Below are 106,762 nucleotides of genomic sequence, written 5' to 3'. Positions count from 1 at the left end.
CCAGCCGTCCGGCACCACCCCTTGGATCGGGACGTTCTCGGAGGCGTCGTAGTGGCGGGTGGTGTTCGGGATGTCAGCGTAGCGCTGCAGCAGGTCCAAGGCGTCCATCACCGGCCGGTAGGCGGTGTTGTTGCACTTGAACTCGATCGCGGCCAGCAGCTTGGGCAGCATCCGCCGGTAGTAGGAGGTGTAGGAACTGGTCAGCACCGTCCGCACCCGGGCCTTGTAGGCCTTGGCGTCCGCTTTTGCCTCGGCCACCAGCGCCTGCAGCGTCGCCTCCCCGCCTGGCACCGCCGGGAACACCACCTGCCGGACCGTGCCCTCCGGCGCCCGCAGCGACGCCTCGGCGATCGAGAACAGCTTCTCGGTCTTGCGATGCACCTTCTTGGCCTCGGCCTCGATCGCCTTCTCGACCTTCCGCTCCGCCCGCGTGTTGATCTTCGACACCAGGCCGATGAACAGATCGACCAGCGCGTCGGTGATCTCCGTCGTCCGTGATCACGCCAATGCGGCCACCAACGTCAACCGGACCGGCGGCTGGTTCGCCGCGAAGTCCGACGGATGCGAGGCCATCGCCCGCGCCCGCCAGGAGGCCACCAGCCGGTCGGCGGAGTACCCGCCGAGCAGATCCGCCGACAGACCCAGCGCCTTGGCCCGCCGCAGCTTGACGATCTCCTCCAGCAGCGTCTCCAGCCCCAGCCGTCCGGGGTCGGACTTCAGCTCCAGCAGGAACCCGTCCGCACCCGTGGCCAGCTCCCACAGCGACCGCACCGAGTCCGCTGACAACCCGTTCAGCACATGCAGGCAGAACTCCCGCTCGAACCGAGCCCGGCCCGCGCCCACGATCCGGTCCACCCGCCCCGGCGGCTCGATCTTCAACGTCCGGCAACGCCTCAGCAGCGCAGCCCGCAGCCCTTCGTCCGTGAACACCATCGGGCAGGTCTTGTCCGCCAGCCACTCGGCCAGCACATCCTCATCCGCCCGGGTCGACTCCCGAAACCCCAGCGCGTCCCGCACCTGGGCCCGGTGCCGCTCGATCGACCGGCCCGACCAGTCGTACTCCGCCAGCAACGCCGGCTCAACCTTCACCTGGCCAGCCACGTAGTCCACCGCAGCCTTGGGCAGCTCGCCCACGTGCCGCGGGAACCGGCCCTCTTGCTCGAAGAACTTCAGCATCAGGCCAACCCCAGACGGGTCGCCCCCGTCTTGTTCCCCACCAGCTCCCAGTCGTCGTCCAGCAGCGTCCACGCCGCGATCAGCTCTTCCGGCTCCCACTCCCGACGCACCCGCACCCGCCCTCCACCCGACCGTCTCCGACACGAACACGATCAAGCAGAAACCCCACCCGACCAGCCACGTTCACCGCTCCGAAACGATCATGAACCGCAATCGTGATCTCTCATTTCGCTACCTGGCGGCTGGGGACATGTTCGGGAGCGGAGGGCCGGCTCGGGTGATGGCGGCTCCGTCGACGGTCAGCGGGCGCGTGCCGTACAGGTTGGAGAGCTTGACGCGGACGGAGGTTCCGCCGGCGCTGACGCGGATCACCTGGCGAAGGGTCTGGCCGGCGAAGCCCTCCTGGGACCAGTTCGAGCCGTACCAGGAGGTACTGGCAGTGGCCGGTTGAGCGGCGGTGCCCCAGGTGACCGCCCAGGGGCGGGGCGTGGCCGCGGCGGGGCCGGCCATGGCGGGGGTGGTCACGGCGGGGGTGGCGGCCAAGGCGAGGGCGAGAGCGCCGGTGAGGGCGCCGGCGAGGACGGGGATCGTGACGGTACGCATGATGTCGCTTTCAGGGGGTTGTGCTCAGGCGGTCTTGACGGCGGACAGGTCGAAGTCGAGGGTGACCTTTTCCGAGATCATCACTCCGCCGGTCTCCAGGACGGCGTTGTAGGTGATGCCGAAGTCCTTGCGGTTGATCACGGTGCTGCCTTCGAAGCCGACCCGGGTCAGGCCCTGGGCGTCGACCGCGGTGCCGGTGTAGTCGAGGGGGATGGTGATCTGCCTGGTCACGCCGCGGATGGTCAGCCGGCCGGTGACCTCGAAGCTGTCGCCGCCGACGTGCTTGACCCCGGTGGACTCGAAGGTGATGGAAGGGTGGCCGGCGGCGTCCAGGAAGTCGCCGGTGCGCAGGTGGGCGTCACGCTGCTGGTTGCCGGTCTGGATCCCGGCCACGTCGAGGACCACGTGGACGCTGGAGGCGGCGGGGTCGCCGGCGTCGAGGAAGGCGTTCGCCTCCTTGACGGGGATGCTGCCGTGGACCTTGGTGACCATCGCGTGCCGGGCGACGAAGCCGAAGCGGCTGTGCGCGGGGTCGATGGTGTAGGTGCCGGTGGACGCACGGGGATGCATGTCTCACTCCAACCGATTAGTTCAGTGCTGGAAGATTCAGCAGGACGGTACATCGGCTTATTTCAGCGCGCAACTTTTGAGTACGATGGTTTCGTGACACGATGGCTCAACGACGACGAACAGCGCGCCTGGCGGGCGTTCGGGCTGGCCACCCGCCTGCTGACCGACCGCCTCGAGCGCGACCTGCATGCCGCGGCCGGCATGCCGCCCACCTACTACGAGCTCCTCGTCCTGCTCTCCGAGGCGCCCGAGCGGACCATGCGCATGAGCGAACTGGCGCACTGGACCAACTCCAAGCCGAGCCGCATCTCCCACGCGATCAACAAGCTCGAGGCGAAGGGGTGGGTGCGCAGGGAGCACTACGCCGACGACCGGCGCGGCTGGCTCACCGTCCTGACCGACGACGGCCTGGCGGCACTGCAGGCCGCGGCCCCCCGGCACGTGGCCAGCCTGCGCGAGCATCTGATCGATCTGCTCACCCCCGAGCAGCTCCGGCACCTGGGCGACATCAGCCAGGTCCTCCTCGACCACCTGACCGCCGACCCGGAGCCGGCCAAGGAAGCCGGAGCCGGCCATGGAGCGTGAGGCCGTGGCGCCGAACCTCGATCGCCGGCTACCGGGCGGGCCCCCGAGGTGCACGTCGGTGAGGCGGGCCCAGGACGTGCGGTGAGCTCAGCGCCCGGCGTCGCCGTGTGGCCAGCACTCCATGCCGGGCGGTGCGATGCCAGCGGGGGGCCACAGCGTGGCGGCCTCAGGCCGGCAGCATGATGAGGCCCGCGACAAGCAGCCCGGTGACGACCAGGACCGCCAACAGCAGCGCCACCGTCCCGAACCGGCGCCGGATCAGTTTCGCGTTGTGTGCCATCGGTATTCCTTCCCTTCGAAGATGTCTGTCGTCCCGCCACGAACCGCCGTCGTGGCGCGCCCGGGCAGGCGTCACCGTTGAGGGCCGGGGCGGCCGTTCACTCCTCCTGTCCGCCGGTCAGTTCCCGCACGCGGCGCAGCAGCGCCGTCCTACGGGCATGGGCGCGCACGGCCAGCACCAGCGCCGCCGCGACGAACAGTCCCCCGACGGCCAACGCCAGGACCAGGCCGGCGCCACGCTGAACGGCGGCCGCCGCCAGCGCCGCAGTGGTCGCCAGCGAGGCGGCCAGGCCGATCCAGGCGGCGATCACCCGGTCGGTGGCGAACAGCGGCACCCGGCGCGTCAGCAGCCACCCGCCGTAACCCGTCCAGGCCAGGCAGAACACGGTGAACAGGGCGAAGGCCAGGTGGGTACGGCCGGGCAGCGGGCCCGGCTCGCTCCACCACAGCGCGGCCACGAACACCGCCCCGGCCAGCCCGGCCACCAGCGCCGTCACCGCCCGCAGCCGCCTGCCCGGTGACAGCGACGGCTCCAGCCGTTCGATCATCTCCTGCGCCGACAGGCGCGGTCGCTCCTCGGTCACGGCCGGTATCCCTTCTCCTCCAGGCGGGCGCGTAGCAGGCGACGGGCGCGGTTGAGCCGGGACTTGACGGTGCCGACCGGGACCCGGCAGATCTGCGCGCAGTCCTCCACCGGCAGGTCCTCCAGGTAGAACAGCACGAGGACCTCCCGCTCCGGCACCGGCAGGCCCGACAGCAGGCTCACCAGCTCGGCCCGATCCACCACGGCCTCCACCGGGTCCTCGGCGACCACGTCGCCGGCCGCGAGCGTCTCCTGTTCCCGGGCGTACTGGTCGCGCAGGCGGTCGGTCACCGACCGGCGGGCGATCGTGAACAGCCAGGGCGCGAACCGGGACGGCTCCCGAAGCCGGGGCAGCCCCCGGACCACGGCCAGCCAGATCTCCTGGGTCACGTCATCGGCCCGTTCGGCATCCAGCATGCGCCGCACGTAGGTCCACACCGGCATCCGCCAGCGGGCCACCAGTTCGGCCAGCGCCGCCCGCTCGCCCAGCTGCGCGCGCACCACCAGCAGCTCATCGGTCATCACGTCCTCCCGTCACCCCGAACAGTCGGGCGGCGCGCCGGTCAGGTTCACCACTTGCGCATCTTTCCGGCCATCGGGCAAGGGCGGCCGCGTCCGGGCTGCTCAGGCCCCGCGTCCTTACCGCCGGCCGGGCCGGGCGCGCCGGGCGGCGTGAACCTGTCGCGGCCGTGACGGCAATCAACAGATGAGGACGCGGGACCGCCCACCGGCGCCACGCCGAGCCGTTCCGCGCGCCACGACTCGGAACCCGTTCCGCCCGTGACACGACGGGAACGGCCACACGATCACGTCGGCGGGGGCTCGGGTGAGCAGCCCCGGCCGGCCCTGCCGAAGGAGCCTCCCCATGACGGCGCCGGCCGTTGTCTTCGTGCTGCCAGGAAAACGGCACCTGCCGCTGCTGATCGCGCTGGTGCCCGCGCTCGCCCTGAGGGGGCTGGCGATGCTCGGATACCGGCCGGCGCTGTGGTTCTGGGCCGACTCCTTCACCTATCTGAAGGCGGCCGCCGCGCCCGAGCCGGGCGCGTTCCGGCCGCTGGGCTACCCGCTGTTCCTCGCCGCGCTCTCCCCCGGGCCCGGCCTGACGCTGGTCACCGCCGTCCAGCACCTGCTCGGGCTGGGTACGGCCGTGGCGGCCTACGCGCTGCTGCGGCGCCGGGGGCTGCCCGGATGGAGCGCGACCGCGCTGGTGGCGCCGTTGATGTACGACGAGTTCCTGATCCTGCTGGAACACATGATCATGGCGGACTCCCTGTTCGTGGTGCTGACCACGGGCGGGATCCTGGTGCTGCTGCGGCGGCAGCTCACCCCGGCGGCCGCGGCGGCAGGGGGCGCCCTGCTCGCCCTGGCCACGCTCACCAGGACCATCGGGGCCGTGGTGCTCGTCCTGGCGGCCGGCCACCTGCTGTGGCACCGCCACGGGTGGCGGGCCTGGAGCCGTTTCGTGCTGGCGGGCGCGGTGCCGTTGCTGGCGTACGCGACCTGGATGGGCGCCACGAGCGGCACCTTCGGCCTGACCAGGGCCGACGGCCAGTTCCTGTGGGCCAGGACGACCACGTTCGCCGACTGCGCCGTGATCCGCCCCGAACCCCGCCTGGCCCCGCTGTGCCCCCGCATGCCGGTGGCCGCCAGGCCGGCGCCGCCGTTCTGGCTGTGGGCTCCGTGGTCGCCGATCAGGGCGGTGCGCGCCGACCGGAACGCGCTCGCCGGCCGGTTCGCCAGGGCCGCCATCCTGGCCCAGCCGGGCGACTACCTGGCCGCCGCCGGCGCCGACCTGCGGTGGCTGTTGCGCTGGGAACGCACCACCGAACGGGACCCGTCCGTCAGGCGGACCAACCCGTACTGGTTCCCCTTCGAGGCGCGGCCCTTGCGGGAGTCGGTGCGGGCCGTCGCCGAGTCGTACGAGAAAGGCCCGGCCGCCACCAGGATCGCCGAGCCGTACGCGGGCTGGCTGCGCGCCTACCAGCGTGTCGGCTACCTGCCGTTCCCGCTGCTCGTGCTCGTCCTGGCCGCCGCGCTGGTCCTGGCGGTCGTACGGCGGCGCGGCGAGGCGCTGCTTCCCGGCCTGGCCGCCGTGGCGCTGGTCCTGCTACCGCCGTTCGCAGTCGGCTACGACGTTCGCTACGTGGTCCCGGCCATCCCGCTGACCTGCCTGGCCCTGGGCCTGGCCGTCACGCGCGGGCCGCGCGGCGAGGACGACGGCGGGGTGAGCCGGACACCGCGGGCCCGCCCGCGGGTCTCCTGCGCCGGTGGAGCGCGATCAGGGTGACCGTCTCGGGGCCGCCGGACCGGGGTGGCCGGGGTTCAGGAGTCGGCGCGCCGTCCGTCCTCGGTCCCGAAGCCGTCGAGCGACTCGCGCTCCTCCAGGGTGCGCAGTTCCTGGAACAGCGTGATGTGCAGACCGCCCGGCGTGTCGAGCCTGGAGTTCAGCGACTGCCACGGCGTGACGGTGGGCGGCGCGACCTGCTCGGCGCCGGCCGCGACCAGCTCGTCGGTGGTGGCTCGGGCATCGTCGACCTCGAAGGCGACCCGGATCTTCGGCGCCACCTGACGACCCACCTCGACGTCGTCGATCATCTTCTTCTGCGCGGGATTGGCGATCTCCAGCGTGGCCTGGCCCGCATCGAGGATCGCCACGCGGGCGCCGTCGCCGCTGGAGAAGGCGGCCTGCTCGGGCAGGCCCAGAACGTCCCGGTAGAAGGCCAGGGCGGCCTCGTAGTCCTCGGCCTCGACGACCAGGCGCAGCTGGCGGACGGCGGGCGGCCTGCGGTTCCCTGCATCGTGGGGCGCGGTCATATGGGATCTCCTCGTCCGAGACGCTGATGTCGGGGTTCACGATAGAGGGGCGCCGGACGCGCGCTCTCGGCGGCACGGGCCGCCCCTGCGGAACGGCGATCGCCGACCCGGGGACGCCTCGTCCAGCCGGCGAAGGCCGCCGAGCCCGCCCGGCGCGGGACAGTGGTGTCGCCCTCGTGGCCGGCCTGAGGGCCCGGCGGCACAGTGGCGGCGCAGTGGCGGCGCAGTGGCGGCGCTGTCGCCGTTCTGCTTGAAACCGGTGTCGAATGCGTGTTCTATGGTGGCTGTGGCTTGGGACGCGCTTCCGCTCGTGGACGTCGTCGACGAGCGCCCCGCGATAGAGCGGCGTGCCGTCGTGCGCGACGGGTTCTACGAGACGCAGGCCCGCACGATGATCGAGAAGGTGCCCGTGACCTCGGCCGTCGCCGAGCGGTGGGCGGTCAGCCCCTACCGGGGGTGCGCCCACGCCTGCCGCGGCTGTGTGGCCAGGCGCGGCCACCGTTCGCTCGGCTGGGACACCGGGCGCGACTTCGACACCAGGATCGTGGTCAAGGCCAACGCCGGCTCGCGGTTGCGCGACGAGCTGGCCCGCTGGCCGGGCGAGCCGCTCGCGATCGGTGTGGCCGGCGACTGCTACCAGCAGGCCGAGGCCACCTACCGGCTGATGCCCGCGCTGGTCACGGCGCTGGCCGAGGCGGGCGTGCCGTTCACCGTCTACACCAAGAGCCCGCTGGTGCTGCGCGACGCCGGGCTCCTGGCGGCGGCGCGGGCACCGGTGGCGGTCTCGATCGCGTTCGTCGACGAGAAGATCCGCCGGGTGGTCGAGCCGGGCGCCCCGACCGCGCAGCGGCGCCTGGAGCTGGTGGCGGCCTTGCGCGAGGCGGGGGTCGACTGCCAGGTGCTGATGTCGCCGGTGCTGCCGCTGCTGAGCGACGCGGCCGACCAGCTGGCCGCCACCGTGCGGCGCATCGCGGCCGCGGGGGCCTCGGGGGTGCGGCCGGTGGTGCTGCGCCTGCCGTACGGCACGCGGCAGTGGTACCTGTCATGGCTGGAGCAAGCGCATCCCGGGCTGGTGGAGCGCTACGCGGAGCTGTACGACGCGGCGGGGCTGCCCGCGCCGGGCTACGAGGAGCGCATCACCGGGCAGATCGAGCAGCTGGCCCGCGCCTACGGCATGCGGTGCGGCGCCGCCCCTTCCCCCGCCCGCCGGACGCCCCGGGCCGACCAGCTCACCCTGGTCTGACGGGCGCCCACCGGCGCCGTAAGGGGCCGATCCGCCGCCGGAAAACCGGTTGACCGCGCTTGTAGCGTGGCCGTCATGAGTTGGACTGACCAGTTCGTGAAGCAGGGTTTCGTCAAGGTGCAGGCGGCCTCGCCGCAGGTGGGTCTGGCCGCGCAGGAGCTGCTGTGGAAGCAGATCGGCCTGTCTCCCGACGACCCTTCGGGCTGGACGCAGCCCGTGGTGTGGGCCGCCGACATGACCGGTGTGGGGCCGTTCGGGGAGATCATCCGCTCTCCGGTGCTCGCGCAGGCGCTGGACGAGGTGTGCGGGCAGGGCGGCTGGCGGCCGAGCGGCGCCTGCGGCAACATCCCGATCCGGTTCCCGAACCTGCCGCCGGCCGATGACAGGGGCTGGCACATCGACCTCAACGTCATGCATGAGGACGGCAGCTGGGCCGTCAGCGGGCGCCCCGGCACGCTGCTGCTGCTCATTCTGTTCTCCGAGGTGGGGCCGGACGACGCGCCGACCAGGATCAGGGTGGGTTCCCAGCGCGACGCGGCCGCCGCCCTCGGCGACGGCACGTACGAGCATGTACCGGCCAGCCGGCTGGTGGAGGCCGCCAGCGCCGAGCGGCCCCTGGCGTACGCCACCGGGCTGCCCGGCGAGGTGTACGTGGTGCATCCGCTGACCGTGCACGCCGCCCAGGAGCACCTGGGCAGCCGGCCGCGGTTCATGGCGCAGACGCCGATCTTCCTGTCGGCGCCGCTGGACCCGTCGGCGGACACGCCGCTGGCGCGCGCCGTACGGGAGTGACGTGTCCCTCCGGGGTCGCCCTCGGAGGGAGGTCCGGGCGCCGCGTCCCCGGCCGGGTGCCGACAGGGGACGCGGCGGCTGACGGCAGGAGACGGGGCGGCGGTGGGCGTGCCGGCGGACCGCTCGTAGGATTCCGGGATGAATATCCGTAAAGGTGGGCCGGGCGACGTGGCGGCGGTGGTCGCGATGTTCGACAGCGCGATCGAGTGGCTGGTCTCGCAGGGCCGGACGGGACAGTGGGGCAGCGAGCCGTTCTCGGCCAGCGCCAAGCGCGTGGAGATGGTGACCGGCTGGGCGGGCGGCGACGGGATGCGCATCGCCGAGATCGACGGCCTGCCGGCCGGGTGCATGACGCTCGGCGAGCCGGTCACCTACGTGGCGCCGGCGCCCGAGCCCGAGGTGTACGTGCAGGGCCTGGTCATCGACCAGCGTTTCCACGGCCGCGCGGTGGGCCGGACGCTCCTGGAACAGGCGATGGCCGAGGCCGCCGAGCAGGGTGTGGACCTGGTGCGGGTCGACTGCTACGCCGGCGATGACGGGCAGCTGGTGCGCTACTACGAGAGCTGCGGGTTCCGCCCCACCGAGCGGTTCACGGTCGGCGAGTGGCCCGGCCAGGTGCTCGAGCGGAGGGTCTCGGCCGCCTGAGAGGTGCCCGCCGGGTGCCCTGCGGGCACCCTGCCGCGGGGCGGCTCCAGCCGTACGGTCCGCAGGACACCGTGGGCGCGGATGCGTGATCCGACTGCGGCAATCAGCCGGACGCGGATGTTCTTGTGCAGGAGTATGGGGCGATGGATCCTGTTCGGAATGGCGACCCCCGGCAGATAGGGCCGTACCGGCTGATCGGGCATCTGGGCAGCGGCGGGATGGGCCGGGTCTTCCTGGCCCGCTCGCGCGGCGGCCGGGCGGTCGCGGTGAAGGTGGTGCACGCCGAACTGGCCGGCGATGCGGAGTTCCGGCGCCGGTTCGCCGAGGAGGTCACGGCCGCCCGCCGGGTCGGCGGCTTCTACACCGCCGAGGTGGTCGACGCCGACCCTGAGGCCGACCCGCCCTGGCTGGCCACCGCCTACATACCCGGCCCCTCCCTGTCCGAGGCCGTCGCGGCGCACGGGCCGCTGCCGGCCGCGGCAGTCCGCGTGCTGGGGGCGGGCCTGGCCGAGGGACTGGCCGCGATCCACTCAAGCGGCCTGGTCCACCGCGACCTCACCCACCGCAACGTGATCCTCGCCGACGACGGGCCGCGCGTCATCGACTTCGGCATCGCCAAGGCCCTCGACACCGTGCACGCCTCCACCCGCGTCATCGGCACCCCCGGATTCATGTCTCCCGAACAAGCCAGGGCCGGCCAGATCGGCCCGGCGAGCGATGTGTTCTCCCTCGGCTGCGTGCTCGCCTACGCCGCCACCGGCACCGGACCGTTCGGCGGCGGCATGGCCGACCTGGTCGTCTACCGGATCGTCCACGAACCGCCCGACCTCGACGGCGTCTCCGCCGACATCAGGGCCCTGCTGCGTTCCTGCCTGGCCAAACTTCCGGCCGACCGGCCCACGCTGGACGACATCCTCGACCAGTTGGAGGCGCCCGCGGCCGACGTCACCGCCGCCACCCGCTGGCTGCCACCGGACGTCACCGCCATGATCACCGAACGCGGCACGATGATCCGCACCCCGACCCGGCCCAGCGCCCCCGAACCGCCGCACGAGCCCGTACCGCGACAAGACCCCGTACCGCCGCACGAGCCCGTACCGACAGAAGGCACCGGGATCGGCGGAACGGTGCCCGGCGATCGAGCGGGCCGCGTCGCCGTCGAGGCGGACCCGCGACGCCCCGCTCCCGAGGCGCGGCCGGCGGACAGCCGCTCAGGCGCGACGCCCGCTCCTCATCCTTGGCAGCCCGCGGACCGTCCGGCGGCCGGGCCCGGTGGCGGCACCGCGACCGCCGCGACAACCCTGGCACTGCTGTGCCTTCCCGGGCTTCTGGTTCTGATCCTCAAGGCCGCCCAGATGTTCCTGCGCTTCGCCGACGAGCCGTTCGGGTTGCTGATGGCGGCGAATCTGGCGGTGGCTGTGGCGGAGGGGGTCGTGCTCGTCATGGGCGCTCTGCTGCTGTCCCAGCGCAGGGTGGCAGGGCGCCGGATGATCGCGACGGCCGGCGGTGTGGCGGCTGTGCACAGCATGAGCGCCGGCGTGCAGTTCTTTCTGACGGGCGGGGAACTGACGACGGACACGCCCGTCTCCGTGATCGTGCCGCTCTTCGTGGCCGCCCCGGTGACGGGCTTGTTCGCGGTTGCCGCCGTGCTCATGGCCATGCTTCCGGCCACCGGCCGATGGTGCCTTCGCCGGGACTAGATGTTCTGTCCCGTGAGGTTGGTGACGCGGCCGGCGGGCGTCAGCGCGGCGCGTGCGGTCGTCATGAGGTGAAGCCTGTGGTGTCGAAACGGGCGAGTACTTTCCTTCCGTCTGTGACCCAGACCGTGATCGCGTCATAACCGGAGAGGAAGGCGAGTTCGTCGTCGCCGTCACCGTCGTAGTCACCTGCCGTCGCGGGCTGGGCACCACCCGTCGCGACGACTCCTCCCGCGTTCCGCAAGCCTCCGGAACCGCCCACGAAGAGCCAGGTCGGCGAGGCATCCTGGGCCATCCCGCCGAAAGCGAGGTCATCGCGGCCATCCCCATCGACATCGCCGGACACCGCCGGGCCGTGGGTGCCCCTGAACACCTGGCGCCGGCCGTTCCCGTAATAGACGGTCAGAACCTTGTCGACCGAGGGCGCTTCCGTCTCGTAGGGAGGCTCGTTGTTGCGGCTGCCGTCGTCGCCGATCACGACGTCTCTGGCGCCGTCACCATCGAAGTCGCCGAACGCGGTCGCCATGCCTTTGTTGAGTCTGCGGCCTTTCTCGGACAGGCCGTCCCGGCCGGCGGTGAGGAGCCAGCCGGCGGTCTGCTCGCCGTCGTCGGCCTCGTGCACGACCAGCCCGGTGGCACGCCGCCCGGCGATCTTGTCCGCAGTCATGGTCCCTGATCCCATGCCGCCGGTCGGTGACGGCTGGATGGTGCGGCGTGCGGGAACCGCGTCCCGGCTGAACGGCCCGTACAACACGGCCAGGCTGCCATCCTCCCCGGTGCCGTCATCCCGACCAGGTATCGCCACGTCGGCGGCGCCATCTCCGTTGAAGTCACCGGCGACGGCCCCATTGACCGCCCCATGTCTCATCGCGGGCGGGTGGATGGGGGTGGGCGGCGTCCCGACGTCGATGCCGTGAGGTCCGCCCCAGAAGACATGCAGGCGGTCCTGCTCTTCGTGGCCGGGCAGGCTGCCGTGGCGCAGAACGTCGCCGAACCCGTCATCGTCAAGGTCGGCCCTGAGCACCGGGTCGCTCAGCAGCGGGACGAAGGTGTCGGGTGAGATGACCGCCCGTGTCGCGGGGGCAAGCCCTTGGGGCGAGCCGTAGACAATGGCGAGATATCGCCGATCGTGGTCGTTGAACTCGAACGCCAGGTCCGCGCGTCCGTCACCGTTGACGTCATCGGCGCGCTCGCTGCCCGTGCCCGAAGGTATCGGGGACGCCTTCGGCGGCATGTTCGTCGCGGTTGCGGAGGCGGTTGCGGAGGTTTGCGGCGCGGCCTGATGTTGATGACGTGGTGCGGTTCCGCATCCCGCGATCGTCAAGGCCAGCAGGAGCAAGATCGTCGCCCTGTGTGGCATGGAGGCAGAGCCTAGTGCAGGCCGTCATGCTCTGCTCGCCGTACCAGGAGGCCGGATCCCGCCTGCCGGCGGCATGAGCGACCCCTGTTCCCGACGTCCCGCCACGCGGGCCCGCTCCGTCACAAGGGGTGTGCGGCGGGCCGTTCCTCGACCATGATGTGATCACTGCATCTGGCGACAGGAGGCGGCTGTGCGACTCGGATTGAGCATCGGCACCCTCGGCCCCGCGGCGGCCGACCCGCGAACGCAGCTCGCACTGGTACGGGAGGCCGAACGGCTCGGCTACGACTCCGCATGGGCCGCCGAGGGCTACGGCGCCGACCCCGCCACCACCCTGGCGTGGCTGGCGGCCGGCACCGAGCGCATCGCGCTGGGCAGCGGGGTGATCCAGATGTCCAGCCGTACGGCGGTCGCCACCGCCATGGCCGCGGCCACGATCGACAGGGTCTCGGGCGGCCGGTTCCTGCTGGGCCTGGGCGCCTCCGGGCCGCAGGTGGCCGAAGGCTGGCACGGCCAGCGCTACGAGCGGCCGCTGGCCCACTTACGCGACTACGTGACGGTCGTGCGGACCGCGCTCGACCAGCGGCCCGTCGAGCACGAGGGCCCGGCCATCGTGCTGCCGCTGCCCGGCGGCCGCGGCAAGGCGCTGACGATGACGACCGGCCCGCTCCGGCAGCCGCTGCCGATCCACCTGGCGGCCATGGGGCCCAAGGCCGTCGAGCTCGCGGGGGAGATCGCCGACGGCTGGCTGCCCATCCACTTCCCGCCCGAGCACCTCGCCGAGACGCTCGACCGCCTGCGGGCGGGGGCGGCGCGCGCCCGCCGCGACGCCGCGGGGATCGAGGTGTCGCCGATGGTCATGGCGATGGTGGACGACGATCCCGACTACGCCCGCGACATGGTGCGGCCTATGGTGGCGCTGTACCTGGGCGGCATGGGCACCAAGGGCGTCAACTTCTACAACCGGCTGGCCCACCGGCTCGGCTTCGGCGCGGCCGCCTCCCGGGTGCAGGACGCCTATCTCGACGGTGACATGGGTGAGGCCGTGGAGGAACTGCCCGACGACCTGATCGACGCGCTGACCCTGTGCGGCACGCCGGATCGGGTCCGGCGGCTGCTGGCCGACTACCGCAAGGCGGGTGCGACCCGGCTCATCGTCGGGCTCAACGCGCCCACCACGGACGACCGCCTCGAGCAACTGGCCTGGCTGGCCGAGCTCAACGACTGAGCTCAACGACTGAGCCGAACGGCCTGCCGCCTGGTGTCGCGGGAATCGGGAATGCGGAGGGTGACGAATTCCGGCGACTGGCGGCTCCTTGGACCACTCGGTGGGCGTGACCGCCGATTCGGTGACCGGACCAAAGAAGGCGCCGGAAAGATGATATCCGGCGCCTTTTCATTCCTTTTCCAGGAGTTTCCGGGGATTTCTGCGAATTTTAGGAATTTCATTAATTGTTCTTGTTGCTGCCTCCGCCGCCGGGATTGGTGCCGCCGGAGTTGCCAATACCGGGGTCGTCGATACCGGACGCGCTGACGTGCGTCGCGGCCGCGGCGCCGGCGCCGAAGATCTCGGCCGACAAGGTCACGGGCGCCATGAGAGCGACCGCCGCCGCGGTTCCAGCTGCCAGAACGTTCCTCAGCTTGATCATCGAGCTCAGCTCCAGTCGGATCGGATGCGTCCCGGGCGATGCCCGGCTGGCGAAGCGCCGAATCGGTACGGCGAACGGCACCGACACGACGTCTGAATTCACGCTAAGGGCGGTTTCGCCGAGCATGGTAGGAGTGTCGCTCCCAGGGAGCGGTGCTCACCGTTTGCGCAGCGTCATGGGTGCGCGGCGGTCGGCGCATACGGCGACGATCGCCGCCGTGTACCGACGCCCCGCCTCCCGCCGGAATCGGTAAAAGTTAAATCACCGTAAATCCGGAATACGGCATCCGGCCGCCTGGTTTCTGCCGTTGTGCGATGAACCCGAATATGTGGTGATGAGATGGACAGTCACAACCTTCTGGGGGAGTTCCTTCGCGCCCGACGCGAGGCGACCACACCGGCCCAGGTAGGACTGCTGGACTCAGGTCCTCGCCGGACCCCGGGACTGCGCCGGGAGGAGGTGGCCATGTTGGCCGGGGTCAGCACCGACTACTACGTCCGTTTGGAACAGGGACGCGAGCGCCACCCGTCCGACCAGGTGATCGACGCCCTGAGCGCGGCGCTGGACCTCGCGCCCGAGGCCGTGACGCACCTGCACGAGCTCGCCCATCCCAGGCCGCGACGGCACAGAAGGCCCGGCGACACCGGACGGGCCGGCCCGGAGCTGCTGCGGCTGATACGGAGCTGGCCGTACACCCCGGCCCTGGTGGTCAACCGCCGGATGGACGTGCTGGCCGCCAACCCGCTGGCCGCCGCCCTCTTCGAGGGCCAGGAACACGCGGACAACCTCCTGCGGATGGTCTTCCTGAACCCGGCCGCGCGCGACTTCCACGCCGACCGGGACCGGGGCGCCCGCGTCATGGTCGCCCAGCTGCGCGCCGACGCGGGAGCCGACCTCGACGACCCGCACCTGAGCGATCTGGTCCGTGAGCTGTCTCGCGGCAGCCCCGACTTCCGCCGGCTGTGGGCGCGCCAGGACCTGTCCCCGATACGGCACGGCATGACGCTCGTCTGCCGTCACGACGTCGGCGACCTGGTCCTCGCCTGTGAGTCGTTCACCGTCGACAGCGCTCCGGGCCAGCGGCTGATCACGCTGCAGGCCGAGCCCGGCAGCCCCTCGGAGTACGCCCTGACCGTGCTCGGCAGCCTTCACTTCCTGACGGCCGACGAGGAGGACACCGGTTGCGCGCTGTGGGAGGCCCGGCGCTGAGTCCGGCGTCATGCGCGCGGTGACGACGTCGGGCTCACCGTGCCCGCCACGGACGATCGCCCGGCGTCATGCGCGATGGCGGTGCCGGTGCCGCCGCCGTCCCCGCACGCTCGGCGGCCTTTACGGCGCCCGGACGTCCGAGGACGTCTCAGGCGGCCACCGGGGCCTCGGGCACCGTGCGCATCTTCGGGATCGGCGACAGCGCCAGCACCGCCATCGGCACCAGCGCCCCGATCAGCGCCGCCACCAGCACCACCGGACGCATCCCCACCGCCTGGCCGAGCAGGCCCGCCACCAGGGCGCCCACCGGCGCCGGTACCAACCCCATGGCCCAGATCGTGGCGATCACCCTGCCGGTCAGCTCCCTGGGCGTCGCCGTCTGCAGCACGGTGATGTTGTTGACCATGAACACCTGAGCGCACAACCCCACCAGCAGCTGCGCGAACGCCAGCATGCCCACCGCCAGCCACAGCGGCCCGCCCGCCAGCGGCACCAGGATGAGCGCGCTGTTGCCGACGACCGTGGACCACAGCATGGTCGGCCCGGGACCGATGCCCTTCATCAGCCGCACCGACAGCCACGCGCCGATGATCGCCCCGATGCCGCCGACCGCCAGCACCCCGCCGACCCAGGCGGCGGGCACGCCGACACTGTCGACGACGTAGGGGAAGTACAGCGTCTGCAGGATGCCGATGTCGAAGAAGGAGTAGACGGCGGTGGCGATGGCCAGCGGCCGTACCTGGGGTTGGGCCATCACCCAGCTGAACCCGGCCCGGACGGCGCCGATCAGGGTGCCGCCGCCGTCGGCCGCGGGCGGCTCCTCCTTCTTCCTGATCGACAGCAGGCACAGGGCCGAGGCGAGGTAGCTGGCCACGTCGATGAGGATGACCAGCGGTGCCGAGCGGGCGGCCACCAGCACGCCCGCCAGGCTGGGGCCGATGGCCTTCGACAGCGAGTCGCTGAGCTGCAGGCGGCTGTTGCCCTCGCCGAGCTGCTCGGCGGGGACGAGAACCGGCAGGTAGGAGCGGTAGGCGACCTCGAACAGCACGCCGAAGACGCCGATGACGGACACCGCGACGTACAGCCACCACAGCGTCAGCAGGTCCATCACGAACAGCAGCGGCACGGTCCCGAGCATCACGGCGCGCAGGGCGTCGCTCCAGATGAGCACCGGACGGCGGCGCATCCGGTCGACCCACACCCCGGCCACGAGGAATGGCACCATCGGCAGCCTGGCCAGGGCGCCGAGCACGCCCATCTCCGCCACCGAGGCGTCGAGCAGGAGATAGGCCACGATGGGCATCGCCAGCACGGTCACCTGGGTGCCGATCAGCGACAGGCTCTCTCTCGTCCACAGTCCGACCGGCTCGACCTGCCGGCCGACCGGCCACGGCCGCCGGTGCGCGGCCACCAGGGCCGGCGCCTGCTGTTCGAGCTGGACCATAGTCGGCGTACTGGACGGGCAGCTCGGGCAGCCGGGGCGGGCGGCCCTGCGCGAGGGCCGCGTCGATCTCCAGCAGCTCGGCGACGAAGACGGCGGCGGAGGTGGCGTCGAAGACGGCGTGGTGGACGACGAACACCAGCCGCTCGCCGCCGCCGGGCAGCCGGACCAGGCGGGCCCGCCACAGCGGCGCCTGATCCAGCTCGAACGGCAGGCGGGCGTCGGCGCGGGCCAGCGCGTCGAACTCGCGCTCGGCCCGCTCCGGGGGCAGGCCGAGCAGGTCGGTGCGGGCGAGGGCGACCGGCAGCTCGGCCCTGACAACATGGACGAGGGAGCCGTCCTCGACGGCCAGTGCCGTGCGCAGCGTCTCGTGAAGCCTGACCACCTCCGCCATGGCCCTGGTCAGCCGGTCGTGGCCGGTGCCCTCGGGCAGGCCGACCACGATGTTGACGTGGTGCGCGGGCAGGCCGGGGTCGAATCTGGACAGGAACCACAGGCGTTCCTGGGGCGTAGGAGGCGGGGAAGACGTACGAGCCGCTCACCGGTCCTTCCTCCTACCCCTCCATGGCCTCACGCAGGCTGCGCGGGCGCATGTCGGTCCAGACCTGTTCGATGTGGTCCAGGCACTGCTGCTTGTCACCGGCGAAGCCCGCCTCCTGCCAGCCGTCCGGCAGCGGCCGGTCGGCGAACCAGAGGGAGTACTGCTCCTCGTCGTTGACCACGACTTTGTACTGGCCGTCGCGCATGTCACGCCCTTTCGTGCCGGGGCAGCCTGGTCAGGGCCACCTGCTTGTCCGGTTGCCGGCCGCGCATTTCCTCCACCAGCGCGGCCATGCCCGCCACCGTCGGGACCTGGAAGAGGCTGCGCATGGGCAGCCTGACGCCGAGCTTCTTCCTGATGAGGGCGATCAGTTGGACGGCGACGAGTGAGTTGCCGCCGAACTCGAAGAAGTCCTGCTCGACGCTGACCTGCTTGGCGCCGAGCACCTCGCCCCACAGTCCGGCCAGCGTGCTCTCCAGCTCGTTGCGCGGCGCGACGTGGTCGGTGTCCAGGGCCGTGGCGGCCTCCCCTGCCGCGGCCGCGTCCAGCTCCTCGGCGACGGTGTCCTGGGTCAGGTCGCGGACGCCCGCGACGAACTCTTCCAGCGGGGTGGCGTTGACCACGACCTGGGTGCCCAGGCCGACCGACAGCAGTCGGCGGAAGGCGTCGGCGCCGGCGGCCGGCGAGATGCCGGACTTGGCGCCGTCGAGGTCCATGGCCATGCCGGCGGCGGCCGACTCCTCGTTCACGGCCTGGTCCTCGACGCTCTCCTTGGCGCCGTCGTCGACGGACTGGGTGACGGCCGCCGTGTCGATCCTGCGCAGCACGAAGTCGGAGATCGTCAGGACCTTGCCGCCGTCGTCGTCGTAGAGGGTGTAGTCGGCGGCGACGATCTCGCCCCCGCCGCCGTCGCGGCGGACGGCGTGGCTCCACACCCGCGGCGGGATCGGGGCGTGCACCACGAGCCTGCCGTAGCCGAGCGGCAAGTATGGGTGCTCGTCCGAGGGGTCGAGGAAGGCGGTGGACTCGTCGAGCAGCGCCGGGTGGATGGTGAACGTCCCGGTCTCGGCCGCGACCTGCGGGCCCGCCTCCAGCCGGGCCAGCGCCTCGTTCTGCCCGAGGTGGATCGAGCGCAGGCTGGTCCAGTGCGGGCCGAACGACAGCAGGCCGGAGGCGGAGGTGAAGATGCTGGAGACGTCGTCGGTGCCGGCCAGGGAGCAGCGGGCGCGTACGTCGGCCAGGTCGTCGGTGTGCTCCTGGTCGGTGCGGACCCAGGCCGCCGCGCCCCTGGCGTGCTGGTGGGAGCGGCCGCCGACGACGCTGACGACCTCGAATTCCATGCCGTCGCCGCTGGGGGTCAGCAGCACGCGCAGCTCGGCGCTGCCGCCGTCGGCCACCGGCAGCGGCGCGACGAAGGCCACGTCGCGCAGTTCCATCCGGTAGCCGGGGCCGGGGCTGGGCACGCTGTCGCGGAAGGCGGCGGCGGCGCTCTCCAGGTAGGCGGTGCCCGGTATCACGGGCACCGCGCCGATGCGGTGGTCGGCCAGGATCCAGTGGGTCTCGGGCGCGACCGTCCCGCTGTACCAGGGGGTGCGGCCCGGGGTCTCGTGCCGGTGGGTGAGCACGGGGTGGGCGACCGAGGAGACCCGGTCGCCGCGCTGCAGCGCGCGGAAGGCCACGGGCGCGGCGACCTCGGCCGCCATCCCGACCTCCAGCCAGGCGCCCCAGTTGACCGACAGCACCCGGCCTGGCCAGGTGTGGGCGTAGGCGTCCATGAAGGAGTTGGCGCCGCAGTAGTCGACCTGGCCGAAGCCGCCGGCGACGGCGGTCACCGACGAGCACAGCAGCACGAAGTCGAGGTCGAGGTCGCCGAACGCCTCGCGGAGGGCGATCGTGCCCGCCAGCTTGGGCGCCATGACGAGGTCGGCCGCCGCGCGCTCCTTGACCTCGGCCATGCCGCCGCCGGGCAGGCCCGCGGCGTGGATGAGGCCGTCGACGCGGCCGAACCTGTCGACGGCGGCCGCCCTGACCCGCCGGAGCGCCTCGGGGTCGGTGACGTCGGCGGCCAGGACAAGCACCTCGGCTCCCGCTGCCTCCATCCTGCGGACGGCACGGACGGCGCGGCCCGTGCGGTCATCGGCCGGTTCGAGGGCGTCCCACTGCTCGCGCGGGGGCAGCCCCGACCTGCCGAGCAGGACGAGCCTGGCACGCAGGCGGGCGGCCAGGTCCTCGGCCAGGGTCAGGCCGATGCCGCCGAGGCCGCCGGTGATGACGTAGACGCCCTGCTCGCGCAGGTTCGCCGGCTCGTCCGTGGCGGTCAGCGGCACCTGCTGGTAGCCGCGCACCCAGCGGCGGCCGGCCCGCAGGGCCACGGGGGACGGCGGCACGCCCTCCTCCGGCTCCTCGGGTGTGGCGGCCAGCTCGGTCAGCAGGGCCGCCAGGTCGCCGGTCGGCGACTCCAGGTCGATGTGGCGCACCGACAGCCAGCGGGCCTCGAGCGGGACGACCTTGGCGATGCCGGCCACCGTGGCGTGCTCGGGTCTGGTCAGGTCGGGGCCGGTGACGCCCTGGGTCGCGGCGGTGACGACGTCGAGGTGGACGTCGTGCTCGCGTTCGGCCTGGGCCAGGGCCTGAACGAGGCCGAGCAGGCTGTGGAAGCCCACGTCCTGGGCGTCGAGGGTGTCCTGGACGCCGGTGGCCGGCGCGCCGTCGAGGGCCCAGGCGTGGATGACCCGGGCCGGGACGCCGACGTCGGCCAGCAGCGTCTCGTAGTCTTCGCGGTGGCCCGGCCTGAGGGAGACGGTGCCGTCGGCGGCCACGCCGTAGGCCTGGCCGGGAACGACCGGCACGACGTCGGCGCCTGCCGTCCGCAGCGCCGCCACCAGCGGCGCGGCGGCCTCGCCGGCGAACACGACCTGGCGGCCGGTCCAGGTGGCCGGGCTCGCGGTGACGGCCAGGGGGGTCTGCCGCCAGGTGGGGACGGAGTACCACTCCTCCGGTGGGAGCGCGCCCGCCCGCGGCGGCAGCGGGTAGATCAGCTGGGAGTCGATGGGCGTCTGGACCCAGTGGTGGGTGCGCTCGTAGGGGTAGGCGGGCAGCGGGACCCGGCGGGCCGGGTCGCCGAAGGCGTCGGCGTCGAGGGGGACGCCGCAGGTCCACAGCTCCCCCGCCGCGGCGTAGAGCACCTCGAGGTCCTGCTTGGGGTCGGCGGGGCCGGGCAGGCTGGCCAGCGGCGCCGGCCCGGTGCGCGGCAGCTGGGTGCGGGCCAGGCCGACGAGCTGGCGGCCGGGGCCGCATTCCAGCAGGCGCCATTCCCCTTCGGCGGCCAGGGTCGCCACGCAGTCGCCGAACCTGACGGCCTCGCGCAGGTGGCGGGTCCAGTAGGCGGGGTCGACGGCGTCCTGCGCGGTGATCCAGGTGCCGGTGACGTTGGACAGGAACGGCATGCTCGGCGCGTGCCGTTCGGCCTGGGCGACGATGTCGTGGAAGTCGCCGAGGACGGGGTCCATCATCGGGGAGTGGAAGGCGTGCGAGGTGCGCAGCCGGGTGTGCCCGACGCCGGCCTCCTCCAGGTGGGCGGCGAACTCCTCGACCAGGCTGGTCGGCCCGGCCACGACGCAGGTGCCGGGGCCGTTGACGGTGGCGATCGACAGCCCGTCGGGCAGCTGCCGGCGCACCTCGTCCTCGTCCAGGCGCACGGCGAGCATCGAGCCCTCCGGCATGCTCTGCATGAGCCTGCCCCTGGCGGCCACCAGGCGCAGCGCGTCAGGCAGATCGAAGACGCCTGCGCAGGTGGCGGCGACGTACTCGCCGATGCTGTGGCCGATCATGGCGGCCGGCTCCACGCCCCACGAGCGCCACAGCTGTGCCAGCGCCCATTCGAGGGTGAACAGCGCGGGCTGGGTGAGCGCGGTGCGGCGCAGCTGCTCCTCGGCCTGCTCGCGCTCGTCGTCGGCGGGGAACATCAGGGTCCTGATGTCGCGGCCGAGGTCCTCGTGCAGGAGTTCGGCGCACTCGTCGACGGCCGCGGCGAAGACCGGCTCGGTGCGGTACAGCTGGGCGCCCATGCCGGCGTACTGCGCGCCCTGCCCGGAGAACAGCCAGGCCACGCGCGGCTTGCCCGCCTTGCCCTTGACCAGGCGGCGCGCGTCACGCAGCGCGGCGACGGCGTCGGCGGCGTCGGCGGCGACCACGGCGGCGCGGTGGGTCATCTCGCGCCGGCCCTTGCGCAGGGTGAAGGCCACGTCGGCCAGGTCGATCTCGGCGCCGTCGAGCCGGTCGGCCAGCCGGCGCACGGCGGCCTCCAGCGCGGTGGGCGTGCGGGCCGACAGCTGCAGCAGGTGGGCGGGGCGCGGCTGGGTGGTGGGCACGGCGGCGGGCGGCGCCTGCTCCATGACGATGTGGGCGTTGGTGCCGCCGATGCCGAAGGAGCTGACGCCCGCGCGGCGGGGGAAGCCGTCGGTCTCCCACTTGGCCAGCTGCGAGGCGACGTAGAAGGGGTTGGTGCCGAAGTCGATGCGCGGGTTGGGCTTCTCGAAGTGGAGGTTCGGCGGGATCATGCCGTTCTCGACGGCCAGCACGGCCTTGATGAAGCCGGCGATGCCCGCGGCCGGGCCGAGGTGGCCGATGTTGGTCTTCACCGAGCCGATGCCGCACCAGCCGGCCTCGTCGGTGTCCCGGCTGAAGACGCTCGACAGGGCGGCCACCTCGATCGGGTCGCCGAGGGCGGTGCCGGTGCCGTGGGCCTCGACGTAGGTGACGGTGCGCGGGTCGACCTGGGCGACGCCCAGCGCCAGCGAGACGGCGGCGGCCTGGCCCTCGGCGCTGGGGGCCGAGAAGCCGACTTTGGTGGCGCCGTCGTTGTTGATGGCGTTGCCGACGACGACGGCGCGGATGTGGTCGCCGTCGGCGATGGCGTCCGACAGCCGCTTGAGGACGGCGACGCCACCGCCACCGCCCCAGATGGTGCCTTGCGCGGCGGCGTCGAAGGTGCGGCAGTGCCCGTCGCCGGCGTAGATGCCGTCCTGGTGGTACTGGTAGCCCCACTCGGCGGGCAGTTCCAGGGAGACACCGCCGGTCAGCGCCATGTCGCACTCGCCGGCGCGCAACGCCTCGCAGGCGACGTGGACGGCCACCAGCGAGGAGGAGCAGGCGGTGTGCATCGTGACGCTGGGCCCGCGCAGGTCGAGCTTGTAGGAGACGAGCGTCGCCAGATAGTCGGGGTGGTTCCCGGTGAAGACGGCGAGGTTGCCGACGGAGGCGAACACCTTGCGGTTGGGGCGGATGTACAGCCATTGGTATTCGTCCGACCCGATGGTCCCGTAGACCCCTACCTCCCCGTGGTAGCGGGACGGGTCGTAGCCGGCGTCCTCCAGAGCGGTGTTGGACAGCTCGAGGAACATCCGCTGCTGCGGGTCACGCAGCTCGGCCTCCCTGGGAGACATCCCGAACAAGGCCGCGTCGAGCCCGCCGTAGTCCTCGGCCACCGAGGCCGCCCGCACGAAGGTCGGATCGTCGAGCATGTAGTCGGGGACGCCGAGCGCCTCCTGCTCCTCGCGCGTGTAGAACTTGACGGACTCCACCCCGTCGACCAGGTTGCGCCAGAACGCGGGCACGTCCGCGGCGCCTGGCACTCGGCAGGCCAGGCCGATGACCGCGATGGGCTCGACGGCCTGCTCGGGTACGTGGTTCGCCGGACCGGTCATTCCTTGTTCTCCTGTCTGGCCTGGTAGGGCCTGCGAGATGACGGTCGTGCCTGGCGCGCCGCGATGCGTCGGGCGGCGCGCTCCGGTCCGGCCGTGCGGCGCTCGCCGTCGAGGTGGGCGGCCAGCGCGCGGACGGTCGGGAAGCGGAAGAGGTCGACGATCGGCACGTCCCTGCCGAGCGCGGCGGCGAGACGGGCCTGGACCTGTGCGGTGGCGAGCGAGTGCCCGCCGATCTCGAAGAAGTTCTCGCCGGCCGAGATCCTCGGCCGGCCGAGGATCTCGCGCCAGACGCCGGCGATGAGCCGTTCGGTGCCGGTGGCGGGCTCCTCGCCGCGCCGGGGGGCGGGCCTGGGCGCCGGCGCGGGCAGCGCGGCTCTGTCCACCTTGCCGTTGGGGGTCAGGGGCAGCGCGGGCAGCAGGACCAGGTCGGCGGGCACCGCGTGGTCGGGCAGGCAGGCGCGCAGGTGCCGCTGCAGTTCGCCGGCCTGCGTCGCCGCGCTCGCCGGTACGGCGTAGGCGCGCGTGACCTGGCCGCCCGGCTGGTCGACGGCCACGGCGACGGCGGCCCGCACGCCGGGGTGGGCCAGCAGCGCGTGCTCGATCTCGCCCAGCTCGACCCGGTAGCCGCGGATCTTGACCTGGCCGTCCTCCCGGCCGGCCACCACCACGCCGCCGTCGGGGTCGTACCTGCCGAGGTCGCCCGTGCGGTAGCGGCCGGTCACGCCGTCGGCCTCGACGGTGAAGCGCTCCTTGGTGAGGTCCTCGTCGAGGTAGCCGTCGGCCAGGCGGCGGCTCCTGACCATCACCTCGCCCAGCTCCCCTACCGCGGCGGGCGCGCCACCGGCGTCCAGCACCAGCAGTTCGGCGCCGTCGACGCCGTGGCCGACCGGCACGGGGTCGCCGCTGTCGCCGCCCGGCCCGGAGATTCCGGAAGTCCCGGAGATCCCGGTCCCGGTGATCCCGGTGATGAGGTGCATCGCCTGGATCTGCGGCGTCTCGGTCGTGCCGTAGGCGTTGACCATGCCGGCTCGCGGGGCGACCTTCGCGAACCTGGCCACCTCCGCCCAGGTCAGCCGGTCGCCGCCGAACACCGCCAGCCGCAGGTCCGGCAGCGGCGTGCCCGCCGCTGCGACGAGGGTGGCCAGTTGCGGGGTGAGGTGGGCGACGGTGACGGCCTGGTCCCGCAGCCACGCCGACAGCCTGGCGGGGTCGCGGACGTGGTCCTGGTGGGGCACGCACAGGCGGGCGCCGAGCACGAGCGGGGTGAACGCGTCACGCAGCAGCGGGTCGTGCGCGAGGCCCGCCAGCAGGGCGAAGGTGTCGCCGGCCGTGAGCTCGAAGGCGGCGGGGTACCAGGCGAGGAAGCGGGCCAGCGGCCGCTCGCCGGTGCGGACCGGTTTGGGCGCTCCGGTGGTGCCGGAGGTGAAGGACAGATACCCCCGCCGCTCTAAAGGCACGAAGGGGAGCTCGTCCCGGGGGCGCGCGCCGGGGGCGGCGGGCTGGGTGAGGCGAGGCAGCCGGTCCAGCTCGGGTGGGACCGCCACCCCCTCGCAGGCGATCATGGCGTGCGCGCCGGCCGCCCTGGCCTGCGCCTCCAGCCTGGCGGGCGGCAGCGCGGAGTCGAGGACGGCCCAGCGCGCCCCCGCCGCCAGGACGCCCAGCAGCAGGGCGGGCAGCTCGGTTCGCCGGGCGGCCAGGACGGCGACCGCCTCCCCCGGCCGCACCGCCGCCGCGACCCGTGCCGCCGTCGCCGTCACCGTCGCGGCCAGCGCGGCGTAGGTCAGCTCGCCGCCTTCGCCGCTGACGGCCACCCGCCGCGGATGGGCGGCCGCCTGCCGCAGGACGCGCTCCACGATCCCGGAGCCGCTCCAGCCGGGCAGCGCCGCCGTTCCCCCCGGCAGCGCCCGAACGCCGCCGGGCGGCGCCGGAACGCCGCCGGGCAGGACAGCGGGCGGCGCTGCGGTGCCATCGGGCGGCGATGCGCCACCGGGCAGGACAGCGGGCGGCGCCGCGGTCCCGCCGGGCAGGACAGCGGCGTCGTCGGGCGGGTCGATCGTGGCGGGGCGCAGGGCGGCGTGCCGTACCGGCTCGTCGGGCGCGGCGACCAGGTCGCCGAGCAGCCTGAGATAGCCCGCCAGCAGCGCCTCGACCCGCTCGGCCCGGAACAGCCGCGGGTTGTAGACGGCCTGCAGGACGTGGCGGCCCTGCCGCTCGCCGACGTACAGGGTGAGGTCGAACAGCGACCCCGGCAGTCCGGGAGGCAGCGGGGTGGCGGTGATCCCGGGCAGGCTCAGGCGGGGCTCGGTGAAGTCGTACATGTTGAACAGCACCTGGATGAGCGGGTTGCGCGACAGGTCGCGGCCGGGGCCCAGCCGGTCGACCAGCCGCTCGAGCCGCACGTCGAGGTGGGCGAACGCGTCCGACAGCGTCGCCTGGCAGCGCGTCACGTGCGCGGCGAACGCCTCGCCGTCGGCCACGCGCATCCGCACGGGCAGCATCTGCACCAGGCATCCGGCCATCGGCTCCAGCGCCGGGTCGCGCCGGTCGGCCACGGGGGTGCCGACGACGAGGTCCCGCTGTCCGGTCAGGCGGCGCAGCACCTGGGCGAAGGCGGCCAGCATGACCGCGTACGGCGTGGCCCCCAGGCGTGCCGCGAGCGCCCGGACGGCGGCGCTGACCGCCGGGTCCGCCTCGGCGCTCGCGCTCGCGCCCTCGAAGGTCTGCACGGCCGGCCGCGGGCGGTCCCTCGGCAGGTCGAGCACGGTCGGGGCGCCGTCGAGGTGGGCGCTCCACCAGTCGAGGTCCGCCGTGGCCTCCCTGCCGCCGAGCCAGGCGACGTAGCCGCCGAACGTCGCGGGCAGCGGGGCGAGCGCTTCGCCGCGGTAGGCGCGGCCGATGTCGTCGTAGAGCACCGACTGCGACCAGCCGTCGAAGACGATGTGGTGCGCGGTGACGGCCAGGACGTGCTCGTCGCCGCCCAGGCGCAGCAGGCGCGCCCGCCACAGCGGGCCCCCGGCCAGGTCGAACGGCTCGGCCGCCGCGGCCTGCAACCGCTCGCGCACCTGCTCCCCGGTGACCTCTTCCACGGGAAGCGGCACCTCGCCGGGCGGGTCGACGGCGACGGCAGGGACACCGCCGGACTCCGGCACGCGCCACCTGAGCACCTCGTGGCGGCGGGCGACGGCGGCCAGGGCGGCGCGCAGCGCGCCGACGTCGAGCCTGCCCGACAGGCGCTGCGCCATCGCGATGTTGTGGACGGGCGTTCCCTGCGCGAGCCGTTCGACGAACCACATCCGCCGCTGGATCGCCGACAGCGCGGCGGGCGCCACCCCGGGCGCCTCGTGCAGCGGCGGCGCGCCGGCCACGCGCGCGGCGATGCCCGCCACCGTACGGCCGGACAGCACGTCCTCGACGGCGATCTCCCTGCGCAGCCGGACTCGCAGGCCCGCGGTCAGGCGCATGGCCAGCAGGGAGTGCCCGCCGGCCGCGAAGAAGTCGTCGTCGAGCCGGGGCTCGGCGCTCTCGAACGTCCCGGCCCACACCGCGGCGACGGCGCGCTCCTCGGCGCTTCGCGGCAGACCGCCCCGCGCCGGTGCCGTGGACGGCCGGTGGGCGCGCAGTGCCACCATGTCCACCTTGCCGCTGACCGTCATCGGCAGGACCGGCAGGCGCACCACCCTGGTGGGCACCATGTAGGCGGGCAGCGTCCGCAGGCAGTGGGCGCGCAGCCCGGCCAGGTCGGGGGCGTCCTCGGGAGTCAGGTAGGCGGTCAGCTCCTTCAGCCCGCCGGCCCCGGTGTCCAGGTCGGCGACGGCCTGGCGGACGCCCTCGTGGGCGCGCAGCACGGACTCGATCTCGCCGATCTCGACACGCTGGCCCTGCACCTTGACCTGCCGGTCCAGGCGGCCGAGGAAGCCGATCCGGCCGTCGGCGTCGAGCACGACCCTGTCGCCGGTCCGGTACAGGCGCGCGCCGGGCGGGCCGTAGGGGTCGGGGACGAACCGCTCGGCCGACAGGCCGGGCCGGTCGAGGTAGCCGCGGGCCAGCTGCGGGCCGCCGATGTAGAGCTCGCCCGGCACACCGGCAGGGCAGGGGTCGAGCTGGTCGTCCAGGACGTGCGCGGTGCAGCCCGGCAGGGCGTGGCCGATCGGCAACGGCCGGTCCCATGCGCCCTCGAGTTCGGTGCCGACGACGCACACCGTGGTCTCGGTCGGGCCGTACCAGTTGTGGAAGCGCCGCCCGCCCGGCCTGGCCCAGCGCGCGACCTGCTCGGGACCGGCGGGCTCGCCCGCGGTGAGCAGGTCGGCGAGCGAGGGCAGCCGGTCGGGGTCCAGCAGCGGCAGCAGGGCGGGCGGGATGGTGCCCCAGGTGACCTCGTGGCCTTCGAGGAAGCGCTGGAGCCTGGCCGGGTCGACCCTGTCCTCGTCGGGCACGAGCATGACCGCTCCGCCCCTGGCCAGCGGGGCGAAGATGTCCAGCACCGACACGTCGAACCCGAGCGCGGCGAAGCCGATCGAGCGGCAGCCCTCGCCCAGCTCGAACCGCCCGCCCGCCATCGTGACGAAGGAGACCACCGCGTCGTGGCTCACCACGACGCCCTTGGGCCGTCCCGTCGAGCCCGAGGTGTACAGGACGTAGGCCGCGCCGGCCGGGTGGGTGCGCCGCGCGGGCGGCTCGGGCGCCGCGCCGGCGTCCGGCTGCAGGAGCACGACGGGGGCGCCCGCCAGCGTCCGGTCGCCCGCGGGGTCGGCGACGACGAGGTCGATGGCGGCGTCCTCGACGATCGTCAGCAGCCGTTCGCGGGGATGGGAGGGGTCCAGCGGCACGTAGGCGCCGCCGGACAGCAGGACGCCCAGCACCGACACCAGCAGGTCGGGGGTGCGCCTGGCGCAGACGCCGACGCGCGTCTCGGGGCCCACCCCGTGCCCGCGCAGGCGGTGCGCCAGCGCGTTGGCGGCGCGGGTGAGCTCGCGGTAGGTCAGGCGCCGGTCCCACTGGCGGACGGCGACGGCGTCGGGCGTGCGGTCGGCCTGGGCGGTGACCAGCTCGTGCAGGAGCGGGCCCGGCTTCACGTCGGTCATCCGGTCCGGCCCTCCAGCGTGAACAGCGCCGGTCTGGCCGGCCCGTACGGCACGGCGACCGCCGCCTGCGCCTGGCCGCGCGGGGTGTGCAGGGGCAGGTGGAGCACGTGCCAGCCGTCGACCTGCCACGGGCCGCCATCGCCGAGGTCGGCGAAGGGGCCCGGCGCGCCGCGGCCCGCGCCCGCGACGAGCGCCCGCCTGGCCGTGACGGCGCGCTGGGCGAGCCAGTGCCGGTCCTCCTCCGCCGCGTCCTCGATCTGCTCGCGCTCGCCAGGGTCGAGCTCGGACAGTTCGACGGGCTCGGCCGCGGTGGTCAGCCGCAGGGCCACGCCCGCCCGGTGGTCGCGGGTGACGGCGATCAGGGTCAGCCCGCCGGTTTCGGCGAGGCCGGCCACGGGGGTGCCGCCGTAGCGGCTCAGCACCTCCTTCGCGCCGGCCGGGCGGTCGGCCAGCCAGAGGTGGACCTCGTCCGCCTCCGGTCCGTCGACCTGTTCGGCCTGGTCGGCGGTGATCAGGCGGGCCAGCTCCTCGGGCGCGTCCTTGACGAACAGGTGGCCGGCGCGCACGGTGCGCAGCCCGAAGCCGGCGGCGGTGTGCCTGGCCCAGCCCAGCATGTCGGGCGGGGCCACCTCGCCGTCGTGCAGACCGGCCACGGCCACGACGGGGGTGTCCAGCGGAGGTTCGGGGGTGTACCGGTAGCGCTTGATCCAGGCCATGTCGGATCGCAGCAGGGGCAGCATCAGCTCGCGCAGCTCGGGCTCGTCCCTCAGCTCGGGCAGCGCGCCGGCGCGCCGTACGAGCTGGTCGATGAACGCCTCGTCGGGCAGGTCGGCGGTGGCCGCCAGCGGCACCCTGAGGTGGGGCGGGTGGGCGGCGCCCACGTACAGGCGTACGGGCGGGGGCAGGCCACGGAGGCGCAGCTCCCTGACCACCTCGAAGGCCAGCCGCGCGCCCATGCTGTGCCCGTACAGGGCGTAGGGGGAGGTGGTGGCCGGGGCGATCTGGTCGGCGACCTCCTCGACGGTGAAGGCGGGCGGCTCGGCGAGCCGGTTCTCCCTGCCGGGCAGCTGGAGCGCCACCACCTGGAGGCCGGTGAGGGCCCGCTGCAGGGGGGAGAAGGCGCTGGCGCCGCCGCCGGCGAAGGGGAGGCAGAACAACGTGCGGGCGCGGCGCGCGGTGGCCTGGAGGGGGCCGCGCGGAGCCGCGGTCAGCTGGCCGCTGATCGCTGCGCACCTCCCCCGCCGCGTCGGGTGTCGCGTGCGACGGTGAGGACGGGACTGGGTGGCCAGGGTGTCGGTCGCGCAGGAGGGGATTGCTTCGTCGCCATGGTGCGAGCGCTCCTCGGCAGAGCTGCAAAAACACTGGAAATTGAATCCCGTACAAGAATGTACGTCGTGCCCCGGTTTTGCCGCATTCGCGGTCAGAACCTCTTATATCGACTCCTAACGGGAGGCGTCAACGGCGCTTATCGCGGCCCGCCATCCGATGCCCAGCCGGCAGCTCGTACACTTGGGGCCTTCTCGTATCGGCATTCAGGTGATATAGGCTGCTCTTTACGTCCTGCGACCAAATCGAGGATTCGGTCACACCCATACCCGTGGGCCCTCTGGCGGCGAAGTGAGCGGAATTCGCCTCCCCTGCCTGAAGATAGGAAAGGCGGCAATAGCAAGATCGTCATCTTGTCGGGCGGGCGTGGCGGCGACAGCGGATTCGCTGAACGGTCCGGTGTCAAGGCGCCGTCATCCTTGCCGGGATCCGCTGGTTTCGGTCCCTTTCTGCACGGTAGTCCGGCTCCCTCGAGGGGAGCCGAAACTCCGCGAAATCAGCGAGATAACAGAAGAGGGAATTGATATCGACTTTTCCTGTCAGTGGCTTCTCCGGCCAGAGGGATAATGCGGATCCTCTTCGGCCTCGGAGAAAAGTTCCTCGCTCCACAGCCGCCGCATTTCCGCGCAGCCGTCCAGCAGCTCGGACAGCCGGCCGCAGCCGGCGACGCGCCCACGGTCGAGGACGATGATCTGATCGGCCCGCTCCAGAGCCGCCTTCCGGTGCGACACCACCACGAGCGTCGCGGGGCCGCCGCCGTCTCCGGCCGCGGCGATCCGGTCCCACAGCAGCATCTCGGTCTCGACGTCCAGCGCGGACGACAGATCGTCGACGACCAGCAACTCCGGAGCCCGCACCAGCGCGCGGGCCGCCGTCGCCCGCTGCACCTGACCGCCGGACAGCCGCACCCCGCGCGGCCCGACCATCGTGGCCGCGCCGTCCGGCATCCCGGCCAGGTCCTCGTCGAAGGCGGCCAGCCTCAGCGCGCCGGCCAGATGGTCGTCGGGCCGGCCGAGCAGCAGGTTCTCGCGCAGCGAGGCGGAGAACAGCCGCGGGACCTGGCTCACGTAGGCCGCCCTGGGCGGCACCATGAACGTGCCGGGGTCCTCGACGCGCACCCCGTTCCAGGCGATGGTGCCACCGGTGAGCGGCACCAGGCCGAGCAGGGCACGCACCAGCGTCGTCTTGCCCGACCCGACGGCGCCGGTGACGACCGTGAACGACCCCCGCCTGACCGTCAGGTCGACCTCACGCACGCCGTGGCCGCCGCCGGCGTGGCGCACGCTCAGCCCGCGGATCTCGACCACCTCCAGCGGGTCCGCGCGATCGGGCACCGGGCCGGCGGGCGGCGGCTCGCGGTGGAACCACACGCCGCCGCTCCTGGACAGGTCCGTGGCGTCCTCGTGGCCGGCCATCAGCCCGGTGAGCCGCTCGGTGGCGACCACGGCCTGCGGCAGCCGGTAGAGGATCCCGCCGACGGTGCGCGGCAGGGCCGCCAGCCAGCCGACGTAGCTGGTGAACAGTGCCAGGTCGCCCACCGTGAACTCGCCACGGCGCATCGCCGCCGCCGACAGCAGCAGGACCAGGCCGATGCTGACCTCGACGCTCGCGGCCGTCGCGGCGCCGAGCAGGTCGGTGGCCATGCCGTCCTTGACCGCGGCCGCGCGCCGCCTGCTGTTGTGCAGGCGCAGGCGCTCCAGCGCCGCCTCCTCGGCCCCCGCGGTCTTGATCGCCAGGACGGCGCCGAACATCTCGCCGACGTAGGCGGTCACGGCCGCGCCGAGCGTGCGGGCACGCTGGTGCAGCCGCCTGACGACCTCGTTCATCAGCCGGCTCAGCACCCCGATCCCGATCATCGGCAGGACCAGCACGAGGGTGATCAGGGGGTCGATCGACACCATGATCGCGACCGCGGCGCCGCCGAAGAGGAGAGCCCCCACGAGCGGCACCGACTCGTCGGCGAGCTCGACGAGGTCGCTCACGTCGTCGCGCAGCCGGCCCACCGACTCACCCGGCGCGTGCGGCAGCCTGGCCGCCGCGGGCCCGCGCGCGGTCATGACCGACCGCAGCACGTTGGCGCGCAGCAGCGTCGCGGCGGCGTCCCACCAGTAGACCCCGTAGGTGAAGGCGACGACCAGGACGGCGCCGCGAACCAGCTCGACCCCCACGAACGCCGCGCACAGCCACAGCGACACCTCCAGTGCGGCGGCGCGCTGCCCGCTGATGTGGTCGAACAGCGCCCGCAGCAGCAGCCCGCCGGCCAGCGGGATGACGCTGACCGGCAGCCACAGCAGCGCGCCGATCAGGTAGCGGCGCAGGTCGAAACCGGTCAGCCGGACGGCGACCAACAGGGCGGCCCTCATCGGCGCACCCCCGCCAGATCCAGCAGCCGCCCGAACCGGCTGCCCGGGTCGGCGGCGAGGTCGGCGCGCCGGCCGTACTCGACGATCCTGCCCTCGGCGACGACCGCGATCTTGTCGACCCGCGACAGCGACGACAGCCGGTGCGCGATGAGCACCCCCGTCCGGCCGGCCAGCAGCCGGTCGATGCTCCGCTCGACGCGCCGCTCGGTGGCCGGATCGAGCCTGCTCGAGGCCTCGTCGAGGATGACGAGTCCCGGGTCGGCGAGGAACGCCCGCGCGAAGGCGAGCAGCTGCGCCTCACCGGCCGAGACACCGCGCAGCTCGGTGTCGAGCCCGTCGGGCAGCCCGGCCAGCCACGGGCCGAGACCCACCTCGTCCAGGACGGTCCGCAGCCGGTCATCGTCCGCGTGCGGCCGGAACAACGTCAGGTTGTCGCGGACGCCGGCGGCGAACAGCTGCACGTCCTGTGTGACCGCGCACACCCGCCGCCGCACCGAGGCGGGATCGGCCGCGCGCAGGTCCAGCCCGCCGACCAGGACCGCGCCCTCGGTCGGGTCGTACAGGCGCAGCAGGAGCCTGGCGATGGTCGTCTTGCCGCTGCCGGTCCGGCCGACCAGGCCGAGCGTCTCGCCCGGCGCCAGCGTCAGGGTGATGCCCGACAGCACCTGCTCGTCGTCGCCGTAGGCGAACCCCACGCCGTCGAGCTCCAGGCCGAGCGGTCCCGCGGCGGGCAGCGGACGCGGGTTCACGGGGTCGGGCAGCGCCCGCCGCCGCGCCAGCAGGTCGCCGACCCTGGCGAACCCGGCCAGCGCCGACTGGTACTGCCGCAGCTGCTCGATCAGCCGCTCGAAGGGCGCGCGGACCATCAGCGTGTACTGGAACAGCAGGACGGCGGTGCCGACGGTGAGCGTGCCCGCCTGCTGCGCCCACGCGGCGAGGGCGAGGATGATCGCGGTGCCGGCCGCGAACGCCACGCCGGTCGAAGCCAGCAGGACGCTGCCGATCCGCGAGGCCCGCAACTCCTCCCGGTACCAGGAGGAGGCGACCTGGTGGAAGCGGTAGACGGTGTGCTCGCCCGCGCCGTTGGCGCGGATGTCCTCCGCGCCGGCCAGCCGTTCCTCGAGGTGGCCGAAGAGCATGGCGCTCGCCGCCCGCGACCGGGCGGCCGTCGGTACGGCCAGCCGCTGCGCGCGGGCCATCCCGAAGCCGGCGAGCAGGCAGTAGGCCAGCAGCGCGCCGCCGATGAGGGGGTCGACGGCGAACACGACGACCAGCACGCCGCCGAGCAGCAGCAGGCTCGCCACGACGTCCATCAGGAACGCGACGACGAATCGGGCGACGGCCACGACGTCGCCGTCCACCCGCTCGATCATCTCGCCGGGCGTGTGCCGGCCGTGGAAGGCCATGTCGAGGCCGAGGGCGTGCTGGGCCAGCCGCTCCCTGAGCCGGTTCGTGCCGTCCCACGCGAGCCGGCCGGCGAGCCAGGCGGTGACCACGCGCGCGGCCTGCGCGGCCACGGCGACCGCGAGGAAGGCCAGGGCGAGCAGGACCAGGTGGCGGGTGCCGGCTCCGGCGCCGGCGTCGTCGACGAAGCGGCGGGTGAGCTGGGGCGCCGACAGCGGCAGGAGCGTGGCGGCGCTGATGGCGGCGGCGAGCGCCACGGCGGAACGGCGTCCGGGCCGCAGCTCGCGCAGGACGCCGGTGATGGGTGTCGTCATCGGGCGGTGTCACCGCCCGGCGCGGGTCTACCGGCGGCTACATAGGCCGCCGTCGGTGGGGTCAAGGCGTGCACGAAGCGTCATGTCCTTGGGGTCGGGGAAGGTTCGCGGCTGGGTGGACATGAACGCTCTCCGCATCGCTGCGCTCCCTTTCTCGACGACTCGCTGCCCGGGAGTACACCAGACGGCCGGCCTGGCGGACAACCGATTTTGCCGGCCGCCGTGGGCCGTACGGCCGTACTTCCTGCGTCGTAGCCGAAGGAGTCTTCCCTCGTACGACGACCGGAGGCGGCCGGCACCGCGACGATCACGGCATGGAAGACACACTGCGCGCCCTCGTCAAAGGCGCTGTCCTCACCCCCGGCCACGAGCGCTACGACACCGAACGGCAGGCGTGGAACCGGACCATCGACCCCCGGCCCGCCGCCGTCGTGGAAGCCGCGGGCCCGGGCGACATCCGGGCCGCGATCGCCGTCGCCCGCGAGCACGGCGTGCCCTTCGCCGTGCAGTCGACCGGGCACGGCACTCTCGTGCCGGCCGACGGCGGCATCGTGCTGAAGACCTCCCGCATGGCCGAGGTGCGGGTCGATCCCGAACGGCGCACCGCGCGCGCCGGCGCAGGAGCGGTGTGGTCCGACGTCATCGCCGCCGCCGCGCCGTACGGGCTGGCGCCCGTGTCCGGCACGCCCGCGATCGGCGTGGCCGGCTACACGCTGGGCGGCGGCACCGGCTGGCTGTCGCGGCGGTACGGCTACGCCGCCGACAACCTGCTGAGCGCCGAGGTCGTGACGGCCGGCGGCAGGCGCCTCACGGTCAGCGCCGAGGAGCATCCCGACCTGTTCTGGGCGCTGCGCGGCGGCGGCGGCAACGTCGCGGTCGTGACGTCGCTGGAGTTCGCGCTGCACCCGGTCACCGACGTCTACGCGGGCATGACCCTGTTCCCCGCCGAGCGGGCGGCCGACACGCTGGCCCGCTACCGGGAGTGGGCGCCGGACGAGCCCGACGAGTCGAACACCTCGATCATCCTCATGCGGATGCCGGACACGGGCGGGTGGGTGCTGGCCGTACGGGCCTTCTACGCGGGCGGTGCCGAGGCGGCCGAGCGCTGCCTGGCCCCGCTGGTCGACGCGGCGGGCCCGGCGCTGGCCGGCGGGTTCGCGGCGATGAGCTTCGCGGAGGCTGCGTCCGCGTTCGGCGGGCCCCCTCCCCCGCCGATGGCCGTGCGCCAGCACCTCGACCTGCTGCGCGAGGTGCCGGACGACGCGATCGAGGCGATCGTCAAGGGCGCGGAGCAGCCGGTGAGCGCGATCGAGCTGCGCCACTGGGGCGGGGCCATGGCGCGGCCCGCTGAGGGGGCCGGCCCGGTCGGTCACCGCGACGTGCCGTTCTCGGTGATCACGACGGCCGTCCTGGACGGCTCCCGCGACGCCGCCGAGGTGGACGAGCGGATGCGCGAGGTGACCGGCTGGCTGGGCCCGCACGTCACCGGCGGGTCGTTCCTGAACTTCCTCACCGACCCGGGCCGGACCGCGGCCGCCTACACCCCCGTCGACCACGCGCGGCTGGCCGAGGTGAAGCGGGCCTGGGACCCGGACAACATCCTCGGGCGCTCGCACAACATCCCGCCCGCCGCGGCCGCCCGCGCGGCTTCGTGAGGGCCGTGACGCCCCGGCGCCGGCGGAGTCGGTGTCCTTCAGCGTCCGTGTCTCCGGCCGAAGGTGCGGAGGTCAGTCCTGCGCGTCGGCCCCGGCCGCCCAGCCGGCGGTGATGTCAGCGCCCACGTCGTGCAGGAGCCCGAGGAAGACGGAGACGAGCGGGGTGAGGGAGGGGTCGGCGACGGGTACGCCGGGCCGCCTCCCGCGCCCGCCGTCTTCGCGCACCAGGGGCGTCAGTCGCCGCCGAGGCCGTCGAAGTCGTTCCAGCCGGGGCTCCGGGACATGAGCTGGTCCCAGGTGGGCCAGCTCATCCGCGTCTTCTGGCGGACGAGCTCACCCATCATGCTGTACGGCGGCGCCTTGTGCGGCTTGTCGAGCGCCTGGCCGACGATCGCGTCGCGCAGCGCGGCCGCGGCGTGCAGGCGGGGCAGCACGGCATGGATGCGATCGGCGTAGCCCGCGGGGAGGGGGTGCGCCGCCGCGGGGGTGAGGTCGTATCCGGCGCCGGCCGTCACGAGCGCGATCTCGGGCCGCTTGCGGTGGGCGACCTCGAAGAACAGGTGGAGGGCTACCGCGTCCCAGACGATCTCGACCTTGTCCGGCGCGACTCCCTGCTCGGTGAGGAAGCGCGCGGCCACGTCGGCGCCGTCGACGTCGAAACGCTGGTCGCCGTTGCCCTCGTCGCTGAGCCCCACGTCGTGCAGGACACACCCCAAAAACAGCAGTTCGTCGTCGTAGTCATGGCCGGGTCGCAGACCCTGCTGTTCGCCGAGGAAGCGCCCGTAGAGGTAGGTGCGCATGCTGTGGTTGAAGATCGCCGGCTCTTCGATGTCCCGGGCGAAGCGCATCGCCTTCAACGCCGGCTCGGTTCGGGGAAAGGGCAGGTCGCCGTACGTGTCCATCGGGTCAGCCTTCCTGGGCGCCGGGGGCGGGGTGTCGCACGTCGGAGTGGAGGCGGCGCAGGGCGAGCAGGCCGCCGACCGCCGGGACGCAGGCAAGCCGGCGGGCGCCGGAGGAGGCCCGCGGGACCAGCGACACGGCTCCGATGACGGCGACGTAGCACATGCCGTGCACCGGGCCGACGAACGTCGTGATCGTCTTGGCGTGCACGGTGAGCAGGTTGACGATGAGGATCACCAGGGAGGCGGTCTCGAGACCGGCCGCGATCCGCAGGGCGCGCACGGACATCACGCTCCCGTGCCCGAGCCGGGTCGGACGATCATGAGGACCACGACGGTCGCCCATGCCAGGTTGTAGATCCCGGTGAACATCGACAGCCGGCGCAACCGCCTGCCGTCGTCGGGACGGCTGAGCGCGTCACGCTGGCGCGGGTAGATCTGCGTGGCCAGCAGGCCGCCGGCGATGGCGGTGAGAACCATGGAGATGATGATCCAGATCTCGCCCATACGGCCCTGGCCACTGGCCAGGATGATCCCGGCGGCGGGCACGAGGAGCCCGAGGATGCTGTAAATCCGGGTGATGCGGTGCAGGGCGACGGCCACCGCCCGGTTCCTGTCGCCCTGATCGGGTGGCGGCGAGGGGTCGGCTGCGCCCGCGCCGGCCGTTACGCCGGCGGCGACGGGCGCGTAGCGGGGAAACAGGCTCGTCGCGACGGCCGAACCGCCGACGAACACGATGGCGGCGAGCACATGCACCGACAGCAGCAGACCTTCCACAGGTCCTCCTCAGGTCATCCTTCAGGCAGGCTGAAACCTACCATGAACCTTCAGCTGGCCTGAAGGTAGCCCCTCTCCCGGCCCGCCGGGCCACGCGTCCCGACCACGAGCGGCCGTTCTGGGCGGCGCCCCGAGCGGCGGCGATGGCCAGGACCGTGATCCGCTGAAAAGATCTCCCAAGAACTCCTGTCAGGGGCGAGACGGTGTGCCGTGAGGGTGTGAGATCACTTGCTGCCGTGTCCACCGTCGGTGGACGCCGCACGCGGGCGACGACCAGGCACCCGCCGGGCCCGGACAGCGGATGACCAGCGAGGAAGCGAGGACAGAGGCGAGTGTCAGATCGTGACGACCCGGTAGCCGAGCATGGACGAGGACACCGGCCGGGGCCCGGCGAGGACCCGGTGGACGTCTTCATCCGAGAGTTACGGGCGCTGCATCGGCAGCAGGGATCACCGTCGGTACGGGAGCTGGCGGACCGGACCCGGCGCGCCCAGGCGCCCTACTCGAAGTCGGTCATCGGCCAGGCGCTGCAGGGGCATCGTCTGCCGTCGGAGGGCGTGCTGCGAGCGCTGGTTCACGCTCTCGGTGTCGACGATCCTCAGCCGTGGGTGGACCGCCGTGCACAGGTCATCGCCGCCGGCAGAACCGTATCGACGGCGCGGCACAACCCTGTCGAGCAGGCGGCCGGCGAAGGCGCCGGCACCGATGAGCCGGGCGCCGCAGCCGAGGGCCCGGTCGCGGGCCATGCGGACCCCGGCGCCGGCCGCGGGCTCCTGACGCGGAAGAAGTCCCTGCGATGGGTGATCACGACGGCGGTCGTGGCGGCGACCGCCGTCCTCTTCGCGGCGGGGATGTCGGCCCTGGGCGGCACGCAGACGGCCGCCGGCCCCGGGCCCGTCGTGACAAAGGTGTCGCCCGCCCTGCCTGAGGCCGCGCCCTCCCAGGTGAGCGCCCCTGTCACGGGCTCCTCGCCAAGCCGTGCCACGCCTGCCGCCACGAACACCTGGAGCGCGGTGCACGGCCTCGGCTGCCAGGCGGAATGGTCCTACGCCGACCCCGGCTGGCGACCGACCGGCGGCGGCTGGAGGCAGGACGGCTGCACGGGCACGGCGCTGTTCCTGCAGGTGACGTCCGAGCTGGGCCATGCCACGCAGCTGGTGAACTGGTACTTCGACACCCGGCCGCACGCCAGGTGCACCGTCGAGGCCTTCATCGCCGACGACCGCCGGTCGGCCGGCACCGCCTACTACTACCTCGACGACGACGACACCACCGCCCCGCACCTGGGCGGACCGGTCACCGTCGACCAGAAAGCCCATCGCGGCACCTGGGTCACCCTGGGCAGCTGGCCGGTCCCCGGACCGGGACGCCTGACCCTCATCCTGGCCAACCAGCCCCATCGCGCCCACGACACCTCCACCGTGACGGCATCCGCGGCCCGCGCCACGTGCCGCTGGAGTGACGAATAAGGTCGGTCCGTCGGCGGCGCGTGCCGATCAACGGACCCACACAGCGGGCCACGCCGGTCCGCGAGACCGGACCGGCGTGCGTTCAGCGGGGGTCGACGACGCGGCCGTGCCTGATGGCGCCGACCACGAGAAGCAGGGAACCGGCGACCGCCGCCACCCCGAGGCCCACCGCCACCCAGCGTGAGACCTCGACGAGCGAGGTCTGGTCGTCGAGCAGGACCTCCGACAGAGGGAAGGAGGCGAGCGAGGCCACCAGGGCGCAGCCGCCCAGCACGCCGTACAGCTTGCCGTTGGCGAGCGCGGTGGCCGCGCGGAAGGAAAGGGAGATCCCGGTCGCCATCAGGGCAAGGAAGGCGATCCCCCCGACGGTGTCCGCCGTGGTGAAGGACGCCGCGGGCCCGTCCGCTCGTAACGCCCTCCAGAGCAGGGTCAGGCCGACGTAACCCAGCGCACCCGTGGCCAGCCCCCCGATCGCCTGGTAGAGGGTCGAGGGCTTACCCGACCGCGTGTCGAGCTGTTCGGCGATCGTCGCCGCGTATTCCTTCGGGGTGCCGAACGCCGTCGTGGGGTCCTCGCCCGTCTCCGCGACGTGCGCCTCGACCTCCGCCAGCACCTCGCCGACCCGGACCCCCGAGATGTCGCGCAGGCGCAGCGCCAGCGTCAGCTCCTCGCGGTACTTCCTGTCGAGAGCGGTCATCCCTTGACTCCTCGCTCGATCACGCTGATCGCGGTCTTCGCGAATGCCGCCCATTCGGGCCCCTGCGTCGCGAGCGCCGCCCGGCCTTCGTCGGTTAGCCTGAAGAACTTCCGGCCCGGCCCGCCCTCTCCGGCCCGCCACTCGGCCCGCAGCAGGCCGTCGGTGGTCAACCGGTTGAGCAGCGGGTAGAGCGTGCCCGCCTTCATGTCGGGCATCCCGGCCCGGTCCAGGCGTTGGAGCAGGGCGTAGCCGTAGTCCTCGCCGGTCTCGGCGAGCAGGGCCAGCACGGCGAGGTCGAGCACCCCGCGCAGCCACTGTGTCCGCCTGGACGTCACGTCCGCCATGAGAGGAAGGTAACACCTACTAGTAGGTCTCGCATGGTAGTGGGGCAGGTAGCGCTCCTACGAGCCGGGCGCTCGAACCTCGCCCTCGCGCCAGTCACGGTAGGTGGTGGTGAACCTGGCGGTGAGCTTGGTCGTCTCGTCGAGCGGGAAATGCCACGAGAGCTCGAACGTCTTCGGCCTGTTCCGCCCGTCCAGCACCAGCACCCACGACAGGCTGGTCTCGCCGGTTTCCCGCTCGGTGCGTTCGTCGCCGTGGAGCGCCCTGATCTGCCGCGCGAGCGGCGCCGACGCCTTCCTGGTGACCAGCGCGCCGGCGTAACGGCGGCCCGAGGCGCTCACGTTCTCGGTCGTCCTGGCCAGATCGGCGATCACGCCCACCGCTCCCATGGTGTGAGGGCACCGGGCGTACAACAGGATCGGCGCTCGGGACGGGTCGGGCACCTCCTTCCCGTCGATGTACTCGGTTTCGGTGAGCACCACGCGTTGGGTCAGCTCGAGATTCTCCGCCGTCACCGTCATGTCCATGCGGGTGTCGACCGACGACACCGCGTCGTGATCGTAGGACAGCTTCCCCTGCGCCTTGGTGGCCCAGGTGCCCTGGGGCAGGAACCCCTCGAAGGTGAAGTCGGCCATGGGTGTCACGTTGACCGCGCTCTCCAGGGCGAGCGGGAGGTCCCGGGAGGTCGGCGGGGCCGTCGAGGAGCCGGTGGGGGTCGGCTGGTCGGCCATGTCGTCCCCCGGCGTGCCGAAGCCGCGCCACAGGACCACGCCGGTGGTCGCCGCGGCCACCACGGCCGCCACCCCACCCGCCAGGAGAGCCCGCCGTGACGCCACACCGGACCCGCGCTCCGCCGTCGGGCGCTCGCGCCCGACGCCCTCGGTCGGTACAGCGCCGCCGAGCACCGCCCCGCCCCCGCCCGGCACCCCTGCAACGCCGCCGGCCGTCGGTACGGCGCCGCCGTGCGCCGCCTCGGCGCCGTGGCGCAGGGCGGCGTCCTCCTGCGCGGGCGCCCGCTCCCCGAGAAGCTCCAGCAGCAGGTCACGCGCCGACGGCCGGAGCGCCGGGTCCTTGGCCAGGCACCTGGCGACGATCCCGCGCAACGGTTCCCGCAGCTCGCCCAGGGCCGGCTCGTTGTGCAGGATGCGGTAGGCGGTGGCCGCGAAGGTGTCGTTGCCGAACGGCGGCCACCCGTTGGCGGCGTGGACCATCGTCGCGCCCCAGGCGAACACGTCGGACGCCGGCCCCACCGGCAGGCCGCGGAACTGCTCGGGCGCCATGTACGGCGGCGTGCCGGACGCGCCCTCCCTGGTCGCGGTGACGTCGACCAGCCTGGCGATGCCGAAGTCGATCACTCTGGGCCCGTCGGGGCCGATGAGCACGTTGCCCGGCTTGAAGTCGCGGTGGACGACGCCCGCCCGGTGGATGGCGGCCAGCGCGGTGGCGGTGCCGATGGCCAGCCTGGTCAGCGCGGCGCCACGCACGGGCGCGACGGCGGCGAGGGCGGGACCGTCGATGTACTCGCTGGCCACGTAGGGCGGCTGGTGGTCGAGGTCGACACGCAGCACGCGGGCCGTGCAGAACTCGGCGACCTGGCGGGCCGCGGCGACCTCGCGGGCGAAGGCACGGTCGATCCCGCCGGTCATGACCTTGACGGCGGCGAGCCCGCCGTGCTCGTCCTGCCCCAGGTAGACCGTGCCCTGCCCGCCCTGTCCCAGCTGACGGAGGATGCGGTATGGACCGATGCGCACGTATGCCTCACATCATCGCGGGACTGCGGCTCGCAGAATGGCCTGTGGTGCGGGACGGAGTGTCCGGTTCGACCGGGTGCGCGCAACCGGTCGGTGGCGAGGCGCGGACCGCCTCGCCACCGGCGACGCTACAGGGCGCTGCCCTTCTTCCACTCCTTGAACGACAGCTGCCAGAAGCCCCAGCCGTTGTTCCACTCCAGCGCCCGGTTGGTGCCCTTGATGTCGACGATGTCGCCGCGCTGCACGTTGTCGAAGAACCACTTGGCCTGGTCGGGCCGGGCGTTGATGCAGCCGTGGCTGACGTTGCGCCTGCCCTGGGCCCAGACGTTGTCCTTGGCGTGGACGTACTCGCCCGAGTTGGAGATCCGCACCGCGTGGTTGATCATCACGTCGTAGTAGCCGGGGTCGCCCTTCTTACGGCCCGGCGAGATCATCCGGACCGGGTTGCCCCTCTCCATCGTCATGTGGATGCCGGACGTGGTGGTGTACTCCCGGGTGGTGGCCATGCCGGCGCTGATCCGCATGGTCTGCACCCTCTTGCCGTCCCGGTAGACGTACATCATGTGCGTCTTGGCATTGATCTTGCTGATCTGCTGGGCGCCGATCTTGATCGAGGTGGTGTAGTCCTCGAGCCCGTACATGTCCTTGCCGCCCTGCACGCCGTTCAGGCGGGCGGTCACCTTCACCGTCTGGTGCGCGGGCCAGTACTTGGCGGTGCGGTAGATGACGGTCGTGTCGTTGATCCACCGCCACGCGCCCTCGACCGGCTTCTCGGCCTCGACCTCGAGCGCCCCCTCGACGGCGGCCTTGTCGGACACCGGGTTGTTGAAGGTGAGGATGATCGGCGCCCCCACGCCGACCTTCTCACCCTTCTGGTTCGGCGTCAGGTCGGCGACGTCGAGGACCACCGCGGGCTTGAGGGTCTTGAAGCTGGCCGCGGCGGTGGTCGTCCCGGCCTTGGCGGACACGCTGTAGGCGCTGGTGGGCCGCAGCGGCTCCTTGGAGACCCACTTGGTCTTGTCGGCGTTGAAGGAGCCTTCCACCCGCTTGCCGCCGCCCTCGACGACAACCTCGTCGAGGGCGCCACCCGAGGCCGTCACCACGACCTTCTTGTTGGGCTTCACCTTGGCGCTGCCCTCGGCCGGGCTGATCTTGATCTGCGGCGCGGGCGTCGCCGACGCGGTCGCGGATCCGCCGTCCGCGGTGGTCCCTCCGGTGACCGCCGAGCCGTTCGAGCACGACGCGGTCAGAGCCGCCGCCACAATGACCGCGACCCCGGCGGCAGGCTTCCGCCACGCTGGCGCAACGCTCAACACAACCCTCTCCCCCATACCAGCAAAGTGCACCCAAAAACCTTAATGGCCATATCCATTGGATGCTGCATCTTATGGGAGAGTTCATTCAAATTCGGACACATTGTGCTGTCAGCCGCTTGACAGCCTGTGCGTCAGTCCCGTGTGCCTCCTTCCCGCACCCTTGGTCCTGACGGCCTGCGCCAGCGCCCGCCGCGACCCGACGATGACCACCAGCTTCTTCGCCCTGGTGATGGCGGTGTAGAGCAGGTTGCGCTGCAACATCATCCACGCGCTGGTGGCCAGCGGGATCACCACGGCCGGGTACTCGCTGCCCTGCGACCGGTGGATCGAGACGGCGTAGGCGTGGGCCAGCTCGTCGAGCTCGTCGAAGGAATAGTCGACGCTTTCCTCCTCATCAGTCAGGACTGTCAGCTTTTGATCGTCCAGCCTGATGTCGGTGACCACGCCGACCGTGCCGTTGAACACACCCGCCGCGCCCTTGTCGTAGTTGTTGCGCAACTGGGTGACCTTGTCGCCGACCCTGAACACGCGCCCGCCGTACCGGCGCTCCGGCATGCCCTCGCGCGAGGGGGTCAGCGCCTCCTGCAGGGCGGCGTTGAGCGCGCCCGCCCCCGCCGCGCCCCGGTGCATGGGCGCCAGCACCTGCACGTCGCGGCGCGGGTTGAGGCCGAACTTGCGGGCGATCCGGCGCGCGACGACGTCGACGGTGAGCGAGGCGATCTCCTCGGGCTCCTCGCACGGGAACAGGAAGAAGTCCTTCATGCCCTCCAGCACGGGATGGCGGCCGGTGTTGACCCGGTGGGCGTTGACCACGACGCCCGACTCCTGCGCCTGGCGGAAGATCTGCGTCAGCCGTACCCGGGGGATGTCGTCGGCGGCCAGCAGGTCCTTGAGCACCTCGCCCGCGCCGACCGACGGGAGCTGGTCGACGTCGCCGACCAGCAGCAGGTGCGCGCCTGGGGCGATCGCCTTGACGAGCTTGTTGGCCAGCAGCAGGTCGAGCATCGACGCCTCGTCGACCACGACCAGGTCGGCGTCCAGGGGGTTGTCGCGGTCGAAGGTCGCCTCGCCGCCCGGCCGCAGCTGGAGCAGCCGGTGCACGGTGGTGGCCTCGTGACCGGTCAGCTCGGCCAGGCGCTTGGCCGCCCGCCCCGTCGGGGCGGCCAGGATGACCTTGGCCCGCTTCGCACGGGCCAACTGCACGATCGACCGGACGGTGAACGACTTGCCGCAGCCGGGCCCGCCGGTCAGCACCGCGACCTTCTCGGTGAGAGCCAGCCGGACGGCCTGGCGTTGCTCGGCGGCCAGCTCGGCCCCGCTCTGGCCGCGCAGCCAGTCCTCGGCCCTGACCCAGTCGACGTCGGCGAAGGCCTTCAGCCTGTCGCGGCCGGTGCGCAGCAGGCCGAGCAGGCTGCCGGCGAGCGACAGCTCCGCGCGGTGGAAGGGGACGAGGTAGACGGCCGGAACAAGGTTCTCGCCCGCCGGGATGTCCTCGCGGACCACGCCCTCCTCGGCGACCAGCTCGTCCAGGCACGTCCTGACCAGCTCGGCCGGCACATCGAGGATCTTGACGGCGTCGGCTACCAGGTTGGGCGCGGGCAGGTAGCAGTGGCCGTCGTCGGCGGCCTGGGACAGCGTGTAACGCAGCCCGGCCTTGACGCGTTCGGGGCTGTCGTGCGGGATCCCGACGGCCTGGGCGATGGTGTCGGCGGTCTTGAAGCCGATGCCCCAGACGTCGTCGGCCAGCTTGTACGGCTGGCTCCGGACGACCGAGATCGACGCCTCGCCGTACTGCTTGAAGATGCGGACCGCGATCGAGGTGGAGACGCCGACGCCCTGGAGGAAGATCATGACCTCCTTGATGATCTTCTGTTCCTCCCAGGCGATCGCGATCAGCTTGGTCCGCTTGGGCCCCAGCCCCGGCACCTCGACCAGGCGCTCGGGAGCGGTCTCGATGATGTCGAGGGTGTCGGTGCCGAAGTGGCCGACGATGCGCTCGGCCATCTTGGGACCGATGCCCTTGATCAGGCCTGATCCCAGGTAGCGCTGGATGCCCTGGATCGTGGCGGGCAGCACGGTGGTGTAGGACCACACCTCGAACTGCTTGCCGTAGCGCGGGTGGGAGGTCCACCTGCCGGTCAGCCGGAGCGACTCGCCGACCTGCGCGCCCAGCAACGGCCCCACCACGGTCAGCAACTCGGCGCCCGACCGCTCGGTGGCGACGCGGGCGATGGTGTAGCCGGTCTCCTCGCTGGCGAAGGTGATCCGTTCGAGGACCGCTTCCAGCGTCGTCGCGGGGGGACCGCCTGATCCAGCCGTCACGCCTACCTCTCTCCCGAGCTCTTCTGGCCAGGGTAGAGCAGCGGCGGCCGACTGTGATCAGCGGTGGACGGCCCGCGGGGACAGGCGCCGCACCAGAGGCCGGACGTACAGATGGGCCAGGATCGCCAGGCCGCCCAGCAGCAGCAGCGCCGTGAACATCCACTCCCCCGAGCCGTCCGGCCCGTAGACCCGGTTGGGCCGCCCGACGTCGATGGCCCTGGTCTCCGTGCCGGCCCGGTGTGACTCCCGGTCGCTGTCGTACATCGCCACCTCGGCCCGGCGCACGGTGCCGTCGTCGGAGCGGAAGGTCCCGATCCAGCTGCAGCTCTCGTGTCCGGGATGCTGGACGCAGTAGAGGCGTTGCGCGGTGAACGTGCCAGGAAGACCGTCGGCCCGTGCGGCCCGGATGACATGACCGATGTTCGGGGTGGCGAGGTACAGCAGGAAAGCAGCGACGAGGGTCATCGCCACGGCGAAGGCGGAAGACCGCTTGCCGGGCCGTCCGCCCGCCATCGTCATCGCCCGTAGGCGAGCGCGCAGCCGCACCGCATCCCGGCACGCTCGGACTCGCGGGGGCGCCGGTGCAGAAGCATCGCCACCACCATGGGCGCGAAGACGACGGCGTTGTAGAACAGGTGCAGCTCGACCCGGGGGACCAGCAGCTGGATGATGCTGGTGGGCACCGGCCTGCCCAGCAGGTTGTTGCCGGTCACCGCCTGCATGAGCAGGAGGAAGTGTTCCAGGTGGTGCCAGGTCTGGATGGCCAGCGCGATGTTCCACCAGGTGCGGGCGCGCCCGGTGAAGCCCTTGCGCAGCAGGAGGAAGCCGGCGAGCATCAGCAGCGCGTAGCCGTAGTGCATCCACTCCGACTTGACCAGCCAGGGGAACGGCACGCCCAGGACGCCACGGGCTTCGGGGATCGGCCAGTCCAGGACGTAGATCTGGACCGCCTGGGCCAGGTGCTCGGCCCAGTGCGCCACCACGACGACCAGGAACAGGCCGAGGGCGGCCCGGTGGTAGCGACCGTTGAGCAGCGATGTTTGAACGGTGTCGGGGTGCGTCCAGGACTGGGCGGCCATGTGCGAACACCTCTTCCTCGGAACCTACGGCGTGACCTGCGCGTGTTCCAGACCGGCGCCTGCCGCGCGTGCGCTGAGCCCCCCGAGCGCCGAATCCGCAAGGATCGTAGAACGGCGCATGCGTCGCGGCGATCGCGCTGACAGCTTTCCGTCAGGACGACCTTCTGGAGCGGTGCCGGCTGATCATCCTGACGTGGGCAGAGCGGGGGTTGACCCTCGGTAACCTTCCGCTCATGAGTGAAGTGGGTCAGACGGCGGCCAGGGCGCTGCTGCGCAGGCTTGCCGTGGAGCAGGCGGAGTCGAGGGTGCCGTCGCTGGCGGCAGTGATCGTGCGGGACGGCCGGCCGGCCTGGTTCGGGGCCAGGGGCCAGATAGGGGACGGTGCGCCCACCCCCGACACGCAGTACCGGATCGGTTCGATCACCAAGTCCATGGTCGGCGCCGTCGTGATGAGGTTGCGCGACGAGGGCCTGGTCGACCTGCTCGACCCGCTCGGCAAGCACGTGGAGGGCACGCCGTTCGAGCACGTCACGATCGCCCAGCTGCTCTCGCACACCGGCGGGCTGACGGCCGAGCCGCCGACGGAGTGGTGGGAGCGCACGCCCGGCCTGCCGTTCGACGAGCTGGCCGCCCGGCTCGGCCCGGAGGGCTCGCGGCACCGGCCGGGCCGCCGCTTCCACTACTCCAACCTCGGGTTCGGCCTGCTGGGCGAGGTGGTGGCGCGCCATCGCGGCATGACGTGGCTGGAGGCGGTCCGCAGGGAGGTCCTGGAGCCGCTGGGGATGAACGACACCACCGCGCGGCCCCGGGCCCCGCACGCCACGGGCTACGCCGTGCACCCCTTCGCCGACGTGCTGCTGCCCGAGCCGGAGCACGACGCGGCCGCGATGGCCCCGGCGGGACAGCTGTGGTCGACGCCCGCCGACCTGGCCAGGTGGGCGGCGTTCCTGGCCGGCTCCACGCCGGGCGTGCTGGCGCCAGGGACGCTTGCCGAGATGCGCGAACCCGCCACCGTGGACGACGGTGACGCGTGGACCTCGGGGTACGGCCTGGGCCTGCAGCTGGCCAGGTCCGGCGGGCGGCGCCTGGCGGGCCACACCGGGTCGATGCCCGGCTTCCTGGCCACCGTGTGGTGCGATCCGGCCGACCAGGTCGGCGTGCTGTTCATGGCCAACACCACCTCGGGCGTGAGCCGTACGCTGGCGACCGAGCTGCTGGCCATCCTCGACGATCACGAGCCGCGCCTGCCCGAGCCGTGGAAGCCGGTCGCCGCCGACCCTGCCCTGCTGGCGCTGACAGGGCTGTGGCACTGGGGCCCCACGCCGTACGTGCTGAGGCTGCTGCCCGAGCGCGGGCTGTCGCTGACGCCGGTGAACGGCCCGGGCCGGGCCTCGCGCTTCGTGGCCCAGCAGGACGGCACCTGGCTCGGCCTGGACGGCTACTACTCGGGTGAGGTGCTCAGAGTGGGCGACGGGTTCCTCGACCTGAACACCTTCGTCTTCACGCGCGAGCCGTACCAGGACGGGACGCCGATCCCCGGCGGGCCCGGCCAGTGGGGCGCCCCCCGCTAGCGCGCATCGCCCGCCGCAGCGGGGGCTCGCCGCATCTGCCATGACACGACGGCGATTCGCCCCGCAGATGCGCGGTGACCCGGGTGTTCAGACTGGAATGTGCAAAGGTATGGTGATTACTTGTGACGACGTTCCGGATCAGCGAGGCGGCCGCCCTGCTCGGAGTCAGCGCCGACACCGTACGCCGGTGGGTCGACGCGGGCCGGCTGGCCGCCGAGCGCGACGTGAACGGCCACCGCCAGGTGAAGGGCGCCGACCTGGCGGCCTTCGCCCGCACCCAGATCGAGGCGGAGGACGGCACGGGCCACTCCTCGGCGCGCAACCGCTTCCGCGGCATCGTGACCGAGGTCATCAAGGACGCGGTGATGGCCCAGGTGGAGATCGCCGCGGGTCCCTTCCGGGTGGTGTCGCTGATGAGCCGCCAGTCCGCCGACGAGCTCGACCTGCGGGTGGGCGTGGTGGCGGTCGCCGTGATCAAGTCCACGAACGTCGTCGTGGAGATCCCCGACCACACTCGCACGGTGAGTCAGTAAGGAGTCCTTGGTGCTCAGGCGTCAATCCCGATGGGCCCTCGCTCTTCCCCTCGTCGTCGCCCTGGCGGGCCTGTCCGGCTGCGGGTCGACCGAAGCGGCCGCTCCGGCCGCCCCGGCCGCCACCGCCTCCGCGGCGGGCGGCGAGGCCACGACGGTGACGGTGTTCGCCGCCGCGTCGCTGACCGGCACGTTCACCGAACTCGGCAAGGCCTTCGAGGCCGCCCATCCGGGCACGACGGTGAAGTTCAACTTCGGCTCCAGCGCCACGCTGGCCCAGCAGATCACCGCTGGAGCGCCCGCCGACGTGTTCGCCGCCGCCAGCCCCGCCACGATGAAGACCGTCACCGGCGCGGGGCTGGCGGGCGCGCCTGCCACGTTCGTGCGCAACAAGCTGGAGATCGCCGTCCCGGCCGACAACCCCGCCAAGGTCGACGACCTGAAGGACCTGACCGACGCCAAGGTCAAGGTCGCGCTGTGCGCCGAGCAGGTGCCGTGCGGCGCCGCCGCCGTCAAGGCGCTGGACGCGGCCGGGCTGAAGGTCACCCCGGTGACGCTCGAGCAGGACGTGAAGGCCACGCTCACCAAGGTCGAGCTCGGCGAGGTCGACGCCGCCCTCGTCTACAAGACCGACGTGATCGCCTCCGGCGGCAAGGTGCGCGGCATCCCCTTCCCCGAGGCCGACAAGGCGATCAACGACTATCCGATCGCGGCGCTGTCCAAGGCGCCCGCGCCCGGCCCGGCCAAGCAGTTCGTCGACCTGGTGCTGTCGGCTGAGGGCAAGGGCGTGCTCACCAAGGCCGGATTCGAGGCGCCCTGACCCCGATGACCGCCACACCCACGGCACCCGCCCAGGGCGCCGAGCGACGAGGCACCACCGGCCGCCTGCCCTGGCTGCTGGTGGTGCCCGCCCTCCTCGGTCTCGCCTTCCTGGTGCTGCCGCTGGCCGGCCTGCTGGTCCGGGCGCCGTGGGCGACGCTGCTGGACCGGCTGGCCGAGCCGCAGGTGCTGGAGGCGTTGCGGTTGTCGATGGTCACCTCGACGGTCGCCACGGCCGTCTGCCTGGTGTTCGGCGTGCCGCTGGCCTGGCTGCTGGCCAGGGTGTCCTTCCCCGGCCGGCGGCTGGTGCGCGCCCTGGTCACCGTGCCGCTGGTGCTGCCGCCCGTGGTCGGCGGCGTCGCGCTGCTGCTGGTGCTCGGCCGGCGCGGCCTGATCGGGCAATGGCTCGACGCCACGTTCGGCATCACGCTGCCTTTCACCACGGCGGGCGTGGTGGTCGCCGAGGCGTTCGTGGCCATGCCGTTCCTGGTCATCAGCGTCGAGGGCGCGCTGCGCGCCACCGACCAGCGCTTCGAGGAGGCCGCGGCCACGCTCGGCGCCTCCCGCTGGACCACCTTCCGCCGCGTCACGCTGCCGCTGATCATGCCGGGCGTCGTGGCCGGCGCGGTGCTGTGCTGGGCCAGGGCCCTCGGCGAGTTCGGCGCCACCATCACCTTCGCCGGCAACTTCCCCGGCACCACCAGGACGATGCCGCTGGCGGTCTACCTGGCGCTGGAGAGCGAGCCTGAGGCGGCCATCGTGCTCAGCCTCGTCCTGCTCGCCGTCTCGGTGGTCATCCTGGCGAGCCTGCGCGACCGGTGGGTGAGCAGCCCATGACCCTGCGCGCCCGCCTGGTCGTCACCAGACCGGCCTTCGGCCTCGACGTCTCGCTGGAGGTCGCCGCCGGCGAGGTCGTCGCCCTGCTCGGGCCCAACGGCGCCGGCAAGACCACCGCGCTGCGCGCCCTGGCCGGCCTCACCGGGCTGTCGGCCGGCGGGCACATCACCCTCGACGATCAGCCGCTGCACGACATGGCCGTCGAGCAGCGCCCGATCGGCATGGTCTTCCAGGACTACCTGCTCTTCCCGCACCTGTCCGCGCTGGACAACGTCGCCTTCGGGCTGCGCTGCCGCGGCGCGGCCAAAACCGAGTCGCGCCGTACGGCACGCGACTGGCTGGAGCGCGTCGGCCTGGCCGCGCACGCCGCGGCCAGGCCCCGCCGCCTGTCCGGCGGCCAGGCCCAGCGCGTCGCCCTGGCCAGGGCGCTGGCCGTACGGCCCCGGCTGCTGCTGCTCGACGAGCCGCTCGCGGCGCTGGACGCGCACACCAAGCTGGAGATCCGCTCCCAGCTGCGTCATCACCTGGCCGGCTTCGACGGCGCCACCGTCCTGGTGACCCACGACCCGCTGGACGCGATGGTGCTGGCCGACCGGCTCGTGGTCATCGAGGACGGCGCGGTCGTCCAGGAGGGCACGCCCGCCGAGGTGGCCCGCAGGCCGCGGACCGACTACGTCGCCCGCCTGGTCGGGCTCAACTTCTACCGCGGCCTGGCCGGCGGGCACCAGGTCAAGGTCGGCGAGCTGGTGGTCAGCACCACCGAGCAGCTCGACGGGCCCGCGTTCGTGGCCTTCCCGCCCGCCGCGGTCGCCCTCTACCGCTCGCGTCCCGACGGCAGCCCCCGCAACCTGTGGCAGGCGCGCATCGAGGGCATCGAACGGCACGGCGACAGCGTCCGCGTCCACCTCAACGGGCCGATCAGCGCGTTCGCCGACATCACCCCGGCCGCCGTGGCCGAACTCGACCTGACACCAGGGCAGAGCATCTGGGCGTCGGTCAAGGCCACGGAGACCCACGCCTACCCGGCATGAACCGTTCGGGCCCGGCGTCGAGGTGTTCGGCCCCGAGGTGGAGATCGGGAAGGACGCGTCCCCGCAGAACAGGCTGCCGGCCTTCATCGGTCGCGATCCACGGTGGCGGCCATGGGCGAGACCGTGAGCGAGCGTCGGCCGTCGCGACGCCGTCCGGAGCGCGCGATCGTCACGCTCCGGACGGCAGGCCGCCGTCGAGGCGGTCGGGCGGCGGAACCCTCGCAGCCGGCCCGGGCGTCAGGCTGAAGCCCGGCTCCTTCACCGCCGGGTGAGGACGTCCAGGCAGTGCCGGTAGAACCGGTCGGGGTCCACGGTGACGGCGGCCTTGACCGGCCGCCCGCCGGGGTCGCGCACGGTGCGCCCCTGGCCGGCTCCCTCGGTGACGACGTCGCAGTGGACCGTCTCGAAGCCGCAGATGCCGGGTTCGGCCAGGTATGACGTGGTGAGGCTGTCCCAGCAGCAGTACGGCAGGCCGGTGGTCTCCAGCACGCCGAACGTCAACGCGAGCAGCGACCCGGCCAGATCGCTGAGCGGCTTGCCGTAGTGGCGGCCGAAGGCGTGGGTGAAGGCGGTGGTCACCGGCACCTGGTCGGTCACGTCCAAGGGGAAGAGCGTGATGGGCAGCGTCGAGTCGAAGACGCGCTTGGCGGCTTCGGGGTCCCAGTAGACGTTCCACTCCGCCGAGCCGTCGTGCCCCGGCTCGTCGACGTTGCCGGGAACGTCGAGGGCTCCGCCCATGAAGACCACCTCCTCGATCGTGGCCGCGACCTCCGGGTGGTGGTCGAGGCACCAGGCGAGGTTGGTCAGCGGGCCGGTGGCGAGGATGGTGACGGGCGCGTCGGCCTCCAGCAGCCACGCGGCCAGACGTTCGTGGGCGGGAAGCGCCCCGTCCCGCGACGTCGGCGGCGCGCTCCGGTTGAGCACGGGCAACGCGTCGGCGCGGAGGGCGTCGATGCGCCAGGCGAGCGGGAAGGGGTTGCGCCCCGTCAGTTCGCCGAGGGCTGTCGGCACCTGCGGCAGCCCGGCCAGCTCGAGGATCTTGCGGGTGGCCGACATGGCCGGCACGGGCAGGCAGTCAGCCGGTGTGACGGCGATCCCGCGCAGGTCGACCGTGTCGTACTGGGTGAGGAGAAGGAGCGACAGCAGGTCGTCGAGGGCGCCGTCGTGGTCGAAGAGCACCGGACGGCGGGTCGTCAGGTCAGTCACGGCGCCTCACCAGGTGGAAGGAGAAGTCGGTGCCCCGGTGGTAGTCCTCGGAGTAGAGCAACGGCTGCCCGCCGCTGTCGTGGTGGGTCTGCAGCAGCGCCAGCCAGGCCCCGCCTGACTCCTCGATGCCGACCCGTGCCGCCTGTTCGGCCGTCAGGGTGACGGCACGGACATGCGTCACCGCGTACGCGACGGTGTGGCCGTGCTCGGTGAGGGTCTGGAACAGCGAGCCGGTCCAGTCGACCTCGTCCAGCGGGCGCGAGATCAGCGACCGGGCGAAGAAGTCGATCGAATACAGCAGGACGTCGTGCTCGTGCCGGCGCAGCCGCTCCAGCCGTACGATCGCCTGCCCGGCCGGCAACCGCAGGGTCTCCCGCTGGTGGCTGTCGGGCTCCAGGACCGAGACGTCCAGGACCGCGTTGTCCCCCTGGTAGCCGCGGCTGGCGAGCATCTCGGTGACGCCTTCCAGGCGGGTCAGCGGGCGATCGAGGCTGGGCTGGGAGGTCAGGTAGCGCCCGTCGCCGTGGCGGGCCTGGATGAGTCCTTCCTGCTCGAGGAGCTTGAGGGCCTCGCGGAGGCTCGTCCGGCTCACGCTGAAGCGCGCGATGAGGTCGTTCTCGGAGGGCAGCCTGTCGCCGGGGCGCAATCCCTCCTCGACGACCAGTGTCCGGAGCCGGTCGCGCACCTGCACGGCCAGCGTCCGATGTCGCCGTGTCACATTCGATCTCCCTTCGTGGCCACGATCACGCCAGTGGCCACCATGGTGCGGATTGAACAGAGAAGTGTCAACACTTCTCATACAAGTCCTGGTGAAAGACCTCTATCTCCCTTCCAGGAATAAGTGGACACCGCATCCACTTAGGCGTAGTGGACACAGTGTCCGGTTAGTCGTCGGAAGGGGACCATGGTGGACACCAGCATGATCGGAGTCGTCTTCGGCAGCCTGACGCCGCCCGAAGAGCTCACCGAGGGGGCGGCGCTGGCCGAGCGGCTCGGTTTCGGGCAGCTGTGGTTTTCCGAGGACTGCTTCTTCACCGGCGGCCTGTCCGGCCTCACCCAGCTGCTCGCCGCCACCCAGGCGGTGCCCGTCGGTCTGGGTCTGGCCAGCGTGGTGACCAGGCATCCGGCGATCCTGGCGATGGAACTGGCCGGACTGGCTCGCATGTACCCCGGACGCGTCCGGGCCGCCGTCGGCCTGGGCAACACCCACTGGCTACAGCAGATGGGACTGCTGCCCGAGCGTCCGCTGACCGCCGTCGTCGAGACCTTCGACGTGATGCGGGAGCTGCTGGACGGCGAGCGGGTCGACCGCCGGACCGCTACCCACGAGCTGAACGGCATCCGGCTGGAGTTCCCGCCCCGGCAGCCCCCCGAGCTGTGGATCGGGGCGGTCAACCAGCGCGCGCTGCGGGCCGCGGGCGCCAGGGCCGACGGAGTCCTGCTGTCGGTTCTCGCCGGCCCTTCGTACGTCGCCTGGGCCAAGGAGCAGGCGGCCGTGGCGGGCCGGCCGGCTCCCCCTGTCACGGCGTTCGTCCTCGCCTCGGTCTCCGATGACGCCCAGAAGGCGCGGGAGGCGGTACGGGAGGCCGTCGGCTTCTTCCTGAAGGCCGAAGCGCACACCGCGCTGGTCGGCCGATCGCGCTACGGCGCCGAGATCCGGCAGCGGGTCGCCGCCCGGGCCGACGGGCAGCCGCTGGCCGTCGAGGACGCCTGGATCGACGAGTTCGCCGCCGCCGGCGACCCCGAGCACGTACGGGGGCGGCTCCAGGGGTTGCTCGACTCCGGCGCCGACTCGCTCGGCCTGTGGCTGTTCCCGCCCGACCGCCTCACCGACCAGCTCCACCGGATCGCCGCGGACGTCCTCGGCCCGACCCGCTGACCGGACGGTGCCGTGCTCGCCCGGAAGCCCGTTCGGAGAGGCACGCGGGGCATGGCCGATCCGTACAAGACCGCAGGCCGGCGGCTGGGAAGGATGGGGGCATGGATATCGACAAGGTGAGAGCGTTCATGGCCGGTCACGCGCGGCTGCTGGACCGCAGCCGCTTCGAGCTGCTGGCCGGTACGGGCACGCCCGAGGCGACGCTGGCCGCGCTGGAGGGATACCGCAACGCCGACGGCGGCTACGGCTGGGGCCTGGAGCCGGACCTGCGCTCGCCGGAGAGCCAGCCGGGGGCGGCACTGCACGCCTTCGAGGTGTTCGAGGAGGCGCCGAGCCCGCGGGCCGCCCAGCTGTGCGACTGGCTGGAGACGGTGACGCGGCCCGACGGCGGGTTGCCGTTCGCGCTGCCGTTGACCGTCCCCGCCGCCACCGCGCCGTGGTGGCGGGACGCGGACACCACGACGTCGTCGTTGCAGATCACCGCGGTGACGGCGGCGGCCGCCTGGCGGGCGGCCGCCCGTGACGGCGCGGTGGGCGGGCACCCGTGGCTGGCCCGCGCCACCGCCTACTGCCTGGAGGCGATCGCGGCCCTGAAGGAGCAGCCGCACGCCTACGTGCTGGCGTTCGCCGTCCGCTTCCTCGACACCCGGCCCGAGCACGCCGACCTGCTCGACAAGCTGGCCGCGTTCATCCCGCCGGACGGCGAGCTGCGGGTCGAGGGCGGCACGGAGGAGGAGAAGCTGCGGCCGCTGGACTTCTCGCCCTACCCGGATCTGCCGTCGCGGCGGCTGTTCGCGAAGGAGGCGGTGGCGGCGGACCTGGACCGGCTGGCCGCGCTCCAGCAGGAGGACGGCGGCTGGACCGTCGACTACGCGACCGTCTCCCCCGCGGGCGCGCTGGAGTGGCGTGGGGCCACCACCGTCCACGCCATCGATGTCCTGCGCCGCAACGGGAGAATCTAGGCGGCGGCCACCGCCTCGGGGTGCGGCACGACGCGCCGCCGTACGGCGAGGCCGAAGGCCACGACGAGCAGCCCGCACGCCCCGGACAACGCGAAGGGGGCGGCCGGCCGCCACAGGTCGTACAGCCAGCCACCGACCCCGGAGATGACGAAGATCCCGATCGCGCCGCAGAGGACCTGCACGCCGAAGGAGGAGCCGCGGTAGCGGGCCGGCACCTGCTGGGCGAGCAGCGGCCCGGCCGTGGTGATGACGCCGATCTCGCCGAGGCCGATGAAGGCGGCCACCAGCATCATCCCCGGCCCGAGCGGGTCGCTGACCAGCAGGGTCGACAGGTAGGCGGCGGCGGCGACGGCCTGGGCGAGGATGACGACGTGCTGCCGACGCATCCGGTCGCCGAGCCAGCCGAACAGCGGCGCGCCCACCACGATCACCGTGTAGGCGATGCCGACGACGGCGCCGCTCCTGGCCAGGGCCTCGGTGGCCGACATGCCTCGTACGGACGTGGCGTGGTCGGCGATCCACAGCGACAGGAAGCTCGCCACGAGGGCCAGATCGGCCCGCGCCACGAAGGAGGCGGCGTAGGACAGCGCCACTCCTGGGTCGCGGGCCAGTCTGACGCCCTCGGCGATCAGCCGCGTCAGCGGCACCCTGGGCGTCTCGGCCGCGCCCAGGGCCGGCGAGAGCGTGTGGCGCAGCGCCAGGGCGCCGAGCAGGACGAGCGCGGAGACGACCAGGAAGCCGGTCCTGGCGGCGGCGGTGGGCTCCATGCCGCCCTCCTCCAGCATGCTGGGCAGCCTGACCAGCACCAGCACGGCGATCATCGCGCCGACGCCGCTGAAGAGCCCGAGCCAGCCGTACGCCTTGCCGCGCGCGTGGTCGCGCACGTAGTCGGCCGTGATCGCGGACATGGTGACGTGCAGGGCGGCGATGCCGAGGGCGAACAGGACGCGCAGCGCGACGAGGACGGCCGTGTTGCCGGCGAACGGGTACAGCGCCGCGCCCGCCGCGCACAGCAGGAGCCCGGCGACCGCGACGGGTCGCCTGCCGATCCGGTCGGCCAGCGCGCCGTACCAGGTCAGGCTGAGGATCAGCGCCACCTCCGCGGCGATCTGCAGGTAGCCGGTGATCCTGCCGAGGTCGCCGGAGGACAGCTGCAGGACCTCGTTGAGGATGTACGGCTGGCCGGCCGGCAGGAAGGTGATGACGGCGGTGCCCAGGAACCCGAGCCCCATGCAGGCCCACAGGTTGGTCTTGCTGATGCCGGGCGTCGCGTCCAGACCTAACATGCGCACGATCATCGCAAGACAAGACGTAGATCGTCTAGGTTTGCCTCATGAGCAGTGAGCGGGTTCCTTCGGGTATCAGCGCAGTTGTCCCCAACGTGGCGCGGATGTACGACTACTACCTGGGCGGCAAGGACAACTTCGAGGTGGACCGGCGTGCCGCGGAGAAGGTCCTGGCGCTCATCCCCGAGGTCAGGGGCGATGCCCGCAACAGCAGGGCGTTCCTGCAGCGGGCGGTCCGCCACCTCAGGCAGTCGGGCGTCGACCAGTTCCTCGACATCGGCTCGGGCCTGCCGACCGCCGGCCACGTCCACGAGGTGATCGACGGCGCGGAGGTCGTCTACGTCGACAACGATCCCGTCGTCCTGACCCACTCCAGGGCCCTGCTCGGCCACTCCCCCGGCGTCACCGTCCAGGAGGGCGACCTGCGGGAGCCGGAGAAGGTCATGGCCGGAGCGGCGCAGGTGCTCGACCTCGAGCGGCCCGTCGCGCTCCTGGTGGTCTCCCTTCTGCACTTCATCACCGACGCGGAGGACCCGGGCGGCATCATCCGCCGGTACCGCGACCTGCTTCCCGCCGGCAGCCACCTGGTGCTGACGCACGTCGCGCCCGACACGATGCCGCAGAAGGCCGGCGAGGTCAGCGCCGTCTACCGGAACGCCTCCTCGCCGTTCACCACCCGGCGCCGCGACGTCTTCGAGAGCTTCCTGGAGGGGTTCGAACTGCTCGAGCCCGGCATCGTCAACACCCGCGAGTGGCGTCCCGACGCGACCACCGACAGGTCGTCCGTCAAGGGCGACTACCACCTGTGCGCGGTGGCCGCCAAGCGCCCCTGACCCGGCGCCCGCCCTCGCGACCGCAGGGCCGGCCTCGCCCGGCGGCGGACAGCCGAGACCCCCCGACCTCGCCGGCCCGGGCGGCCGCCGCCCAGCGCGCGGCGCCGGCAACGGTTGCGGGTAATGAGTTCTTTTCTCTTTACGAGTTTTCCCCGAGACCCTTCCAGGGCTTTGCTGGAAGCGTCCGACCAAATGAGCACGTGTTGACTGAAAATTTCTCCATGGGCGCACCTCACCGCTTTGGGCGCTGGTCCGTCCCCCAAGCCGACGAGCGAGCCTGAAAGCCGCCTGAGACGCCTGTCGAGATCCCTGAAAGCGCTTTCAGGAGGCCGTCATGGCTCGCTCACGTATCGTCTTCTCGCTGTCGCTCGTCGCGGCCATAGCGCTGGTGGCGCTGGTGATCGGAGTGGTGGGAGGCCGGGCGACGAGTTCGGCCGCTCAGGGGACCGGCGGAGGCGCGGGCGGGGCCGCGAGTGGCAAGAAGATCGACGTGGTCATCAAGGCGAGTGATTCCTCGTTCTGGCAGACCATGATCGCCGGGGCGAAACACGCGGGCGGAGACTTCGGCCTCAACGTGAGCACCTTCGGCCCCACGTCAGAGACGAACATCGACGAGCAGGTGCAACTGGTGGAGAACGCCATCTCCCGAGGCGTTGACGGGCTCGTGATCGCGCCCAACTCCTCCAGCGCCCTGAACTCGGCGATCGACCGGGCGCGCAAGGCGGGGCTCAAGGTCATCACCGTGGACAGCCGCGTGACCACCGCCTCGGAGGGCTTCATCGGCACCGACAACGTCAAGGCCGGGATGCAGGCAGGCAAGCGCATGTGCGACCTGCTCAAGGCGCTGAACAAGACGAGCGGCGGCGTCATGATCGAATCGTCCGTGGCCGGCATCCAGTCACTGGTCGCCAGGGACGCCGGCTTCAAGCAGGGCCTCGCGCTCAACTGCCCGCAGGTCAAGGTGGTACTGCAGCGCTTCAACAACAACGACATCAACACTGCGGCGTCGCAGGTCAACGACGCGCTCACCGCCAACCCTGACCTGGCGGGCGTGTTCGCGGACAACAACACCTCGGGCGTCGGCGCGGCGCGGGCGATCCAGGACAACAAGGTGGCTGACACCGTCCCCGTCGTGGCCTTCGACTCCGACCCGCAGGAGAACGCCGCGCTGGCCGCCGGCACCATCGACGCGCTGGTGGTGCAGAACCCCTACTTCTTCGGCTACCAGGGCGTTCTGGGGGCCGGAATGGCCACGGTCGGTCGCATCCCGCCGCGTGACATCGACCCCGGCGCCGTCGTGGCCGACAAGGAGAACATGAACGAGCCGGATGTGAAGCAGTTGCTCAATCCGCCGACGATGAAGGCGGAATGATGATGGAACCCGTCGTCGAACTGCGTGACGTCTCCAAGGCCTTCGGGCCCGTGCAGGCGCTCAGCAACGTCTCGCTCCGTCTCGTTCCCGGCCAGGTGAACTGCCTCGCCGGGGAGAACGGCGCGGGGAAGTCGACCCTGATCCGCGTGCTGACGGGCGCGCTGCGCCGCGACAGCGGCACCTACGAGATCGACGGCCAACCGGTCACCACGCCGACCCCCGCGCACATGCGCACGGCCGGCATTCAGGCCGTCTACCAGGAGCTCAGCCTGCTCCCGCACCTGTCGGTCGAGGAGAACCTCTTCATGGGACGTCTTCCCGCGCGCAAGGGGATCATCGCCAGGGCCCGGTTGCGGTCCCACGCCAGGAAGGCGCTCGACGAGGTCGGACTGACCGACATCAGCCCCGCCACGATCGTGGAACGGCTCCCCGCGGCCACGCGCCAGCTCGTGGAGATCGCCAAGGTGCTGACCGCCGACTCCGTCAAGGTGATCGTGTTCGACGAGCCGACCACAGCGCTGACCGAGGCCGAGTCGGAGCGACTCCTGGAGCACATCAGGCGGCTACGCGAGCGCGACATCGCGATGCTCTACGTGACCCACCGGCTGGAGGAGATGTTCGAGATCGGCGACTGGGTGACCGTACTGCGGGACGGGGGCCTGTCCGAGGAAGGGCCGATCAGCAACTACGACGAGGACCGCCTGATCACCGCGATGGTCGGCAGGGAGATCAGCTCGCTCTACCCGGAGACCCACCGGCACGCGGGAACGCCCGCGCTGCGGGTCAGGGGACTGCGCCGCTTCGAGAACTCGCCGGCCATCGACCTCCACGTCGGATCAGGAGAGATCCTCGGCATCGGAGGGCTGCTGGGGTCGGGGCGCAGCGGGTTGTTGCTGTCCATCTTCGGGGCGTCCCCCATCGTGGCCGGTGAGGTGGAGGTCGAGGGCAAGTCCGTGAAACCGTCCGGACCGCGCACGATGATGAGCACCGGGGTAGGACTGCTGACCGAGGACCGCAAGGTGCTGGGGCTGCTGCCGCAGCTGTCGATCCGGGAGAACGTCACCATCGCCAGCCTGCGCACCGGCTCCCGGCGTGGTCTCCTGCCCGGTCGTGAGCAGGTCGAAGAGGCCGACCGGCTGCTCGACAGCCTGCGGCTGCGGGCCGGTTCCTACGCCCAGCCGGTGTCGACGCTGTCCGGCGGCAACCAGCAGAAGGTGCTGCTCGCCCGATGGCTGCTCACCAAGCCGAAAGTACTGATGTTCGACGAGCCCACGAAGGGCATCGACGTCGGGGCCAAGGGCGAGCTGTACACGATCATCGGCGACCTGGCCGCGAAAGGGTTGGGGATCATCGTGGTCTCGTCGTACCTTCCGGAGCTGCTGGGGCTCGCGGATCGCATCCTCGTGCTGCGCGACGGGGCGGTCGCGGGTGAGCTTCCCGGCTCCGCCACCGAGGAGGACGTGCTCCACCTGGCGAGCGGTACCGCAGGCGCCGAGACGCCGCAGACCCGAGAGCCCACGGTGGCCCCGGGCGTGACTCCACCGACTCAGGAGGAGTGAGCCGAAATGCCGAAGCTGATCTGGCGTGAGCCGATCGAGACCACGACGATCGTCAACAGGCCGCCCGGGGGTGCGGAACCCGGGCTGGCGACGGTGCCGAAGGCCAGGGAGGCGCCCGAGCAGCCGCCGGCCGAGCCCCGGCGCCGGGTCGTCACGCTGGGCGACATCGCAGGACGAGAGAGCGGCGGCCTCGTCGTGCTGCTCGTGGCGGTCGGTGCCCTCACGCTCGCCAGCGACGAGTTCCTCACCGCCAACAACCTGGCCAACCTCGCCCGGCAGGTCGCGATCTTCGGGATCATCGCGGTCGGCGAGCTCCTGGTCATCCTGACCGCCGGGATCGACCTGTCGGTCGGGTCGGTCCTGGGCCTGACCGGCGCCACCACCGCGCAGCTCCTGGTCGCCGGCATGCCGATCCTGCCGTCGATCCTGCTCGGCGTGGGGATCGGCACCGCTCTCGGGATCGTCAACGGTCTGCTGGTGACCCGTGCCCTGCTGCCACCGTTCATCGCGACCCTGGGCATGCTCGGCATCGCCCGTGGAATGGTGTTGCTCAGCACCGACGCCCAGACCATTCAGGGCGTGCCGGAGTCGTTCCAGGCGATCGCCAACGGCACCGTCCTGGGCATTCCCAACCTTCTCATCATCGCCCTCGCGGTCACCGCCGTGATGTGGTTCGTGCTCACCCGGACGGTCTTCGGCCGCTACATCTACGCCGTCGGCTCGAATCCCGAGTCGGCCCGCCTCGCGGGTGTGCCCGTGCGCCTGGTGACGGTCTCGGTCTACATGATCTCAGGCATGCTGGCCGGTCTCGGCGGGGTGCTGCTCGCCTCACGGCTGGGAGCGGGCATCCCCACCGCGGGCACGGGCTTCGAGCTGAGCGCGATCGCCGCGTGTGTCATCGGCGGCGCGAGCCTGTTCGGTGCGAAGGGCAGCGCCATCGGCGCCTTCACCGGAGCACTGATCATGGGCGTGCTCAACAACGGTGGCAACCTGCTGGCGATCAACGCCTTCTACCTCCAGATCGCCATCGGTGTGCTCATCCTCGTCGCGGTCGGGTTCGACCAGCTGAACACCAGGCGGTCGGCGACCAGCGGCGGTTGACGACGGCCTGCGCTCCCGGTCGGCGGTCAGCGGGCGCCGGCGGCATAGCGCTGCCGCCATCTGTCGATCAGCGGGACCAGCTCGTCGAGCATGTAGGCGTAGAAGTCCTGCATCTCGTGCAGGCGCCGGCCGGTGACGCTGTCGTCGCCCGCCGCGTCGATGCCCTCCCGCGCGGCGTCGCGCATGACGGCCAGCAGGGCGTTCTGCTGGGACATCAGGGTCGGCCAGGCGCCCTGGCGGAAGCGGTAGTGGTCGCGGCGGCTGCCGGGAGCGGGGACCCGTTAACCACGGCGTCTCGCTGATCGGGCAGATGAACACCTTCACCCCGGCGGACATGCTCCCGCCGATCGCAGCGCTGATCACCTTCCACCTTGCCACCGCCGCCCTGGGCGCCTGGAAGATCTCCCGGGAGGAGCAGTGACCACCCGCACGACGACCTACGACGCCTACACCCGCCTCGAGGCCCAGTCGGCCCTGCGCCGCCACCACCTGTGGGCGGCCGTCATCCTCGTCGTCATCGGCGTGGCCGACGGCATCCTGCCGGGCATCCCCTCGATTCAGCACTTCTTCGAGGCCGTCTTCGGCGCCCGCAACGGCGTGCACACCATCTTGATCAACGACTACACCGGGATGCTCGGCGTGGTCTACTGGGTGGGCGTCTTCGACCTGCTGCGCGTCTATGTGACGCCGGCCGAGGAGCGCCTGCTGGCCCTGTACCTGACCAAGCCGATCAGCCGCACCCGCTACTTCCTCAGCAAGCTGGTCCCGACGGTGCTCACCCTCACCGTGGTCGCCGTGGTGGGAACGCTGGCCTTCGCCGCCGGCGTGCTGGTCTTCCTCGGCCCGGCCGACTTCATGGTGGGAGCGTTCGCGGCCACCAGCCTGATGGTGTTCGCGCTGGCGGTGGTGATGCTGGCGATAACCAACCTGGCCTTCCTGTTCGTCCGCGACACCTACAACGCGATCCTGGTGGCGGCCGCGATCTTCATCGTCACGGTGCTGCCCGGCGGCATGTACATCTACCGGCCCGACCTCTACACCCCGGCGACCAGGAATGTCCTGGTCTTCCCGGCCAACCTGCTGTGGCACGAGGACGACGCCGTCACCATCGCCGCGATCGGCGTCCCGCTGCTCCTGGTCCTGGCGGCGGCGCTCACCGCGCTGGCCGGATGGCGACTGCGCCGAACCGACACCATCAAGGCCTGAACAGCAGCCCCTTCCGCGGCACGGCCTGCCGTACGGAACGGGCTGCTGTCCCCGACCGGCATGACCGGGGCGGGCACGACTGACTTGCCGGAACGAACGCCGGCGTCCCCGCGTGCCCCGCTCCGGTCACCCCTGCCGACCTCCCCGGACCGGCTTGGGGTCAGGCGCCGACGCTCTGGTAGTGGCGCAGCTGCCCCGCCCAGATCCGGTAGGCCACCGCGAACAGCGCGACGCCCAGCAGGGGGCTGGCGTAGGCCAGCGGCATGACGGCCTTGCCCAGCACGACGGTCGCCGGCACGTACGCGACGAACGCGACCGGCAGCACGAACGTCAGCACCCACTGGGTGACCCCGCCGAAGACGCTCATCGGATAGGAGCCGAACCGGCTGAAGACGTCGTCGACGAAGACCCGCAACGCGAAGGTGTCGAGCATCCGCAACGCCGTCGACGACAGGGCGAGGAAGAAGGCCGCCTCCACCAGCGCGCCGCCGACGACGGCGGCCGCGCAGAAGGCGAGGAGGCCTGGCGTCCAGGCGATGCCGGCGGCACCACCCGCGACGGCCAGCAGGACGACGCCGACCAGCAGGTCACCGAGCTGGCCCACCCCCATCCGCTTGGCCATCACCTGGACGAGCGGGTTGAGCGGGCGCAGCAGGATCCTGTCGAACTCGCCCTCGCGGACCAGCCAGTCGATGCCGATGAGGCTGCTGAGCGGCAGCATGCACAGCGCGTGGGCGGTCAGGCGCATGCCGTACAGGAAGGCGATCTGGGGCAGGCTCCAGCCGGCCATGCTGGGAAAGGTGTGCATGATCACCCAGATGAAGGCGAAGCCGCTGCCCTGGTAGACCGCGCCGGTGAGGATGCCGATGACGGTGTTGAGCCGGTACTGCATGGCGCCGCGCATGGCGGCGCGCTGCAGCCGCCAGTACAGGCGCAGCGTGCGGGTGAGCTCAGCCACCGTTGATCACCACCCTGCGGTGCGCGAGCCGCCACAGCGCCCACAGCAGCGCCCACAGCGCCGCGATCCACGCCAGCTCCACCAGCAGCGCGCGGGCGATCTCGGCGGAGGACAGCCGGCCGACGTAGATGGCGGCCGGGACGTAGCCCAGGTACTTGAACGGCAGCGCGTCCGCCAGCACGCCCAGCGCCCCGGGGAAGAACGACAGCGGGACCATCGTGCCCGCGAAGAACTGGCTGACCAGGCGATACAGCAGCGAGATCGCGCCGGTCTCCATCGTCCAGAAGCCGATCAGGCAGATCAGCAGCGCCATGAGCAGGCCGATGACGTACCCGAGGGCCAAGGTCACCGCGTACGGCAGCGCGTGCGAGGTGGGGGTGATCGAGCCGACCAGCAGCACCACCGGCACGACCGGGGAGAGCAGCAGCAACGCGCCCGCGGTGTGGCCGGCCTGGAAGGCGGCCATCTGCGGAAGGTAGCCGACGGGCCTGGCCAGGTCGAAGAACACCGTGCCGGTGCGGATCCGGAAGTGGGCGAGGCGCGTGATGACCGGCATCGTGGCGAACGTCTGCAGGTTGGCCAGGGTGAGGTAGGCCAGCAGCTGCTCCAGCGTGAGGTCGGCGGCCTGCCTGCGCTCGCCGTACACCGCGGTCCACACCATCCGCAGCAGGAACACCTGCGCGATCAGCGTCAGCGACGTCAGGACGACCTCGCTGCGATAGGCGAACTGGAAGCGCAGGCCGATGCGGGCCATGCCGCGCAAGGACCGGATCATGCGGCGTAGATCCTCTTGATCACGCTCTCCAGGTCGGGCTCCTCGATCGACAGGTCGCGGACGGCGTGGTTGGCCAGCAGGTCGGGGACCTTCAGTCCCTCGGTGAGCTCGTAGGTGTGGCTGCCGTCGTCGGTGTGCACCACCAGCCTGCGGGGTGGCGCGTAGGCGCCGACCAGGTCCTCGATGCCGCCGTCGTAGAGCACCCGGCCCTTGTCGATGAGGATGATCCGCTTGCACAGCGCCTCGACGTCGGCCAGGTCGTGCGTGGTCAGCAGCACGGTGGTGCGGCCGGCCCGGTTGGTGTCGAGGATGAACTCGCGGACGGCCTGCTTGGCCAGCACGTCGAGCCCGACGGTCGGCTCGTCGAGGTAGAGGATGGGCGGCTCGTACAGCATGGCGGCGGCCAGGTCGCCGCGCATGCGCTGGCCCAGGCTGAGCTGGCGGACGGGGGTGGCCAGGAAGTCGTCGAGCCCGAGCAGGTCGCGCATCCTCTTCATCGACGTGGTGAAGCGCGCGGCGGGCACGTCGTACAGGTCGCCGACCAGGCGCAGCGACTCGATCAGCGGCAGGTCCCACCACAGCTGGCTGCGCTGGCCGAAGACCACGCCGACGGCGCGGGCGTTGGCGTGGCGGTCGCGCCACGGCACCCGGCCGGCGACCTCGACGACGCCGCTGGTGGGGGTGAGGATCCCGGTCAGCATCTTGACGGTGGTGGACTTGCCGGCACCGTTGGGGCCCAGGTAGCCGACGACCTCGCCCTCGGCGATGTCGAAGCTGATGTCGTCGACGGCGGTGCGCTCGTCGTACTGGCGGGTCACCAGCGTGCGCAGGGCGCCGAAGGGTCCGCCGAACGTGCGCGGGCGACGGAAGATCTTGGTCAACTTCTCGACGCGGATCACCCGTCAATTTCTTTCAGACGTGCGTGGCAGTCGGCAAATTACTTTCTGTGCGCGTCGCCGTTTATGGTTGCAGGGTAACGTTGCGGCAAACGACTTCGAGGCGTCTGGTGTCTGATCTTGCATGGGTGGAGCGGATCCGAGCGGATTTCGCGCATTGGGTGCTCGCACTGCCCGCCGAACATCCCGGCGTGGGCGCGCTCCTCGACCAGCACGTCGCCGCCGTACGGCACGCCATCCGCTCCATCGGCGAGCAGGTGGGCCACACGGCACTGCTCAGCTACCTGATCGGCTTCTGGGACGGCGCGCACGAGAAAGGGTGGCGGGCCCCCGAGCCCGGCCACCCTCTCGACTTCGCCACGCTGCGGATGAGCGCGGTGTGCCTGATGCTCTCTCCCGCGACCTGACGCTTCTCCGTCCACCTCGTCGGGAGGGCGCGGGCACCGGCTCACCTCGGCGGCGGCTCACCAGGGCCTGGCCGGTAACCGCCGGCCTCGCCCGGCCGTGGCGGGTAACCCCCGGCCTCGCCGGGGCGGGACTCGTAGCCCCCGGCCTCGCCCGGACGCGACTGGTAGCCGCCGCCCTGTGCCGGCTGGGCCGATCCCGGCGCTCCGGCCCGCGCCGGCGCCGGAGCGGTCGCGGGTGCCTCCGCCCCCGCCATGGCGTCCCGGCGTCCGCGGTCGTAGGCCGCCGTCTCGGTGCGGATGGCGTTGGTCTCCGCCTCGGCCCTGCTCAGCCACGCCTCCCAGCGCTGCTGCATCGGTTTGACCAAGCCGCCGCCGAGGCCGACGATCAGGACCCCGGCCACCGCCGCCAGGAACGCGATCAGCACCGGCATGGTGACCGTGGTGGCGATCTCGATCTGGTTGAGCGCGGCGATCACGCCTAGGGCGATGATGAACACCTGCGCGATCGTGGCGAGCAGCCTGCCGTACGACAGGCCGCCCAGCGCGGCGCTGACGACGTCCTTGACCGCCCTGGCGATCGCCGTGGCCACGACGATGATGATGATCGCGACCGCGGCCTTGGGCAGCCAGGCCACCACGCCGCCGAGGAGCGCGCTGATCGGGTTCGGCCCGAACACCGAGAACGAGATCTGCAACGTGATCAGCAGCACCGCGTAGTACACGAGCTTGGCGATGAGGTCCGACGCGTCGTAGCGGCTGCGTTCCATCATCCGGCCGACGCCGCCGCGCTCGACCCAGCGGTCGAACCCGATGCGCGTCAGCCCCTTGTCGACGATCTTGTACAGCAGCTTGGCGATAACCCAGCCGACCAGCAGGATCACCAGGAACGCGACGAACTTGGGAACGAAGGTGGCGGTCGCCGTCCAGGCGTCGACCAGTCCTCTTCTCCAATCGTCAGGATTCATGGCTCAGGTTCCCCCCTCCAGCCTTGTTCAGCCTGGCACGGGACCCCTGCCCCTTTACCTGGTGACTATGCGCGACCTGCGGTGACGCCCGGCGTCAGCGGGCGAAGCCGGCTACCGCCGCGAGAATCTCCTCACGCATGGTGTCGCTGCCGGTGTGCCCGGAGTCGTCGACCACCACGAGCTTGGCGTCGGGCCACGCCTGGGCCAGCTCCCACGCGGTCCCCAGCGGCGACCCCAGGTCGAAGCGGCCGTGGATGAGCACGCCCGGGATCCCGGCCAGCCGGTGCGCCTCGCGCAGGAGGACGCCCTCCTCCAGCCAGGCGTCATTGGCGAAGTAGTGCGCGCAGATCCTGGTGAACGCCGCCAGCTCGGCGGGGGGCCGGTCGCTGTAGGCGTTCGGCTTGCCGTTGGTCTCCAGGGAGATCACCGTGTCCTCCCACGTGGCCCAGTCGTTGGTGGCCTTGGCCCGCACGTCGGGGTCGGGGTCGGCCATCAGCCGCGCGTAGGCCGACAGCAGGTCGCCGTCGCGGTCGGCCTCCGGTACGCCCTCCCTGAAGCGCTGCCACTGCTCGGGGAAGAACGCGCCCACGCCCCTGTAGAGCCAGTCGGTCTCGGAGCGGCGGGTCGTCGTCACCGCGACGATGACCATCTCCGAGACGCGCTCCGGGTGCGCCTCGGCGTAGGCCAGCATGAGCGTCGAGCCCCACGAACCGCCGTACAGCAGCCATCGGTCGACGCCGAGATGCTCGCGCAGCCGCTCCATGTCCGCGATGAGGTGGTGGGTGGTGTTGGTGGTCAGGTCCGTGGCCGGGTCGGCGGCGTGCGGCAGGCTCCGGCCGCAGTTGCGCTGGTCGAACAGGATGATCTTGTAGCGTTCCGGGTCGAAGGTGCGGCGATGGCCGGGCGTGCAGCCCGAGCCTGGCCCGCCGTGGACGACGAGCGCGGGTTTCCCCTCGGGGTTGCCGCAGACCTCCCAGTAGACGAGGTGGCCGTCGCCGGTGTCGAGGTGGCCGTGGTCGTAGGGCTCGATGGGGGGATACATGCCGGGTCCTTTCCGTCAGAAATACAACAGCACTGTTATATTAGGGCCATGGAACCACGCGAGGTGCTCGGCACGCGCCTGCGCCTGCTGCTCGACCTGCTCGACGACGGCGTGACGGCGCTCTACCCCCAGCTCGGCCTGGACGGCTTCCGCCCCCGCTACGCGCCGGTCCTCCGGCAACTCGCCCTCGAGGGTCCGAGCTCCATCCGCGACCTGGCCCGCGCCATCGGCGTCACCCACTCGGCCGCCAGCCAGACCGTCGCCCAGCTGGCCAGGGAGGAACTGGTCGGCCTCTCCCCCGGCGCCGACGCCCGCCAGCGGATCGTCCACCTCACCCCGAAGGCCGAGGCGCTGCTGCCCGCGATGGATGAGGAAAGGCTGGCGACCGACGCCGCCGTGGCCGAACTCGAGGCCGAACTCCCCTACCCGCTCACCCGCCTGGTCGACGAGGCGCTGGAGGCGCTGCGCCGCCGTCCGATGCGGGAGCGGACCGGCGCGGCCGCCCGGCGCCGCTGACGCTCAGCGGAGAGCGTTCGCGACGTCGGCGGCCGGGCCCGGGGGCAGCGCGCCGTGCAGCAGCTCGACCCGGTGGGTGAGGCGGGGCGCGAGCACGGGGACACCCCGGCCGGCCGAGGCGGGCAGCAAGGTCAGGCCGTGTCCCGCCTCGACCAGGTTGCGCACGGTGTGCACGTCGTCGCCGGTGTAGGCCAGGCCTGGGCGGAAGCCGTCGCCCAGCAGGTCGCGCAGCCGCTCGAGGGGGCACAGCGTGGTCTGCAGCCACACCGCGTCGACCAGGTCCGCCAGCCGCAGGCCCGGTCGGCCGGCGAGCGGATGGTCCGACGGGAGGGCGACGACCAGGTCCTCCTCCGCGACGCCCACCGCGGTCAGCGGGCCGACGTCCGGCAGGCGCAGCGGGTCGCTGGGCGCGGCGATGCCGTCCGTCATTCCCAGATCGGCGCGCCCGGCGGCGACGTCGGCCGCCACGGTGTCGCGGTCGACGGTGGCCAGCGTGAGGTCGAGGCGGGGGTGGGCGGCGCGGGCACGCGCCAGCCGTACGGCGATCGAGGCAGTGACGGCCAGCGGCGAGGCGGACACCGCCAGCCGGCGGGCGGGCCCGGCCGCCGCGCGGCGCACGTCCGCGCGCGCCGCCTCCACGCGCAGCAGCAGCGGGCCCGCGTGCTCCAGCAGCCGGGCGCCCGCCTCGGTCGGCGCGACCGGACGGCGGTGCAGCAACGGCATGCCGAGATCGGCCTCCAGCGTGGCGATCTGCTGGGAGACCGCCGACTGGGTGTAGCCGAGCTCCTCGGCCGCCGCCGAGAACGACCCCCTGCGGGCGACGGCGACCAGAGTCCTGAGCAGGTGCGGGTCCATCCCTAGAGTGTGACGCGCACCAGGTTCCTCGCGCGCAGCGCGTACAGGGCACGGCCGTCGGGCGCGGCGGCCAGCAGCGGCTGGGTGCCGTAGGCCTGCGCGTCCAGCCCGTCGACCACGGTGGAGATCGTCATGGCCGACGGGTCCAGCCGGTAGATCGTCCTGCCGTCGGTGCCGTAGAGGCGGCCGTGCGTCTCCACGAGCGTGCCGCTGCGCGCCGCGCTCAGCGGCACCTGGACGGTGCGTGTCACCTCCCTGCGCCACGGGTCGAACTCGAACAGCACGCCGGTGTCGGCGACGCCGTACAGCTTGCCGCGGTGGGCGACGAGGTCGGAGATCGACGTGGCGCCCTGTACCGGCACCAGCGACCAGCGGACCCGCTTGGTCCGCAGGTCGAAGGCGGCCAGCTGGGCCTCCTTCTCCACCGGGGTGGTGCCGAGGCCGCCGGCGATCTCACTGGCGACGTAGGCGGTGCCGAGCATGCTGGTGACCGAGCGGACGGACTGGTTCCTGACGACGTTCCTGAAGGTCTCGATCGTGTCGCGGCGCGGGTCGTAGAGGGCCAGGGCGCCGCCGTGCAGGCCGTACTCCGGCTGGGTGCCGACCAGCAGCCGCCCGGAGAGCGGGTCGTAGTGGGCGTCCAGCGGGCGGTTCTGCTCCTCGCCCACCCGGGTCAGGCGCCTGAGCTCGGTGCCGTCGGGCCGCATCCCGAACAGGTAGGCCAGCGTGTAGACCGACAGGTAGACCTGCTTGCCGACGACCGTCATCGCCTTGGCCTCGCCCGGCAGGAAGGTGCGCGTGCTCGCGCCACCGGCCAGGTCGTGCACCTGGATGCCCGCCTTGCCGCTGACCAGCACCTGGTCACGGGTGGCGGTGACGGCCATCGGCAGCTCCGGCGCCGGCGGCATGCCGGCCTGCGTGAGGTCGACCCCGGTCAGCTCGCCCGTGGCCAGGTCGTACTCGACGACCGAGCTGGTGAGCACGCCCGTCACCTTGCCGCCACCGACGAAGACGCGGTTGAACGCCGCCCCGTCGTACGGCACCGCCAGCCTGTCGAGCTTCGCGGTGTCACGGTCGTAGCGGTAGAGCGTCCCCGACGGCCTGGTGCCGAAGTAGACGTCGTTGTTGGGCGCGTCGATGCCGATGGCGGTGACGTAGGAGTCGCCAGGGGCGTCCACCAGCGTGTGGCGGGACGGGTCGGCGGTCTCCATCAGCATGAGGTCGCCCGTCGCCGACAGCCCGGCGGCCAGCAGGCCGCCCTCCAGCGCCAGCGTGGCGACGAAGGTGCGGTCGGCCAGCTCGGCCGGCAGGATCTCGCGCTTGGCGCCGGTGGCCCGGTCGATGGCGACGAGATGCGCCTTCGCGCCCACGCCCGCGTAGATGGTGGTCTCGTCGACGGCGATGCTGCGCACGTACTGCTCGCCGGGCACGACCTGGCCGAAGTCACGGGTCTGGCCGGTGGCCGGGTCGTATTCGACCACCCGCCCGCGCGGGTAGGTGCCCGCGTAGATCTTGCCGTCGGGGGCGGCGTCCAGGCACCAGATGAAGGGGTCAGGCTTGACGTCGGCGACCTTCGTGGCCGTGCCGGTGCGCGTGTCGACCTTGTGGATGTCGCCGGGGGTGTAGGTGCCGACGTACAGGTCGGTGCCGACGGCCGCCGCGGCCCAGGTACCCTCACCCGTCGGCAGCTCGGTCACCGAGCTCACCGTGCGCCGGGCGGGGTCGTAGGCGCCGATCCGTGTCGGCGCGATGCCGCCGGTGCCCAGGTAGAGCCGGTCCCCGACGAACTCGGCCGCGCTGATGGAGGTGACCTCCGACGCGGGGCCCAGGTCCTCGACCACCGGCGCGGCGGCGGCCGGGGCGGGCACGCCCGACAGGGCGACGACCAGGGCCGTCGCCAGCGCGGCGGCGAACCGTGTCCTTCTCATCGATGTGCCTCTCGTGTGGTGCTCAGCAGGCATGGCGGTGCGGCCTTCCGACGATCTTGTAAGAGGGGGTGCCGGGGTCGTCGGTGGCCAGGCCGTCGAGGCTCTGGGCGACCGGGACCGGCTCGGTGATCGTGGAGGTCGACCAAGGCGGGGCGCATGTCGTGTTCCTCTCTGGAACCGAGCACAGCGAGGCCCGCCATTACGGGCCGGGCCGATATTGGGCCATTCGTACCATGCACGGAATCGATCGAGCAAGGCCTGTCACGATCACATACGCGCACACATCAGGAATGCTTATGGGCCCACCAGGAATCATCGTTGGCGCTTAACCACCCTCGCTCGCCAGGATGGGGGGCATGAGAATCGCCCTGGTCGGAGACCGGTCACCCAGCGTCCGCTCGCACGCCCGCATCCCTCAGATCCTCCAGTCGCTGCGCGAGCGGGAGGGGCTGGCGCTCGACGCGTACTGGATTCCCACGCCCGACGCCACCGACCTGGAGGGCTTCGACGGCATCTGGGTTCCACCCGGCAGCCCGTACCGCAGCGAGGAAGGCGCGCTCAACGCCGCGCGCACCGCGCGCGTGCACGGCATCCCCTTCCTCGGCACCTGCGGCGGCTTCCAGCACGCCATGCTGGAGTACGCCAGAGGCGTTCTCGGCCTTGACGTGGCCCACGCCGAGAACGACCCTGCCGCCCGCGACTTCCTGCTGCTGCCGCTGGAATGCTCCCTGGCCGGCCACGAAGGCCTGGTACGGCTGGCCCCCGGCTCCCTCGTCGAGCAGATCATGGGCTCGTCCACCACCGTCGAGCGCTACAACTGCTCCTACGGGCTGAACGCCGACTACGAGCAGCGCCTCGTCGACGGCGGGCTGAGGTTCACCGGACGGGCCGACGACGGCGCGATCAGGGTGGCCGAGATCCCCGGCCACCCGTTCTTTCTGGCCACCCTCTTCCAGCCCGAGCTGCACGGCGACGGCTCCCGGCCGCACCCGGTCATCACCGCCTTCGCCACCGCCGTCAGCCGTGCCAAGGTGGCGGTGCGCTGACGGCACTTGATCTCAAGCGCGGTTGAGGTTGCAGGATCGCATCCATCCCGTGGAGTCATCCCGGTGCTGACGAAAGGATGGTCATGCGAGTCGAGATCTACGTCGACGTGCTGTGCCCCTGGTGCTACATCGGCAGGAGACGCGTCGCGGCGGCGCTGGCGGACATGGCCGAACGCGACCGGCTGGAGATCGTCTGGCGGAGCTTCGAGCTGGCGCCCGACGCGAGCCGGACGCCCGGCCAGTCGGCCGCCGAGGCGCTGGTCGAGTGGTGGGGCGAGCAGGCTCCCGCCAGAGCCGCCAGGATCAGGGCCGTCGGCGCCGCGGAAGGGCTGGACCTCGACCTGCACGCCGCCCGCCCGGTCAACACCTTCGACGCCCACCGGCTCAGCCACCTGGCCGCTCGCCACGGCCTGGCCGACCAGGCGATGGAGCGGCTGTTCCGCGCCTACCACACCGAAGGACGCAACGTGGCCGACCACACGGTGCTGGAACACCTGGGCGTGGAGACCGGGCTGGACGCGGACGAGGTGCGGGAGATGCTCGCCGGCGACGCCTACGCCGCAGAGGTCAGGGCCGACGAGCGCCGCGCCGCCGAGCTGGGCGTCACGGGGGTCCCCACCCTGGTGATCGACGGCGCGCCGCGCTTCTCCGGCGTCCAGCCGCCCGCCGTCCTGCGCGAACTGCTGGAGCGGGGCCTGGCACGCGAGACGGTTCGCGGGTAGGGCGAGGCCGTCCGGCGGGGCCGCCGCCTCTTCCCGGACGCACCGGTTCGCCGGGACGGGTCTGCTGGACGTGCGATTCGCCGGGGCTCGGCCCTCGGTCCCGGCGGGAGGTGCGCGGTCAAACGCGGGTCTTGGTGCGGCGGCCGGCGGCTAGGTCGTGCCGTTCCGCCCGGGAGAGCCGGTCACAGGGCGTGATCGCTGGGCCAGCCGGACCAGACGCAGCAGCGACCACCGCATGAACGCCCTGGCCACCGGGCGCACCAGCGTACCGAGCGGAAGCGACAGCTCCTCGGCCCAGACGAGCCGGCCGCCGACGATCCTGAAGACGCCCGTGCCGCGTACCAGCCGGCCCGTGTGCCTGACCGCGACCGTCGTGGGCGGCTCCCACCGGGTGACGACCATCGTGTCGAGGAAGCCCACCCGCCAGAGCCCGGTGAAGGCGGCCAGCTCAGCGCCCACGCCATGGCCGTCACCCGAGACGGCGCGGGCGGTGGTGAGGACCATCCACTCCCGGTGCCGCGGCCAGTCGGTGAGCACGTGGAACAGGCGCTCGGCGGGCACCGTCGTCGGCACGGCGACGGTCATGCGGGTCGACATGATCCCTACACTACGGGCGACGCGACGCCTGGCGGGACGCCCGCGCGGCCTGGGGGCGGCGGGACGCTCGGAGGGTGCGCCGCGCAGCAGCCGGCCAGCTCGGCCAGCGCGGCGGGCAGCTCCGGCGGCTCGGGCACCTCGGACTCCACGCCGAGCGTCCCGATCAGGCGGACCGGCAGCGCCTGGCCGAGTACGACGTGTTCGAGTGCGGCGCGGGCTACCTGCGGATCCAGGCCACCAGACCGCCGACCCTCGCGTACGGCCTGCACGACGCGCCGCTGGGCCAGCTGGCGTGGATCGTGAGGGACGGCCACTTCGCCGCGTTGGAGCAGCCCGACCTGCCGGCCGCCGACATCAAGGCGTTCTTCGGCGCCCTCTGACGACCAGTGGCCGGCGTGCGGGACCCGCGGGGCAGCCGGTTTCGCCAGCGACCGCTGACTCGAGATCACCGGTGGGCAGCCGCTCAGTCGAAGCTCAGTCGAAGCTGACGGCGGGCGGCTTGCCCGGCTCGGCGAAGGCGAGGAGCGCGACGGCCTCGGCCTCGATCTCCTCGCGCTGGGCAGCGGTCAGCGGCCCGAACGGCGAGACGGTGACCGCGGCCTTGTCACGCTTCCAGATGCCGTGGACGTAGCCGTCGACCAGGACGGTGCCGTGGACCTGGCCGTTGATCGTGATGACGCGCTTGCGGTGCTCGTCGGAGATGACCCTGGTGCGGTCGGCGTGGCCGAGCACGAGGTTGTCGAAGGGGGCGACCAGGCGCACGGGGGCCGGGGTGTCCTCCTCGGGGCGCGGCGCGTCGGGCAGGTCCAGCACGCCGCCGCCCAGATCGACCAGGTCGAGCCGGGCGGCGGCCGCGCGCAACCCGGTGAGCCCCGACCAGGCCTGCATGTCGGCCACCGTGGCCGGGCCGAACGCGGCCAGGTAGCGCCGTAACAGCTGGTCGAGCGCGGGCTCGGGGTCGAGGTCACGGCCCAGCCATGCCTCCACCGGGGTCAGGACGGCATCGCCCGCCCTGCCCCACACCCCGCGCGGCGGCACCTGGACCATGGGCAGCAGAGACCGAAGGATCACCGGCAGGTCGCCGGGCGCGGCGTCGGGGAAGCGCTCGGCCAGCAACGGGGTCATGGCCTTCACCGACAGCGGCCGCTCGGTCAGCAGCGCCCGGCCGGCCGCCACGACGGCGTCGCGGTCGACGCCGTCGACCCGCCTGGCCGCCAGGGCACGGGTGAGCATGGGCTGGATGAGCGGCCTGATGGCCAGGCAGTCGCGGGCGCTGACCAGGTGGACGGTGCCGCGCATGAGCGTGATGCGCACGACCTGCCGGCTGACCAGCAGCTCCGACAGCTCCTGCGGCTGGAAGCTCGCCATGCGCGACCAGAGCCCGAAGTAGGGCGGGAGGGGCGCCTGGGCCTGCAGTCCGACCAGGTGCTCGATGACCTCCATGGGGTTCATCGCATGCCGGCGCAGGAGCAGCTGCCTGGCAAGGGTGGCGCGGTTGAGCGCCCGCTGGCTGATCACGGCACCCACCCTAGGGCGAGCCACCGACATTCCATCAGCCGCGACCGGCCGACGGTGACACCCGCGCTTCGATCGGGGGGCCGGCCAGGACACGGCGAAAGGCAGGCAACTGTGTGAGCGGGTCCCCTCAGTGTTGACGCCTCCGAAGCCCTGCGTTCGACTGAACATCTTGAGCGGTGCGCTCGGTGACGCAGGCCGGCCACCTGGGGTCGGACTGGACGTGGCGTGAGCCGCCGGGTCCGAGGTGTTCGCGCGACGCAACCGAGAGGCGTCATCGGGCCTTGGCACGCGGACAGCGAACCGGGAGCGGCCGGGGTCTGGGCCGGGAATGTGGTCGGCGTCGAAGAATGGACCCGGGGGTCGTGCCGGGCGTGGCCTCAACCGCCGGCCGGGTGTGGCCTCGCCCGGCGGTTGCGGGAGACGCAGGCCACCGGCAAGACTCTCGGTGATCGTGATGGGCGGTCCACGAACTGGCCGAGGAAACATGAGCCGCGACGTCATCATCAGCCTGCAGTTCGAGCGCGACGTGGACTTCGAGGAAATCCTCGACCGGCTCGCCCGGGCGGGCTGGGAGTTCCTCCGTGACGAAGACTCCGTCTGGTACATGGTCGGCTTCGACTGGAAGGATCTGCCGCTGGAAGGCCTGGCCGAGGCGAGACGCGAGATGCGGGCCTCCTACGAGGCCGGAGAAACGGTAGGCGTGACCGCCAGGCTGCCCGACGGCGGCTTCTTCGCGAACGTGATGTTCCACGAGGACAGGGCGTCGGTCTCGCTGATTCCCCTGCTGGAGTACCGCACCTTCGCGCGCGTGCCCGAGTTCGTCGATCTGGGGTGGTACGTCGAGAGCTTCCTGGCGCCTTGTCGGGATCTCCGGATCGTGCGAACGGAGGCGAGCGACCAGCGGTGAGCGCAAGGGCCTCGACGCCGGCCCCGGTCACGTTCGTCACCGCCGGAGCGAGCGCCTGCGCCTGTCCAGCGCGCCTGCCGACCGTGCACCGGTGCCGTGGAAGGGGCAAGGGGGCGGTGGGGTGTCAGGCCGAAGGCCAGTGTCTGAGGGCGACGTCGAGGGCGTCCAGGGTTCTGGACCACGAGGTGTCCACCGCGCGCGGGTGGCGGTCGAACCGGCCCGAGGTCTCCAGGGACACGTATCCGTGGAGCGTGCTGTGCAGCATCCGTACCGCGTCCGTCTGGTCGGGGTCCGACAGGTCGTAACCGCGCAGCATCGCCCGCGTCATCTGCGCGTGCCGGGCTGCCGCGCGGGTGGCCGAGGTCTCCGGGTCGAGCTCGATCTGGCCTGCGGCGTACCTTCCCGGATGTTCCTTCGCGTAGTCCCGGTAGGCGTTGGCGAAGGCCACCAGCGCGTCCTTGCCCGCGCGGCCGGCCAGCGCGGCGCCGACCCTGTCGGCGAGCTCCGTCAGGGCCAGCTCGGCCACCCGTACCCGCAGGTCCTGCGCGTCCTTGATGTGCGTGTACAGCGCTGCGGGCTGGACGCCGAACCCGCGGGCGAGCGCCGAGACGGTCACGTTCTGGAAGCCGATCTCGTCGGCCAGGTCCGCCGCCGCCCGGGTCAGGCGCTCCGCGGTGACTCCCGCGCGTGGCATCTGCCGCCTTCCTCGCTCACTCAGCGGGTCTCCCCGCCCATGACACCGCTCACCGGGCGTGACTGACATCCACGCGTCCTTCGTCGCCCGCTCCAGGAACGAGACCAAGCGTCTCACCTTTCCCAAGACTTCACCGACAGCGCTCCCGGCCTGGTGGGCGGCGCGCAGCAGGCCGCGGGGGGGGGGCGGGCGACCGGTTCGCGACCGCGGATGACTGGCTGGAGTCTCGGCGCTCGTTCTCGTTCGGGCCGCACGACGACCCGGCGGACGTCGGGTTCGGGTTCCTGCTCGCGCACAACGACGAGACGCTTCCCCCTGGCACCGGCTTCGCGACGCACCCACACCAGGACCTGGAGATCGTCACCTGAGTACTGCGGGGCTCGCCGGCAACGGGCGGCGGTCGCAATGGCGATCCGCTGGCCGGTACCAGCGACGACCGCGGCTCCGGCAGGCGCTCATGCGAACGCCGAAAGTCACGATGAGCCGGTTTTGAGCGGCACGGCTCCTCACCGAACCTTCGTCTCACGATCACCTCCCGTACGGCCGGCCGCCTCGGTGATCGTCGATACTCGTGGCCCATGAGCAGATCGCGCGTGGTCACGGTTGCCACGATCTTCGGTGCCGCGCTCGCGGCGTTGCCCGGGGCGGCCGACGCGGACAGGCGCCCCTTCGACTTGCAGGCTCACCGAGGCGGGCTGGGGCTGGTGGTGGAGGCCACTCTGCCCGCGTTCGCCAACGCGCTCGAGCTGGGTGTCAGCACGTTGGAGCTCGACGTGCAGATCACCGAGGACGGCCAGGCGGTCGTCACTCACGACCGGAGGATCAGCAACAGGAAGTGCAGGGATACCGCGCCTGTCGTGCCGGGCGATCCCGAGTTCCCCTACGTCGGCAAGTACATCAACACGCTGACCCTCGAGCAGGTCAGGACGATGGACTGCGGCTCCATGACGCTGCCGGAGTTCCCAGGCCAGCGGCCGGTTCCCGGTGCCAGGATGGCGACCCTGCGCGAGGTGTTCGAGCTGGTGGAGCGCTATCGCGCGCGTCGCGTCATGCTCAATGTCGAGACCAAGGTCGAGGCCGGCGCGCCGCATGAGACGGCGCCGAGGGAGCAGTTCGTGCAGGTGACGCTGGCGGAGATCCGGCGGGCCGGGCTCATGCGGCAGGTCACCATCCAGAGTTTCGACTGGGGCGCGTTGATGCGGGTGCGCGAGGTCGAGCCGCGGCTGCCGATCGTAGCCCTGACCAACCGCGACTTCCTGCAGACCGGGAAGCCGGGGGCCTCACCCTGGCTTGGTGGCATCGACATCGACGATTTCGGCGGGGACCCGCTCAAGGCGATCAAGTCGTTCGGCGCTGACGCCTTTTCGCCGGTGCACGGGTTCCCGCAGAACGGAAAGGTGACGGACCCGGGCTACCAGCCGTACGTCACCAGGGAGATGGTGGATCAGGCGCACGGTCTGGGCATCAAGGTGATTCCATGGACCGTCGACGACGAGCCCACCTTGAACAAGCTCGTCGACGACGGGGTCGACGGGATCATCACCGACTACCCGGACCGGCTGCGGCAGATCATGGCCGAGCGCGGCTTCAAGCTGCCCAAGCAATACCGACCCAAGCCGTGATGAACTCGCGGCGAGAGCCTGACAGTCGCGCGGGGCGAACGAACCGGCCCGCGCCCTCGCCACGGGTGAGGCTGAATCGCCGGAGCCAAGGACGGCACTCCTGCAGGAGGGCAGCCGGTCTCCGTCGGCCGGTTCGCCTTCGATGGAGGCGAACCGGCCGTGGTGGCGGACGTGCAGACCTTGACCTTGTCTGCCCTCAGGACAGGAAGCGCAGCACCGCCAGGACGCGGCGGCTGTAGCCGGTGGTGTGGGACAGGCCGAGCTTGTCGAAGACCGCGTTGACATGTTTCTCGACCGCGCTCTGCGACACGTACAGCGCCTCGGCGATGGAGGCGTTGGTGTAGCCCTGCGCCATGTGCTCGAGCACCTCGCGCTCGCGCGGGGTCAGCCTGGTCAGCGGGTCGGTCTGGGTCGTGCGGGCCAGCAGCTGCCGTACCACCTCGGGGTCGAAGGCCGCGCCTCCGGCGCCGACGCGCTCGAGGGCGTCGAGGAAGTCGGCGACCTGAGCCACCCTGTCCTTCAGCAGGTAGCCGACGCCGGACACGTCGCCGGTCATCAGCTCGGTGGCGTACTTCTTCTCCACGTACTGCGACAGCACCAGCACCTTGACCTCCGGCCAGCGGTGCCTGATCTCCAGTGCGGCGCGCAGCCCCTCGTCGGTGTGGGTGGGCGGCATACGCACGTCCACCACCACGATGTCGGGCCGGTCGGCCTCGACCGCCGTGACGAGGGCGGCGCCGTCGCCGACCGCGGCGACGACGTCGTGTCCCTCCTCGGCCAGCAGCCTGGCCAGGCCCTCGCGCAGCAGCGTGGAGTCGTCGGCGAGCATCACCCGCATGGCAGCTCCGCCCGGATCACGGTGGGCCCGCCGGCGGGGCTGGAGACGGCGAAGGAGCCGTCGAGCGCGGCGACCCTGCGCGCCAGGCCGGACAGGCCGCCGCCCGCCGGGTCGGCGCCGCCCTTGCCGTCGTCCTCGATGTTCACGGCGATGATTGTCCCATCGGCGCGCACGTCGACGGTGATCAGGTCCGCCTCGGCGTGCTTGGCCGCGTTGGTGACCGCCTCGCACACCACGAAGTAGGCGGCCGTCTCCACCGCGCGCGGTGGCCGCCGGTCGAGCTCGCAGGTCACCTTCACCGGTACGGCCGAGCGGTCGGCGACGGCGGCCAGCGCCTCGCCCAGGCCGAGGGCGTCGAGACCGCTCGGGTAGACCCGCCAGGCCACCTCGCGCAGCTCCGCGAGGGCCTGCTGGGCCTCCTCGTGCGCCTGCGCCAGCAGTTCAGGGCGTCCGCGGCGGGCCCTGCCGATCACCATGGCCAGCGCGACGAGCCGCTGCTGCAGACCGTCGTGCAGGTCCCGCTCGATGCGGCGGCGCTCGGCGTCCACGGCGGTCAGGACGCCGGCGCGGGTCTCGGCCAGCTCGGCGATCCTGCGTTCGAGCGCCTCGGTGGAGTGCGGGCCGAGGGTGCGCAGGGCGAGCCGCCGTTCGACGGCCTGCACGCCCACGAGGCCCGACAGGTCGAGGAAGAGCAGCACCAGTCCCGCGACCAGGAAGTAGGCCAGCAGGCCGGGGGTCATGCGCATGCCGTCGAACGCCTCGCCGTGGCCCCAGGCCCACAGCACCTGGATTCCCACGTCGAGGCCGATGACGAGCAGGGCGACGACGATGCCGCCGAGGATTCCGAGGGGCAGCCGCAGGGCCAGGAAACGCAGGGCCTGACCGCGCGAGAAGTCGCCCACCCGCACGTCCAGCCTGCGCGCCTCCGTCGCCGCGACCCGGGCGAGCGCGGCGCCCATGCGGGGGTGGGCGAGCACGGGGAGCGCGATCAGCTCGGCGACGGCGCTCAGCGCTCCCAGTGTGACCTTAGCGACGACTCGCATGCCGGCCCTTGCGCCGCTCGGCCAGCCGTACGCCGACGAAGACGAGCACGGCGAGCACCACCGCGCCGATGACCAGGTTGGTGCCGATGCCGACGTAGCCCTCGACGAGCGACCAGTTCTCCCCGAGGACGTAGCCCGCCAGCACGAAGATCGTGTTCCAGATCGCGCTGCCGAGCGTGGTGAACGCCAGGAAGACGCCCAGCGGCATGCGCTCGACCCCGGCCGGGATGGAGATCATGCTGCGGAAGATGGGGATCATCCGCCCGAAGAACACCGTTTTCACGCCGTGCTTGGCGAACCATTCCTCGGTCTTCTCGATGTCGGAGACCTTCACCAGCGGCAGCCGTTGGGCGATCGCGACCACCCTGTCCCTGCCGAGCAGCGCGCCGACCAGGTAGAGCGCGAGCGCGCCGACGACCGAGCCTGCCGTCGTCCACACCAGCGCCTCGATCAGGCCCATGCCGCCCTGTGCCGCGGTGAACCCGGCCAGCGGGAGGATCACCTCGCTCGGCAGCGGGGGGAAGAGGTTCTCCAGCGCGATGGCGATGCCCGCGCCGGGCGCGCCAAGGGTCTCCATGAGGCCCGTCGCCCAACCGGCGATTCCGTTCTCAGCAGTCATGCCTCAGAGCCTATGAGTGATCGAATATGCCCAGAATGAGGGCAACTTCCGAAATGCGGGTGTGGTAAACCACAGCTACGCCGTACGGTACGCTGTACGGCTATGCGGGAACTCCTTCGGCACGCGGCCGTCTTCGAACCGGGCGACCCGCCCAGGGCGGCAACCGTGGCCTTCCTCGACCCGGCGGGCGACGAGAGAGTCACGATCGCGGAGCCGGAAGGGCCTCGTGAAACTCCGGTCACCCGCGTTCCCGTCACCGAGGCGGTCGCGCTGCTCAGCAGGGCCCGCACCGACCAGAGTGCCGACCCCGCCACCCGGTTCTGGGGTGCCGTGGCGCTACTGGCGCTCCAGATCGTCGCCAAGGGTCGCATCAGGCCCGGCGTGAGCGCGGGCGACCACGCCGCGTGGCGGGCCGGCCCCCTGGACGCCGCCGACCTGGCCAAGGTCAGGGAGCTGGCCGACGCGATGCCCGCCACGGCGCGGGCCGTCCCCCTGCCGTCGGCCCCGGGCCTGCTGCCCGACGCCGAGGGCCTGGTCCGCGCCTTCCTCGACGCCGTCGCCGACGGCATGCCCCGCTCCCCAGGCGCCGTGCGCGCGGTGGGCGTGCCCGCCTACTCGGCCGCCAAGCCGGTCAAGACGCCACAGCTGAGGGCATGGGCGGCCGACCCCGGCGTACGGCTGTCGCTGCGGGTGGAGACCGCCGGCGCCGACCACGCCGCCTTCCGCGCGGTCGTACAGCTGCACGGCATCGCCGACCCCGCGCTGGTCGTGGACGCCGCCGAGCTCTGGGCGGGCCGCGACCAGGGGCTCGGCCCCCGCGCCAAGGTCGACGCGGTGGTCGAGCTGCGCAGGGCGGCCCGGCGGTGGCCGCCGCTGGAGCGGCTGCTCGACGCCGAGGTTCCCGACGAGCTCGAGCTGTCCGACGAGGAGGTGTCTGGCCTGCTGTCCGGCGCGGCCACCGGCATCGACGTGCACTGGCCACGCGACCTGGTGCGCGGCGTCAGCGCGAGAGCGGTCGTCGGCGGCGAGTCCAGCGGGCTGTTCCGCTTCGACTGGCGGCTGCGGCTGGGCGACGACGAGCTGACCGAAGCCGAGATGGACCGGCTGGCCGAGGCCCACCGCCCCGTCGTACGGCTGCGCGACCAGTGGGTGCTCATCGACCCCGAGCTGGCCCGCAAGGCCAGGAACCGGGAGATGAAACCGCTCACCGGCATCGAGGCCCTCGGTGCCGCCCTCACCGGCACGGCGCTGGTGGAGGACGAGGAGGTGGCGGTCTCCCCCGGTCCGGTGCTGGAGGAGCTGCGCGGCAGGCTGGTCGCCGATCCCGTCGACCCGCCCGAAGGGCTGGCCGCGACGCTGCGCGACTACCAGCTGGCGGGCCTGCGGTGGCTGGCCCAGATGACCTCCCTGGGTCTCGGCGGCTGCCTGGCCGACGACATGGGCCTGGGCAAGACGATCACGCTGATCGCGCTCCACCTGCACAGGAACAGCGGGCCGACGCTGGTCGTCTGCCCCGCCTCGCTGCTGGGCAACTGGGAGCGGGAGATCGCCAGGTTCGCCCCCGGCGTTCCGGTCCGCCGCTACCACGGCGCCCAGCGCACGCTGGCCGACACCGGGTTCGTGCTCACCACCTACGGCACCATGCGCGTCGACGCCGCCGTGCTCGCCGAGCACACCTGGGACCTGGTCGTGGCCGACGAGGCCCAGCACGTCAAGAACCACCGATCGGGCACCGCCAAGGCGCTGCGCGAGATCCCCTCGGCCGCGCGCGTCGCGCTGACCGGCACGCCGGTGGAGAACACGCTGTCGGAGCTGTGGGCGATCCTCGACTGGACCACGCCGGGGCTGCTCGGCCCGCTCGCGCGCTTCCGTACGCGCTGGGAGCCGCGGCCCGAACGGCTCGGCCGCCTGGTCGCGCCCTTCCTGCTGCGCCGCCGCAAGTCCGATCCCGGCATCGCGCCCGAGCTGCCGCCCAAGACCGAGACCGACCGTCCCGTCTCGCTCACCAGGGAGCAGGCCGGGCTCTACGAGGCGACGGTGCGCGAGCTGATGGCCTCCATCGCGGCGGCCGACGGCATGGGCAGGCGCGGCCTCATCGTCAAGCTGCTGACGAGCCTCAAACAGATCTGCAACCATCCCGCCCAGTTCCTGCACGAGAAGGACCCCGTGCTGGACGGCCGCTCGGGCAAGCTCGAGCTCCTCGAAGAGCTGCTGGAGACCATCCTCGCCGAGGACGGCGCGGTGCTGGTCTTCACCCAGTACGTCACCATGGCCCGGCTCCTGGAGCGCTTCCTCGCCGCAAGGGGCATCGCCACCCAGCTGCTTCACGGCGGCACCTCCGTGGCCCGGCGGGAGGAGATGGTCAGGCGCTTCCAGGACGGCGAGGCCCCCGTCTTCCTGCTCTCGCTCAAGGCCGCGGGCACCGGGCTCAACCTCACCCGCGCCGACCACGTCATCCACTTCGACCGCTGGTGGAACCCCGCCGTCGAGGACCAGGCCACCGACCGGGCCTACCGCATCGGCCAGACCAGGCCCGTCCAGGTGCACCGGCTCATCGCCGAGGGCACCGTCGAGGACCGGATCGCGACCATGCTGGAGACCAAGCGGTCGCTGGCCGAGGCCGTGCTGTCCAACGACTTCACCGAACTGACCGACGCGGACCTGCTCAACCTCGTGGAGCTGCGATGACCGCCGCCAAGGGATTCCCCGCCTTCGCCCCGCAGCACGCCGGCGCCCGCTTCGCCACCTCGTGGTGGGGCAGGGCCTGGCTCAAGGCGCTGGAGGACACCTCGCTCGACCACACCCTGCTCGCCAAGGGCCGCGCCTACGCCAAGACCGGCCAGCTCGGCCCCATCACCGTCAGCTCCGGTCGGCTCGCCGCGATGGCCGAAGGCGAGTACGCCGCGGTCGTGCACGTGGCACCCGTGGCGGCGGGATTCGTCGAGCAGATCGCCGCCAAGGCGGGCCATCTGGCCGCGCTGCTCGACGGCGACCTGCCGTACGACCTGGTGGAGCTCCTTCCTGGAGTCGGCGACCTCGAGCCCGAGTGCGACTGCCCTGACTGGGGGCACCCGTGCAAGCACGCCGCCGCGCTGTGCTACCAGGCCTCGTGGCTGCTCGACCGCGACCCGTTCCTGCTGATGCTGATGCGCGGCCTCGACAAGGACGACCTGATCGCCTCGCTCCAGCGGGCCACCGCGCCGACCGGCACCCCCGTCGCCGAGGCCTACGCGCACGGCATCCCGCCGCTGCCGTCCTTCGCGACCGCCGAGCCGCTCGACGCGCTGCCCGCCCCGGAGCCCCTGGAGGTGGAGCCCGCGCCGGGCGTCGACCCCGCTGCGCTGCGGGTGCTGGCCGCCGACGCGGCGCTGCGCGCCCGCGAGCTGCTGGTGTCGGGGGCCGCCGCGGTGCTCACCGAGTTCCAGGACCGGGTACGGCTGGCCGCCACCCACGACCTCGACATCGGCAGCCCGGCCGCCGTCCGGTCATGGCGGTACGGCGGCGCCGCCGCCCTCGACACGCTCGCCACGACGTGGACACCGCCCCGGCAGGCCGTCGCCCGCGCGCGACGTGACCTGCCCGGCTTCGCGGCGGTCCGCAACCGGTGGACCCTCGGCGGCGCTCAGGTCCGCTACGGCAGGGACGGCCGCTGGTACCCGTTCGTCGACGCGGACGGCGACTGGTTCCCCGCCGGCCCGCCAGAACCCGACCCCGCCGCCGCGCTGGCCGCCACCCAGGCCGCCGACTGACCTCGCACGGTGTCCGGTGTCCGTGTCCTGGCCGGATCGAACCCCGGGCTCACCGCTGGACGGCGGCGGCGAACAGCTTCCGCGCCGCCGCGACCGCCTGCCCGAGGGCGTCGGGCTCCGGCCGCAGTCCTGCCACGATCGCGTCGACGCCGCGCAGCCCGGCCCGCTGCAGGAGCCGCTTCTCGTTGGTGACCCACTCGCCGCGCGCCGCCAGCACCGCATGCGCCGTCTGCATGGCGGCGGTGGCCAGCGCCCCCGCGACCTCGGTGGACTGGCCGCGCGGGACGTACGCGGCCGCGGCGTACTGGACAGTCAGGTCCGCCCGGTCGCGCCACACCCGCGGGGCCGTCTCACGCAGGGCCTCCGGATAGCCGGGGCGGGGCAGCGTGCCGCGCAGGACGTCGTTGAGGGCGAGTTCGGCGATCACCAGATAGCTGGGGATGCCCGCGAGATGGAACATCAGCGGCTCCCAGCGGAAGCGGCCCTGCCGGGCCTCGGCGAGCTCGTGCTCGACGACGTCGAGGTCGCGGTAGTGGACGTCGACCCGGCGGCCGTCGATCGTGAACCAGGCTCCCCCGTTGAAGACGCCGCCGCCCCAGCCGCCGATCTCGGAGACCTCGCCGGGCCAGCCGACCGCGCGCAGATCGGCCGGGTCGAAACCGCCCCGGTAGTAGACGGCCAGGTCCCAGTCGCTGTCCGGGGTGTGGGTGCCCTGAGCGCGCGAGCCGCCGAGGGAGACGGCACGTACGGCGGGCAGGGCAGCGAGGCGGTCGGCGACCAGGGTGAGGAACATGTCGTCGGTCATGAGCGTCCGATCGGGTGAAGTGGATGACAGCGGTCGAGGGCACCCGGGACGGACGCCGGAGCAACGGCTCGGACGGCGTCGTGCGCAGGGGGTGCCGGTGTCGTCACTTCATGGCCCCGACCCTACCGACCCGCCCGCCTCCTGAGGCAAGCGGTTTTCCCGCTCAGCCCTGGTCGCGGACGGTCAGCCCCAGGTTGGTGGCGAGCGTGACGGCCTGGACCGGGTCGATGACCGCCCCAGCGATCTCGGCGCCGAAGGGGTCGAGCGAGGACAGGTCACTGCCCCGCAGGTCGCAGCGGGTGAAGTCGGCCTTGCTCAGCCAGGCGCCCGACAGGTCGACGCCGCGCACCGTGGCCCCCGCGAAGCGGGCACCGGTCAGGTCGGCCTCACGCATCCGCACCCCGGTGAAGGACGCCTTGCGCAGGTCGGCGCCCGGCATCCCGACGAACGACCAGTCGCCTCCGTCGGCCTTCATCAGGTCGTGGGTGCAGCCGTCGAACATGCTGCCCACGAACTTGCACCTGGTGAACGTCGCGTCGAAGAACGACGACCGGGTGAAGGTGCAGTTGATGAAGCCGGTCTCCTCGTGGGTGGAGGCGTTGAAGCGGCAGCCGCGGAAGGTGCACTCGACGAACTCGGCTCCCCTGCTGACGGCTTCGGTCAGGTCGACGTCGACGAAGGCGACCCGCCGGTGCTGCTCGCCCGACAGGTCGCGGCTGTCCCAGTCGGCGGAGCGGACGGTGGAGTCGGTCGGCGGTGCCGGGACGCCGTGCTTGCGGTCAGCCATCATGGGTCGAGAGCCTAGACGGGAGCGCCGACATTTCCTCAGGCGCTCTGGCGGCCGGTTCCTCCTGCGGGACGCGGCTCGCCGCCCTGGAAGGCCGCGCGGACGGCATCGCCGACCTGACGGCGGATCGGGTCCCCGCCCGGGCCGAACAGCCGGTCGTCGACCTGGGCCACCGCCTCCTGGGCCGTCTGGAGCAGGCGTGAGCCGTCCGGCGTGACCTCGATGGCCGACGCGGACCCGGCGCGGGCGGTGTTGTCGCGCACCAGCCCGGCACCCGCCAGCACCTTCACGGCGGCGTGGACGCTCTGCACCGTCGTCCCGGACATCCGCGCCAGGTCGCTGAACGACACGCCGGGCATCATGGCGATGTGAGCCAGCAGCCCGAGCCTGCTGACGGTGAGGTCGAGCGGGGCCAGGACGGCGTTGAGCTCGGTCTCGATCTGCCGTGCCAGCGTCAGCAGCACGATGGAGGGACTGCTGGTGGGGGGCGGAGCGGGGCGGCCGTTCTCGATGGTCACCCCACCAGTCTCTCGCACCCGGCGCCTTCGGCTCGCTACGGCCCGTACGACGGAGCAGCCGGTCGACGACATCGGTGTGTCCACGCCCGAGCAGGCTGCCGAGATCGCCGGCTTCGCCGACGGCGTGATCGTCGGCTCCGCGCTGGTCGAGGCCCTTCTCGAGGCCCCCGACCAGGATGCCGGGCTCGCGGCCCTCCGTGCCCTCACCGCCGAGCTCGCCCGGGGCGTCCGCGGGGAAGGCTAGCGGCGGTGCCGGGGCGCCCAGAGGACGGGCGCCCCGGTACCGCTCACACCAGGATGCGCCGGTGACCGGCCCGCTGGGGCGGGATGTGGACCTTGGCGAGCTCGCGCATGGCCCGCTGGGCGCCGGTCTGCCTGGCCAGGGCGCGGGCCCGACCGGCCAGTTCGGCCGACCGCTCCCGCTCGTGGGCCTCGGCGTACGCGTGGGCCATGCGAGCCAGGGCGAAGGCGGTGGCGAAGGTCGACACCGTCCGCGGCGGTTCCTTCTCCAGGATCTCGATCGCGCCGGTGGCCTGGCCGAGATCGACGAGGCAGCCGGCGCACAACGTGTTGTGCGCCTCTTGGGAGCAGTCGATCACGTACGGCGTGTCGTCGCCCGGCACCGCCAGCGACTCGGCCGACTCCTCCAGCCGGCGCCGGCACATGTCCAGGTCCCCGGCCAGCGCGTGCCCCTGCGCCTCGTGGTGCCGCGCCAGCGCGTCCACCCGCGGAGGGAGCGCGGCGCGTTCGCGGGCGGCGACGGCGATGGCGACCAGCTGGTCGGGATGATCGGTGGTGTCGGAGAGGCCGCCCCGCTGGGCGAGGGTGTAGGCCTCCAGCAGCACGTCGGCCGCCTCGTGGGCGTCGCTGATGGCCTCGTCCGACCACACCAGCGCCCCGTCCGGATCGCCGGCCTCGTGGTCCATGCGGCTGATCAGCTCCGCGTTCTCGGCGGCGAGCAGCAAGAACGCGCGTCTCGCCGATGAGCCGGCGTCGCGGCGGAACCCCTCGATGCCGGTGAAGACGCTCCGCAGGGCGTTGCCCAGGGCTGCGGGGCGGCGGTCGGCGCGGGTGTAGGCGCCCACCAGCGCCTTGAAGTACCGGACGGTTTCCTCGTCGGCCCGATCGGGCGTCTCGATCGCCCGGCCGGCGCGCTCTTCCTCCTCCGCCGCGAACATGCCCGGCAGCAGGGGGATGCCCGTGAGGTAGTGCCACAGCGTGGTGCCGGCCGCGTCCCCGACGAACAGCGTGGCCTCGTCCACGTCGAACGCGCGGCAGAGCAGTTCCGCGTACCGCTCGTCGGGCCGTCGCTCTCCTGCCTCCCAGCGCCGGAGTTCCTCGGTGAGCGCCTCCGGCGCGGGCAGCCGGTCGCGTGATTCCTCGTCCGCCACGTCGGCAAGCCGCCGGCTGAGTTCCCGGCGGTTCCAGAGCTGCCCCTCGCGCAGAACGCGCAGGCGGGCGGCCCAGATCGGAACGTCGATCTCAATCATTGGCGTATCCCTACCTTGGGGAGTTTTGTCCCATACTGCCGCTTTCCTGGGCCTCTCGTTAGACCGAACCGGTAGATCGTCTTGAGTTGGTGGACGGGAGCGCACGCCGTCTCGCCGCCGGAGGGAGTACGGCACCGTGCTTCAGAACGGGCGCGGCCCTGCCAGGAGCTCGCCGACCTGGACGACCGCGAACTCGACCTGGCTCTGACCCTCCTCCCAGTTGGCGATCAGCGTGCAGCCCTCGTCGGCGAGCAGGTCGCCGCCCGGCCGCTCGGTCCGCAGGTACATCAGCCCCTCCTCGCCGTCGGTGCAGAAGAAACTCAGGTGGGCGAACAGCTCGGGCGGCGTGAGGGCGGCCAGCGCCTCCTGCCACTCCTCGGCCGCCTCCGCCTCGAGAGGGAGGAGGCTTTCGGGGCCCGTGCCGAGCGCCGTGGCGACCCGCATCGCGTCGAAGAGCGTGCCGTCCGAGACCAGCCGCGGGTAGCAGACGGTCCAGGTGTCGCGCAGATCGGACGCGGCGAGGTCGTACCGCGCCAGCAGGGGAGCCAGGTCGCCGCCCAGGACGAGCCGGCCCGCGAAGCACGCCGCCGCGAGATCCGCCTCGAACTCCGGCGGCAGCCCGGCCTTGTCGAACTCGAAGACCGACCGGCTCGCGTCGAACTCCAGCAGCGGCTCGTCCAGGTCGAAGATCGGGCAGTCCCAGACGACCGGCTCGACGCCGCGCAGGGCAGCCGGGTTCACCCAGACGGCGTCCCGCGCGAAGCCGAGCTCGTTGATGAGGTTGCCGCCGAAGAACGTCGCATAGACGGCGTCGGCGTCGAAACTCGCCAGCGGACGGCCGAGCAGGATCTCAAAGGCGCCGGTCAGCTGGTCCAGCCACGGGCCCGACATGTTCGCGGAAGTGGAGTTCATGCCGGGACCGTATAGGCCGGGTCCGTCATTCCGGACCGGGTTCGTCGGAAGCGGGCGGAAGATCAACTTCCTGCCGCTGTTTTCTGCGCTCAGTCTCCTCGAAGCCCGGCCCGGGTGAGTGGAAGGTCAGCTCGCCTGGCGGAAGACGACGGCGACGCCGAGCGCGGCGGCGGCCGGGACGAAGATCTCGCCCCTGGCCGTCCTGCCGAGCGGCACTCCCCTGCCGTGCAGCAGCCGCTCGGTCGCGCCGAGGTCGCGGGTGGCCACCGTGTACGCCGCGAACCCCGGCAGGGCGGCAGGCCGCTCCCCCGGCAGCAGCTGTCCCAGAGCCGACGCGCCCACCAGCGTGATGTCGGCGTCGCGCAGGCCGAACACCCTGGCCCCGCCCTCGCCGCGCGCGGTGAGCCCGAGGTAACGCGCGTACCGTTCCTCGGCCTGCGGCAGCTCGGCGTCGGCCACGCACAGCACGCACTCGACCAGGCCCACCGCGCCGTTCGGGTGCGGTCCGTGGTCGGAGCCGCCGTTCTCGGCCAGCCCCACCCTGCCCTCGGCCACCAGCCCCGGCGTGGCTCCGTCGAGCTCCAGGAAGCGCACCGGCTCCATCCTGGTGCCGTGCTCGGTCTCGACCGGGCGCTGTACGGCGTGCACGCCGCCGTGCTCCACGCCCTGCTCCTCCAGCCGCACGGCCTCACGCCCGACGTCGTCGGTGTCGAACATGAGGATGTGCACGCCCTCGAACCGGTCGAGGCAGGCGGTGAGGTTCGCGGTGGTGTTGCGGATCGCCGCCACGATCCCGGGCAGCCGGTCGTCGGGAACGCGCAGCGGGATCGGCCGGGCGTCGTCCGGCATCGCGCCCGTGGCCGCGCTGCCCGCCAGCGTCACCAGCTCGACGAAGTCGCCGGGGAAGTAGGCGTGGGTGTTGGCCACGCCGAACGGCTCGGCGGGCGCGCCGGGCGCAGGGGGCAGGACGGGGTAGGCCGCCGGCGGGAGGGTGAAGCCGAGCGTGCCGTACCGCTCGACCGCCTGCCGCATGTCCCTGACGATGTGGCCGACGTGGTGCAGGCCCAGCACGGTCATGCGTCGCCTCCGTACGCCGCTTGCTCGAAGTCGCGGCCGAGCCGCTCGAAGATCCCGATCACCTTGTCCGCGGCCGGCGCGCAGTCGGCTCCGGTGGGCGTCCGCTCCGGGCCGAACGTCCTGTGCAGGGTGACGGCCAGCTGGTCGGCCTTGTCCTGCAGCCCGAGCGTGAGCTGCGGCGGCAGCAGCGGCTCAATCGCGAAGAATCCGTAGGCGATCGTGGGCAGCGCGTAGTCCAGGTCCTCCTGGCGCACGCCCTCGCGCAGCAGCCCGTGCTCGGCCAGCACGCCGAGGTAGTCGCGCGAGGCCAGCAGCTTGGCACCCTCCAGCGGCCCGCGCGCGGGGCTGTCGAGGAAGGCGCCCATGGTGTCGGCGTCCCTGGTGAAGATGGCCCGCAGCACCGGCCGCTCCATCGCCGTCACGAAGAACCTGCGCATGTACCGGTGCAGCGCGATCTCGGCGGCGTCGGCGCGCATCGCGGCCACCACTTCGGTGATCATCGCCACCGCCTCGCGCGCCCCGACGGCCAGGAACACCTGCTCGCGGGAGCGCCAGTGCAGGTAGACCGTGCCCTTGCCGACTCCGGCGCGTTTGGCGATCTCGTCGATCGTCACCCGGCGGTATCCCCAGCGCAGGAGCAGGTCCTTGGCGGCGTCGAGGATGCGGTCGGCGCGCGCCCGCCGTTCGGCGGCGCCCGGTGGTGCGGTCATGAGCCCTCCTTTATGACCAGTGACTCATGACCACATTAGCAAACTGGTCACAACAGCGTGGTCCGCGACGGGACCGTGGAGGCGACGGCATGGCAGGCGCCCCTGCCCTCCGCGCGCGCGACCACGCGTCCCGCCTCCACGCGGACGGCCACCTCGGTCCCGTCGCCGGCCCCCTGCACACCGGCCGCCGCGGCCGGCGCGCCCGACTCGTCGCAGACGACGCCCAGCGGCGGCTGGGCCGCGGCGGGAAACGCCTGGCGCAGGCAGCCGGTCACCTCGGCCACGGCCAGCCTCGCCAGGGGCAGGAGCTCCGCCGGATCGCCGGTCACCACCACGGCGGTGACCCGCGTGCCCGGCGGCGCCGCGCGCACCGCCTCCTCGGCGGCCTCGAGCCGGTGCAGGCCGAGCACCGCCACCACGCCGTCGTCGGCCAGCGGTACGGGCCGGCCCGTCACGGCGTCGAGCGCCGGCGGAGGCGCCCACGGCTCGTCGGCCGGTCGCGCCTCGGGAGCCCAGGCCAGGTGCGGTGGCGGCCATCGGTCGTCGAGGTCGAGGCCGGCCAGCCGCTCGCAGGCGGTGACGACGTTGAAGGGCTCCACGAAGCCGGGCGCGGCGGCGGCCAGCTGGCTCGCGCCGTGGAGGGTGGTCAGGACGGCCTCGGCCGCGCGCACCCGGCGCCGGCCCTCCCCCAGGTTCAGCCGTTCGAGCGCGAGCCCGAGCAGGATCGCGTCGAGCCGCATCAGCTGCGCGAACGCGGTCCTGGTCCGCTCGTCGGCGAGCACCTCCGGCAGCACGTCCATGCCGAGCCTGGCCTGGCCGCGCGGGTCGTCGGTGGCCAGGGGCAGCCGGGCGAGCCAGGCGCGCGCGAAGGCGCGCAGCGCCTCGCCTGCCGTACGGCCGGGCTCCTGGTACGGCGGGTCCGGTGGCCGCTCGGCCAGCTCGGCCATGACCGCGAAGTAGAGCGCGCGCTTGCCGGGGAAGTTGGAGTAGACCGCGCCGCGGGTCAGCTCGGCCCGCTCGGCGATGCCGTCGACCTTGGCGTCGCGGAAGCCGCGCTCGGCGAACTCCTCCCTGGCCGCGGCCAGCACCTTGGCGCGGTTGCGTTCCTGCGTCTCTGCCCTGCTGAGCCGGCCCATCGTCCTCCTCGTCGGCGGTTGCCGTCCTGGGAGATCCACGATAGTGCCGCCATCCGAATGGCATCATCATCTGAATGTTCAGAACATCCGCCAACCGGGACCCGCGCGTGTTCGCCGACCCCGACACGCTCGACGTCACCCGCGTCCCGGCGGCGCCCGGGCACCTCGGCTACGCTCACGGCCCCCACTTCTGCCTCGGGGCCGGGCTGGCGCGCGTCGAGGCCGAGGTCGCGCTCGGCGCGCTGCTGCGCCGCTTCCCCCGGCTGGCGCCGGCCCCCGGCGAGCACGGCGGGCGCCTGCCCGACCCCGGCACCTGGCGCCTGGCCGCGCTGCCGGTGACCGTCTGACCCGCGACGGCCCGTGGCGGCCGGGACACGGCACAGGGTGGCCGGCACACTCGCTCCGCCACCCCGCCCAGATGGCGCCTGATCAGGCGGAAAGGACCAAGGTCCCGGCGCGCAGGGTCGGCCGGCCCTACGCCCGCACCAGGCGCGACCTCGACGCTGTCAGGCATGGATGTCCTTGATCTGTCGCGATGGCAGTTCGGTATCACCACCGTCTACCACTTCCTGTTCGTCCCCCTGACCATCGGCCTGTCGATCCTCGTGGCCGGGTTGCAGACCGCCTGGCACCGCACGGGCAAGGAGAAGTACCTCAAGCTGACGAAGTTCTGGGGCAAGCTGTTCCTGATCAACTTCGCGATGGGGGTGGTCACCGGCATCGTGCAGGAGTTCCAGTTCGGGATGAACTGGAGTGACTACTCCCGCTTCGTCGGTGACGTGTTCGGCGCGCCGCTGGCCATGGAAGGGCTCATGGCCTTCTTCCTGGAATCAACCTTCCTCGGCCTGTGGATCTTCGGGTGGGACCGGCTGTCGCCACGGCTGCACCTGGCGACCATCTGGGTGGCCGCCATCGGTACGAACATCTCCGCCTACTTCATCCTGGCGGCCAACTCCTGGATGCAGCACCCGGTCGGCTACCGCATCAACAACGGCCGCGCCGAGCTGACCGACATCTGGGCGGTGCTGACCAACTCCACCACCCTGGTCACCTTCCCGCACGTCATCTTCGGCGCGTTCGTCACCGCCGGCGCCTTCGTCCTCGGCGTGAGCGCCTGGTTCCTGATGCGCGGGCGAGACGTCGACCTGTTCCGCACCTCCGCCAGGTTCGCCATGGTCGTCACCATGATCTCCTCGATCGGGGTGGCCTTCTCCGGCCACTGGCAGGCGCAGATCATGACCGAGCAGCAGCCGATGAAGATGGCGGCCGCCGAGGCGCTGTGGGAGGACGAGCGCGCCGCCGGCTTCTCGCTGTTCGCCGTGGGCGACGTGGAGAACGGCCGCAACCACATCAACATCCAGATTCCGTACGGCCTGAGCCTGCTGGCCACCGACACCCTCGACGGCGAGGTCGAGGGCATCAACGACATCCAGGCCCGCTACGAGCGGCAGTACGGCCCCGGCGACTACCGGCCGGTGGTGGGCATCGCGTACTGGACCTTCCGGCTGATGATCGGCTTCGGCGCGCTGTCGGCGCTGCTGGCGCTGGCCGGGTTGTGGCTGACGCGGCGCGGACGGCTGCCGGAGTCGCGCTGGTTCTACCGGGTCGCGCTCGCCGGGATCGCGCTGCCGTTCGCGGCCAACACGATGGGGTGGATCTTCACCGAGGTGGGCCGCCAGCCGTGGACGGTCTTCGGGATCATGCGCACCGCCGCCGCCGTCTCGCCCGGCGTGGACGTGGCCGAGGTGGCCATCACGCTGGTCGGCTTCACCCTGGCCTACGCCATCCTCGCGGTGATCGAGATCAGGCTGCTGCTCAAGTTCATCAGGATCGGCCCGCACGAGCAGCCCGCGCCCGAGTCCGACCCCGACGCCGTCCCCGCCCCGAGCTACTGAGGAACACCATGGAACTCACCACCGTCTGGTTCCTGCTCATCGCCGTGCTGTGGACCGGCTACTTCGTCTTGGAAGGCTTCGACTTCGGCGTCGGCATGCTCATGCCGGTGCTGGGACGGAGCGCGGCCGACCGCAGGACCATGGTCGCCACCATCGGACCGGTGTGGGACGGCAACGAGGTGTGGGTGCTGGTGGCCGGCGGCGCCACCTTCGCCGCCTTCCCCGAGTGGTACGCCACCCTGTTCAGCGGCTTCTACCTGCCGCTGTTCCTCATCCTGCTGGCGCTGATCGTGCGCGGCGTGGCGCTGGAGTACCGCAACAAGTCCACCTCGACCAAGGGCTGGGACCGCGCGTTCTTCTGGGGCTCCCTCGGCCCGGCCGTGCTGTGGGGCGTGGCGCTGGCCAACGTCGTGCGCGGCGTGCCGCTGGACGCCGACCACGAGTACACCGGCACCCTCCTCACGCTGCTCAACCCCTACGCCCTGCTCGGCGGCATCGCCACGGCGGCGCTGTTCGCCCTTCACGGGGCCACGTTCCTGGCCCTGCGGACGACCGGAGAGCTGCGGCAGCGGGCCACGCGGGTGACCCGGCTGCTCGGCCCGGTGGCCGCCGTCCTGGCGGGGCTGTTCCTGATCCTCACCGTGGACAACCCGCTGACCTGGATCGCCGTGGTGGTCGCGGCGGGCGGCCTGGTGACCGCGGTCGGCGCGACCCTGCGCGGCCGGGACGGCTGGGCCTTCACCGGCACCGCGCTCGCCATCGTCGCCCTGGTGGTCACGCTGTTCGGCAACCTGTTCCCCGACGTGATGCCCGCGCTGGACCCGGCCAACAGCCTGACCGTGACCAATGCCGCCTCCAGCCCCTACACCCTGACGGTGATGACGTGGGTCGCGGCCGTCTTCACCCCTGTCGTGCTGGCCTACCAGGCCTGGACGTACTGGGTCTTCCGCCGGCGCCTGACCGGAGCCGTCACCTCCTGACGCGTCTGGAGCAGCCGGCGCCGGTCCATCAGCGCCGCCGCGAGAGCCTGGCCGCCTGGCCCGGCTGACGTCTGGGCCGCCCCCACCCGGGGCGGCCCTGCGCGTTGCCGGGGCCTGGCGTTCCGGCTGGAGAGGAGCGGGGTGCGGCGGAAGTCCCGGACCGAACGGGCCGAAGGTCCTTCCGCAGCGAGTCCTTCCGGCACTGCCCGGCGGAGCGCGCAGGCGGTGTGCTGGAAGCACCCCAAAACAAGGAGTGCAGCGATGACCGCCATCCACGCACAGCGCATCACCGCCCCCGCCCCCGCGACGCCGAAGAAACGCCCGGTGGACTACGTGTGGGCCGTCGCCCGCATCGCGCTCGGCTGGGTGTTCCTGTGGGCGTTCCTGGACAAGACCTTCGGCTTCGGGTTCGCCACCCCCGCCGCCAAGGCCTGGATCAACGGCGGCAGCCCCACCACCGGCTTCCTGAAGGGCACGGGCGAGAACGCGCTCGGCGGGCTCTTCGCCGGCCTCGCCGGACAGGCCTGGGTCGACTGGCTCTTCATGGCCGGCCTGCTCGGCATCGGCCTGGCGCTCGTCCTGGGGATCGGCACCCGTGTCGCGGCGGCCGCCGGCGGCCTGATGCTGATGCTGATGTGGGCCGCGCAACTGCCGCTGGCCACCAACCCCTTCATGGACGACCACATCGTCTACACCATCGTGCTGATCGGCCTGGCCATGGCCGGCGCCGGCAACACCCTCGGCCTCGGCACGTGGTGGGGCGGCCTGGACATCGTCCGCCGCAATCCCTACCTGAAGTAGCGACCGCCGCGCCGTCGGGCCCGCCCCCGGAACCGGGGGCGGGCCCGCGCCGTCTGCTCCCCCGCCCGCAGATCGACCACCCGGCGGCCGTGGTGGCAGACCGTTGACGTTCTCGGATCCCCTCGAATCCCCCGGCCGCCGTGCCGTGGACCAGGCAGGCCATGCTGCCCGGCGTGGCGGTCGTCAGCGTTGGATCATCCGCATCTGCTCCTCGCTGTGGTCCGCGCCGGCGGCCGGGGGCAGGCTGTCGAGCCTGGCGAGCTGTTCGGCGGTCAGCTCGATGCCGTCGGCGGCGATGTTCTCCTCCACGCGCGAGACCCGCTTGGTGCCGGGGATCGGGGCGATGTGCTCGCCCTTGGCCAGCAGCCAGGCCAGCGCGACCTGCGCCGGGGTGGCCCCGGCCGCGGTCGCGACGGCCCGCACCTCGTCGGCGAGAGCGAGGTTGCGCCGGAAGTTCTCGCCCATGAAGCGCGGACTGGTCCTGCGCCAGTCGCCCTCGTCGAACTCCTCGGGCGAGCGGATCGCGCCGGTGAGGAAGCCGTGCCCGAGCGGCGAGTAGGGCACGAAGCCGATGCCCAGCTCGCGCACCACCGGCAGCACCCGCTCCTCGACGTCACGGGTCCACAGCGAGTACTCCGACTGCACCGCGGTGACGGGGTGGACGGCGTGGGCGCGGCGGATGGTCTCCGGCCCGGCCTCCGACAGGCCGATGTGGCGGATCTTGCCTTGCCGGACGAATTCGGCAAGGACACCGACGGTGTCCTCGATCGGGGTGTCCGGGTCGACGCGGTGCTGGTAGTACAGGTCGATGTGGTCCGTGCCCAGGCGCTTGAGCGAGCCGTCGACGGCGGTGCGGATGCTCGCCGGGCTGCTGTCGAGGCGGCCGGGGCCGCGGCCGGTGTGCGAGATCATGCCGAACTTGGTCGCCACGGCGACCTGGTCGCGACGGCCTTTCAGGGCCTTGCCGACGAGGTCCTCGTTGACGTACGGGCCGTAGACCTCGGCGGTGTCGAGAAAGGTGACGCCCAGCTCCAGCGCGCGGTGGATGGTGCGGATCGACTCGGCGTCGTCGCTGCCGGCGCCGGTGTAGCCGAAGGACATGCCCATCGTGCCCAGGCCGATGCGGGAGACGTCCAGGTCTCTCAGCGTGGTGTGTTTCATGATCGCCTCTCGGGACGAGTTCGATCGTCGCGGCTCGCGACGTGGGGTCGACGCCGCCGCCGATGATGTCGGCGCCGTAGGGCGGCACTCGCGGCGGCCATCGTGCTCCTTCGGTCAGGGCTGGATGAGGACCTTCAGCACGCTGCGGTCGTTCATCGCGCGGTAGCCGTCGGGCACCTGCTCCAGGCCGATGGTCCGGTCGAACACCCGGCCCGGCTCGACCGCGCCGCTCAGCACGTCGGGCAGCAGGTCCTCGATGTAGGCGCGCACCGGGGCGGGGCCGCCGGTCAGCGTGATGTTGGGGCCGAACAGGCTGCCGAACCCGATCGGCGCGTCCTCGTACTGCGGCACGCCGACGCGGCTGATGACACCGCCGGGACGGACGATGCCGAATGCCGTCTCGTAGGCGTTCATGTAGCCGACCGCCTCCAGCACCGCGTGGACGCCCTGGCCGCCGGTCAGCTCGCGCACCTTCTCGACGCCTTCGGCGCCGCGCTCGGGCACGACGTCGGTGGCGCCGAAGTCGATGCCGAGCTTGGTGCGCTCGCCGTGGCGGCCCATCAGGATGATCCGCTCGGCGCCGAGCCGCCGGGCCGACAGCACCGCCATCAGCCCGACCGCGCCGTCCCCGATGACCGCCACCGTGGTGCGCGGGGTGACGTGGGCCCGCTTGGCGGCGTGGTAGCCGGTGCCGTACACATCCGCCAGCGTCAGCAGCGACGGCAGCAGCTCGCTGTCCTCGCCGACGGGCAGCTTGACCAGGGTGCCCTGCGCCTGCGGGACGCGGATCGCCTCGGCCTGGCCGCCACCGACGCCGCCGGAAGCCCAGAAGCCGCCGTTGAGGCAGGAGGTGTGCAGGCCCTCGCGGCAGAAGGCGCACGTGTTGTCGGAGTAGGCGAACGGCGCCACCACCAGATCACCACGCCTGAGCCCGGACACTTCGGCGCCGAGATCCTCGACCACGCCGAGGAACTCGTGCCCCATCGGGGTGCCCTGCTCGGAGGCCGGCAGGTTGTGGTACGGGTGCAGGTCGCTGCCGCAGACGCATGAGCGCACGATGCGCACGAGCGCGTCGGTGGGCTGCTGGATCGCCGGATCGGGCGCGGTCTCCACGCGCACGTCACCGGCACCGTACAGGAAGGTAGCTCGCATCGGGGTTTCCGTCTCTTGTCTTCGTCGTCGGGCCTGCCCGGGGCCGGTCGTCCGGCCGCCCCAGGCCAGGTCCGTTACAGGTGAATCCGTGCCGCCGCAGAGATCGAGCGGCGGTCGCGGGTGTCGTCCGCCTGCACGGGCGGCGCCACCTTCAGACCGGGCTGCGCACCGGGACGCATCGGCACCGATCGGACCGGCAGCCAGGGGAACTCGTGGCCGATCCGGCCGATGTGCAGCCGGCGCGGCTTCGGGCTTCCCTGGTCAGCTCCATCAAACAGGCCCGCTATGACATGCGGCAGGGCCTGCTGTTACAGGTAATGGCAGAACCCCCCAGCCAGGGGTGACGGGCCCACTGCGCGGTGCGGGGATGGTTTCGCGCAGCGGATCGCGCGCTCGGGGGATGTGGAGTCAGAATGCCGGTGGTGTGGTCAGCTCTGGTCCGGGGCCGCCGGCTGTGCCTCGGCGAGGTCCTGGGTGGCCGCCCAGCTGGCGAGCATCTTCAGGCCGTCGGCGGCGGGGCTGCCCGGGGCGGCGGTGTAGACGTTGAGGGTCAGGCCGGGCTCGGACGGCAGCTCCATCGATTCGAAGTTCAGGTCGAGCTGCCCGACCACCGGGTGGCGCAGCCGCTTCTGGCCGCTGCGGTGGAACCGCACGTCGTGGGAGGCCCAACGCTGCCGGAAGACCTCGCTCCGCGTCGACAGCTCACCGACGAGCTCGATCAGCGCCCGGTCGTACGGGTTGCGGCCCACCTCCAGCCGGAGCATGGCGGCGGCGTCGTTGGCGATCCGGTCCCAGTCGACGAAGAACTCCCGCGCGGCCGGATCGAGATAGACGAACCGGGCGGTGTTCGCCGGGCGGCGCGGGTCGGCCAGGACGGGGGCGTAGAGGGCGCGGGCCAGGCGGTTCGTGGCGACGATGTCGTGGCGGCCGTTGCGCACCCAGGCCGGGGCGTCGGTGATGGCATCCAGCACCTGCTGGATCACCGGCCGCACCGTGGCCGGGGGCGTACGGCGGCGGCGAGAGCCTGGGCCGGCGGTCCGGGCGAGGGAGAACAGATGCTCACGCTCGGCCTCGTCCAGCTGCAGGGCGCGGGCCAGAGCGTCCAGCACGCTGTCGGAGGCGCCGGAGAGGTTCCCGCGCTCCATGCGGACGTAGTAGTCGATGGAGACGCCCGCGAGCATCGCGACCTCCTCCCGCCGCAGCCCCTGGACGCGACGGTTGCCGCCGTAGGCGGGCAGCCCCGCCTGCTCCGGAGTGATGCGCGCCCGGCGTGAGCTGAGAAACTCGCGGACCTCGGCGCGGTGGTCGATCTGGCCCATAACCCCAGGGTAGGCAGGGTGACGACGGTGAAGGAGGTAAGGCCAGTACCCCGAACGAGCGGCACTCCCAGGGACACCGCCTCCTCCTTGCCCAGGCGAGCCGGCAGGTCGGCAACGGCGCGGAACTTGGGGTGCCGTTAGGGATCGACGCACCAGGGGCGAGGTGGCTGAGGACGCGGGTCAGCTGAGGATTGCACGGCCTCCGGAGAGCTGACAGTGGTCGCCCTGGTCCGTAAGCGGGTTTCGCGGAAGCTCCACGGCCGGACGCCAGGGGGCCACTCGCCTCAAGGTGAAGACCGTGTAGGTGCGGGGAGTGCCTCGCACGCGACAGCGATGTGGTCGTTGGTGGAGCGGAACGCCGCGGTCTCGTGGGTCTCGTGGCGGGCAGGCGCTGCAGGACCTGCTGTTCGATCGGGGGACACCTTTCTCCGTACGCGATACAATGTACGTCGTACGGTATTGGAGAGGTGAGTGATGGAAGCAGAGCGGGAGTTGCCCACGGTGGTCGCGCGGATGTGGGGGCGGGAACCGGCGTCGCGCCGCGGTCCCCGCCCCGGTCTGACGCTCGGCCGGATCGCCGACGCCGCGATCGTGATCGCGGACGCGGAAGGCCTGGCCGGCGTGCGGATGAGCAGCGTGGCCGCCCGGCTGGGCGTGTCCACGATGGCGCTGTACGGCTACGTCGAGAGCAAGGACGACCTGCTCGCCGCGATGGTGGACACGGCGGCCCCGGATCCGCCCGAGCCGGGCGACCTCTCCTGGCGCGCGTACCTGGCCGCGTGGACCCGCGCCCACCGTGACTTCCTGGCGAGCCACCCGTGGCTGCTGGGGGTCGCGCCGCTCACCCCGCCCGTCGGCCCGCGCGCCCTGCGCTGGCTGGACCGGTCGCTGACGGTGCTGACCGGTGCCGGGCTGGCGGCGGCGGAGGCCGTCAACATCACCACCACCCTGTCGGCCTACGCCGTCAGCGCCGCCACGCTCGCCGTCGCCATGAGCGGGACGGTCGACGAGGCGGGACCCGAGGGCCCGGCCGGCTACGCCGCGATGCTCTCCCAGCTGGTCGACGCCGACGGGTATCCGGGGCTGGCGGCGGCGCTGGAGTCCGGCGCGTTCGGCGCCGCGCCTGAGTGGGTCGAGGACGCCGACTTCGTCTTCGGCCTCACTCTGCTCCTCGACGGCGTCGAGGCGCTCATCACCCGGCGGAAGGAAGGCTGAACCATGATCGAGGTCAAGCGGGCCGCGGACCTGGGCGAGAGTTACCGCAAGGCGATCACGAGGATCTTCGTTGACGGCTTCGGTCCAGATCTGTCGTATTTCTCCAAGGATCCGGAGAAGCTCACCGACGCCCTGGCGCACATGCTGGTGCTCGACCTGTTCTACGTCGGGCTGGTCGACGGGGAGCCGGCGGGCATCGTCGCGTGCACCGACGGGCGGCAGCGGGCGGTCCGGCACGACCGGCGGGAGCTGCGCAGGCATTTAGGTTGGTTGAAGGGGACGATCGCCGACATCTCGTTCAAGCGGGAATTCGAGAAGGCCCTGCCGTACGCCAGGGAGGGGATGGCCTCGCTGGAGTTCGTCGCGACCGGCCTGAACTTCCGCGGCCAGGGCGTGGCGACGGCCGTCATCCGTCACCTGCTCACCCTGCCGCAGTACGACGAGTACGTGCTCGACCCCGTCGCCGACAACAACCGCCCGGCCCTGCGCCTGTACGAGAAGTTGGGCTTCGCCGAGTTCAGGCGGGTCAGGACGCATCACGCGATGATCACCGGGATCGGGGCCTACGTGGGCATGCGTCTGGCCACGAGCGGGCCGAGGTCCCCCGCGGTCTGAGCGAGCGCGCGGATCGGGTCGCTCTCCTCAGGTCTCATCGATCAGCGCGTGCTCGGCCGGTCGTCTGGCGAACCGGTCGGGCGATCGTCGGTGCCGGCCGTACCGGGCCTGCGTGGGCGGGCACGGAGGTGGACGCGTTCACCCACGCGGTCGGACAGGCTGTGAGGACATCGGCGGGCGCGGGGCCGGGAGCGAGGGGGGTGGGGGTGCGGTGGCTCCCCGGCGCCGGCGCGGCTCCCGCAGCCGTGGCCCCACCCGGTGCAGGACAGCGTCGATCGCGTCCGGTGACTCCTTCGCCAGTGCGCCAGGTTCGCGCGTTTTGCCATTTCGTCATGCTTCTTTGCCGTACTTGCCGAGCGTCCTGCAAGGTCGGCGCGGAGGTGATGCTCATGTCGAGAGCACGTGATGCGCAGGTGACCGTGCAGGATGAGACGGACGTCGTCGTCATCGGCGGTGGTGCCGCCGGGTTGGCAGGGGCGGTGGCGTTGAGCCGGCTCCGCCGCCGGGTGGTCGTGGTCGATGCGGGCCGGCCGCGCAACGCGCCCGCCGCGGGGGTGCACAACTATCTGTCACGTGACGGCATCCGCCCGGCCGAACTCCTCGCCGCAGGGCGGCGCGAGCTGGCCGGCTACGGCGGTCAGGTGCTGGAGGCCACGGTCGTGGCGGCCCGGCGGCCGGACGCGGGCGAAGGTTTCGCCGTCGAACTGGCCGACGGGCGCGTGCTGCGGGCCCGCCGCCTGCTGGTGGGGGTCCCAGTAGTCCTGACGAAACTTTCGTCGAATATGCCCTTGACCTGCGGTGATGAGGGGTCAATATCGGGGTCGGAGATCGTTTCCGCTACGTTCTATTCCGGTTTGCCCGGTCGGGAGCGTGGGATGGTTCGGTGTCGGAGAAGATGTTCTCCAAGGAGCAGTTAAAGCAGTTGCGGTCGTTCCCGGATATCGGCCGCGATGAGTTGATCACGTACTTCACGTTGACGCCTGCGGATGTGTCATTCGTGAATCCGGGGCGGGGACGAGGCCCGGTCGATCGGCTCGGGATCGCCGTTCAACTCTCGACGTTGCCCTGGCTCGGGTTCGTGCCCGACGACGTGGCGTCGGCTCCGCCGGTGGCGGTGGCCCGGTTGGCCAAAGCGCTGGGTCTGGCTCCGGGGGCGTTGCGGGGCTACGGGCGGCGGGCCCATACCCGGTCCGACCACCTGGGCCAGGTCGCCAAGTACCTGGGCTGGAAGAACGCCTCCGCCGGCAGCCAGGAGATGAAAGAACTGGAACAGTTCCTCACCGACCGGGCCATGGAGCACGATTCGCCGACGTTGTTGTTCAACCTGGCGCGCGAGTATCTGATGTCGGCGAAGGTGATCCGGCCCGGGGCGATCACGTTGGCGAAGATGGTCGGCGCGGCCCGGGCGGCCGCCGGTGAGCTGACCTCGCACAAGGTGGCGCACCTGCTCACCACACAGGTCCGCTCGGACCTGGATCTGCTACTGAAGGTCGATGCCGGACTGGGGTGCACCCGGTTGGAATGGCTGACCAAACCCGCGACCGAGGCCTCGTCTACGGCGGTGAAGACCTCGATCGACAAGCTGGCGTGGCTGCGCGCCATGGACGCGCACCAGTTGGACGTGTCGGCGCTGCCGAACGAGCGGCGCCGGTTCCTGGCCCAGGTGGCGCGCCGGTCCCCCAATCAGGGGTTGGAGCGGCGCCGCGAGCGGCCGGTATCCGATCTTGCTGGCGTTCGTCGCCCAGGCCGCGATCGACCAGCTCGATGAGGTGGTGGCGCTGTTCGATCAGGCTGTTTCGGCGCGGGAGTCCCGGGCGAAGATCAAGACCGATGGGGCGTTGGTAGAGCGAGCCAAGACCGGCGAGGCCCGGCAGTTGCTACTACAGGTGATCTTGCCGGTGCTGGCCGACTCCGGGGTTCCGGACGTGCGGGTGGGCGGGTTGCTGCGGGAGCGGAGCGGCATGAGGAAGTTGCGGGAGGTGACCACGGGCGGGTGGAAGGCGCTGCCGAAGGATCACGGCCGCCTGTCGGAGATGGCCTCCTCCCACTCCTACCTGCGGCAGTTCACTCCGCTGGTGCTGGCGGCAATCGATTTTCATGGCGGGTCGGGCACGACCGAGCTGATGCGAGCCGTGGCGATCTTGACGGAGTTGAACCGGACCGGCGGCCGTAAGGTCCCCGATGGCGCGCCGACGGTCTTCGTGCCCACCCGGTACGCCGGCTACCTGGAGAAGACCCGCAAGGGAGGCGATGACACCGCCTTCGCCACTATTGGGAGCTGTGTGCTGCTGGGTCTACGTGATGGGTTGCGCAGCGGGGACGTGTTCGTGCCGGGCTCGCGCCGCTACGCCGACCCGGCCACCTACCTGTACACGCCCGAGCAGTGGGCGCCGCGCCGGGCCGAGTTCTGCCGCCTGGTGCGTAAACCGGCGAAGGCGGCGGACGCGCTGGAGCAGGGCAAGCAGGAGCTGCACACCGCCCTGGCAGAGCTGGAGACCACGCTGTCGGGCGCCTTGCCCGACGACAGCGGCACGGTCCGCCTGGAGACGACGATCACCTGGTGATTCCGCCGTTGTCGGCCGAGGACATCCCGGCCGAGGCCAAGGAGCTGAAAGACGAGCTGGCGGGCATGTTGCCGTTCGCGCCGATCGCCTCACTGCTCATCGAACTCGACGCGCGGACGAAGTTCCTGGACTGCTTCACCCACGCAGGGGGCAAGAAGCTGGCCAGCTCCCCGAGCTCAAGCGCAACATCCTCGCGGTGCTCATCAGCCAGGCCACAAACTTGGGGTTGGCCAAGATGAGCGAGGCTAGCGGCATCTCCTACGACACCCTGGCCTGGACGATGGAGTGGTACGTGCGCGAGGAGACGCTGCGCGAGGCCAACACCTGCGTCGTGGACCATCACTACGGGCTGGCCCTGGCCAAGGTGTTCGGCGGCGGCACCATGTCCTCCTCCGACGGGCAGCGCTTTCCGGTGCGCGGCAAGAGCTTGACCGGGCGGACCATGACCATCCACGGCGGGCAGGTGTTGTCCACCTACAGCACGAAAATCATCGTGCCGACGGCGCGGGAAGGCCATTTCGCGCTGGATGAGTTCCTCGGCAACGCCACCGATCTGCCGATCGTCGAACACGTGACCGATACGCACGGTGCCACGCTCATCAACTTCGCCCTCTTCGATTTGGTGGGCAAGGCATTGACGCCGCGGATGCGGGATCTGACCAGGGTCACCTTGGTGCGGGACAACGCCCCGACCGAGATCGGCAAGCTCTACCCGCACGCGGGGCCGCTGCTGGGCGCCCGGTGGAACGAGGCTCTGGTGGCCGAGTGCTGGCCGGATCTACTGCGGATGGCCGGGTCGCTGAAGTTCGGGCAGGCCACCGCGTCGTTGATCGTCGGCAAGTGGTCGGCGGCCTCCCGGCGGAACACCCTGGTCGCCGCGCTCAAGGAGTGGGGGATGCTGCGCCGTACCGTGCACACCGCGAAGTATTTGTCGGATCCGGCGTACCGGCGGAAGATCACCCGCCAGCTCAACAAGGGCGAGTCTCTGCATGCCCGCGCCGTGACCTGCACTACGCCCAGCAGGGCATGGTCACCAAGGCGCACCTGTCGCAGCAGACCGAGCAGGCGTGGTGTTTGACCGTGTTGACCAACTGTGTGGCGACCTGGACCACGGAATATTATTCTAAGGCGGTCCTCGACCTGCGCGCCCAGGGCCGCGACGTCCCCGACGAGGTGCTTGCTCATATTTCGCCCGGGCACAGCGACAACATCAATTTTTTCGGGGCGATCCACGTCGATGTGGAGGCGGAGCTGGCCAAGCTGAGTGATGGCTGGCGGCCGTTGCGCCCCGCCCAGCTGCGGGAGCTGGGTCTGTGAACACCTGGGCCGACCCGAGTTAGGCGTTGTCACCGTTTCGGGGGAACGGCGCGGGTCTGGACCCACAGCGAGTCACTGCAAGAGGATGGGCCGCTCGGGCACGCCTACGCTCAACAGTTCAGTTATGAGAGCATCGAGGCCGATCGGATAGATGGTCTCGCTCGTCGAGCGTAGATCATCGAGGCTCCACCAGCGGTGGGCCTGGATGGTGTCGGGCTGGGTGGCGCGGTCGGGGTCGAGATCGTCGGCGGTGATCTGCGCGAGGTAGTACCGCTCGACCTGGAGAACCTGCTTGCCGCCGACCTGATGTTCCTTGCTGCGCTCGGCGATCAGGGCGCCCAGTTGGACGTCGCCCTCCTTGATGCCGAGCTCTTCGCGCAGCTCGCGGTGCAGTGCGGTGGTGTGGTCCTCGCCGTTGTCGAGCGAGCCGCCCGGGGTGGCCCAGAAGTCGCCGTTCTCCGCGTAGCGCAGCAGTAGCACCCGCTGGTCGTCGTCCAGGGCGATGACGCGGGCGGCTGCGCGCAGCGGCGGGGTGCTCATGTTGCTCATTGTGGCAGTTCAGCCCCGCTCGATCAGGTAGTCCCCGATGCAGGCGGCATCCAGGTCGCACGCCTGGAAGGTGGCCAGGGCGTGGGCAGGGGTTTCCACGATGGGCTCGCGGTCGTTGAAGCTGGTGTTGAGCACGAGGGGTATGCCGGTGATCTGGTGAAAGTGTTCGATCACCGCGGCGAAGGCCGGGGAGTGGTCGGGCTCGACGCTCTGGACGCGGGCGGTCCCGTCGGTGTGTACGACGCCCGCGATCTTGCCTGCGGGTTCCGGGCGGACCGGCGGGGCCAGGAGCATGAACGGGGAGGGCACGTCGAGGTCGAACCAGTCGTGGGCGTGGGCGGCCAGGACGGCGGGGGCGAAGGGCCGGAAGGGTTCGCGGTGCTTGATGCGGTCGTTGAGCGCCTGTGAGCCGGCGGTGGTGCGCGGGTCGGCCAGGATGCTGCGGTGGCCGAGGGCGCGGGGGCCGAGTTCGCTGCCGCCGGTGAACCAGCCGACGATCTTTCCTTCGGCGATCATCTGGGCGGCGGCCCGGGCGATGTCGCTCTCGCGGCGCCACCGGTAGGGGGTGCGGCGGCGCTCGACGAGGCCGGACCGTGGGTCGCGTAGCAGGGCTTGTTCGATTTCGCTGCCGGTGTAGGGGCGTCCGAAGGAGTCTATGGCCAAGGGTCGGCGCGGCAGCTCGCCGATCAGCCGGTGCCAGCCGTACAGGGCGCAGCCGAGGGCTTGGCCGCGGTCGGAGGCGGCGGGCGGGGCGAAGTATCCGGTGACGGCCGGGAGGCGGCGGAGTTTGTCGGCGGCGACGCAGTTGAGGGCGACGCCGCCGGCGAAACACAGATTGCCCTGTCCGGTGGCGGCGATGGTCTGTTCGGCCAGCGCGCACAGGGCTTGTTCGGTCTGGGCTTGGAGGTAGGCGGCGGCGTTGATGCCGCGCGTGTCGCTGCCGAGGCTGTCTGGGGGGCCGAAGTTCCAGCCGGTGCGTGCGGCGAGTTCGGCCACGCCGGCGGCGTGGGTGCGTGTCAGGCGGCCGTGGACGGCCGCGTCGGTGACGTCGAACAGCGGGGCGGGGTAGGCGTGGGGGTTGCCGTAGGCGGCCAGCGCCATGACCTTGCCGGCTTCCTGCTCGTGCCAGCCCAGCCAGTTGGTGAAGGCTTCGTAGGTGGCGCCGATGCCGCCGGCGCGGGGACGGCCGGGCGGGTTGGAGCCCAGGCGGGTGATCTGTGTGGGGGTGGCCGCGTAGAAGGTCTCGGTGTCGTGGTTGTTGCCGCCTCCGTCGACCACCAGGACGGTGGCCTGTTCGAAGGGGCTGAGGCAGTAGGCGGTGTAGGCGTGGGCCAGGTGGTGGTCGACGGCGCGGATGCGGGCCGCCTCGACGCCCAGGCAGGACAGCCCCGTCTCGGCGGGCGTGGGCGGGTGGTGTCCGATGCCGGAGACCACGACCAGGCCGACGTCGTCGAGTCGGCGTCCGGCGGCCCGCAGGCAGTACAGCAGGGCGGCTTGCCAGCCGGGGCTGTAGCGGGTGCGGTTGAGGCGTTCCTCGCTGATCGCGATCATCGTGTTTTCGGTGATCAGGGCGGCGCCGCCGTCATGGCCGAGGTTGATGCCGACGACGCACGGGGTGCGGCCGCTCATCACGCTGCCCGCATGGGGTCATCTGCCAGCAAATCCCACAGCCTGGTCCGGCCGGAGGGGCCGCGGTGCAGGGCGCCGAGCTGGCACAGCTGGACGGTTGCGCCCCGGTGGTCGAGAGGTTCGGTGAAGGGATGCCCGAGCGCCTCCAGCCCGCCGAGCGCTTCGTAGGTGTCGGCGAAGTGCGCCGCCAGTTCGGGAGAGATGGCAGGCGCGGTGCTGGTGAGCAGCCGCTGGGCGCTGCCGGGCAGGCCGGCTTCGGACAGCAGCCCGGCGACCGCCGTCAGGACGGTATCCGGTGACGCGCCGTCGGTATCGATGATCAGCGGAGGGGAGGGGCACAGGGCGGGGGCGACGTCGGTGTAGAAGGTGCGCAGCCGCTGCAGGAGCCCTTCGTCGAACCACTGCTGCCAGCGGGGGCGTTCGGCGACGTTGCCGCGCCGGTTCAGGCTCTGCTCGGGGCTGACCAGCAAGATCGCGGTCAGGACGTGCTGGGGCAGGGCGGGGGCGATGCGCCGGGTGTAGAAGTCGACGGCGGTGCGGTAGGGCAGCGAGTC

102 protein-coding genes and 2 pseudogenes (1 of these 104 only partly in view) are annotated in these 106,762 nt (G+C 72.1%); 45 read left to right on the top strand and 59 right to left on the bottom strand.

Features of this window, described 5'->3' with window-relative positions:
- The 4 genes and pseudogenes from ACWEVS_RS13655 to ACWEVS_RS13640 all read right to left on the bottom strand — a co-directional run.
- Positions 1–447 (bottom strand): annotated as a pseudogene (locus ACWEVS_RS13655) (Tn3 family transposase); the annotation flags it as partial.
- Between the two features lie 51 nt (positions 448–498).
- Entirely contained in the window at positions 499–1,176 is a 678-nt protein-coding gene (locus ACWEVS_RS13650) for a DUF4158 domain-containing protein (RefSeq protein ID WP_452551664.1), read from the bottom strand.
- Positions 1,177–1,407: 231 nt separating this feature from the next.
- Positions 1,408–1,779 carry a hypothetical protein gene (locus tag ACWEVS_RS13645; RefSeq protein WP_452551662.1) on the bottom strand — a complete coding sequence of 124 codons (372 nt, stop codon included), beginning with the start codon at positions 1,777–1,779 and terminating at the stop codon, positions 1,408–1,410.
- Between the two features lie 24 nt (positions 1,780–1,803).
- A complete protein-coding gene (locus tag ACWEVS_RS13640; protein WP_452551661.1) occupies positions 1,804–2,349 on the bottom strand; it encodes a YceI family protein in 546 nt (181 codons plus the stop codon).
- A gap of 93 nt (positions 2,350–2,442) precedes the next feature.
- Between ACWEVS_RS13640 and ACWEVS_RS13635 the strand changes: the two genes are divergently transcribed.
- Complete coding sequence (locus tag ACWEVS_RS13635) at positions 2,443–2,934, top strand: MarR family winged helix-turn-helix transcriptional regulator (protein WP_452551659.1); 492 nt, start codon at positions 2,443–2,445, stop codon at positions 2,932–2,934.
- A 377-nt stretch (positions 2,935–3,311) separates the two neighbouring features.
- Here the strand turns inward: ACWEVS_RS13635 and ACWEVS_RS13630 are convergent, their stop codons facing one another.
- Positions 3,312–3,797 carry a hypothetical protein gene (locus ACWEVS_RS13630; protein ID WP_449922269.1) on the bottom strand — a complete coding sequence of 162 codons (486 nt, stop codon included), beginning with the start codon at positions 3,795–3,797 and terminating at the stop codon, positions 3,312–3,314.
- The gene (locus tag ACWEVS_RS13625) at positions 3,794–4,318 is read right to left on the bottom strand and encodes an RNA polymerase sigma factor (RefSeq protein ID WP_449922267.1); all 525 of its coding nucleotides are present in this window, start codon (positions 4,316–4,318) and stop codon (positions 3,794–3,796) included. Before ACWEVS_RS13625 ends, ACWEVS_RS13630 begins: the two co-directional genes overlap by 4 nt.
- Positions 4,319–4,661: 343 nt before the next feature.
- Between ACWEVS_RS13625 and ACWEVS_RS13620 the strand changes: the two genes are divergently transcribed.
- On the top strand, positions 4,662–6,083 hold the full coding sequence (locus ACWEVS_RS13620) for a hypothetical protein (RefSeq protein ID WP_452551657.1): 1,422 nt from the start codon (positions 4,662–4,664) through the stop codon (positions 6,081–6,083).
- 35 nt (positions 6,084–6,118) lie between these two features.
- On the opposite strand, the gene ACWEVS_RS13615 is transcribed toward ACWEVS_RS13620, so the two are convergent.
- Entirely contained in the window at positions 6,119–6,610 is a 492-nt protein-coding gene (locus tag ACWEVS_RS13615; RefSeq protein ID WP_449922263.1) for a VOC family protein, read from the bottom strand.
- Between the two features lie 286 nt (positions 6,611–6,896).
- Between ACWEVS_RS13615 and ACWEVS_RS13610 the strand changes: the two genes are divergently transcribed.
- The 4 genes from ACWEVS_RS13610 to ACWEVS_RS13595 all read left to right on the top strand — a co-directional run bounded on the left by ACWEVS_RS13610 (position 6,897) and on the right by ACWEVS_RS13595 (position 10,990).
- Positions 6,897–7,853 (top strand): radical SAM protein, encoded by a 957-nt coding sequence (locus ACWEVS_RS13610; RefSeq protein WP_452551655.1) that lies wholly within the window; start codon positions 6,897–6,899, stop codon positions 7,851–7,853.
- Between the two features lie 75 nt (positions 7,854–7,928).
- The gene (locus ACWEVS_RS13605) at positions 7,929–8,645 is read left to right on the top strand and encodes a phytanoyl-CoA dioxygenase family protein (RefSeq protein WP_452415345.1); all 717 of its coding nucleotides are present in this window, start codon (positions 7,929–7,931) and stop codon (positions 8,643–8,645) included.
- Between the two features lie 138 nt (positions 8,646–8,783).
- On the top strand, positions 8,784–9,290 hold the full coding sequence (locus ACWEVS_RS13600; RefSeq protein ID WP_449922258.1) for a GNAT family N-acetyltransferase: 507 nt from the start codon (positions 8,784–8,786) through the stop codon (positions 9,288–9,290).
- A 143-nt stretch (positions 9,291–9,433) separates the two neighbouring features.
- Positions 9,434–10,990 carry a protein kinase domain-containing protein gene (locus ACWEVS_RS13595; RefSeq protein WP_452551653.1) on the top strand — a complete coding sequence of 519 codons (1,557 nt, stop codon included), beginning with the start codon at positions 9,434–9,436 and terminating at the stop codon, positions 10,988–10,990.
- Positions 10,991–11,051: 61 nt separating this feature from the next.
- Here the strand turns inward: ACWEVS_RS13595 and ACWEVS_RS13590 are convergent, their stop codons facing one another.
- The gene (locus ACWEVS_RS13590; RefSeq protein ID WP_452551652.1) at positions 11,052–12,326 is read right to left on the bottom strand and encodes a hypothetical protein; all 1,275 of its coding nucleotides are present in this window, start codon (positions 12,324–12,326) and stop codon (positions 11,052–11,054) included.
- A gap of 211 nt (positions 12,327–12,537) precedes the next feature.
- Between ACWEVS_RS13590 and ACWEVS_RS13585 the strand changes: the two genes are divergently transcribed.
- Positions 12,538–13,575 (top strand): LLM class F420-dependent oxidoreductase, encoded by a 1,038-nt coding sequence (locus ACWEVS_RS13585; RefSeq protein ID WP_449922252.1) that lies wholly within the window; start codon positions 12,538–12,540, stop codon positions 13,573–13,575.
- 220 nt (positions 13,576–13,795) lie between these two features.
- Here the strand turns inward: ACWEVS_RS13585 and ACWEVS_RS13580 are convergent, their stop codons facing one another.
- Positions 13,796–14,122, bottom strand: coding sequence for a hypothetical protein (locus ACWEVS_RS13580; RefSeq protein WP_449922250.1), 327 nt, complete (start codon positions 14,120–14,122; stop codon positions 13,796–13,798).
- Positions 14,123–14,335: 213 nt separating this feature from the next.
- Between ACWEVS_RS13580 and ACWEVS_RS13575 the strand changes: the two genes are divergently transcribed.
- The gene (locus ACWEVS_RS13575; protein WP_449922248.1) at positions 14,336–15,205 is read left to right on the top strand and encodes a helix-turn-helix transcriptional regulator; all 870 of its coding nucleotides are present in this window, start codon (positions 14,336–14,338) and stop codon (positions 15,203–15,205) included.
- A gap of 148 nt (positions 15,206–15,353) precedes the next feature.
- On the opposite strand, the gene ACWEVS_RS13570 is transcribed toward ACWEVS_RS13575, so the two are convergent.
- From ACWEVS_RS13570 to ACWEVS_RS13535, 8 genes and pseudogenes are all read right to left on the bottom strand, one after another.
- The gene (locus ACWEVS_RS13570; RefSeq protein ID WP_452551650.1) at positions 15,354–16,649 is read right to left on the bottom strand and encodes an MFS transporter; all 1,296 of its coding nucleotides are present in this window, start codon (positions 16,647–16,649) and stop codon (positions 15,354–15,356) included.
- Between the two features lie 58 nt (positions 16,650–16,707).
- Positions 16,708–17,112, bottom strand: a pseudogene (locus tag ACWEVS_RS13565) (condensation domain-containing protein); the annotation flags it as partial.
- An 88-nt stretch (positions 17,113–17,200) separates the two neighbouring features.
- A complete protein-coding gene (locus ACWEVS_RS13560) occupies positions 17,201–17,392 on the bottom strand; it encodes an MbtH family protein (RefSeq protein ID WP_354918594.1) in 192 nt (63 codons plus the stop codon).
- Position 17,393: 1 nt separating this feature from the next.
- Complete coding sequence (locus ACWEVS_RS13555) at positions 17,394–22,892, bottom strand: type I polyketide synthase (RefSeq protein ID WP_452551648.1); 5,499 nt, start codon at positions 22,890–22,892, stop codon at positions 17,394–17,396.
- The gene (locus ACWEVS_RS13550) at positions 22,889–27,973 is read right to left on the bottom strand and encodes an amino acid adenylation domain-containing protein (RefSeq protein WP_452551646.1); all 5,085 of its coding nucleotides are present in this window, start codon (positions 27,971–27,973) and stop codon (positions 22,889–22,891) included. The genes ACWEVS_RS13555 and ACWEVS_RS13550 overlap by 4 nt, the downstream gene beginning before the upstream one ends.
- Positions 27,970–29,130 carry a thioesterase II family protein gene (locus ACWEVS_RS13545; protein WP_452551645.1) on the bottom strand — a complete coding sequence of 387 codons (1,161 nt, stop codon included), beginning with the start codon at positions 29,128–29,130 and terminating at the stop codon, positions 27,970–27,972. Before ACWEVS_RS13545 ends, ACWEVS_RS13550 begins: the two co-directional genes overlap by 4 nt.
- 708 nt (positions 29,131–29,838) lie before the next feature.
- Entirely contained in the window at positions 29,839–31,662 is a 1,824-nt protein-coding gene (locus ACWEVS_RS13540; RefSeq protein ID WP_452551643.1) for an ABC transporter ATP-binding protein, read from the bottom strand.
- On the bottom strand, positions 31,659–33,380 hold the full coding sequence (locus tag ACWEVS_RS13535) for an ABC transporter ATP-binding protein (protein ID WP_452551642.1): 1,722 nt from the start codon (positions 33,378–33,380) through the stop codon (positions 31,659–31,661). The genes ACWEVS_RS13540 and ACWEVS_RS13535 overlap by 4 nt, the downstream gene beginning before the upstream one ends.
- A gap of 314 nt (positions 33,381–33,694) precedes the next feature.
- Here ACWEVS_RS13535 and ACWEVS_RS13530 point away from each other — a divergent pair, with 314 nt between their 5' ends.
- A complete protein-coding gene (locus ACWEVS_RS13530; protein WP_452551640.1) occupies positions 33,695–35,035 on the top strand; it encodes an FAD-binding oxidoreductase in 1,341 nt (446 codons plus the stop codon).
- A 72-nt stretch (positions 35,036–35,107) separates the two neighbouring features.
- Here the strand turns inward: ACWEVS_RS13530 and ACWEVS_RS13525 are convergent, their stop codons facing one another.
- The 4 genes from ACWEVS_RS13525 to ACWEVS_RS13510 are packed head-to-tail and all read right to left on the bottom strand — an operon-like array spanning position 35,108 to position 36,711.
- A complete protein-coding gene (locus ACWEVS_RS13525) occupies positions 35,108–35,260 on the bottom strand; it encodes a hypothetical protein (protein ID WP_452551639.1) in 153 nt (50 codons plus the stop codon).
- An 8-nt stretch (positions 35,261–35,268) separates the two neighbouring features.
- Positions 35,269–35,937 (bottom strand): HD domain-containing protein, encoded by a 669-nt coding sequence (locus ACWEVS_RS13520; protein WP_452551637.1) that lies wholly within the window; start codon positions 35,935–35,937, stop codon positions 35,269–35,271.
- Between the two features lie 4 nt (positions 35,938–35,941).
- Complete coding sequence (locus tag ACWEVS_RS13515; RefSeq protein WP_452551636.1) at positions 35,942–36,223, bottom strand: hypothetical protein; 282 nt, start codon at positions 36,221–36,223, stop codon at positions 35,942–35,944.
- Positions 36,223–36,711, bottom strand: a complete 489-nt coding sequence (locus ACWEVS_RS13510; protein ID WP_452551634.1) for a hypothetical protein — start codon at positions 36,709–36,711, stop codon at positions 36,223–36,225. The genes ACWEVS_RS13515 and ACWEVS_RS13510 overlap by 1 nt, the downstream gene beginning before the upstream one ends.
- A 401-nt stretch (positions 36,712–37,112) precedes the next feature.
- Here ACWEVS_RS13510 and ACWEVS_RS13505 point away from each other — a divergent pair, with 401 nt between their 5' ends.
- Positions 37,113–38,180, top strand: a complete 1,068-nt coding sequence (locus ACWEVS_RS13505) for a helix-turn-helix domain-containing protein (protein WP_452551632.1) — start codon at positions 37,113–37,115, stop codon at positions 38,178–38,180.
- Between the two features lie 82 nt (positions 38,181–38,262).
- Here ACWEVS_RS13505 and ACWEVS_RS13500 read toward each other — a convergent pair whose 3' ends face one another.
- The 7 genes from ACWEVS_RS13500 to ACWEVS_RS13470 form a co-directional block, all read right to left on the bottom strand.
- On the bottom strand, positions 38,263–38,877 hold the full coding sequence (locus ACWEVS_RS13500; RefSeq protein WP_452551630.1) for an HAAS signaling domain-containing protein: 615 nt from the start codon (positions 38,875–38,877) through the stop codon (positions 38,263–38,265).
- On the bottom strand, positions 38,874–39,221 hold the full coding sequence (locus ACWEVS_RS13495; protein WP_452551628.1) for a PadR family transcriptional regulator: 348 nt from the start codon (positions 39,219–39,221) through the stop codon (positions 38,874–38,876). Before ACWEVS_RS13495 ends, ACWEVS_RS13500 begins: the two co-directional genes overlap by 4 nt.
- Positions 39,222–39,278: 57 nt before the next feature.
- The gene (locus ACWEVS_RS13490; RefSeq protein ID WP_452551626.1) at positions 39,279–40,970 is read right to left on the bottom strand and encodes a protein kinase domain-containing protein; all 1,692 of its coding nucleotides are present in this window, start codon (positions 40,968–40,970) and stop codon (positions 39,279–39,281) included.
- 128 nt (positions 40,971–41,098) lie between these two features.
- On the bottom strand, positions 41,099–42,283 hold the full coding sequence (locus tag ACWEVS_RS13485; protein WP_452551624.1) for an Ig-like domain-containing protein: 1,185 nt from the start codon (positions 42,281–42,283) through the stop codon (positions 41,099–41,101).
- A 111-nt stretch (positions 42,284–42,394) separates the two neighbouring features.
- Positions 42,395–44,608 (bottom strand): SF1B family DNA helicase RecD2, encoded by a 2,214-nt coding sequence (recD2, locus tag ACWEVS_RS13480; protein WP_452551622.1) that lies wholly within the window; start codon positions 44,606–44,608, stop codon positions 42,395–42,397.
- 57 nt (positions 44,609–44,665) lie between these two features.
- The gene (locus ACWEVS_RS13475) at positions 44,666–45,127 is read right to left on the bottom strand and encodes a hypothetical protein (protein WP_452551621.1); all 462 of its coding nucleotides are present in this window, start codon (positions 45,125–45,127) and stop codon (positions 44,666–44,668) included.
- Positions 45,124–45,687, bottom strand: coding sequence for a hypothetical protein (locus ACWEVS_RS13470; protein ID WP_354918650.1), 564 nt, complete (start codon positions 45,685–45,687; stop codon positions 45,124–45,126). Before ACWEVS_RS13470 ends, ACWEVS_RS13475 begins: the two co-directional genes overlap by 4 nt.
- A gap of 233 nt (positions 45,688–45,920) precedes the next feature.
- Here ACWEVS_RS13470 and ACWEVS_RS13465 point away from each other — a divergent pair, with 233 nt between their 5' ends.
- The 5 genes from ACWEVS_RS13465 (at position 45,921) to ACWEVS_RS13445 (ending at position 50,475) form a co-directional block, all read left to right on the top strand.
- Complete coding sequence (locus tag ACWEVS_RS13465; RefSeq protein ID WP_452551619.1) at positions 45,921–47,258, top strand: serine hydrolase domain-containing protein; 1,338 nt, start codon at positions 45,921–45,923, stop codon at positions 47,256–47,258.
- A 122-nt stretch (positions 47,259–47,380) separates the two neighbouring features.
- Positions 47,381–47,791 (top strand): TOBE domain-containing protein, encoded by a 411-nt coding sequence (locus ACWEVS_RS13460; protein ID WP_452551617.1) that lies wholly within the window; start codon positions 47,381–47,383, stop codon positions 47,789–47,791.
- A 7-nt stretch (positions 47,792–47,798) separates the two neighbouring features.
- On the top strand, positions 47,799–48,608 hold the full coding sequence (modA, locus tag ACWEVS_RS13455; RefSeq protein WP_452551615.1) for a molybdate ABC transporter substrate-binding protein: 810 nt from the start codon (positions 47,799–47,801) through the stop codon (positions 48,606–48,608).
- Between the two features lie 5 nt (positions 48,609–48,613).
- Positions 48,614–49,444 carry an ABC transporter permease gene (locus tag ACWEVS_RS13450; protein WP_452415378.1) on the top strand — a complete coding sequence of 277 codons (831 nt, stop codon included), beginning with the start codon at positions 48,614–48,616 and terminating at the stop codon, positions 49,442–49,444.
- Positions 49,441–50,475: an ABC transporter ATP-binding protein gene (locus tag ACWEVS_RS13445; protein ID WP_449922207.1), complete on the top strand. Its 1,035-nt coding sequence runs from the start codon at positions 49,441–49,443 to the stop codon at positions 50,473–50,475. Before ACWEVS_RS13450 ends, ACWEVS_RS13445 begins: the two co-directional genes overlap by 4 nt.
- Positions 50,476–50,733: 258 nt before the next feature.
- On the opposite strand, the gene ACWEVS_RS13440 is transcribed toward ACWEVS_RS13445, so the two are convergent.
- Positions 50,734–51,681: a nucleoside hydrolase gene (locus ACWEVS_RS13440; protein ID WP_452415380.1), complete on the bottom strand. Its 948-nt coding sequence runs from the start codon at positions 51,679–51,681 to the stop codon at positions 50,734–50,736.
- Entirely contained in the window at positions 51,674–52,399 is a 726-nt protein-coding gene (locus ACWEVS_RS13435; RefSeq protein WP_354918674.1) for a GntR family transcriptional regulator, read from the bottom strand. The genes ACWEVS_RS13440 and ACWEVS_RS13435 overlap by 8 nt, the downstream gene beginning before the upstream one ends.
- 201 nt (positions 52,400–52,600) lie before the next feature.
- Between ACWEVS_RS13435 and ACWEVS_RS13430 the strand changes: the two genes are divergently transcribed.
- The gene (locus ACWEVS_RS13430; protein WP_452551613.1) at positions 52,601–53,560 is read left to right on the top strand and encodes an LLM class flavin-dependent oxidoreductase; all 960 of its coding nucleotides are present in this window, start codon (positions 52,601–52,603) and stop codon (positions 53,558–53,560) included.
- Between the two features lie 101 nt (positions 53,561–53,661).
- Positions 53,662–54,522 carry a hypothetical protein gene (locus ACWEVS_RS13425; protein WP_452551611.1) on the top strand — a complete coding sequence of 287 codons (861 nt, stop codon included), beginning with the start codon at positions 53,662–53,664 and terminating at the stop codon, positions 54,520–54,522.
- Here the strand turns inward: ACWEVS_RS13425 and ACWEVS_RS13420 are convergent.
- Positions 54,519–55,808, bottom strand: a complete 1,290-nt coding sequence (locus tag ACWEVS_RS13420) for an MFS transporter (RefSeq protein ID WP_452551609.1) — start codon at positions 55,806–55,808, stop codon at positions 54,519–54,521. The genes ACWEVS_RS13425 and ACWEVS_RS13420 overlap by 4 nt on opposite strands.
- A 47-nt stretch (positions 55,809–55,855) precedes the next feature.
- On the opposite strand from ACWEVS_RS13420, the gene ACWEVS_RS13415 reads away from it, so the two are divergent.
- The 4 genes from ACWEVS_RS13415 to ACWEVS_RS13400 all read left to right on the top strand — a co-directional run bounded on the left by ACWEVS_RS13415 (position 55,856) and on the right by ACWEVS_RS13400 (position 60,673).
- Positions 55,856–56,641 carry an SAM-dependent methyltransferase gene (locus tag ACWEVS_RS13415; RefSeq protein ID WP_452551607.1) on the top strand — a complete coding sequence of 262 codons (786 nt, stop codon included), beginning with the start codon at positions 55,856–55,858 and terminating at the stop codon, positions 56,639–56,641.
- Between the two features lie 334 nt (positions 56,642–56,975).
- Positions 56,976–58,013 carry a substrate-binding domain-containing protein gene (locus ACWEVS_RS13410; RefSeq protein WP_449922197.1) on the top strand — a complete coding sequence of 346 codons (1,038 nt, stop codon included), beginning with the start codon at positions 56,976–56,978 and terminating at the stop codon, positions 58,011–58,013.
- Entirely contained in the window at positions 58,010–59,572 is a 1,563-nt protein-coding gene (locus ACWEVS_RS13405) for a sugar ABC transporter ATP-binding protein (RefSeq protein WP_452551605.1), read from the top strand. The genes ACWEVS_RS13410 and ACWEVS_RS13405 overlap by 4 nt, the downstream gene beginning before the upstream one ends.
- A 6-nt stretch (positions 59,573–59,578) precedes the next feature.
- Entirely contained in the window at positions 59,579–60,673 is a 1,095-nt protein-coding gene (locus ACWEVS_RS13400) for an ABC transporter permease (protein WP_452551603.1), read from the top strand.
- 26 nt (positions 60,674–60,699) lie between these two features.
- Here ACWEVS_RS13400 and ACWEVS_RS13395 read toward each other — a convergent pair whose 3' ends face one another.
- On the bottom strand, positions 60,700–60,888 hold the full coding sequence (locus tag ACWEVS_RS13395) for a hypothetical protein (RefSeq protein WP_452551602.1): 189 nt from the start codon (positions 60,886–60,888) through the stop codon (positions 60,700–60,702).
- A gap of 202 nt (positions 60,889–61,090) precedes the next feature.
- Between ACWEVS_RS13395 and ACWEVS_RS13390 the strand changes: the two genes are divergently transcribed.
- The gene (locus ACWEVS_RS13390; protein WP_452551600.1) at positions 61,091–61,879 is read left to right on the top strand and encodes a hypothetical protein; all 789 of its coding nucleotides are present in this window, start codon (positions 61,091–61,093) and stop codon (positions 61,877–61,879) included.
- Positions 61,880–62,039: 160 nt separating this feature from the next.
- Here the strand turns inward: ACWEVS_RS13390 and ACWEVS_RS13385 are convergent, their stop codons facing one another.
- The 3 genes from ACWEVS_RS13385 to ACWEVS_RS13375 are packed head-to-tail and all read right to left on the bottom strand — an operon-like array spanning position 62,040 to position 64,511.
- Positions 62,040–62,837: an ABC transporter permease gene (locus tag ACWEVS_RS13385; protein ID WP_449922193.1), complete on the bottom strand. Its 798-nt coding sequence runs from the start codon at positions 62,835–62,837 to the stop codon at positions 62,040–62,042.
- The gene (locus ACWEVS_RS13380) at positions 62,830–63,612 is read right to left on the bottom strand and encodes an ABC transporter permease (RefSeq protein WP_449922191.1); all 783 of its coding nucleotides are present in this window, start codon (positions 63,610–63,612) and stop codon (positions 62,830–62,832) included. Before ACWEVS_RS13380 ends, ACWEVS_RS13385 begins: the two co-directional genes overlap by 8 nt.
- On the bottom strand, positions 63,609–64,511 hold the full coding sequence (locus tag ACWEVS_RS13375; RefSeq protein ID WP_449922190.1) for an ABC transporter ATP-binding protein: 903 nt from the start codon (positions 64,509–64,511) through the stop codon (positions 63,609–63,611). Before ACWEVS_RS13375 ends, ACWEVS_RS13380 begins: the two co-directional genes overlap by 4 nt.
- Before the next feature lie 125 nt (positions 64,512–64,636).
- Here ACWEVS_RS13375 and ACWEVS_RS13370 point away from each other — a divergent pair, with 125 nt between their 5' ends.
- Positions 64,637–64,915 carry a DUF6401 family natural product biosynthesis protein gene (locus tag ACWEVS_RS13370; protein ID WP_354918704.1) on the top strand — a complete coding sequence of 93 codons (279 nt, stop codon included), beginning with the start codon at positions 64,637–64,639 and terminating at the stop codon, positions 64,913–64,915.
- A 41-nt stretch (positions 64,916–64,956) separates the two neighbouring features.
- On the opposite strand, the gene ACWEVS_RS13365 is transcribed toward ACWEVS_RS13370, so the two are convergent.
- Positions 64,957–65,880, bottom strand: a complete 924-nt coding sequence (locus tag ACWEVS_RS13365) for a membrane protein (RefSeq protein WP_452551598.1) — start codon at positions 65,878–65,880, stop codon at positions 64,957–64,959.
- Between the two features lie 94 nt (positions 65,881–65,974).
- Positions 65,975–66,922 carry a prolyl aminopeptidase gene (pip, locus tag ACWEVS_RS13360; protein WP_452551596.1) on the bottom strand — a complete coding sequence of 316 codons (948 nt, stop codon included), beginning with the start codon at positions 66,920–66,922 and terminating at the stop codon, positions 65,975–65,977.
- A 48-nt stretch (positions 66,923–66,970) separates the two neighbouring features.
- Between pip and ACWEVS_RS13355 the strand changes: the two genes are divergently transcribed.
- Positions 66,971–67,438, top strand: coding sequence for a MarR family transcriptional regulator (locus ACWEVS_RS13355; RefSeq protein ID WP_449922186.1), 468 nt, complete (start codon positions 66,971–66,973; stop codon positions 67,436–67,438).
- Positions 67,439–67,441: 3 nt separating this feature from the next.
- Here ACWEVS_RS13355 and ACWEVS_RS13350 read toward each other — a convergent pair whose 3' ends face one another.
- The gene (locus ACWEVS_RS13350; protein WP_452551594.1) at positions 67,442–68,293 is read right to left on the bottom strand and encodes a LysR family transcriptional regulator; all 852 of its coding nucleotides are present in this window, start codon (positions 68,291–68,293) and stop codon (positions 67,442–67,444) included.
- Between the two features lie 2 nt (positions 68,294–68,295).
- Positions 68,296–70,221 (bottom strand): PQQ-binding-like beta-propeller repeat protein, encoded by a 1,926-nt coding sequence (locus tag ACWEVS_RS13345; protein WP_452551592.1) that lies wholly within the window; start codon positions 70,219–70,221, stop codon positions 68,296–68,298.
- A gap of 356 nt (positions 70,222–70,577) precedes the next feature.
- Between ACWEVS_RS13345 and ACWEVS_RS13340 the strand changes: the two genes are divergently transcribed.
- Both ACWEVS_RS13340 and ACWEVS_RS13335 read left to right on the top strand, forming a co-directional pair.
- Positions 70,578–71,267 (top strand): CTP synthase C-terminal region-related (seleno)protein, encoded by a 690-nt coding sequence (locus ACWEVS_RS13340; protein WP_449922182.1) that lies wholly within the window; start codon positions 70,578–70,580, stop codon positions 71,265–71,267.
- Between the two features lie 83 nt (positions 71,268–71,350).
- Complete coding sequence (locus ACWEVS_RS13335) at positions 71,351–71,989, top strand: DsbA family oxidoreductase (RefSeq protein WP_449922180.1); 639 nt, start codon at positions 71,351–71,353, stop codon at positions 71,987–71,989.
- 150 nt (positions 71,990–72,139) lie between these two features.
- Here ACWEVS_RS13335 and ACWEVS_RS13330 read toward each other — a convergent pair whose 3' ends face one another.
- Positions 72,140–72,586: an SRPBCC family protein gene (locus ACWEVS_RS13330; protein WP_452551590.1), complete on the bottom strand. Its 447-nt coding sequence runs from the start codon at positions 72,584–72,586 to the stop codon at positions 72,140–72,142.
- A 74-nt stretch (positions 72,587–72,660) separates the two neighbouring features.
- Between ACWEVS_RS13330 and ACWEVS_RS13325 the strand changes: the two genes are divergently transcribed.
- On the top strand, positions 72,661–72,966 hold the full coding sequence (locus ACWEVS_RS13325; protein WP_452551588.1) for a hypothetical protein: 306 nt from the start codon (positions 72,661–72,663) through the stop codon (positions 72,964–72,966).
- Positions 72,967–73,060: 94 nt separating this feature from the next.
- Here ACWEVS_RS13325 and ACWEVS_RS13320 read toward each other — a convergent pair whose 3' ends face one another.
- Positions 73,061–74,104, bottom strand: a complete 1,044-nt coding sequence (locus ACWEVS_RS13320) for a winged helix DNA-binding domain-containing protein (protein ID WP_452415398.1) — start codon at positions 74,102–74,104, stop codon at positions 73,061–73,063.
- 484 nt (positions 74,105–74,588) lie between these two features.
- On the opposite strand from ACWEVS_RS13320, the gene ACWEVS_RS13315 reads away from it, so the two are divergent.
- Positions 74,589–75,011, top strand: a complete 423-nt coding sequence (locus tag ACWEVS_RS13315; protein WP_449922175.1) for a hypothetical protein — start codon at positions 74,589–74,591, stop codon at positions 75,009–75,011.
- Positions 75,012–75,135: 124 nt separating this feature from the next.
- On the opposite strand, the gene ACWEVS_RS13310 is transcribed toward ACWEVS_RS13315, so the two are convergent.
- Positions 75,136–75,705, bottom strand: coding sequence for a TetR/AcrR family transcriptional regulator (locus ACWEVS_RS13310; protein ID WP_452551587.1), 570 nt, complete (start codon positions 75,703–75,705; stop codon positions 75,136–75,138).
- 62 nt (positions 75,706–75,767) lie between these two features.
- Here ACWEVS_RS13310 and ACWEVS_RS13305 point away from each other — a divergent pair, with 62 nt between their 5' ends.
- Complete coding sequence (locus tag ACWEVS_RS13305) at positions 75,768–76,073, top strand: pirin family protein (protein ID WP_452551674.1); 306 nt, start codon at positions 75,768–75,770, stop codon at positions 76,071–76,073.
- A gap of 210 nt (positions 76,074–76,283) precedes the next feature.
- A complete protein-coding gene (locus ACWEVS_RS13300) occupies positions 76,284–77,327 on the top strand; it encodes a glycerophosphodiester phosphodiesterase (protein ID WP_452551586.1) in 1,044 nt (347 codons plus the stop codon).
- Positions 77,328–77,523: 196 nt separating this feature from the next.
- Here ACWEVS_RS13300 and ACWEVS_RS13295 read toward each other — a convergent pair whose 3' ends face one another.
- From ACWEVS_RS13295 to ACWEVS_RS13285, 3 genes are read right to left on the bottom strand one after another with little or no spacing between them, the layout of a single operon-like run.
- On the bottom strand, positions 77,524–78,165 hold the full coding sequence (locus ACWEVS_RS13295) for a response regulator transcription factor (RefSeq protein ID WP_354918743.1): 642 nt from the start codon (positions 78,163–78,165) through the stop codon (positions 77,524–77,526).
- A complete protein-coding gene (locus tag ACWEVS_RS13290; RefSeq protein WP_354918746.1) occupies positions 78,156–79,208 on the bottom strand; it encodes a sensor histidine kinase in 1,053 nt (350 codons plus the stop codon). The genes ACWEVS_RS13295 and ACWEVS_RS13290 overlap by 10 nt, the downstream gene beginning before the upstream one ends.
- The gene (locus ACWEVS_RS13285; protein WP_354918749.1) at positions 79,192–79,827 is read right to left on the bottom strand and encodes a DedA family protein; all 636 of its coding nucleotides are present in this window, start codon (positions 79,825–79,827) and stop codon (positions 79,192–79,194) included. Before ACWEVS_RS13285 ends, ACWEVS_RS13290 begins: the two co-directional genes overlap by 17 nt.
- 102 nt (positions 79,828–79,929) lie before the next feature.
- On the opposite strand from ACWEVS_RS13285, the gene ACWEVS_RS13280 reads away from it, so the two are divergent.
- Positions 79,930–82,515, top strand: a complete 2,586-nt coding sequence (locus ACWEVS_RS13280; protein ID WP_452551584.1) for a DEAD/DEAH box helicase — start codon at positions 79,930–79,932, stop codon at positions 82,513–82,515.
- Positions 82,512–83,576, top strand: coding sequence for an SWIM zinc finger family protein (locus tag ACWEVS_RS13275; RefSeq protein ID WP_452551582.1), 1,065 nt, complete (start codon positions 82,512–82,514; stop codon positions 83,574–83,576). The genes ACWEVS_RS13280 and ACWEVS_RS13275 overlap by 4 nt, the downstream gene beginning before the upstream one ends.
- Positions 83,577–83,625: 49 nt before the next feature.
- Here the strand turns inward: ACWEVS_RS13275 and ACWEVS_RS13270 are convergent, their stop codons facing one another.
- The 3 genes from ACWEVS_RS13270 to ACWEVS_RS13260 all read right to left on the bottom strand — a co-directional run bounded on the left by ACWEVS_RS13270 (position 83,626) and on the right by ACWEVS_RS13260 (position 85,686).
- Positions 83,626–84,381, bottom strand: a complete 756-nt coding sequence (locus ACWEVS_RS13270) for a nucleotidyltransferase domain-containing protein (RefSeq protein WP_452551581.1) — start codon at positions 84,379–84,381, stop codon at positions 83,626–83,628.
- Between the two features lie 163 nt (positions 84,382–84,544).
- On the bottom strand, positions 84,545–85,171 hold the full coding sequence (locus ACWEVS_RS13265; protein ID WP_452551579.1) for a pentapeptide repeat-containing protein: 627 nt from the start codon (positions 85,169–85,171) through the stop codon (positions 84,545–84,547).
- Between the two features lie 35 nt (positions 85,172–85,206).
- On the bottom strand, positions 85,207–85,686 hold the full coding sequence (locus ACWEVS_RS13260) for a MarR family winged helix-turn-helix transcriptional regulator (RefSeq protein ID WP_354918764.1): 480 nt from the start codon (positions 85,684–85,686) through the stop codon (positions 85,207–85,209).
- A 76-nt stretch (positions 85,687–85,762) separates the two neighbouring features.
- Here ACWEVS_RS13260 and ACWEVS_RS13255 point away from each other — a divergent pair, with 76 nt between their 5' ends.
- Complete coding sequence (locus tag ACWEVS_RS13255; RefSeq protein WP_452551577.1) at positions 85,763–85,930, top strand: hypothetical protein; 168 nt, start codon at positions 85,763–85,765, stop codon at positions 85,928–85,930.
- A 43-nt stretch (positions 85,931–85,973) separates the two neighbouring features.
- Here the strand turns inward: ACWEVS_RS13255 and ACWEVS_RS13250 are convergent, their stop codons facing one another.
- The 5 genes from ACWEVS_RS13250 to ACWEVS_RS13230 all read right to left on the bottom strand — a co-directional run bounded on the left by ACWEVS_RS13250 (position 85,974) and on the right by ACWEVS_RS13230 (position 91,011).
- Entirely contained in the window at positions 85,974–87,176 is a 1,203-nt protein-coding gene (locus tag ACWEVS_RS13250) for a hypothetical protein (RefSeq protein ID WP_449922828.1), read from the bottom strand.
- A 141-nt stretch (positions 87,177–87,317) separates the two neighbouring features.
- Positions 87,318–88,088 (bottom strand): hypothetical protein, encoded by a 771-nt coding sequence (locus tag ACWEVS_RS13245; RefSeq protein WP_452551574.1) that lies wholly within the window; start codon positions 88,086–88,088, stop codon positions 87,318–87,320.
- Positions 88,089–88,214: 126 nt separating this feature from the next.
- A complete protein-coding gene (locus ACWEVS_RS13240; protein ID WP_452551572.1) occupies positions 88,215–89,165 on the bottom strand; it encodes a VOC family protein in 951 nt (316 codons plus the stop codon).
- Positions 89,162–89,875, bottom strand: a complete 714-nt coding sequence (locus ACWEVS_RS13235; protein ID WP_452415413.1) for a TetR/AcrR family transcriptional regulator — start codon at positions 89,873–89,875, stop codon at positions 89,162–89,164. The genes ACWEVS_RS13240 and ACWEVS_RS13235 overlap by 4 nt, the downstream gene beginning before the upstream one ends.
- A gap of 47 nt (positions 89,876–89,922) precedes the next feature.
- Positions 89,923–91,011 (bottom strand): TetR/AcrR family transcriptional regulator, encoded by a 1,089-nt coding sequence (locus tag ACWEVS_RS13230; protein ID WP_452551571.1) that lies wholly within the window; start codon positions 91,009–91,011, stop codon positions 89,923–89,925.
- 74 nt (positions 91,012–91,085) lie between these two features.
- On the opposite strand from ACWEVS_RS13230, the gene ACWEVS_RS13225 reads away from it, so the two are divergent.
- The 4 genes from ACWEVS_RS13225 to ACWEVS_RS13210 all read left to right on the top strand — a co-directional run bounded on the left by ACWEVS_RS13225 (position 91,086) and on the right by ACWEVS_RS13210 (position 94,687).
- Positions 91,086–91,358, top strand: coding sequence for a cytochrome P450 (locus tag ACWEVS_RS13225; RefSeq protein WP_452415416.1), 273 nt, complete (start codon positions 91,086–91,088; stop codon positions 91,356–91,358).
- A gap of 165 nt (positions 91,359–91,523) precedes the next feature.
- A complete protein-coding gene (locus ACWEVS_RS13220) occupies positions 91,524–92,906 on the top strand; it encodes a cytochrome ubiquinol oxidase subunit I (protein ID WP_449922839.1) in 1,383 nt (460 codons plus the stop codon).
- Between the two features lie 8 nt (positions 92,907–92,914).
- Positions 92,915–93,886: a cytochrome d ubiquinol oxidase subunit II gene (cydB, locus tag ACWEVS_RS13215; protein ID WP_452551569.1), complete on the top strand. Its 972-nt coding sequence runs from the start codon at positions 92,915–92,917 to the stop codon at positions 93,884–93,886.
- Between the two features lie 261 nt (positions 93,887–94,147).
- Positions 94,148–94,687 carry a hypothetical protein gene (locus ACWEVS_RS13210; protein WP_449922841.1) on the top strand — a complete coding sequence of 180 codons (540 nt, stop codon included), beginning with the start codon at positions 94,148–94,150 and terminating at the stop codon, positions 94,685–94,687.
- A gap of 183 nt (positions 94,688–94,870) precedes the next feature.
- On the opposite strand, the gene ACWEVS_RS13205 is transcribed toward ACWEVS_RS13210, so the two are convergent.
- From ACWEVS_RS13205 to ACWEVS_RS13195, 3 genes are all read right to left on the bottom strand, one after another.
- Positions 94,871–95,848 carry an aldo/keto reductase gene (locus tag ACWEVS_RS13205; protein WP_452551566.1) on the bottom strand — a complete coding sequence of 326 codons (978 nt, stop codon included), beginning with the start codon at positions 95,846–95,848 and terminating at the stop codon, positions 94,871–94,873.
- A 114-nt stretch (positions 95,849–95,962) separates the two neighbouring features.
- Positions 95,963–97,000, bottom strand: coding sequence for a zinc-dependent alcohol dehydrogenase family protein (locus ACWEVS_RS13200; RefSeq protein WP_452551564.1), 1,038 nt, complete (start codon positions 96,998–97,000; stop codon positions 95,963–95,965).
- 428 nt (positions 97,001–97,428) lie between these two features.
- Positions 97,429–98,310: a helix-turn-helix transcriptional regulator gene (locus tag ACWEVS_RS13195; RefSeq protein ID WP_452551672.1), complete on the bottom strand. Its 882-nt coding sequence runs from the start codon at positions 98,308–98,310 to the stop codon at positions 97,429–97,431.
- A gap of 483 nt (positions 98,311–98,793) precedes the next feature.
- On the opposite strand from ACWEVS_RS13195, the gene ACWEVS_RS13190 reads away from it, so the two are divergent.
- From ACWEVS_RS13190 to ACWEVS_RS13155, 8 genes are all read left to right on the top strand, one after another.
- The gene (locus tag ACWEVS_RS13190) at positions 98,794–99,534 is read left to right on the top strand and encodes a TetR/AcrR family transcriptional regulator C-terminal domain-containing protein (protein WP_452415426.1); all 741 of its coding nucleotides are present in this window, start codon (positions 98,794–98,796) and stop codon (positions 99,532–99,534) included.
- Positions 99,535–99,537: 3 nt separating this feature from the next.
- A complete protein-coding gene (locus tag ACWEVS_RS13185; RefSeq protein WP_452415428.1) occupies positions 99,538–100,149 on the top strand; it encodes a GNAT family N-acetyltransferase in 612 nt (203 codons plus the stop codon).
- A 389-nt stretch (positions 100,150–100,538) separates the two neighbouring features.
- The gene (locus ACWEVS_RS13180; RefSeq protein ID WP_452551562.1) at positions 100,539–101,066 is read left to right on the top strand and encodes an FAD-binding protein; all 528 of its coding nucleotides are present in this window, start codon (positions 100,539–100,541) and stop codon (positions 101,064–101,066) included.
- Positions 101,033–101,917: a DUF4158 domain-containing protein gene (locus ACWEVS_RS13175; RefSeq protein ID WP_452551561.1), complete on the top strand. Its 885-nt coding sequence runs from the start codon at positions 101,033–101,035 to the stop codon at positions 101,915–101,917. The genes ACWEVS_RS13180 and ACWEVS_RS13175 overlap by 34 nt, the downstream gene beginning before the upstream one ends.
- Positions 101,874–102,713, top strand: coding sequence for a hypothetical protein (locus ACWEVS_RS13170; protein WP_452551559.1), 840 nt, complete (start codon positions 101,874–101,876; stop codon positions 102,711–102,713). The genes ACWEVS_RS13175 and ACWEVS_RS13170 overlap by 44 nt, the downstream gene beginning before the upstream one ends.
- A complete protein-coding gene (locus ACWEVS_RS13165) occupies positions 102,710–102,952 on the top strand; it encodes a hypothetical protein (protein WP_452551557.1) in 243 nt (80 codons plus the stop codon). The genes ACWEVS_RS13170 and ACWEVS_RS13165 overlap by 4 nt, the downstream gene beginning before the upstream one ends.
- Entirely contained in the window at positions 102,910–103,791 is an 882-nt protein-coding gene (locus ACWEVS_RS13160; protein ID WP_452551555.1) for a Tn3 family transposase, read from the top strand. The genes ACWEVS_RS13165 and ACWEVS_RS13160 overlap by 43 nt, the downstream gene beginning before the upstream one ends.
- Entirely contained in the window at positions 103,740–104,030 is a 291-nt protein-coding gene (locus tag ACWEVS_RS13155; RefSeq protein WP_452551553.1) for a Tn3 family transposase, read from the top strand. The genes ACWEVS_RS13160 and ACWEVS_RS13155 overlap by 52 nt, the downstream gene beginning before the upstream one ends.
- Positions 104,031–104,102: 72 nt before the next feature.
- Here ACWEVS_RS13155 and ACWEVS_RS13150 read toward each other — a convergent pair whose 3' ends face one another.
- The 3 genes in view from ACWEVS_RS13150 to ACWEVS_RS13140 are tightly spaced (at most 18 nt apart) and all read right to left on the bottom strand, a layout consistent with a single transcriptional unit that may run on beyond the window.
- On the bottom strand, positions 104,103–104,570 hold the full coding sequence (locus ACWEVS_RS13150) for an NUDIX hydrolase (RefSeq protein ID WP_452551551.1): 468 nt from the start codon (positions 104,568–104,570) through the stop codon (positions 104,103–104,105).
- Positions 104,571–104,588: 18 nt separating this feature from the next.
- On the bottom strand, positions 104,589–106,208 hold the full coding sequence (locus ACWEVS_RS13145; RefSeq protein ID WP_452551549.1) for a carbamoyltransferase family protein: 1,620 nt from the start codon (positions 106,206–106,208) through the stop codon (positions 104,589–104,591).
- Positions 106,208–106,762, bottom strand: partial view of a hypothetical protein gene (locus ACWEVS_RS13140; protein ID WP_452551548.1) — the 3' portion only. 315 nt of this gene lie beyond the right edge of the window; the window shows 555 of its 870 coding nt (coding positions 316–870); the start codon falls outside the window, past its right edge; its stop codon occupies positions 106,208–106,210. Before ACWEVS_RS13140 ends, ACWEVS_RS13145 begins: the two co-directional genes overlap by 1 nt.

It is taken from the genome of Nonomuraea sp. NPDC003754 (genome assembly GCF_053605785.1).
Note: the sequence above shows the minus strand (reverse complement) of the source record. Positions and strands in the feature narration are given on the sequence as shown.

Excerpts from the sequence above, each read along its gene's own strand:
- ACWEVS_RS13650 (WP_452551664.1), bottom strand. The coding sequence starts at position 1,176 with ATGCTGAAGTTCTTCGAGCAAGAGGGCCGGTTCCCGCGGCACGTGGGC.
- ACWEVS_RS13645 (WP_452551662.1), bottom strand. The coding sequence starts at position 1,779 with ATGCGTACCGTCACGATCCCCGTCCTCGCCGGCGCCCTCACCGGCGCT.
- ACWEVS_RS13640 (WP_452551661.1), bottom strand. The coding sequence starts at position 2,349 with ATGCATCCCCGTGCGTCCACCGGCACCTACACCATCGACCCCGCGCAC.
- ACWEVS_RS13625 (WP_449922267.1), bottom strand. The coding sequence starts at position 4,318 with ATGACCGATGAGCTGCTGGTGGTGCGCGCGCAGCTGGGCGAGCGGGCG.
- ACWEVS_RS13620 (WP_452551657.1), top strand. The coding sequence starts at position 4,662 with ATGACGGCGCCGGCCGTTGTCTTCGTGCTGCCAGGAAAACGGCACCTG.
- ACWEVS_RS13615 (WP_449922263.1), bottom strand. The coding sequence starts at position 6,610 with ATGACCGCGCCCCACGATGCAGGGAACCGCAGGCCGCCCGCCGTCCGC.
- ACWEVS_RS13605 (WP_452415345.1), top strand. The coding sequence starts at position 7,929 with ATGAGTTGGACTGACCAGTTCGTGAAGCAGGGTTTCGTCAAGGTGCAG.
- ACWEVS_RS13600 (WP_449922258.1), top strand. The coding sequence starts at position 8,784 with ATGAATATCCGTAAAGGTGGGCCGGGCGACGTGGCGGCGGTGGTCGCG.
- ACWEVS_RS13595 (WP_452551653.1), top strand. The coding sequence starts at position 9,434 with ATGGATCCTGTTCGGAATGGCGACCCCCGGCAGATAGGGCCGTACCGG.
- ACWEVS_RS13580 (WP_449922250.1), bottom strand. The coding sequence starts at position 14,122 with ATGCTCGGCGAAACCGCCCTTAGCGTGAATTCAGACGTCGTGTCGGTG.
- ACWEVS_RS13575 (WP_449922248.1), top strand. The coding sequence starts at position 14,336 with ATGGACAGTCACAACCTTCTGGGGGAGTTCCTTCGCGCCCGACGCGAG.
- ACWEVS_RS13570 (WP_452551650.1), bottom strand. The coding sequence starts at position 16,649 with ATGGTCCAGCTCGAACAGCAGGCGCCGGCCCTGGTGGCCGCGCACCGG.
- ACWEVS_RS13560 (WP_354918594.1), bottom strand. The coding sequence starts at position 17,392 with ATGCGCGACGGCCAGTACAAAGTCGTGGTCAACGACGAGGAGCAGTAC.
- ACWEVS_RS13555 (WP_452551648.1), bottom strand. The coding sequence starts at position 22,892 with ATGACCGGTCCGGCGAACCACGTACCCGAGCAGGCCGTCGAGCCCATC.
- ACWEVS_RS13550 (WP_452551646.1), bottom strand. The coding sequence starts at position 27,973 with ATGACCGACGTGAAGCCGGGCCCGCTCCTGCACGAGCTGGTCACCGCC.
- ACWEVS_RS13540 (WP_452551643.1), bottom strand. The coding sequence starts at position 31,662 with ATGAGGGCCGCCCTGTTGGTCGCCGTCCGGCTGACCGGTTTCGACCTG.
- ACWEVS_RS13535 (WP_452551642.1), bottom strand. The coding sequence starts at position 33,380 with ATGACGACACCCATCACCGGCGTCCTGCGCGAGCTGCGGCCCGGACGC.
- ACWEVS_RS13530 (WP_452551640.1), top strand. The coding sequence starts at position 33,695 with ATGGAAGACACACTGCGCGCCCTCGTCAAAGGCGCTGTCCTCACCCCC.
- ACWEVS_RS13520 (WP_452551637.1), bottom strand. The coding sequence starts at position 35,937 with ATGGACACGTACGGCGACCTGCCCTTTCCCCGAACCGAGCCGGCGTTG.
- ACWEVS_RS13515 (WP_452551636.1), bottom strand. The coding sequence starts at position 36,223 with ATGTCCGTGCGCGCCCTGCGGATCGCGGCCGGTCTCGAGACCGCCTCC.
- ACWEVS_RS13500 (WP_452551630.1), bottom strand. The coding sequence starts at position 38,877 with ATGACCGCTCTCGACAGGAAGTACCGCGAGGAGCTGACGCTGGCGCTG.
- ACWEVS_RS13495 (WP_452551628.1), bottom strand. The coding sequence starts at position 39,221 with ATGGCGGACGTGACGTCCAGGCGGACACAGTGGCTGCGCGGGGTGCTC.
- ACWEVS_RS13475 (WP_452551621.1), bottom strand. The coding sequence starts at position 45,127 with ATGACGATGGCGGGCGGACGGCCCGGCAAGCGGTCTTCCGCCTTCGCC.
- ACWEVS_RS13470 (WP_354918650.1), bottom strand. The coding sequence starts at position 45,687 with ATGGCCGCCCAGTCCTGGACGCACCCCGACACCGTTCAAACATCGCTG.
- ACWEVS_RS13465 (WP_452551619.1), top strand. The coding sequence starts at position 45,921 with ATGAGTGAAGTGGGTCAGACGGCGGCCAGGGCGCTGCTGCGCAGGCTT.
- ACWEVS_RS13450 (WP_452415378.1), top strand. The coding sequence starts at position 48,614 with ATGACCGCCACACCCACGGCACCCGCCCAGGGCGCCGAGCGACGAGGC.
- ACWEVS_RS13445 (WP_449922207.1), top strand. The coding sequence starts at position 49,441 with ATGACCCTGCGCGCCCGCCTGGTCGTCACCAGACCGGCCTTCGGCCTC.
- ACWEVS_RS13430 (WP_452551613.1), top strand. The coding sequence starts at position 52,601 with ATGATCGGAGTCGTCTTCGGCAGCCTGACGCCGCCCGAAGAGCTCACC.
- ACWEVS_RS13425 (WP_452551611.1), top strand. The coding sequence starts at position 53,662 with ATGGATATCGACAAGGTGAGAGCGTTCATGGCCGGTCACGCGCGGCTG.
- ACWEVS_RS13420 (WP_452551609.1), bottom strand. The coding sequence starts at position 55,808 with ATGTTAGGTCTGGACGCGACGCCCGGCATCAGCAAGACCAACCTGTGG.
- ACWEVS_RS13415 (WP_452551607.1), top strand. The coding sequence starts at position 55,856 with ATGAGCAGTGAGCGGGTTCCTTCGGGTATCAGCGCAGTTGTCCCCAAC.
- ACWEVS_RS13410 (WP_449922197.1), top strand. The coding sequence starts at position 56,976 with ATGGCTCGCTCACGTATCGTCTTCTCGCTGTCGCTCGTCGCGGCCATA.
- ACWEVS_RS13405 (WP_452551605.1), top strand. The coding sequence starts at position 58,010 with ATGATGATGGAACCCGTCGTCGAACTGCGTGACGTCTCCAAGGCCTTC.
- ACWEVS_RS13400 (WP_452551603.1), top strand. The coding sequence starts at position 59,579 with ATGCCGAAGCTGATCTGGCGTGAGCCGATCGAGACCACGACGATCGTC.
- ACWEVS_RS13395 (WP_452551602.1), bottom strand. The coding sequence starts at position 60,888 with ATGTCCCAGCAGAACGCCCTGCTGGCCGTCATGCGCGACGCCGCGCGG.
- ACWEVS_RS13380 (WP_449922191.1), bottom strand. The coding sequence starts at position 63,612 with ATGATCCGGTCCTTGCGCGGCATGGCCCGCATCGGCCTGCGCTTCCAG.
- ACWEVS_RS13365 (WP_452551598.1), bottom strand. The coding sequence starts at position 65,880 with ATGAATCCTGACGATTGGAGAAGAGGACTGGTCGACGCCTGGACGGCG.
- pip (WP_452551596.1), bottom strand. The coding sequence starts at position 66,922 with ATGTATCCCCCCATCGAGCCCTACGACCACGGCCACCTCGACACCGGC.
- ACWEVS_RS13355 (WP_449922186.1), top strand. The coding sequence starts at position 66,971 with ATGGAACCACGCGAGGTGCTCGGCACGCGCCTGCGCCTGCTGCTCGAC.
- ACWEVS_RS13350 (WP_452551594.1), bottom strand. The coding sequence starts at position 68,293 with ATGGACCCGCACCTGCTCAGGACTCTGGTCGCCGTCGCCCGCAGGGGG.
- ACWEVS_RS13345 (WP_452551592.1), bottom strand. The coding sequence starts at position 70,221 with ATGAGAAGGACACGGTTCGCCGCCGCGCTGGCGACGGCCCTGGTCGTC.
- ACWEVS_RS13340 (WP_449922182.1), top strand. The coding sequence starts at position 70,578 with ATGAGAATCGCCCTGGTCGGAGACCGGTCACCCAGCGTCCGCTCGCAC.
- ACWEVS_RS13335 (WP_449922180.1), top strand. The coding sequence starts at position 71,351 with ATGCGAGTCGAGATCTACGTCGACGTGCTGTGCCCCTGGTGCTACATC.
- ACWEVS_RS13330 (WP_452551590.1), bottom strand. The coding sequence starts at position 72,586 with ATGTCGACCCGCATGACCGTCGCCGTGCCGACGACGGTGCCCGCCGAG.
- ACWEVS_RS13315 (WP_449922175.1), top strand. The coding sequence starts at position 74,589 with ATGAGCCGCGACGTCATCATCAGCCTGCAGTTCGAGCGCGACGTGGAC.
- ACWEVS_RS13310 (WP_452551587.1), bottom strand. The coding sequence starts at position 75,705 with ATGCCACGCGCGGGAGTCACCGCGGAGCGCCTGACCCGGGCGGCGGCG.
- ACWEVS_RS13300 (WP_452551586.1), top strand. The coding sequence starts at position 76,284 with ATGAGCAGATCGCGCGTGGTCACGGTTGCCACGATCTTCGGTGCCGCG.
- ACWEVS_RS13295 (WP_354918743.1), bottom strand. The coding sequence starts at position 78,165 with ATGCGGGTGATGCTCGCCGACGACTCCACGCTGCTGCGCGAGGGCCTG.
- ACWEVS_RS13290 (WP_354918746.1), bottom strand. The coding sequence starts at position 79,208 with ATGCGAGTCGTCGCTAAGGTCACACTGGGAGCGCTGAGCGCCGTCGCC.
- ACWEVS_RS13285 (WP_354918749.1), bottom strand. The coding sequence starts at position 79,827 with ATGACTGCTGAGAACGGAATCGCCGGTTGGGCGACGGGCCTCATGGAG.
- ACWEVS_RS13280 (WP_452551584.1), top strand. The coding sequence starts at position 79,930 with ATGCGGGAACTCCTTCGGCACGCGGCCGTCTTCGAACCGGGCGACCCG.
- ACWEVS_RS13275 (WP_452551582.1), top strand. The coding sequence starts at position 82,512 with ATGACCGCCGCCAAGGGATTCCCCGCCTTCGCCCCGCAGCACGCCGGC.
- ACWEVS_RS13270 (WP_452551581.1), bottom strand. The coding sequence starts at position 84,381 with ATGACCGACGACATGTTCCTCACCCTGGTCGCCGACCGCCTCGCTGCC.
- ACWEVS_RS13265 (WP_452551579.1), bottom strand. The coding sequence starts at position 85,171 with ATGATGGCTGACCGCAAGCACGGCGTCCCGGCACCGCCGACCGACTCC.
- ACWEVS_RS13250 (WP_449922828.1), bottom strand. The coding sequence starts at position 87,176 with ATGATTGAGATCGACGTTCCGATCTGGGCCGCCCGCCTGCGCGTTCTG.
- ACWEVS_RS13245 (WP_452551574.1), bottom strand. The coding sequence starts at position 88,088 with ATGAACTCCACTTCCGCGAACATGTCGGGCCCGTGGCTGGACCAGCTG.
- ACWEVS_RS13240 (WP_452551572.1), bottom strand. The coding sequence starts at position 89,165 with ATGACCGTGCTGGGCCTGCACCACGTCGGCCACATCGTCAGGGACATG.
- ACWEVS_RS13235 (WP_452415413.1), bottom strand. The coding sequence starts at position 89,875 with ATGACCGCACCACCGGGCGCCGCCGAACGGCGGGCGCGCGCCGACCGC.
- ACWEVS_RS13230 (WP_452551571.1), bottom strand. The coding sequence starts at position 91,011 with ATGGGCCGGCTCAGCAGGGCAGAGACGCAGGAACGCAACCGCGCCAAG.
- ACWEVS_RS13225 (WP_452415416.1), top strand. The coding sequence starts at position 91,086 with ATGTTCAGAACATCCGCCAACCGGGACCCGCGCGTGTTCGCCGACCCC.
- ACWEVS_RS13220 (WP_449922839.1), top strand. The coding sequence starts at position 91,524 with ATGGATGTCCTTGATCTGTCGCGATGGCAGTTCGGTATCACCACCGTC.
- cydB (WP_452551569.1), top strand. The coding sequence starts at position 92,915 with ATGGAACTCACCACCGTCTGGTTCCTGCTCATCGCCGTGCTGTGGACC.
- ACWEVS_RS13210 (WP_449922841.1), top strand. The coding sequence starts at position 94,148 with ATGACCGCCATCCACGCACAGCGCATCACCGCCCCCGCCCCCGCGACG.
- ACWEVS_RS13205 (WP_452551566.1), bottom strand. The coding sequence starts at position 95,848 with ATGAAACACACCACGCTGAGAGACCTGGACGTCTCCCGCATCGGCCTG.
- ACWEVS_RS13200 (WP_452551564.1), bottom strand. The coding sequence starts at position 97,000 with ATGCGAGCTACCTTCCTGTACGGTGCCGGTGACGTGCGCGTGGAGACC.
- ACWEVS_RS13190 (WP_452415426.1), top strand. The coding sequence starts at position 98,794 with ATGGAAGCAGAGCGGGAGTTGCCCACGGTGGTCGCGCGGATGTGGGGG.
- ACWEVS_RS13185 (WP_452415428.1), top strand. The coding sequence starts at position 99,538 with ATGATCGAGGTCAAGCGGGCCGCGGACCTGGGCGAGAGTTACCGCAAG.
- ACWEVS_RS13180 (WP_452551562.1), top strand. The coding sequence starts at position 100,539 with ATGTCGAGAGCACGTGATGCGCAGGTGACCGTGCAGGATGAGACGGAC.
- ACWEVS_RS13155 (WP_452551553.1), top strand. The coding sequence starts at position 103,740 with ATGGTCACCAAGGCGCACCTGTCGCAGCAGACCGAGCAGGCGTGGTGT.
- ACWEVS_RS13150 (WP_452551551.1), bottom strand. The coding sequence starts at position 104,570 with ATGAGCACCCCGCCGCTGCGCGCAGCCGCCCGCGTCATCGCCCTGGAC.
- ACWEVS_RS13145 (WP_452551549.1), bottom strand. The coding sequence starts at position 106,208 with ATGAGCGGCCGCACCCCGTGCGTCGTCGGCATCAACCTCGGCCATGAC.